The organism is Lacrimispora sp. 210928-DFI.3.58, from assembly GCF_020554865.1.
GTDB lineage: Bacteria > Bacillota > Clostridia > Lachnospirales > Lachnospiraceae > Enterocloster.
This window is the reverse complement of record NZ_JAJCIC010000008.1, coordinates 57,672-138,512: the sequence shown is the minus strand read 5'-3', so window position 1 is coordinate 138,512 and position 80,841 is coordinate 57,672. Positions and strand designations below refer to the sequence as shown.

Here is an 80,841-nt window from a genome sequence, read left to right as displayed (position 1 = left end):
TTTTTAGAATTTTCAGGGTTTTACATACTGTTTAATCTTCAATTTTCAAGGAACTCTTTGTTGTTGTCTTGTTCAGCAGCAACTTTGATATCTTATCACAGTTATTTGCTTTTGTCAACAACTTTTTTATTTTTTCTTTGTTGTTGTTTTTAGCAGCAACTTTTATATATTACCACAGTTGCAAATCTTTGTCAACAACTTTTTTTAATCCCTTTTGGGGTTGTCCGCTGTTTTTTAGCGGTGGAATTAATATAACACTATAATCCAAACTTGTCAAGGGAATTTGTTCCATTTTTTTATACAATTTTTTATTTCTTTTTCCGACCACAAAATATGCTTATTTTATTTGATTTCTACTATATTTTGTGTCCACCAAAAAATCACTGGAAAAAGGGACTTTCCACCTTTTTTCAGTGATTTGACTCAATTGCACATATATTTCATGCAATTAATTCTTTTTCTTCAAAAAATTCCTCTGATAATCCCTCCCAAAAGGATATTGATCAGATTGTACCGATACAAAAAGAGAAGCCAGGTACTTTCATAAATCTGGGCTTCCAGCATCTGGCCTACGGGGGATGCGGAAAACAAACTGACAAGCAGTCCTCCGATCCATAAAAGAAGCAAGCCCTGAGTCAGGCCCACAACTGCACCTGCAATATGATTCAGGCCTGATATGATAGGCAGCCTGGATACCAGATCCAGCCACTTGATCAATATATGGATGAGAAGAAATGCCGCAATAAAAAGCACAGCAGAGCATACGGCCTGGATCAGCATATCTGCCAGATATGTGCTGACATACTCTGCAAACTCCTGCACTCCCAGCATCTGGTATATCTCGCTGTTATTATTTTCCAGCAGTATATCCTTAACTGACTGCGGGAGCTTCATCTGCTCGATCGCTATCCTCTGTACTACCGGAAGCTCTGCCTGTTCCGGATGGGGCGCTTCCCATCCGGCAGCCTCCAGTATCATCTGAGCTGCATTCTCACGGATAGCCGGATTCTCCCTTATAAAGGCGGTTGTATAGGGAGCTCCTACCTTCACCACGATGATCGTGAGCAGAAGGGCTCCCAGAGATACACACTGTCTTAAAAAGCCGCGGTAGTGCCCGTACAGCATCATTCCTATTAAAAATATGCCTGCCCCTATGGACAGCCAGTGTTCTGTCATCATGTCCAATATTCCATCCTGCGGTCACTGCTGATCCAAGACAAGGCGCTCAATAGCTGCGGCTACTCCATCCTCATCGTTTGTCAGTGTGATCTCATCTGCTGCCTCCTTCGCTGCTTCTATTCCATTTGCCATGGCAATGCCGATCCCGGCAGCCTTCAGCATGCTGAGGTCATTTTCCCCATCACCAAAGGCCATGGTTTCCTCTCTGCTGATCCCCAGATAGGAGGCCAGCCACAGAAGGGCATTTCCTTTTGTAGCACCTTCCATATTGATCTCTATATTGTTGTACAGAGACGAACTTATGATCAGGCCCGGAATGGCAGAAAGCTCCTTTTTCAGCGGCTCCCTATCCCCCAGGTCTGCAACATAGACATTGATCTTCTCAACATCCTTGCCTGTTTCCTCCACATGTCCAATGATGCTGGGATATACATCTCTCGTAGCCCGCACCATTTCCTGCATTACACTGCTCAGCCCATATTCATCCAAATGGTCCATGAATCTGGACTGGGAAATGCCTCTTCCATCAATATATGGATCATACATTGCGTGGTATTTATCAATGATCTTTAATATTTGAAGAGCCGTCCTGTTTGGCAGAGTGCAGGTCTTTAAGCTTCTGTTCCCCACCAGGTCCGCCACAACGCCTCCGTTCGTGGTAATACCATAGTTGACCCCGGGAAGGGAACGCACCACCGGCATAATGCCTCCTGCAGCCCTCCCTGTGGTTGGTACGATCTGGATCCCCTGCTCCGCGCATCGGGCCAGCGCCCTTCTGTTGCGCTCTGACAGGCCCTTCTGGCTGTTAAGCAAGGTTCCGTCCAGATCCAGAGCAATTAATTTTATGGTTCTCATATAAAATGCCCCTCTTTCAATATAAGCAGTCCGTCTTTATCATATTTGGAGGAGAATATACCTGTAACACGTTTCATCAACGCCGGATTTTCTGCCCGGTCAGCTGCCTCTTCGATCAGATCTTCTGCGCTTGCCCTGGTCAAAGGAATACCCTCTTCCTCCATGATCTCAATACGCTCATACAGGGCCAGCATGCTCTTGCCGGAAATGCTGCAGTCAATATCGCTGGCATACTGGCAGGCATATTTTGCAAATTCATCAATGTCCATCTCTTCCTCTTCGTTTACAGATGGCTCCTCCTGCTGCACAGGCTTCTTTTTCAATGTAGGAATAGGTGCCGGAGCATTGTCACGCTTTGGCTGCACCCTTATCACAGGCCGATTGTCAATCTCCGGCTGATCCTCCTCTGATGCAGCGGCTGCCTCCGGACGTGCAGTGCTGCGCACAGGCTGGGACTGCTGAACGGCGGCTCTTGCCGGCTTAACAGGCTCCGGCTTAGAAGCTGGCTGGACCGGAGCTTCCGATCTTCTCTGTGCTCCGGACGAAACTGCCTGCGGATGTCTTGCTGTCTTCACTGCTTTTGGCGCCGGAGCTGTCTCTGACTGCCTGACAGGCTGCACCTGGCGCACAGGACGCTTGTCCTCCTGAACCTCCGGCTGTACCTTTTCCTGTACCTTTTCTGCGGACTCTGAAGTTCCAATACACTCAAACCGCTTTGCAAGTCCCGGATATACCCGGTGAAGCTCCTCTAAACGCTCCGCAGTGTCGATCAGCACAATGCTCATGCCGGTCTCATCTCTTGCCATAAGCTGGTTCAGCTCCTGAAGGATGGACTCATTCATATCACCTGCCTGCTCAATGATCAGATCTTTCCCTGTTAATTTATCCGAAATAGTAAAGATTCCCCTGCGGTTTAATTTGTCTCCGGTGATCTTAGCAGCCTGGTTCTTGGCTCCTGTCTCCTGATGGATCTTTCTTAAAGCCTCTATGGCAAGATTCAGGCCCTCCTCCGGTATATCCGCTTCTATCATCAAATGATTAGAGCCGCTGTATATGGGTCCCTTGTTCAGCTCGCGGATATCTGTAAGGACTCTGGTCTGAGCCAGCTCCGGCTCCTGGCTGCAGCCGCCTTCTTCGGAAAGCTTTGACATTTCCATGGCAAGATTGGCCTGGGCCTCCGCCTCGTGAAGCCTGGCCTTTAATTCATCGCCAGTCAGAGAACGACTGTCATCGGCAGAAACCTCCCACTGATCCTCTGTCTCCTCCGCTACGACCGTCACAGGAGTATGGAAAGGCTCCTCCGCCTCAGGTTCCTCCTCATATGTGTCAGATTCCTCCTGGTATACTTCCGGCTCCTGCTCATATGCCGAAGGCTCTTCCTCGTATATCTCCGGCTCCTGCTCATATGCGGAGTGCTCCTCTTCATACACCTCCGGCTCCTGCTCATATGCCGAAGGCGCGTCCTCATAAATCTGAGTTCTTCTCCCGTATACCGGCCTGTCCTCTTCCGGTACATCTTCCTCCTCCGGCTGATCCTCATAGCCTCGCGGCTCCCTGGTATATGCGCTCTCGCGGTCAGCCTGGTAGGAAGGCTTCCCTGATATAAATTCCTGCTCCACGGCCTTCAGCTTTGCCTCGTATTTATCCCGGTTCTCCACCAGATCCATCTGATATTTCGTAAGAGGAGCGTACTGCAGCTTCAGCTCCATAGCCTTATCCACATATTTACCCAGGCCGAACATGAGCATGATCTTGTCACAGGTCATGACACACAGCTCGCCCATGCCAGCCTCATTGTACAGCTCTGCCAGCTCATAGAGCCATTTCTCATCCAGCTCAATATTGCAGTACTGCTCCAGCGTGTGGATCAGCTGCTCCACCGGAGCACCTTTGGCTCCCAGTATGAGATAACGCAGAATATACTGCCTGGGATCATCAGGAGCCAGGTCGCAGAATTCCCTGTAGTAGTCCTCTGCCTCCCCTACGCTTCCCTCCTTGATCGCCAGCTCTGCCAGCTTAAAGAGCAGGCGCTTGCCAATAGGCGCGCGCTCAAAAGCGAGAAGCAGGATATCCTTTGCCTCCTGGAACTCCTCGTTCTTCTCGTAAATGGTGGCGACCATGGAGAGGATGTTTACATTGCGCACCCTCCGCCAGTCAATGGTATCGGCAATCTTCATGGCGGTCTCATAATCGCTCCGGTTCACCATTTTCTTTATCTGCTCAACCTTAATGTTAAACTCGTATTTATCCATCTTAAGCATCTCCCTGTCGCTTATTTACGGCCCGGACTTTACAGCTCTGTCCTTCCTTCCAATGCCCTCAGAAGCGTCACTTCATCAATATATTCCAAATCACCGCCAACAGGCACGCCGCTGGCGATCCTGGTTACTTTAATGCCTGTGGGCTTGACCAGCTTACTTATGTACATAGCTGTAGTCTCTCCCTCAAGGCTTGAATTGGTTGCAATAATGACTTCCTCAACATCGGACTGAAGCCGCTGCATCAATTCCTTCAGCTTTATATCCCCTGGGCCAATCCCCAGCATGGGGGAGATGGCTCCGTGGAGCACATGGTACACTCCGTCGTACTTCCCGGTCTTCTCATAGGCAGCCAGATCCCTGGTATTCTCCACCACCATGATGGTCTTGTGGTTGCGCCTGTCACTGCTGCAGATCGGGCACAATTCACTGTCTGTCAGGGTAAAACACTCCTTACAGTAGCGGATATTGTTGCGGGCATTTCTCATTGCACCTGCAAGCTCCTCCACCTGCTCCTTCGGCATATTGATAATGTGGAAGGCCAGACGCTGGGCTGACTTTGCCCCCACTCCCGGAAGCTTTGATAATTCCTCGATTAGTTTGGTAATCTGACTGCTGTAGTAATCCATTAGAACGGGAAACCTCCACCCAGAGCTCCGCCTAAACCTCCTGTGAGCTTGGCCATTGCCTCGCTGCTGTCTGCCTCCATCTTGCGGAAGGCTTCATTGGTAGCTGCCACGATCAGATCCTCCAGCATCTCGATATCATCGGGATCAACGACCTCCTCTGACAGCTTTACAGATACAACCTCTTTTTTGCCTGATACGGTAACGCTGACAGCTCCGCCGCCGGAGGTGGCTGTATATTCCTTGGTCTCCAGCTCCTTGGTCGTCTCCTCCATCTGGCGCTGCATACGCTGTGCCTGCTTCATAAGATTATTCATGTTGCCAGGCATTCCGCCTGGAAATCCGCCACGTTTTGCCATGGTGTATTCCTCCTGTTTGTTATCCTTCTATTTTAATCTTCATATGTGATATCCATATGGATTTTATCTTCTAATTCCTGTTCTGTCACGTAAATGGTGTCAAGCCGCTCTCCCCGTCCGGCAAGCCTGGTCTTAAAGTAAATGGACCTGCCGTAGCTGTTCTCCACATACCGCTCCAGCTCGCCTATGACCGTTGGGCGTTTCCCCATGTCATAGTTCATTGCATCTAAAAATACGATCGTAAGACAGCTCTCCCCTCCGGGTTCCACCACAGTGTCCCTGAGATAGGATCTGGCGCCTCCGCCCATGCTCCTGACGATCTTAGCCCACTCATTGCGGATCAATTTTAAGTCCTCAAGCTGGGCCTTTGGCAGGCTCACTTTTTCCGGTGGTATCTCCGGCTCTCTGGCAGTAACTGCATACCCTTGGGAAACTGCCTGTCCTGCTGCCTGTGCACCCGGGATGCCTGGCTGGACTCCGGGAGTTACCGGCTGTCCGGCTGCTCCTGCACCTCCTGGCGCAAAGCTGTATTTTCCGGAAGCTGCCCCAGCCTCCAGATCCTCCAATTGCATTTCCAGCTGGCTCACCCGCTGCAAAATGGCATCTACATCCGGCTCCATGGAGGGCTTCGTAAGCTTGATCAGAGCCACCTCCACCAGCACGCGCTTCTGGCTGGCATAGCGCAGCTGATTGGACAGTTCGGAAAAGACCCGGATGTAGCGCATTACGGTCACACTGTCTGCTTTTTTGCTGTCCTCTTTTAACTGTTTTAAATTTTCCTGGGACATATCCACCAGTCCCTCTGCATCCTCTGCACTCTGTATGAGCAGGAGATTTCTGAGGTACCAGACAAAATCCGTCACAAACTGTCCCAGCTCGCGGCCCTGGATGACGATCTCCTCCAGGCACAGGATGCAGTCTTTTGTCCTGCCCTCCACTGCCGCGCCAAACATCCGGCTGAATACGCCGGCATCCACTGCCCCCAGCACCTCCAGCACATTGTCGTAGGTGAGGAGCTTTCCAAAATGAAAGGCCACACATTGGTCTAAGAGGCTTAATGCATCGCGCAGGGAGCCGTCGGCCGCCTTTGACACATACAAAAGGGCCTTATCCTCCACCTCAATGTGCTCTGCCTGCGTCAGTTCACGCAGACGCCCCGCTATGGTCTCCAGGGAAATCCGTTTGAAATCATAGCGCTGGCACCTGGATAAAATGGTGATGGGGATCTTGTGCACCTCTGTTGTCGCCAGGATAAATATGACGTAGGAGGGCGGCTCCTCCAGGGTTTTGAGCAGCGCGTTAAATGCTCCTATGGAGAGCATATGGACCTCGTCAATGATGTAGACCCGGTATCTGCCCTCCGTAGGCGGGTACTGGACCTGCTCCCTGATATCTCTGATGTTTTCCACGCCGTTATTGGAAGCAGCATCGATCTCCACCACATTCATGGAGGAGCCTGCCAGGATCGCCCGGCAGCTGGGACATTCGTTGCAGGGACTTCCCTCCTTCGGATGCTCGCAGTTCACTGCCCTGGCAAAAATCTTGGCAATACTTGTCTTTCCTGTGCCTCTTGTTCCGCAGAACAGATAGGCGTGGCCGACTCGTTCCGACGTTATTTGGTTTTTTAAGGTCTGGACAATGGCATCCTGCCCCTTTACATCCTCAAAGGAAACAGGACGCCATTTGCGGTATAACGCCGTGTATGACATGTTTATAACTCCTTCAATGGCGGCTTTCCCTGCCTGTCATTATTTATCACCAAAGCTGATGCCTACCATCTTTGCCTCCTGGATCATAGAACAGGAGGGATCAACAGTCTTCAGTTTTCCGGCCACCTCTGACAGCGGAACCTTGGTGATATCATTGTTCTTTACTGCTACCATGTAGCCGTATTCCCCATCTGCGATCATCCTGGCTGCCGCTGCGCCCAGCCTGGTGGCAAGAACGCGGTCATAAGGGCAGGGCTCGCCGCCGCGCTGCATGTGGCCCGGTACGGTAACGCGGACCTCGCTGCCTGTTACCTCCTGTATCTTTGCCCCGATCTCATAGGCAACAGAAGGATATACGACTCCATTTTTCTTCTTTTCCTTTAATTCTTTCTTTGTCATGCTGGCGTCCTCTTTGGAGATGGCGCCCTCTGCCACTGCCAGGATGGAGAAACGCTTTCCGGCCTTGGCTCTCTTTGTCAATGCATCGCAGACAACATTGATATCGTAAGGTATTTCAGGAAGAAGGATAATGTCGGCTCCTCCTGCCAAGCCTGCGTATAGTGTCAGCCACCCCACCTTGTGGCCCATAACCTCGACAATAAATACACGGCCATGGGAGGCTGCTGTTGTGTGGATGCAGTCAATCGCGTTGGTAGCCACGTCTACTGCGCTCTGGAAACCGAAGGTCATGTCTGTTCCCCACAGGTCGTTGTCAATGGTCTTTGGAAGGGAGACCACATTGAGGCCCTCCTCGCTGAGCAGATTGGCTGTCTTCTGGCTTCCGTTTCCTCCTAACACTACAAGGCAGTTTAATTTCAGCTTCTTGTAGGTGTGCTTCATGGATTCTACCTTATCAAGTCCATTTTCATCAGGAGTGCGCATCAGCTTAAACGGCTGGCGTGAGGTTCCCAAAATCGTTCCTCCCTCGGTCAATATCCCGGAAAAATCAGACGGTTTCATGATCTGGTAATCTGCATACATAAGGCCTTTGTAGCCTTCCTCAAACCCGATGATCTCGACATCGTCAAACATGTTATATAAGGATTTTGCCACGCCTCTCATGGTAGCGTTCAGTGCCTGGCAGTCTCCGCCGCTTGTAAGCATTCCTATTCTTCTCATATTGCGCTTCCTCCTTATCAGACTTTTTGTAACTATTCAATGTGTAAGCTTTCCTGACAATGGTTCTACTATACCCATTTTGTAATTATAACGCAAAGGCATTGGCTGGGCAAGCATAAATTAAACGTGAAAGGCCCTCTAAGACCATTTTGCGCCTTAGAGAGCCTGAATAAAATCAAAATTTTTATTTTTAATCCACGCACCTTGCTTTGTGCAGTTACCACGGACGTTACTCATGCAGTTAGCTCAATCCAGGCGCCCTCACGGCACACGAGAGCTTCCGCTTAGTGCTGCTGCATTCCTGCCCTGACACGGTTCACGGATTCCCGTTGCGTAAGACCCAAACGTCAACGCCACTTACATAAGGCAGCTCCGCAGTAATCTGCCCGAGGCAAGGTATCACCCCTGCTAGAGCGGATTGCAGGTACAGGGCACCGCTATCTCCCCGGCTGCGTGGAAACTTTATGACTTTTTAGGGTGTATGCGGCAGGCTGTTTCCTGCCGCGTACTGGTTTAGTATAACCTGGATGCAGGGGTTTGTCAAGGTTGGATATTGACAGACGACCGTTTCACAGGGCTTTCGCAGGTTTTTTACAGGGCCTCCAGCAGAAACAGGCGGGCCTGAAAATCGCCCTGGGGGACAGGGGAGGTGCGGACGCCGTTTGCGTAGTCTGACAGGATGAGGCCGATGCTCATGAGCTCATCGCCATAGGCGGTGTAGGGGCACAGCCGGGCGTTTTCGCACCCTACAGCTTCCGATCGGACTTCTGGCCCCAGTCCAGATGCAGGCCCGCCGGCATCCGGACTGCCGTACTCTGTGATGCGGTATTCCAGATCAGGATCAAGGCCTGCCAGCTTTAAGCGGCTATAGCCGATGTTGACTGGCTGCAGGAAGCGGAAATAGGCGGCAATGGCTTTTCTGCCGTCTGTGGATGCCACGAGCCAGGCAGCTTCATTTCCCTCAAAGGGGCTTTCCAGGCGGTAGAATGTGCCGCTGTGCAGGAAACAGCGCTGCGCTTTCATAAAGCGGACCTGTTCTCTTACCTCCTGCTGCTCTTTTTCTGTCAGAAGATTCAGATCCAGCTCATAGCCAAAGGTGCCGAAATATGCGGCCGCAGCTCTGGAAAAGAGTGGGACCTTACGGAAGGTCTGGTGGTTGGGAATGGCGGATACGTGGCTGCCGATGGAGCTTAGGGGGTAGACATAGGAGGTTCCGTACTGGATCTTTACACGCTCTGCCCCATCTGTGTCGTCAGAGGCCCAAGCCTGGGGAGCGTAATAGAGCATGCCGGGGTCAAAGCGTCCGCCGCCGCTGGCGCAGGATTCAAAGAGGATATGGGGGAAGGCCTGGGTCAGCCGTTCATAGAGCTTGTATACGCCCAGGATCTGGCGATGATAGACGGTTCCCTGGTACTCCCTGTCCCTTCCGGCGGAAAACAAGTCGGAGATGCTGCGGTTCATATCCCATTTAATGTAGGAAATACGGCTGTTTTTTATGATCTCCTCCATGCGGCTTCCAATGTAATCGACTACCTCCTCCTTTGAAAAATCCAGAACATACTGGTGCCGGCCGCAGCAAAGAGGCCTGTCGGTGCTCCCAAGGATCCAGTCCGGGCGGGCCTTGCAGAGCTCGCTGCGGCGGCTTACCATCTCCGGCTCAAACCACAGGCCGAACTGCATCCCCATATCTGCTATCTTCTCTGATATCCCCTTGATGCCCTCCGGGAGCTTTTCCAGATTTGGATACCAGTCTCCCAGGGAGGAGGTATCGTCATCCCGTTTTCCAAACCAGCCGTCATCCAGAACAAAGAGCTCGATCCCCAGGTCATGAGCCTTTTTCGCGATAGCCAGGATCTTCTCCTCGTCAAAGTCCATATAGGTAGCTTCCCAGTTGTTGATGAGGATGGGACGCTCCCTGTCACGCCACCGGCCTCTTGCAAGGCGGGTGCGGTAGAGCTTGTGGTAGACCTGGCTCATATAGTTAAGGCCTTTGGCGGAGTAGACCATGACGGCCTCCGGGGTCTGGAAGCTTTCCCCAGCCTTCAGGGGCCATGAGAAGCCCTGAGGATGGATGCCTGCCATGACGCGGACCGTTCCCATGGTATCGGCCTCTGCCTGAGCCAGGAAATTGCCGCTGTACACAAGGCTGATCCCTATGACCTCCCCGGTATGCTCGTCTGTGTTCTCCCTTTTCAGAGCGATAAAGGGATTGTATTGGTGGCTGCTGTGGCCTCTCATGCTGTGGATGCTCTGGACACCCTGGTGGAGCTTGTGGATGTCCACATAGCGCTCCCTAAGGGATGCCCCTGCCAGATCCACCATGTCGTAGCGGCTGTCAGGCAGATCCAGGTTTAGGCTCATAGCCCTGGTAAGGCGGAGCGCTTCTGTTCCGTGATGCAGGAAGGCTGCGCTGCGGGTAATAACAGGAAGCTCCTCAAACAGCGTGTAGCGCAGGATCAGCTCTGTATGGATCACCTCATCCTCCAGATGAAGCTCCAGGGTAGATGCCTCCTCCTCTGATTCCGTATAGACGGCAGGCAGGTCTTTCAGGGCCGGCTTTCCTTTGTACACGCTGTGGCTTTTATATTTAAAATAAGTAATGCGGCTTCCATTTTCCCGCTCCAGCTCGTAGGCCGGATAGCGCATGTCACCGGAGCCAAAGGAAGGATATTCCTGCTTTAAATGCTCCAGGGAAAAGGTTGTATCCCCGTCAAAGGTGCAGGGAGCCATATCACGGTGCCCCCGCTCCAAAAGATGAGGATAGTCCTCTCTGTCACGGATGGCGGAGCCAAAGTAGAGCTGACCCGGCTGACCATTTGGCATGATCTTTATGATATAGCTGAGTTCCCTGTTTTGCAGGTGAAACACGCCGGAGTGTTCATGTACGATAATTCCCAATGTATTCTCCTCCTATGCTGTGCAATGTACTGGCATATTCTTTTCTGGCGAAATTTTGCAGGATAGTTCTCATAGCCAAAGCGGCCAAAAGGGCTCTGAGCTATTGATCCTCCAGCCAGACAGCAGCTTCGTATGGGCGCAGGCTACCGGGCAGGCTGGCAGGGCCTTCAGGCTCTCTGTCCCAGTCCTGACCAATCTCCCCATAATTATCCAAAACAAGCTTCCCTTTATATTTCCAGATACCGGAAATCGTTACCTTCTGTTCCTCTGCTGTAAAATTGCAGGCTACCAGCATATGGCGGCCTTCCCATTCTCTCTCATATAGAAAAAGGCTGGGACTCTCCGGCAGAAGGAGGCGGTAGGTTCCATACTGGATCAGCTCAGAGGAACGGCGCATAGCCAGAAGCTTTTTATAAAAGGCGTAAACAGAGGTGTCCCGTTCCATCTGTTCTGCGGCGTTGATCTCCCTGTAATTGGGATTTGCCTTTATCCAGGGATCGCCATCGGAAAAGCCTCCGTTTGCACTGTCATCCCACTGCATGGGCGTGCGGGCATTGTCTCTTCCGGTGTGGTTGATGTAGGTCATCATCTCCTCATGGGAAAGCCTGCCGCCTCCCACCATTTCCCTGTATACATTGTGGATCTCAATATCCCGGAAATCCTCCAGGCTGTCTGTATGGAGGTTGGTCATCCCCAGCTCCTGGCCCTGGTAGATGTAGGGCGTTCCCTTCATCATATAGAGACAGACTGCCAGCATTTTTGCGGACAGCTCCCTGTACTGCGGGCTGTCATTTCCAAATCGGGATACGGCTCTGGGATAGTCGTGATTTTCCCAGAACAGGCTGTTCCATGCCCGCCCCTCAAGCTCTGTCTGCCAGCGGCTTAAGACTTCTTTCAGCTGGATCAGATCTGCCGGGTTGTTGTTCCATTTTCCATAGGGGCCCGGATTCAGCTCCATGTGCTCAAAGTGGAACATCATGTTAAGCTCATGGGACTGAAAGCCGGCATATTCCAGAGCTTCCTTTGTCCCAACGCCTACTCCTTCTCCCACTGTCATCCAGTCAAATTTTGACAGGACCTCCCTGTTCATTTCCTTTAAAAATTCATGGATCCTGGGACCATTGGTGTAATAGGGCTGGCCGTCCCCGTATGGATTGCCGTCCTTGCACTCTCCATCCGGGTAGGCGGGCGCCTTAGAGAGCATGGAAATGACATCCATGCGGAAGCCATCGATCCCTTTTCTCCCCCACCAGGCCATCATGTCATAGATCTCCCGGCGGAGCTTCGGATTCTCCCAGTTGAGATCCGGCTGTTTTTTGGAGTAGATGTGAAGGTAGTACATGCCGGTGCTGTCATCGTACTCCCAGGCAGGACCGCGGAAGCGGGAGGCCCAGTTATTCGGTGGGCCCCCATTTACCGGTTCCTTCCATATATAGTAATCTCTGTAGGGATTCTCCCTGCCTAAGCGGCTTTCCTGAAACCATGGGTGCTCGTCAGAGGTGTGGTTTACCACCAGATCCATTACCAGCTTCATGCCCTTTTGATGGATCTCTGACAGGAGGGCGTCAAAGTCCTCCATGGTTCCAAATTCCTCCATAATAGCCTGATAGTCGCTGATATCGTAGCCATTGTCGTCATTGGGCGACTGGTAGACAGGGGAAAGCCAGATCACATCCACCCCCAGATCTTTTAAATAGTCTAAACGCCGGCGGATGCCGTTTAAGTCTCCGATACCGTCACCGTTGCTGTCCTGAAAGCTTCTGGGGTAGATCTGATATACAACGCTTTCCTTCCACCATGTTCTCTCTTCTTTCATCAGCTAATCTCCCCTTTGCCTTTTGTGATGAGCCGGTAGGTCTTGATCTCATAAGGCTTTATGTTGTCTGTGAAGCCTGGGCATGGCATTGTATGGATAGGCAGGCTGCGTATGGGACGCTCTAATAAGTCGCATTCTTCCACCCCGGATACCTCAAAGCCCAGATCCACCTCCATCCTTGTCCTGGTATTGCTGTTCTCGTAAATGCGCAGGATGTAGCCATTGCCGTCCTCTGCCTTCTTTATCATCTCCAGGAAGCAGTTGGGCTGGCGGATGGTAAGGAGGCCGTAGGACCAGGCGTTTCCGGCAGAAGAGCCGGATGGCAGAACTGCGGCCAGCAAGGGTGAGTTCAGGTCATAGGCCATCTCCACTGTCCTGGCCTCCTGCCATCTTCCCTTGTGGGGGTATATAGAATAGGTAAACTCATGATGTCCAATGTCTGCGTTGGTGTTGGGATAGGTGCCTGATTTGATCAGTGTCAGGCCCAACTCACCGTCCTTGATGCTGTGTCCGTATTTGCAGTCGTTGAGCAGGCTTACGCCCTGGCCGTTTTCGGAGAGATCGGCCCACTTGTGGGCACATACCTCAAATTTGGCGGTGTCCCAGCTGTGGTTCCTGGTGGTCTCCCGCTCTACGTTTCCGAACTGGATCTCATAGGAGGCTTTGGAGGCATTGATGTCCACCGGGAAATTCACCCGCAAAAGCAGGTGATGGTTCTGCCAGTCCGCATGGTTTACAAAGTCAATGCGGGGCAGGTCACGGTAGAACACGATGTCCTGATCCACAGTGGAGCCTGCAAAGCGGCGGCTGATGGAGATCACGGTGCGCACCGGGCCTGCTTCCTTTAACACAGGGGCAGTGACCTCATCCGGGCCATAGGGCTTTCTCTGATAGAACATGTCCACATCCCAGTTGTCCCAGTTCATGGGGCGGTCCTCATAGGTCATGAGCTCATTGCCTTTGCGGCCCTCTTTTATGAGCTCATTTCCGGCATCCTTTGCGATCAGAGAGGTAAGCTCCATCTGGCTGTTGAATGCCGCGCAGTACCAGGCATTTTCGTAGGTGCCTGTCCACTGGCCCATGCACTGTTTTTGGGGGCTGTCCGGCCGGCCTGCCGGGAACGCAGACTCTCCCACCAGTTCATACCATTTGCAGCCGGCTGCCGGAATATCCTCTGCAAAGAAGATCAGGCTGTCTTCTCCCGTGTACTGTACCGGACTGCGATTGCCCCGGGCATCCTTTGCCCAGCAGACACCTCTGTCCGAAATCCCTTTTACCTCTACGATATCGCTGCGCTTATAGCCCTGGCTGTTGACAACAGCAATGGAAATGGCGGCTGGATCCTGGATGGTTTCCCGGCCTTCCTCGGTCTCCGCCTCGCTGCCCCACAAGGCTCTTCCGATCCTCTCTGCCAGTTTCTCGGCCTCTGCTCTTCCCTCTGACAGAATTTCTCCATACTCCTTATCCGTCTGGTCATACACAGCCTCAATGGCGCTTCCCGGTATAATATCGTGGAACTGGTTTAAAAGGATCACATCCCAGCCCTTTTTCAGCACCTTGGCCGGGTAGGAACCTCCCAGGATCTCTGACATGACTCCAACGGTCTCCAGCTGCTCATAGAGCATTTCGCTTTTTCGGTTGTTCCTCTTGTTCTTTCCCATGGAGGTCAGCGTACCCCTGTGGTACTCAAAATACAGTTCTCCGTCCCACACGGGCATACCAGGCTTTTCTGATATATCGCTGCAGATACGGTCAAGGAAATCTCTTTCATTCTCCTGTACCAGCCTGGGGATACCCGGCATGCCGTATTTTAAGCGTTCCGCCTCCTCTAACATCTCCTTTGTGGGGCCGCCGCCGCCGTCTCCAAAGCCAAAGAGCATCAGGGTGTCCTCTGTCAGGTCGCGGTTCTGGAAGCGCTTAAAGGTTCCCAGTGTCATGTTGGGATTGATGATGCCCGTATAAGTGGTAGTGTTGCGCGTATCCGTGAAGGAAATATTAAGGCCCAGCGTCTTATCAAAATCGCAGGCCGTGGGCATAAACACAAAGACGCGGCTGCCGTCAATGCCCTTCCACAGGAAGGTATCATTGGGAAGCTGGTTAAACTGGTTCCAGGCGATCTTCGTGGTGAGGAAATAGGGGATCCCGCATTTCTTCAGGATCTGGGGAATAGCGGCAGAGTAGCCGAATACATCCGGCAGCCACAGGCATTTGCTGGAAACACCGAACTCCTCCTGAAAAAATTTCTCCCCCTTTATGATCTGGCGCACCAGGGATTCCCCTGCCGGAAGATTACAGTCAGGCTCCAGCCACATGGCTCCGTCCGCCTCCCAGCGTCCCTCCCTGATCCGCTCCTTGATGCGGGCGTAGAGCTCCGGGGCCTGCTCCTTTACAAACTGGTAGAGGATGGGCTGGCTGGACATGAATTTATAGTCCGGATAGCGGTCCATAAGCTCCAGCACAGTGGAAAAGCTGCGCAAAGCCTTTTCCCTTGTCTGCTCCACTGTCCAGAGCCAGGCAATGTCGATATGGGTATGGCCGATGGCGCTTACCACCGGAGCGTCTGCATTGACATTGGTGTAAAATTCCCTTTTTAATATTTCCTCCACTGTCTCCAGGGAGCGGTAGAATCTGCCGGAGTAGGGCTCCCTGAGATCCAGGGCGTCTGCTGCCGGCCCCATTTTCACAAGAATACGGCGGTAGTTTTCATAGTCCGGCTTTTTCAACAGCCTGGCTGTCTGCACGGGCACCAGAAAATCGTAATACGCCTTCTCTACTGCGTCATCCACCGCCACCAGGTCTGTGCGGATCATCAGGTCCCCAGGCTCGCTTCCGCTGTAGGCCAGTATGGCAATGTCGTAGCGTTCTCCGGCCTTTGCGCAGCTGCTTATGAAGATTTCCCTGTGATTTACATCCACGCCCTGGACGATCTTTCCGTTTAAATAGAACAGCATCTGTGGGTTCGTGGCATCCCACTGCCCTTCCCTGCCTGTGGTGATGAGAAATTCCACATGGCGGCCATCCAGCTCATCCGGTATCTCAATGACCGTCCTGTACCAGCGGTGGCTTTCCAGCTTCTTCCACGGCTCCTCAATGGAGCACTCCTCCCAGCCCTCCGTGTCGCAGACAGTGCCCTCCGGATCCTTCCCCTCCTTTCTCCTGTAAGAGGTAACAGGAAGCTTTACCGGCCGCCTGAGCCCGTTTAAGTCCTCCACCAAACGCTCCATGCGCTCTAATTCAAATAAAATGCTCATAAGCTCCTCCTTTTGATGTCATTTTCCCGGAATCAGACCCCTGCGGGAAGAAAAGGGGTAAGTTGCGTAAAAAAACGGGGCGGAATGGTATCACATCACTCCGGCCCCGTTTATTATCTCCAGTTCGTAACTGTTCAGTACCCTCACAGTTACGAGCAAAAATCCATTTAAAATCGGCTTCGCCGATGGGATTTTTGCCTTCTGGCCCAGGTTATCGTACGGTCAGCGCAGCAAGTGCGCAGACCTACTGAACAGTTACTCCAGTTCTTCTAACCTTTCACAGAACCAGCCGTCAGGCCTTCAATCATATATTTCTGGGCAAAGGCAAATAAACACATGGTTGGGATCAGCGACATGATGGTGCCTGCCGCCATTTCACCCCATTTAATATCGTATTTCAAGATAAGGCCGTTAAGCCCTACCGGGATGGTCTTAAATTTGTCAACATCAATGAACATAACTGCCATGAACAGTTCATTCCATGAATTGATAAAGGCAAAGATAAAGGTTGCCGCAATGCCGGGCATGATAACAGGAACTACCACCCGGAACAATGCCTGCAGGTATCCGCACCCGTCGATCCAGGCAGCCTCCTCCAGAGACTTTGGAACTCCGTCAAAGAAACCACACAGAGTTACCACGGAAAAGGGGATCATCATATTGGTGTAGAGAAGGGCAAGGCTCCTTAAGTCGTTCAGCATTTTTGCCTTTGCAAGCAGCTGGTAAAGGGGCGCCAGCATGATGAAGGTAGGGATCATCTGGGTGATCAGGAAGAACAGCAGAAGCACGTTCTTAAACCGGAAATGGAACCGGCTGATCACGTAGCTGGCAAGAATGGCTATGAACACGGCACAGGTGGCTGCCACAGTGGAGGAAAAGAAGGAGTTCAGCATATATTTTCCAAAATTCCCCTTCCAGAGCATTGCCACATAGTTCACAGCGGAGGGCGGGTCAGGCAGGTATTTGACCGGAAAGGCATAAATCTCTCCCTGGGAGCCCTTAAGGGATGTCAGAAGCATCCACACAAACGGAAACATTACAAGGATGAGAAAGACAGCCAGCACGGCGTATTTCAAGCATATCAGTAATCTTCTTTTACTTTTGATCGTCATGTTTTAGGCCTCCTCCTCTGTATATTTTGTTGCCACCAGATAGATGGCTGCAAACGCAATCAAAAACAGAATGCACAGCACGCCTACGGCTGATGCAAGGCCGTAATCAAGACTCTGTACCAGCTGCATCATATAGGAAGTGATGATATTGGATGAGCCGGCAGGTCCTCCCTGGGTCATGGAGTAGATCAGATCCGGGAAGTTGAAGATCCATATTACTCTCAAAAGTACGGTGAGGAGCAGTACGAAACGGATACAGGGAACCGTAATATTGGTAAATTTCTGAAGGGGGCTTGCCCCGTCTACGTCTGCGGCCTCATACAGGTCCTCGGAAACTCCCCGGAGAGCCGCTGTGATCATAATCGTAAAGAATGGGATCCCGTACCAGATATTTGCTATGATACAGGAATAAAGAGCTGTGCTCTTATCTGCCAGCCATCCCACAGGCTGGCTTATGAGGTGCATTTTCATCAGAATGTCATTGATCACACCGGAAGTACCGTTGAACATCCAGCGCCACATGATACCGATGATAAAGCCGGATACTGCCCAGGGGAAGAAGATCAGGCCCTGGTAAATGCTGGCTCCCCGAAACTTCTTTTTCAGAAGCAGAGCCATGCCGAAGCCCACTGTAAATTGGACAAACAGGGAAATGCCCACCCATTTGACGGTATTGGACATGGTGGTATAAAAAGAATTGCTTGCGCTGTGGGAAAACAGCTTTTTAAAGTTATCCAAACCGATCCATTTGATGTTCTTGACATTCATCAGGTTGTAGCTCTGGAACGCCATAAGGGATCCCTTTACCATGGGGTAATAGGTGAATATCATTGGAATGAGCACGGCGGGAAGAACCATAAGAAAGATAAACCGCGTTCTCCTCATCCTTAGTTTCGATTTCTGTTTCATTCCATTTCCTCCTCTTTACTATGAAAGTCCCGCCGCCGCAAGGCGGCACTAAATTCAGGTATGCCAAGTGCGCCCGCCTGACTTTCATGGTACGGTGGCGCGCTACTTAAAGTTCCATTCCAGGATACCGGGGCAGAATACGTTGCCCCGGTATGTTGAAATCTTTCCTGATGATGTCTTCTGGCTGTCCGGCTTTATCTTTTTTCTCTTACCACTTCTGTCCCTCGTCAGCATATGCCTGAGTCCAGAACTCGTCAAGCCAGTTCAGCAGCTCGTCATCTGTGATCTCATCTGTCAGGTACTTCTGATACATGGTGTCAACCTCTGTCTTGTAGGTTGCGAATGCCTCATACATCTGAGGATATGCTGCATGGCGGTATACATCGGGCTCTGCTGCCATATCCATGTACATTGCGAAGCGTCCCTCGGAGAAGTAGGTATCCTTCTCAGCTGCATTGCTGTGGATCGGGATGGTGGAGTAATTCTTTGCAAAGTAGGTGTTATTGTCAGAGTTGGATAAGTACAGAAGGAAATCTGCAGTCTCATCCGGATGCTCGGTGAAGGAGGTCATGCCCCAGCCTGCGAATCCGTTGGGGAATACTGCCTGGCCGGATGGTCCCTTCGGGAATGGAACAAGTGCCCACTGGTCATCACCCATGTCTGCGGAGCAGGTTGCGATAACCTCCGGATCCTGGATCAGCATAGCTGTGGTTCCGCCCACAAAGCCCTGTACCATCTCGGAGAAGCCCCATGCAATGGAGTCTGTCGGGCAGGTGTTCTTAAACAGGTCTTTGTAGAAATGAAGGGCTTCCTTGATCTCAGGCAGGGTAAAAATGGTTGCACCATTTCCGTCCTTTAAGTAATATCCTGCATTGTTGTTTGCCAGCTTATCTGTTCCCAGCCAGCTCCAGTAAATGGTGTCTGCATACTGGTAGCCGCTGGAGCCTCCGCGGAAGGAGTAGCCAAAACGGCTGTTGGAAGGATCTGTGATAGCAAGACCTGCGTCATAGATATCCTGCCAGGTCTCCGGCTTTTCAAGCCCCTTTTCCTCAAACCAGTCTGTGCGGTAGAACAGGCCTCTCTGATAGAATCCGTAAGGGATCATATAAGCGGTATCCTGATAGTAATAAATAACCTCGTTTGCGGAATCGGTCAGAGTGTCCTTTTCATCCCACGCGTCAAGGTACTTGCCAAGGTCAGCGATCCAGCCGTTGGTAGCGTACTGGGTAATGGTGGAATCACGCACCTCTACGATATCAGCGCCGCTTCCGTTCATCAGCATCTGGGTGATCTTAGCATCTGCATTCTCCAGTGGCGGTGATACGATATCGATGGTTACATTCGGATGATCTGCCTGGTACTTGTCTGCGATCTCACGGATAACAGCGGTACGCTCCGGGCTTGTCAGAGATTCTACCAGCGTAATGGTAACGGCCTCGTCAGAGGATGCTCCTCCTGCCTCTCCCTGTGCTGCTGCTGTCTCTCCTCCTGCTGCTGCAGTGGTTGCGGGAGCAGATGTTCCGCCGCCGCCGCATCCTGTCAGCATAACTGCTGCCAGTGCCATTGCTGCGATTCTTCTCTTCTTCATGTGTTCTCCTCCTTAATGTGTTTTTTATATCCCTCGTTCCCCGCTCTGTAACAACAAACGGGAAACGCGAACTCCGATCTATATCTGCCCAAGGGCTGCTTCCAGATCTGCGATCAGGGCTTCTTTTCCCTCTAATCCGCAATGGATGCGTATGATGTTCTGGCTGCCTCCCAGCTCTCTGCACTCCTCCTCGGAGATCCTCATATGAGGCAGGAATACCAGGCTTTCAAAGCCGCCCCAGGAAACGCCGATCTTAAATATCTTAAGGCTTTCCGCCACCTTCGCCGCCTGCTCCGTAGTGCCTTCGATCTCAAAGCTCAGCAGCCCTGTATTCCCCTTCTGCTGCTTCTTCATAAGCTCATACTGAGGATGGGAGGGAAGTCCCGGATAATTGACCTTTCTCACCTTCGGATGCTTTTCCAGAAATTCTGCCACTGCCATAGCTGTAGCCTGATGCTCAGCGATCCTGACCTCCATGGTGCGCAGACCCCGTATCATAAGCCATGCCTCCATTGGGCCTGGGATCCCTCCCAGAAGTTCGCGGTTCGCAGTCAGCTTCTTCATAAGGCCCTCGTCCTTTACTGCCAGCATTCCGCCGATCACATCGCTGTGTCCTCCGATGTATTTGGAGGTGGTATGCATAACGATATCTGCGCCCAGATCAAGAGGCTGCTGGTATATGGGGGTACAGAAGGTGTTATCTATGTAGACCAATGCATTGTGGGCCTTTGCGATCTTTGAAACTGCCTCAATATCCTGAAGGGAAAATACAAGGGAGGAAGGGCTTTCCAGCACGATCAGGTCCGTCTTATCCGTCACATTTTCCTCAAAATCCTCTGTCCTATCTCCCGTCACAAAGGTGGTCTCCACATCCATGTGCTCCTTACAGTATCCCTCAAGAAAGGTCTTCAGGGGGCCGTAGGCATTGCGCACGCACACCACATGGCTGCCTGTCTTGCAGGCCGTGAGAACTGCGGTGGTTGCAGCCGCCATACCTGAGGCAAAGGCCAGAGCACCTACGCCGTGCTCCAGGGCAGCGATCTTATCCTCTAAAATACGGACAGTGGGATTCTGCACTCTGCCGTAGCAGTATTTATGCTTGTCCGTTCTGTCAAAATCATAGTAATCATCCAGCGTCTCAAATACATTTAATGAATTCATGAATACAGGAGGCACGATCGCATTGTAGTAGTGCTCGTATTCTTCTCCGTAATGGGCAGCGATCAGGCGGCTGCTCTTTAAATACTGGCTCTGATCTGACATAGTGTATCCTCTTTTCTGCTCTTTCTATTTTTCCGGATTTGTCACCTATATGCTATATGATAGGTTGACTGAAAACAATACCGGGATTTTTCTCATCTCTGATTCTGGATATCACGGTAAATGGCATCCAGCAGGCGTTCATTGATAGCCTGGGCCTTCTTGACCTTCTTCTCACGGATCGCGATGTAAAGCTCCTCGTGAAGGGGGAGGCTTTCAAGGAAGGGATCCTCCATATTAAGAGGAAACTCCCAGAACTTATCCATCACACTGCTGAGGGACAGGATCAGCTGGTACATGACCTTGTTGTGGGACAGGCGGTATATGGTGTAATGAAACTTTTTATCCTCGGCCGTCTGCTGGACTCCCTGGTGGTATTTGTCCATCAGGACCTTTGTGATCTCGCCCAGCTCATCGATCTCTTCTGCCGTGGCTTTGTGTATCACCATGCGCAGGATCTCCCGCTCTAAGAGCTTTCTTACCTCCAAAGCATCCAGCAGCTGCTCCTTCTCCTGGGTAAAATCCAAAAGGGTCAGGAATGCGTTGTCCTTTCCTTCACTTACGTAAATACCCTTTCCATTCCGGGCCTCCAGTACACCGCGGGCCTCCAGAGTCTTCATCGCCTCTCTGAGAGAAGTCCTGCTGACTCCCATCATCTCGATCAGCTGTTCCTGGGAGGGAAGCTTATCGCCTGCCTTAAGTCCATTGTCCTCTATATAATTCTGTATGTAACGGATGATCTCTGATTGTAATGATGTACGTTGGATTTTGCTTCTCATTCGTTGCTCTCTCACATGTTTTTGTTCGTTTTTACCTTACCACATAATGGCTATTGTGTCAATATTTATTACTTTTTGGGCATGCACGGCATATTTGTATACAACATGCATAAAAAATCTCCTTTTTCTTTTTACCATACCAGAAAAAGGAGATTTGTCATAGTCTGTTCGTTTACATGTTTGTCATGCCGGCTGCCTGGTTACCGTGCTTCTTTATCTTTTTTATGTACGCGGACAATAGAAACCAGCATAGGGATAGCGATGGCGAACATTGCAATATTACCCAGCTTTGTATACCATTTCTGACAGATGGCGATCAGTCCCACCCGCGATAAGATCAGGCAGAGTACCAGGAAAACCACTGCGATCACGCACAGCTTTACGCGATGTGGTACGCTGTCTGTTTTCCAAAGCCGTACAAACCGGTTGGATGTGTTAAATATAAAGGTTGGGCCCGTAGATACAACGGAAAACATTACCACTACCCAGTAAATCGCCGTCAAAGCGCCTGGCAGATAATTCTGACAGATATAGAGGATCGGAGCGTCCACGAAGGCTTCCGGCATAAAGGGCAGCACGATCAGGCCTGTCATAAAAAAGAGGGAGGCTACCATTACGCCGATCATAATACCCGCACAGATGGCGTCCTTCTTCGTCCGGATCTTTTCGGAATAGTTGCTCAGGGTACCGCCCCAGCTTGCAGAAATAAAGCAATAGGATACGAACATTCCCAAATGTCCGGAGACCGTACTTCCCGTCCATTCTGTCTTCTGTTCAAAATCAAAGAGACGGGCGCCCAGCTCCCCTCCTTTGATACCAAGGACCGCGATCAACACCGCGATCAAACAGACGGTCAGGGAAATGGTCATAACCGTATTGAACTTGCGCAGGAAGGCCGCTCCATACATGGACAGCAGGGTAAACATCACCACTGTTGCAATGCTTCCGATCCCCACGGGGATCCCCAGCAGCGAATAGAGCAGATTGGCTGTCAGCGCAATGGTGGCCGCCACGGTCACTACTCCCATAAGCGTTGTATACACATCAAAGAACACGCTGACGATCAGCTTGAACACCGGATTCGTATCCGGCTTATGAGCTCCCCAAAGAGCCAGGTAATAGGAATTGTAGTTATCCGACTTATATACACGGATAAAATCCAGCGCAACGGCACAGAAAAATGCCATAAACACAATAAAGATCGCCAGCCACAGCCACATCCAGCCTCCGCCTACCGGAACCATGTAGGTCGTTGCATAGACACCCGATGCCATATTCGCACCGCAGTAGGTGCCGAACATCAGCGCACCGATCCCGAACCAGATTTTAAACCGCTCTGCAAAGCTGATTTTTGTTTCCTCCATAGCTATTCCCCCTCACTTTTTTCTATCTGCTCCTGCCTTCTAATGCTCCTTCGCGTATTCCGCAGCCGCATCACGGACCCAGTTAAAGCGGTCGTCGTCGATGTCATTTGGAACCGTACAGTCAGCGCCAATGACAACGCCTGTCTGCCCTGCATTGTCAAGAATATTCCACACGGCCTTCTTTACTTCTTCTCTGGTTCCCTTATAGATCACGCCGTCCTGTGTGAATCCGCCGATCACCGGAGCTCCGCCGAACAGCTTCTTTGCATCGGCCATGGTCGTTCCTTCCGCATTGACAGCCACGCTGTAGGCGGCAGCACCGTATTCCGTATACAGGGATAAGTCATTGCCATGTCCGTGGTAGCCGCAGATATGTACGATATTCATATCGCGGATCTTCTTCGCCTCAGCCAGAACATATTTCTCACTTGGAGCCACATACTTTTGATGGAACTCCTTCGGGAAAAATCCCGCCTGGTTTGCAACGCTGAAATAAATGCCGTCAGCGCCGCACTCCGTCATCAGGACCCTGTTTAAAGCAGCGATTCCCTCGCTCATCCTCATCAGACAGTCGCCGACCGCCTCCGGATCCTCCTCCATGAGCATTCTCATCTGAGGCTCATCCGCCCCTGCCACAGGAAGGCCGATGGTCATAGCATTGCGCAGTACCCATGCGGCAGAAAAAGCCGTAACATAGACAGGAGCGTCACAGCCCTTATAGATCTCCAGCACACGTCTGGTCAGCTCTATTTGCTTCTGGGCATATTCGCAGTCCACTGATATGGGCTGTATCTTCGCCAGATCCGATGCGTGCTCTACAAAGGATACATCCATGGGCATCATCATCAGGGTATCATTCATGACCTTAATCACATCCGGATTAAATTTTTCTAAGGCACCCCGATGTCCCTCAATGTTGCGCTCAAAGGCATCGGCCCGTTCAAGGCCCATGTTCCAGTCCCCTGGCTGGGTGAAATGGCGGAAAAATGCAACCGGCACACGATCTACCGGCTTATTTGCCAACACATTCAGCATTCTTTCACGTTTTGTCATGATTTCCAACACTCCTTTTCTTTTAATATAATTATTTGCTGTATTATTTTCTAAAAATATGATATCATAAAGATAATTTTTTGTGAAATATATAAAATTCAAGTATCCATGAAAAAAAGCTATGGGACGTGAGAACATGTCCGCTGCCTCCGTCTAAGGAAAGGAGACTACTTATGAAATTAAACAGCATTGAATATTTTATTGCCGTCGCTGAGTGCGGTTCCATATCTTCAGCCGCCAAAAAGCTCTATATCGCCCAGCCCAGCCTGACAAAAGCCATCCACTGCCTGGAAGAGGACATTGGAACCCCGCTGTTTGAGCGTACCAGGACGGGAATGATCCTGACGGAGGCCGGTGAAAAAATACTTCCTGAAGCCAGGCAGATTATACAATATTATCATGGCTGGAAAGAGGCTTCAAAGGGGAGGGAGGTGCAGAACATCTGCATCTGCAGCCATGTTTCCCTGGCCGGCTTTCTTCTCCCCGACATTATCCTCCGCTTCCGCAAGAAATACCCCAATGTAGATATTACTTATTTTACGGATGCCAGCCCGGAAAGATTCCTCACAAATGATATTCACAGGCCCTCTCTCATTTTCAGCATCTGCAATCCCCATATGGAGCAGATATCCTCCCAGCCTCAGGGTACCTGCTGCCAGATCCTTGCCCATGGCGGCTACGGCTGCCTGGTCAATAGGGAAAGCCCTCTGGCCGCAAAGACCGCCCTCTCCTTCCAGGACCTAAAGGGCTATTTTCTGGTGCTTCCAAATTCCATTTTGAATGGTCTGCAGAAGGCGGAGCCGTCCCAGACAGCCATTATGAATTTTCTTCCCAGGCTGGCGCACACCATCTCCCATAAATATATTATCGAGGTGGACACCGTAGGCAATGTGATCGAGTCTGTAGGAAGACACCCGGATGTGTACGCCCTTTCCTTTTCACCGGCTCATCACCGTTATGAGGGCGTAAGGACCGGCAGCTTAAGCTATATCCCGCTGTGCGCTAATGAAGCCGATGGAGATCTCTGCCTGTTTTACTCTTCAGAGGCGTACCAGCAGTCTCCCATTATAAAGGAGCTGGTGAGAGCGATCAATACGGATGCAGATAAATTTTTACGCTCCCTCCTCTGATCCCTCCCTATGTTGCCGGCGCAGACCCTGAAAAAAGTTTTTCATTAAATCGGAGCATTCTTTCTCTGCCACTCCGCTGACAGTCTCCACCTGATGGTTAAAGCCCGGCTCATGGAGCATATCCAGCACAGAGCCTGCGCAGCCTGCCTTTGGATTCATACATCCAATGACCACCCGCGGGATACGGGCCTGGACAATGGCTCCGGCGCACATGGGACATGGCTCCAGCGTAACATACATGGTGCAGTCCTCCAGGCGCCAGTCTCCTGTCTTTTTACATGCTTTTCTTATAGAAATGATCTCTGCGTGGGAGAGCACGCTCTTGTCCGCATTCCTTCTGTTGTAGCCCCGTGCAATGACGGTGCCTTCCCGGACGATCACACAGCCAATGGGGACATCACCCAGAGCAGCTGCCTTTTTTGCCTGCTTTACTGCCTCCTTCATAAAGGCCTCATCCTCTTTTTGCCTTGCAAGGGCCTGTTCTTTTTCTTTTTCAGCAGCCAGACGTTTCTTTTCCTGGCGCATTTCCCAGCGTTTTCTTCTGGTGGCCTCGCCTTTTTCCTCTTGGGACAGTATGGGTGCCTGGATTTTCCGTTCCTTTTTCATCTGCGTTTCCTCTTTTTTTTGTAGGTCTTCTGTGATATAGTCTCATTATATAAAAAATAGTAACGCTCGAAAAGATTTAAAAATAAAAAGGTATAGGTTAAAGATATGAAATTATGCGGACTGCAGAAAACAACTCTGCTGGATTTTCCAGGCAGAGTGGCTGCTACCATCTTTACTGGCGGATGTAATTTCCGGTGCCCTTTCTGCCATAACAGCGACCTTCTGGGAGCTGAAACGCAGGAGGAATATCGTCCGGAGGAAATCCTGGCTTTTTTGAGAAAACGGAGCCGGATCCTGGAGGGCGTATGCATTACAGGAGGGGAACCGACACTTCAGCCGGATCTTGAAAGCTTTATCTGCCAGATACGAGAATTGGGACTGGCGGTAAAGCTGGATACCAACGGCTACCGGCCGGAGGTTTTAAAAATGCTGTGTGAAAAGGGATTGCTGGATTTTGTGGCAATGGATATCAAGGCCGGGCCTGACAATTATGGAAGGGTGGCGGGTGTTCCGGGCATTGATATGGAAAAGATCAACAAGAGTATCCGATTTTTGCTGAACGGGAATGTGGCCTATGAATTTCGCACTACTGCTGTAAAGGGGCTTCATACGAAGGAGGATTTCCGGCAGATAGGACCCTGGATCAAGGGGTGCGGGAATTATTATCTTCAAAATTTTTCAGAATCAGGACAGGTTCTTGTTCCGGAAACATTTTCCAGCTTTACAAAGGAAGAGCTTCTGGAATTCGCAGAGCTGGTCCGCCCCTATGTGGGACAGACCGCTCTGAGGGGGATCGATTATTAGAGCGTGCCGCGCACTAAGTATCCTGGTTCTCCATGCGGATATCGGTATACCAGTAGCCAAAGCGGCCGTCCTGTGACGGCTGCTTTTTTGACAGCACAAAATGAGGAAAGCCAAACATGGATGCCATGTATTTTTCATTGCTGTAATAATGCCCCGGAACGCCCAGGATATACCGGATACGGCCGCGGGACTCATCACCCACGCGCGCCAGGATCAGGTATCTGTAATTGTAATATCCGTGGAGAAGGAAGCTGTTGTTTCCATAATTCCATGTCTCACGTGGGAGAAGACCGATATCCTGAGGCTTAATCGTCAGGATCTCACAGCTTCCCGGACTGTCAAAGGCCTGGATCTTAGGGTAACGCTTACGGAAGCTGTCCCACAGGGCCTGGGGGCTCGTATTCTGCCTCTCCTCTAAGTCCAGACGCTCAAGCTCCTTGGGATTCCCCAAGATCATCTCCGGCTCCTCCTGGTGGAGGGTGGGAGGAGTAGCTTGGGCGGACTGTTCGGTTTGAACCGGTTTCGGCTGCAGCTCCGAGCGCTCGTTTGGCGCGGGCTGGGGCGGCTGTTCCGCCCGTCCGTTGGCGGCAGGCTGCAGAGGCTGTTCCTGCTGTCCGTTGGCGGCTGGCTGCAGAGTTTGTTCCGCCTGTTCGTTGGGCGCTAACTGCAGAGGTTGTTCCTCCTGTCCGTTGGCAGCTGGCTGCAGGGGCCGTTCCTGCTGTCCGTTGGCAGCTGGCTGCAGGGACTGTTCCTCCTGTCCGTTGGCAGCTGGCTGCGGCAGCTGTTCCTCCTGTCCGTTGACGGCTGGCTGCGGCAGCTGTTCCTCCTGTCTGTTGACGGCTGGCTGGGGCGGCTGTTCCTCCTGTCCGTTGGGCGCGGACTGCGGCGGCAATTCCAGCTGTCCGTTGACGGCTGGCTGCGGCGGCTGTTCCAGCTGTTCATTTGATCCGATCTGCGTCCACCACTCTGACAGGCCGCCCAAATTTTCCTCTGGCTGCCGGACTGCCTCCGGCATCATGTCCCGCCCTCGACTGCTTCCAGCCTCTTCGTTTTCCTCCATTCGGACTGGCTGTCCCATTTCCGGCGCTGGCTCTTTATTCTCCGAAGGTTCCTGATCCATTGCTGCATTTTCTTCTGCTGCCATGTCCATCCGGGATGCCTGCTCTGCCTCCCGTCTCTCCTCAGCCTCAAGCTCCCTGTTCAGCTCCTCCACCTTTTTATGTATCTGAGACTGGGAATCTCCTCTGTTCTGAGAAGTCAGGTCTGCGAGCTCGATCTCGGCTGCATGGGCAACTGCATCCTCCCATATGGTGGTGTAGGCCCTCCAGCTATCATTTTTTTCGTGGATCGTAAGCCCATAGCACCTGTCCATGCTGCAGCCGGAATCTGCTGCATTCTCCACAGCCACAGAGGCCCGGAACTCTCCCGCTCCTCCGCGGATGAATATATTTCCCAGATAGATCTCTTTTCCGGGAGCAAGCAGGTAGACGCCTAAGTCACTGCTTCCCATATACACCTTTTTCACATTCACACTAAGCTTGCACTGCCCATTTCTGGATTCGAGCTTTGCAAAGCCGATATTTTTACCCTTCACCTCGCCCTCGTAGGCATAGATATAGGATATTAATCTCCTATAATTCATCATACTTTCACTCCTCGCACCCTTACTGGCTAAAAGCGTGTTTGAACATTCATTCCTGCTTTTATAAATATTTTATGCATTTACCCCTTGAAAGTATGTTAAGAAAATGATATCCTATATTTAAGAAATAAAGAAAATTTTTTCCAAAACAGTATTTCACATGTAAGAAAGGTGGCAATTACTATGAGAATCTACAAGGCAAAGGATTACTATGATTTAAGCCGCAAAGCAGCCAACATCATTTCTGCTCAGGTCATCATGAAGCCTGACTGCGTGCTGGGACTGGCGACCGGTTCCTCTCCTATCGGGACCTACAAACAGCTCATTGACTGGTACAATAAGGGCGATCTCGATTTCTCCAGTGTACGGACTGTAAATCTGGATGAATACAAGGGCCTCACAAAGGACAACGACCAGAGCTATTACTATTTTATGTACAACAATTTCTTCAAGTACATCAATATCAACATGGCAAACACCAACATTCCTGACGGCACAGAACCCGACAGCCAGAAGGAGTGCGACCGCTACAACAAGGTCATTGCTGATCTGGGAGGAATCGATCTCCAGCTTTTGGGCCTGGGCCACAACGGTCATATTGGTTTCAATGAGCCCGATGCTGCCTTTGAGAAGGTAACTCACTGCGTAGACTTGACTCCCAGCACCATTGAGGCCAACAAGCGCTTCTTTGCAACCATTGACGATGTGCCCAAGCAGGCCTACACCATGGGAATCAAGACCATCATGCAGGCAAAGAAGATCCTTCTGATCGTAAGCGGTGAGGACAAAGCCCAGATCCTCCGCGATGTCCTCTACGGACCTGTTACTCCTCATGTTCCTGCTTCCATTCTCCAGCTTCACAATGATGTGACTCTTGTGGCAGATGAGGCTGCATTGTCGAAATGTGATTTCTAATATTCTGATTAAAGCCAATAATAGGGCAGGATTCCTTTGAATCCTGCCCCAACTTGTTGCTTCATATATCTTATTTAAGTAGACCCCCTAAAGATGATCTTTGCAGAAAGCATCTCATTATGCGGAATCACATTTTGTTCCAAAAGGCCAGATATTGCATCTACGCATAATCTGCACAAATCCTCTAAGCGGTTATCAATCGAAGTCAATTCTGGTTCGCAATATTCCGTAATATAGGAATTGTTGAACCCTATCACCCGGAGCTTCTCCGGTATCGGAATCAAATGTCTCTTTCCGAACTTCACCATTCCAGCCGCCAAATTGTCATCTGCAGTCACAGCCGCATCAAATTTGAGTCCTGTATCATAAACGCTGTCAATGAAATCTGCTATCTCATGTACATTGGTGATCTCGTTCGGACATAATACGCTGTATGTATTCCAATCCTTTCCATATGTTCTTGCCGCTTCATGAAACCCGGCGAGCTTTCTGATGCCGCTGTAAGACTTCTGATTATACATAAACAATACATTTTCCGAACCTGTTCTGTAGAGCCATTCTGTTGCTTCATATACCGCCTTTCGGTCGTCACAGGCAACGCTGTAAATATTTGGATATGACATACTGGCATTGATCAGTATGACCGGAATCCTGTCTGCCACATCGCGTATATACTGGTTCTGGGAATCGTCGCAATCCACGAAGCCTGAACCCACCAGTATCACTGCATCCACATTTTTCGCAAGCAGAAATTCCATCCGTTTTTTCTTATCTTCTACATTATAGCCCGTACAGCACAAGACCGTACTGTAATTCCTATCCCGCAGAAAATCCTCCAAATAATGGATCGCCTGGGCTAAGAACGGCGCCTTGCAGTCTGCTGCCAGAATTCCTACCATATTCATGGATTTTAAGGACAATCCCCGCGCAATTGCATTTGGCTGAAAGCCGTGCCTTCGTATTACCTCCAATACTGCAGTACGGGTCTTCTCGCTTACCTTCGCATTCCCGTTCAGGACACGTGATACTGTTGCTGTAGATACATTTGCTTCTTTTGAAATATCGTAAATATTCATTCTATTTTGCTGCCGCAATGCGGGCATTTGACTCCTCAATTTCTTTGTCTACATTACTCTGGTCAATATAAGAAACTCCTGCACTGATAAAGGTCGGGAAATTCCTGTCTCCCAGCAGATTATTATGCTCAATATAAAGCCCCATGCAGGCCCACCATCCCATATTGTAGCAGCCCTGGGCTATAGAACCCATTACCTTGCCTTCCTTTACCAGCTCAAGCTGTGCCGGATTTCTATCAAAACCAAAGACCGTAATATCGGATCTTCCCACCTGGTCGCAGCCCTGGGAAGCGCCAACTGCCTGTATTCCCAGTGAACAGAAGATTGCTGAAATCTCTGGATTTGCAGTCAATGCTGCAGCTGTTTTCGATGCCTGGTCGGCAATTTCTGCTGTTACACTGATCTCTGACACCACTTCCATACTTGGGTATTTTTCAGCCAGCGTTTCCTTAAATCCCTGAACACGAAGCTCACTGTTGTTCTGTCCGGCCCGCGTCAGTATCAGGACCTTTCCGGTTCCATTCATCGCTTCGCCCAAGCGTTCTGCGCCAAATGCTCCCGCTTCGATATTCTCAACGCCTACATTACAGATCCTCTTACTGTTCGGTGAATCAGGTCCTGTTGTAATGACTGGGATACCGCCATCCACAGCCTTATTGATAACATCAATATAAGCATCCGCATTAAATACATGGACTGCGATCCCGTCAGGTTCCATGGAAATCGCGCGTTCTACTGTATTGATATATTCTGTCAGGTCATTCTGGGAGGATCCCACATGAGCAGTGTTGACACCTAACATTTTACCACAATCTTCAAATCCTTCATAGACCATTAACATAAAATCATCGGTAGATTCGTAGGAACACCAGAGATAGGTCTGATCCCCAGGATTTGAAACTCCTCCAAATGCAGCCCCCGCAACTGCTTCTTTATCTGCTGTCTCTGCTGCCGCGCCTGTACTGCTGCTTGTTTCGCTCTCATTCGCTTTTGCACTGCATCCAGTGATACTCACACACCCTAATACAACCGCCATAACAATACTCAATACCTTCTTCATATTACCCTCCTTTAATTTCGTTTTGTTCTTTTGCTCACTGTATCGAAAACAATAACCACGATCAACAGTGCACTGCTGGCAAAATCCTGCCAATACACCGAAACGCCCAGCTGGATCAGCGCATTCGTAAATAAATGAATCATGATCAATCCCAGGATGGAACCAATGATATTTCCTTCACCTCCTGCCATACTGGTTCCACCAATAACAGCCGCTGTGATGGCTCGTCCCTCTGCCTGCAGGCCTAAGGTAGGAGTAGAAACTCCAAACCTCGCCGTTGAAAGCACACCTGCTATTGCAGCCAGCAGAGCCGAAATCACATATAATGCGATTTTTGTGTTCGTTACCTTAATGCCGGCCAGCTCTGCAGCTTTTGCATTACTTCCGACAAAATACACCTTTGCAAAAAATTTCGTCTTCATCAAGAGGAACTGGCAAATAATCGCAGCTATGATCAGCAGGATAAAGAATATGGGGACCTTACCAATATAGCCTGAACCCAATTTCCGGAAGACCGCAGCACTTTCTCCTGTTATGGGAATGGAATTTCCTGAGGAAACAACATAACACAATCCGCGGGCAACACCTTGCATACCAAGTGTGATGATAAACGGCAGAATGTTCAGTCTTGCCACAAGTGAGCCTGTGATCCATCCCAAAACCATGCTGAAAAGAAGGGCAAGCAGCGTGGCAAGCCAGATATTCATCCCATAATAGATATACATCTGCCCGATAAACATAGATGCCAGGCATTGGACTGCTCCCACAGACAGATCGATCTGTCCTGATATCAGAATAAACGTCATGGCCAGGGCCAGAAAGCCGTCTCCGCACAGTCCGATCGCAACGCTCATCATATTATTCACAGTAAGGAATGTCTGAGTCGTCATACCCATTACGATCATGATGACAGCAATGACACCCAAAACCAAAACCTCTCGCTTTTTCAAGATATTCTTATTTATTCTCATTGGCCAATCTCCTATTGCATCTTATTTGTACCAGTTGCATATTGGATGATATTATATTCCTCTATTTCCTCTCCTGACAGGATCCCCCTAAGTTCTCCGTCCTTCATCATCACGATACGGTCACATAACCCTATGATTTCCGGCATTTCAGAGGAAACCACAATAATACCGATTCCCTGCTCTGCTAAAGCCCTGACCTTTTTGTGGATCTCAGCCTTTGCATTCACATCAATACCTCTTGTGGGCTCGTCCAAAATCAATACCTTCGGCTCAACGCGCATGCACCTTGCAACAAGAACCTTCTGCTGGTTTCCTCCACTTAAACTGCTGATCGCCGCATCAATGCTGCTGGTTTTTATCCCATGGACAGCTACCGCTTCCACGGCCTTGCTGTCTTCATCTGCCGCATTTAACCAAAAGCCCTTCTCTTTGCACATATTTGAAACATACATATTTTTACACACAGATAATCCCGGAAATATTCCTGTCTTTTTTCTATCCTCTGTCAAATATGTGATTCCGTATTTCAATGCATCCTGATAGGACTTGACTACGATTTTCTTCCCGTTCAGCCAGATATCGCAGGAGCTCCTAGGATCGATTCCGCATAACGCTTTAAGCGCTTCACTCCGCCCGGCGCCAATCAAGCCGTAAAAGCCTAAAATTTCTTTTCTATATAAGGTAAAGCTTATGGGCTTTGAACGGCTTCCCAGCTTCAGATCACTGACCCGCAGCAGCTCGCCTTCTACACCGCTGCTCTTCTCAGGATAATAGGCAGATATCTCTCTTCCTACCATGTTGTTGACGATCTCTTCCATTGTAACGTCCTTTGATTGGAAGGTCGTGATCATATGTCCATCTCTCAAAATCGATACGGAATCACAGATTTGGAAGATCTCGCTCATTTTATGGGTAATATAAATGATGCTGATCTGCTGCGCCTTTAACTGGGCAATAATCTTAAACAGCATATCTACTTCATTTTCTGATAAAGAGGATGTCGGTTCATCAAAAATAATTATTTTTGCGTTTTGGGAGATTGCACGGACGATCTCGATCATCTGCTGGCTTCCTATTGTCAGATCCCCAACCTTGGTTTCCGGATCTACTGTCAGCGAAAAATTCTTAAGCAGATTCCTCGCATCTTCATTCAATTTTCTCTTATCGATGGTCCCATATTTTGTCATTGGAAGCCTGTCGGCGAATATATTGTATGCTACAGACAAATGTGTAAACATACTTAACTCCTGATGGACAAATCCAATTCCTGCTTTAATTGCATCTGTTGGTATGCGGAATTCCATTTTTTCTCCATCAATGTATATGGCTCCCTCTCCCATATCACATTCCAGAACTCCCCCTATGATATTCATCAAGGTAGACTTTCCTGCCCCATTTTCTCCTACAAGAGCGCGTACCTCTCCTGGCATAATGGAAAATGAAACATCTGTAAGAGCCTTTGTTCCCGGAAACGTTTTGGAAATGTGCTCAACTCTAAGCCTTTCTTTTTGTCCTTCCATGTTTTACTCCTCGTTTACAGCGCCTCATCAAAGCTTCATCATGGTAACTATCAGATTCCCCCATTTATCTACGATCGCTTTCTGGTCTGGATAGATCAGCGTCGTGGTATCTGCCTGTTCTACGATCGCAGGACCTATGATCACCTGTGAGGCTACCAATTCAGAACGGTCAAACACGTCGCATTCCGTCCATCCTGGACACTCATCAAAATATGCATTCCTCTTTCCAACCGGGACAGCCCATTCCCCTTCTCTCATTTTCTCTGTCTTCGGCACAGGCATAGGCTTTTGTGAAAACAAAATGCGGATCGCTGTAAATTCGATTGGAAGATTTCTAAATGCATGCTTATAAACATGTTCATGCTTTTGATGAAATCTCTCCTGCAGGATTTCCATCGCTCCTGCATCCAACTCCCCTGCTGCCTCTGGAAATGGAACCTCCAGCTCATAGGATTGGCCGACATACCGCATTTCTGCCGAATATACGATATTCATATGTTCTCTCGCAATACCCACGCTGCTTCTGGATTTTTCACAAAGGCGCTCTCCGTTCCTGACAGCTTCCTTCAGATGTTTATAATCTACACGGTCTGTCCTTGCGGAATATGTAACGACTTCCTCATGCTCAATATCTGCAGACAATAACCCCAAAGCTGCCATCACACCTGGTGTGGGAGGTACGATCACTTCCCTGAAATCTAAGAGCCGCAGCAGACTGCAGGCAGCAATAGGGCCTGCACCTCCCGAAGCAACAACTGAGAAATTGCGGGGATCGTATCCTTTTTTCACTGTCACCAGACGAACCTGGTCTGCCATATGGTTATGCATAATTTTATGGATTGCAGATGCCGCCCTGTAGATATCCATATGAAGCGGACCAGCTATTTTTTCCTCTATTGCCTGGCATGAAAGCTCCGGATCCAGTGCCACTTCTCCTCCGGCAAAATAATCCGGCCTTAAATATCCCATTACCAGACTGGCATCCGTGTAAGTCGGCTCTGTCCCTCCCTTTCCATAACAGGCAGGGCCAGGAGAAGAGCCGGCGCTCTGGGGACCCACTCTAAGCCAGCCTCCTGCATCAACCCAGGCAATACTACCGCCTCCTGTTCCGATCGTGCTGATATCCATCATTGCCTGCCTGCAGGGATAGGTACTGATCTTCCCATCTGTAAACAGCTTTGTCTCCCCATCCAGGATCACCGATACGTCATTGCTGGTTCCTCCCAGATCCAGGGTAAGAATATTCTTCCGCCCGGTCTGAAGAGCGATCTGCTTTGCCCCGATCACACCAGCTGCAGGACCTGACAACAGGGTAAGCACTGGTCTTGCCGCGCACATAGATGCGCTGGTCACGCCTCCGCGGGACTGCATAAGCTGAAGATTATTTTTTACTCCAAGCTCTGATAAATGAGTGGTCAGCTCCGTGATATAACGGTCCATTACCGGCCCTATATATGCGTCAAAGGCGGTTACTACTATTCGCTCATATTCACGGAAACGCGGATTTATCTGGGAGGAAATGGAAACGCGGATATCCGGGTATCTCTCTTTAATAATGTCCCTTGTCCGCTCCTCATTTTCCCTGTTAAAAAAAGAAAACAGGTAGCAGACAGCGATGGATTCCACCTTTTTCTCCTTTATAAGAAAATCTGCCGCTTTTATTACATCCTCCTCATTTAGCGGTTCAATCACATTGCCCTCTGCATCTACACGCTCTCTTATTTCCATGATCCGCTCACGGGGGCACAAAAAATCCGGTGTTTCAGAGTCAAAATGAACATTATAAAGCTCATTTCTGGTACCGCGGCCGATGATCAATACATCCCGGAAGCCCTTTGTGGTAAGGATTCCGATTTTCGCTCCCTTTTTTTCCAGAATCGCATTTGTCGCAACGGTAGTTCCATGCACCAGACGTTTTACATCTCCAGGACTTTCATGGCAGGTTTTCAGTATTTTATCCAAGCCTTCAAAAAAACCTTCTGAAAAGGCTCCCGGAGTGGACGGCACTTTCGTGACAGCCAGCTTCCCCGTCTCTTCACTTAAAGCCACAATATCTGTAAAAGTCCCCCCTATATCAATTCCCACAAGAACGCTCATTCTCACCTTTCCTCCGTTCCTCTATTCTTTTCCGAGCACGCCTCTGTCGTAGGTCCAGGTAATTGCTCCCCGCTTTATCCGCATCTCATCTCTTGTCACAATGGTTACTGCTTCATCCACCAGATTCGTCTTTCTGTCGATCGATACCCCATATTCCTGTTCTGCTGATTCATAAGTAACCCTTTCATCCAGAACATCCCTTAAAACCAGCTCTGGGGAGCGCTCAAGAGGATCTCCATATCCTCCGCCACCGGCACTCTCATATCCGATCTCATCTCCTGCATACAGCACATAATCTCCCTTTGACGGAATGGAAATGATCTCGCCGTTCTTTCTTTTAATGTATCCGGTCCCCACTTTCGCAGCATGTCCTCCGAATAATCCCCATGGTGGTACAAAAAATCCATCGCCGCGGAAGGTAAAGGATACCTCTCCATCCAGCAGCTTTATGACCTTAGAGGATCCTAAGCCGCCGCGGTATTTTCCTGCTCCTCCCGAATTATTTGCCAGTCCATAGTGCATTACTCTCAACGGACCTGACATCTCGAAGGCCTCCACAGGAATCGCCAGAACGTTCTGGCTGTCACTTGATATGGCATCAATGCCGTCCTTACCAGGTCTGGCTCCCAGGCCGCACATACCGTTGTCATTGGAGACAAAGGATTTCTTGCTGCCAGGATCGTATCCTCCTATGTACAGCAGGGGCGCATATGCACCGGAGCAGGCATTTACCATCTCAGGCTTTGCCTTTGCCAATGCGCCCAGACAAGTGCTGGATAATAACTGTACAGTCAATCCCCGCGCGCCTGTGGGAGCCGGCTTCACAGCATTGACAATGCTTCCCTCCGGCATGATGCATCTTATCATCCGGAAACAGCCGTCATTTGTGGGAATTGCCTCTCCTCCTGTGATTACCTTCACCGCATATTCAACTGTACTTAAGGTACATGCTCTCACACAGTTGATAGGGCCCTTTGTCTGGGGGCTGCTCCCCGTAAAATCAAACAGAATATCTGACCCCTTCAGCGTAACAGCTAATTGAAGGGTTATCTGCTTATCAAACTCCACTCCGTCATTATCAATGTACCCTGTAAATGTATAAACTCCATCCGGTATCTCCTCCAGGGCTTTCCTCGTCAAGGCCTCTGCGTGATCCAAAAGTCCTTCTATGGTATCAAGGAATACCTCTTTACCATATTCATCACAGAGAGCCGTGATTCGCTCAATTCCCACCTTTCCGCAGGCAACCTGTGCATGGAGGTCTCCCATTACTTCATCCGGAATACGTACATTCTGCTTGATGATCTCGTGGATATCGCGGACCGGCACTCCTCCGTCATAAAACTTAAGCGGCGGCAGGCATAAGCCCTCCTGGAACATAGATGTGGCTGCTGTAGAAACTCCGGGGGTAATGCCTCCTGTATCAGCCAAATGTACCATGCTGGCTGCAAAGGCAATCACCTCGCCCTCATAAAATATCGGCATCAGCACAGTCACGTCCGGTATATGAGAACCGCCGTTAAAGGGGTCATTCTGCAGGTAGACATCTCCCTCCTTTGCCTCTGAAACAGGAAAAACCTTTAAAATAGCGGGAACAGAAGAAGAGAGGAAGCCTAATTGACATGGCATGGCATCTGACTGTGCAATGGTTCTGCCCTTTGCATCAAAAATAGCTGTTGAAGCGTCCTTCATTTCTTTTACAATAACGGAAAATGCCATTTTTAAAAGGGAATCTTCCATCTCATTCGCAATGGACTGAAGGCGGTTATTAATTACCTCCATTATGATTGGATCTTTTTTCTTCATCTGTTCCTCCTTTTCGCTTTATAACTGTATTTATAATTGAAACCGGTTACAATATTATGTGAAACCGCTTACATTTGTAATGTATCATACGCCTGTACAATTTGTCAATATTTTTCTTTTAAAAATGCAAATTTTTAGAGTTTTTTGTTTTTAATTTATCAATTTCTAAAAACCCCCTCTCTTTATAAGATTTCGATAGATATCTCATGTGTTTTTTCAAAAAAATAACAGAGTATGCTCTGCACATACTCTGCTATCTTCCTTTACATAGACTGTTATAATTTCTATTCTACCATCTCATAATCCACCACATAACTGAGATCCTCTGCTCCCGGAAGAACCTCACCATTTACCGTAACTGTGAGCCCTGCCAGCTCAAAGTTTTCAATGAAGGTATTGCCGATCTCTACCAGGAACATGGTATCGGAAACGCCCTCGGCGTTTTCTGCCTGGTTTAGATCCAGGGTTCCCTTGGAGGCCTCCTCCTCGCCTTCAATGGAAAAGCTGTTGACCATGGTTCCGTCTGTGAATATGCCGTACTCCATCATCCTGCTCACAAGCAGCTGGGCGTCAAGGCCTTCTGTGTCCAGAGAATCCATTTCCTGTACAAGACTGTCTCCATTTCCCTTGTGATAGATGGAAATGATGGCTACCGGCATTACATTGGGATCCGGGACTTTATCGCTTGCTCCGCCTGTGCTCTGGGGAATCTCCGGTGCCTCCGCCTTTGCAGCTGCGGCTGTCTCATTTTTCTGTTTTTCTGTTGTCGGCGTACAAGCTGCCAGTGATATTGCCATCATAGCTGCCATAACGCCTATTAACCATTTCTTCATAATTGAAAATGCCTCCTTTAGTGCTCTTCAAAACTTCTAAACCAGGAATTCAGCTTTTTCAGCGCCTTTACAAGGGCCTCCAGTTCTTCTTTTGTCAATTCCTCCACCACGCCGTTTATCATCTGCTCATGGAATTTCTTGTGGTGTTCATAAGCTTTTCTTCCTTGTTCTGAAAGGGAGATATAGACCACTCTCCGGTCCTCACTTCCGCGCTGGCGTACCACATATCCCTTTTTCACCAGACTGTTCATGGAGATCGTCAGCGTCCCCACAGTAACAGACAATTCCTTGGCGATGGATGACATGTTCTTCGGCGTTCCAATACCGATTGCTTCGATCACATGCATATCGTTATTGGTAAGGTTTCCGAACTCCTGGTTGATGATCGCCTTCTGTTCCAGATCATTGATATCACGGAACAACTTTACCAGGACTTCGTTCAGCGTTTCGTAAGTTCCCACATTTTTCCCTTTCATTTTACTTTTAAAAGCTTCTTACTGATTGTACAGTATTTTAATTGTTCGCACAAGCCCCAAAATCCTTATAAAATTCTTAAAAGCCTGTGATTTTTTTGTGTCTTCAGCCAAATACCAGGCGGGCAAAAACCTTGCCCCGCTCTTCAAAATTTTTGAATATCCCGTAGCTGGCTGCTGCAGGGGAGAGCACCAGGCTGTGTCCGGGGCGGGTAAGCTGCTGCCCCAGCCTGACTGCATCCTCCAGATGCTCTGCCAATACCAGACGGGACGGCTTCCCAAAATCCGGATAGTTGTTCCTGATCTCCTCATAGATCCTCTTCCCTGTGGCTTCCATAAGGATAATATGAGGAACCGGGCACTGGGATAAAAATCCGATCAGCTCTCCGTAATCGATCCCCCGGTCCATTCCGCCGATCAGAACAGTATCTGTATCTGTCAGCGTCCTAAGCGCCTGGATGGTTGTATCACAGATGGTGGAAATAGAGTCGTCATAGTAACGGATGCCGTCCTTTACTCCCAAAAGCTGGAGCCTGTGAGGCAGGGGCTCATAGGTCTTAAGGCCCTGTGTGAATACCTCATCCTCCATTCCCAAAAGGCTGCACACCACATAGGCAATGCCGATATCAAAATAATTGTGCTGGCCTAAAAGCTTGATCTCGTTCACCGGGATGCTATAACGCCTTCCCTCAAAGGCAATGACGGTCTCTGTGCCGGACTGGATGACCTCCATGCCGGAAAATGCCTCTCGGTTTTTTGCTGCAGCTGAGCCGCCTGTATTTCCAAAGCCTTCCTCTGTCTTTGAGCTGGCTGCAGCCCTCAGGCTTCCACCGGCTCTCTCCCCATATTCCTCTTCCTTCTGCTCCCTCACAGCCGCCTCTATCAGCCTGGAGGAACAGGTTCCCTCCTTCGGAAGGCACTGCACATTGCAGATCAGGATGTCGGATTCCTTCTGATTTGTAAATATATGGTGCTTTGCCTCCACATATTTTTCCATGGTCCCATAGTGATCCAGATGCTCCTCATGGATATTTACCAGGATCCCGATATGGGGGGAAACTGTCATATATTCCAGCTGGTGGCAGGACAGCTCAAACACGATCCTTGTGTCCGGCCCCACCTCCTCTATGTGGTCAAAGGCCGGGATCCCGATATTCCCAGCCAGAAGGGTATCCATACCCGCTGACTTCAAAAGATGATACAGCAGCGTAGTGATCGTACTCTTTCCCTTTGTCCCGGTGATCCCTATGATCTGGTCCCGAAAGCAGTGGAAAAATACCTCTGTCTGGGATAGGATCCTGCAGCGGTACTCCTCTGCCGGGCGCTCCAGCACGATCCCCGGACTTTTGAACACTACGTCATAGTTATCCAGACATTTCTGATAATCCGGACCGGATATCCACAATGTTTCCTCATCCGGCAGCTTTCCCGGGGATGAAATGTCTGCGATATCCAGCTTTTCATAGCCTCCCAGCTTCTTTAACAGATGAAAGGTGGACTGTCCTTCCCGTCCAAAACCTAACAGCAGCACACGCTTGCCCTTGATCCAGGGCTCTATCTTCTCGATCACGTTTCTTTCTCCTTTAGCCTTGCTGTGAAAGTCCTGCCGCCTTCAGGCGGCATATATTCAGGTATGCCAAATGCGCCCGCCTGAAACAGCGCATTTTTCCCGCACCAGCATCTCCCACTCTGCCGGAACCAGGTTGTTCTCATCAAAATAGGCGGAAAACCTGTCCCCGGCAGGCTTGCAGGCATCATACCTGCCTGCTTCCTTATAGTAGGAAAGAAGAGCCGGAAGCTCCTCTCCTGCCCCGGTGAGCTTATCGATGGTCATAACTATGGCCGTGTTGATCTCATCCCTGCTGCCCACACATTCAAAGGGCTTTTCCTCCTGAAGCCCGATGAGCTGCTCTAAGGTCTCCTGCATGGAGGTATCCTCCAGCATATCCCTGCCGAAGATGTCCTTCAGCTCCTGCCTGGACAGGAATGGCGACAGGATCAGGTACACGAACAGGCACTTGGGGCAATGGCCGCACCAGCTGTCCGTCTTGCTGCCTGCATTGCAGCTTCGGAAAATGGCATGGTACTGCTTCTGCTTTGCAAAATATCTGGCGATCTGAAATTCGCTTAAGGGCCTGAGCATACTGAAATAGTAGGCGCTCTCCGGCAGATATGCCATCTGGTAGCGGTGAAAATCCTCCTCAAATTTAAAGCTCTTAGAATACTGGTGGTTCACCGTGGTCCCCTGGACCGTACTCTCATTGGCGCTGGATTCATTTGACAGGGCAATATAGGAAAGGCCCTGCATGTAAGCCGCAATGATGCTCGAAAAGGCTACCAGGGCGGAAAAAGGCGTATGTCCGTTTAAATACCCCTGCTTATTGAGCTCCAGCATATTTTTATCCAATGTGCGCTTTACGCAGATCACATGCTCCTCATCCAGCCCCGCTGCCTCTGTCGTATGGATGGTAGCCCCTCTGGGGTTGATGATGTAGGCAAACAGCGGCACTCCCGCACTGCGCAGAAGCTCCAGGGTCACAGCGGAATCCTTGCCTCCGCCGATGGGGACAAGGACGCCATTCCCGGCCTCTGAAAGAAGTGTATCCTTTGAAAAGCGGGCTGCGGCATTAACGGTATCAGCTGTATCGTAAGCCTTTCCTCTGCAGATGATCTCCATGAAATCCTCCGCGTCCGCCTCCTCAATGTGGTTCACATAAAAAAACTCGCCTAATCCGTTAAAATAAAGGTCCTTCCACCAGGCGATCTGCTCCTTATCCAGAGTCCCGGCTTCTATCACCACTTCCGGGGAGCAGGTGATCTTCCAGTAGCTTACCAGCTCCACCATTCCTAAGGAAAATACCATTTTCCTCATCTCTTCCCTGCTGCTCCACTGACAGCTGTCTTCCTTCTTCTTCGGGAACCTCCACTCAGGTGCAAAGGCGGCAAGGCCTTCTATCTCAAAATGGAAGGTGAATTTACATTCAGAAGCATTTTCCTCTATCTCATATCCTCTGTAAAAGAAACGCGGGTATTCCTTTCGCAGTTTTTGGTACTGTTCCATATATGTCCTCTTTTCTCATGGCCTTTGTGCCTTTTTGCACAACCGGATCTTTTACAACACAAACCCGCTGCACATGATGCACCTGTTGGTTATACAGGGCACACATACAGCGGATTCCCTTTTTCTACGGCTATTATAGTCAATAACGCCTTTGTTTGCAATGTTTTTTGCCTGTTTTTCTGATTTACCTGATTTATCCGATCATTCCTGCAAAGAAAATGCTGGCTGCCACTCCTGCTGCCGTTGCAAGGAGCCCTCCGGCCAGAGTATACCTTGTCTTTGTGATCCCCACAGAGCCAAAATACACGCTCATACAGTAGAGCACGGTCTCCGTACTGCTCATGAGGATGGAGGCCGCCAGCCCCACCTGGGAATCTGTCCCATACTCCTTAAAGATATCCAGCACAAGCCCCGTAGCCGCAGAATTGGACACCAGGCGCACCAGGACCACCGGCACAAGCTGGGGGGCAATATGCAGAAGAGCTGCCGGCATTGCCAGCATTTCCCCCAGAAAGCCCAAAAAACCGGAAGCCCTGAGGATCCCCACCGACACCATAAGGCCCACCAGGGTGGGAAGGATCCCTGCCACGGTCTTCATCCCCTCCTTTGCTCCCTCGATAAAATCATCCAGCACCGGCCTGCCGGACAAAAGGCCAAAGCCCGTAATATAAAAGATCACCAGAGGAACCATTGCCTCTGACAGGAACATGAGAAGCTTCATAACAGATAGTTGCTCCCTGACAACCTGCTTTTTACTAAGGTATTCCCTTTAAGGCAATACCATGCACAAAAACAAGGGCCGCAGCCAGCTTCCTGCTGGTTACGGCTCTTCATTATCTGCCATGCATACCGAAACACTGCCGGAGGCGGATTTTATCAAGTGATACTAAAGCTCCTCTCCGTTGCTCTTTATTACCCTTTGATACCAGTAAAAGGACTTTTTGCGCCTGCGCTCCAGGGTGCCATTTCCTTCATTGTCCTTGTCCACGTAGATGAATCCATAGCGTTTCTTCATCTCTCCTGTGGTAAAGGAAACACAGTCAATGCAGCCCCAGGGCGTGTAGCCCATCAGGTCCACTCCGTCCTCGGTCACAGCCTGCTTCATGGCTTCGATATGGGCTTTCAGGTATTCTATGCGGTAATCATCCTCAATGGTTCCCTCCGGTGTCAGGACGTCCACCGCTCCGAAGCCATTTTCCACAATGAAAAGAGGCTTCTGGTAGCGCTCATAGAGAAGGTTTAAGGCGTAGCGCAGACCGGTGGGGTCGATCTGCCAGCCCCAGTCGCTTCTCCTGACATAGGGATTCGGCACGCTGCCCGGAAATCCGTCCAGGCCGTTTCCTTCTTCTGTATTGTCTGCCTTTACCGCATTCGTCATATAGTAGCTGAAGCCTACGAAGTCTACGGTGCCCTCCTTCAGGATGTCCTTATCCTCCGGCCTCATGGCGATGCGGAAGTCCTTCCGCTCCCATTCCCTCAGAATATAGGAGGGATATTCTCCCCGAACATGCACATCTCCGAACAGATACCGGTCATGCATGGCCAGGACAGAGTAGAGCATATCCTCCGGCTTGCAGGAATAGGGATAGAGAGGCACACAGGCCACCATGCATCCGATCTGAAAGTCAGGATTGATCTCATGGCCCTTTTTCACCACCAGGGCGCTTGCCACCAGCTCGTGGTGGACAACCTGGTACATGCACTCCTCCGGATTTTTCTCTTCCTGGAAAATGACCCCTGAACAAGTATATCCAAAAAGGGGATACCGATAGTTTTTCTGGTTGTTGATCTCATTAAAGGTCATCCAGTAGGTCACCTTATCCTTATAGCGCTCCATCACCGTAAGGGCATATCTCACAAAGAAATCAATGACCTTCCTGTTCTTCCAGCCGCCGTACTCCTTCACCAGATAGTAGGGCATCTCAAAGTGGGACAGGGTGACAACAGGCTCAATACCGTACCTGTGAAGCTCATCAAACAGGTCGTCGTAGAATTTCAGGCCCTCCTCATTGGGCTCTGCCTCATCTCCCTTCGGGAAAATGCGGGTCCAGGCAATGGAGGTCCGGAAGCATTTAAAGCCCATCTCGGCAAACAGCTTCACATCCTCCTTATAGCGGTGGTAAAAGTCAACGGCCTCATGGTTCGGGTAATAGCAGCCCGGCTTTACGCCGTCTGTAATGACGCGGTCTACTCCGTGGGCTCCGCCTGTCAGCACATCCACAATGCTGACGCCCTTTCCGCCCTCATTCCAGCCGCCCTCCACCTGATGGGCCGCCACCGCGCCTCCCCAAAGAAATGTATCCGGCAATGTCTGCATGTTCTATTCCTCCCTGCATGTCACAGTCATAACAGTATCCAGCTGCTTCACGTTCTGACCTGTCCTCTTTTCCATATCCTGAATCTGATCCATGGCAGTTACAATGAAGATGACGGTTGGATCATATCCGTTTTCTTTCACAAGCTCTCTGTCAAATTCTACAAGAAGATCTCCCTTCTTCACATGGTCTCCCTGGTTTACATGGGCTTTAAAGCCTCTGCCCTCCAGCTTCACTGTATCAATTCCGATATGGATAAGCAGCTCCAGCCCATTGCTGCATTTTAAGCCAACAGCATGGCCGGTGGGGAACACGGCCTCGGCTGTACCGTCACAGGGAGCATATACCTTTCCCTCTGCCGGGATGATGCCTACGCCCTTTCCCATCATCTCCGATGCAAACACAGCGTCCTTTACCTCCGTAACAGGGATCACATCACCTGCCACAGGGCTTCCAAACTCTACGGTCCTTACGATTCCTTCGTTATCCCCGGCGCTGGCAGCCTGTGATTCCTTCTGTGCATCCGTTGTTTCTTCTTTCTCCGGCTCTGTGTCCTCTGCAAATCCAACTACAAAGGTAAGGATAATGCCCAGCACAAAGGCAACTGCAATAGAGATCAGATATCCAATAAACTGATTCATATGGCCGCTCTTAAAGTAAGCCGGAAGAGTGGCAATGCCCGGCATATTGTAGCCCCAGGAAACCGCATTGAACGCGCCGCCGATGGCACCGCCCACAGCACCTGCAATACAGCCGCAGATCATAGGCTTTTTCAGGCGCAGATTCACGCCGTAGATGGCAGGCTCGGTGATGCCGAAGAAGCCTGTGATGGCAGCGGAAAGGGAAACTCCCTTCATATCCTTGTCCTTTGTCTTAAAGAATACGCCCAGGGCTGCACCGGCCTGTGCAAATACGGCAGATGCCTGAAGACCTGTGAAGGTATCATATCCCAGGTTCGCATAGTTGCCCACAGTAACCGGGGTAATTCCCCAGTGTACGCCGAAGATGACCAGCACCTCCCAGAAGCCGCCAACGATGATACCAGCCACAATGGGGCTTAAGCCGTACAGGTAATTGTAGATGCCTCCGATGGCATTGCCGATGGTATTTCCCACCGGGCCAAATGCCAGCAGGGTAAGGGGTACCATGATGACAATGGTAAACATGGGTGAAAACAGGTTGCGCACAACGATGGGCAGATATTTATCAAAAAACCTCTGCACATAGGAGGCGATCCATATTGCAAGGATAATGGGGATAACAGAGGATGTATAGCTTAAAAGCTGCACCGGGATCCCCAGGAAAGCAATGGCCTCGCCGCTGCTCACCATGCTCATGTAGTCAGGGCATACCAGGGCGCAGGCGATCACCAGAGCCACATAGGTGTTCACATTGAACTTCTTTGATGCGGTCACAGCGATCATTACCGGCAGGTATGTAAATGCTGTCCAGGAAATAAAATTCAGGATCCTGTAGGTACCGCCTGCTGTGTCAATGGCATTCAGGGCCACCAAAACACCCAGGATTCCCTGAAGGATACCACAGGCAGCCAGGGTATAGAGGAAGGGGGCAAAAATGCTGGAGATAATGTCAATGATACGGCTGAACACCCCTACCTTCCTGTCTGAGCTGCCCTGGGCATCCCCGCTTACATGGACAAGCTCTGTTACATATCCGTACGCATCCTTTACATGGTTTCCGATCACCACCTGGAACTGGCCTCCGGCCTGTACTGTAGTGATAACACCGGGAATCTTTGCCACCTTGTCTTTATTGACAATGGCTTCATCCTTTAAGATAAAACGCAGTCTTGTGGCGCAGTGAGTCACATTGGTGATATTCTCATCACCGCCCAGCTCCTTTACCAGCTCTTTCGCTGTCTTTTGATAGTCAATTGCCATCTTTTTTAACCCTCCAATTTTTCCATTAAGCCCCGGATGCTTTTGATATTTATTATAAATAATTACAGAAAAAATCATAGGGTCTGAGCCCTTTTAGGAACGGGTGAGGGCAGAAAAAACATGTTACAAAGAAAAAACAGGATGTTTCATCAGAAACACCCTGAATACCGTTATTTTGCGCCCAATCCCACTGACCTTTCCCGTCCTGCACGCTCTGCAGCTATGACAGCCTCTTTCCCAGGCTTTCTAAAAGAAACACCACCGGAACCTGGGTCGTAATATTATATTCATCCTCCACCATACGCTCTGATACATAATAGTTCAGGTTATGATCCGACATTTTTCCCAGGGTGGAGGCCCCTTTATTGGTAATGCTTATGAGCCTGCATTTATGCTCCTTAAACCTTCCTGCCATCATAATGACCTGCTCTGTCTCCCCTGATACCGAAAGGGCGATCACTGCCGTTTTTCCCATATCGCCGACAATCGGGTAATAAGGGTCCTCTATATACTGGCTGTATTTACCCAGATTGGAAAAATACCTCGCCCCATATTTTCCAAGAATACCGGAGGTGCCAATGCCTAAAAAGATCAGATGCTCCGCCTTTTTCAGCTCCCCGGCAACTGCCTCCATGGACTCCTGATACTGGGTTGTGCGGAAGGTCTCAAAGAAGTTCCTGATCTCATTTAAATCGGTCTCAGGCTGCTTCTTTTTCTCCTCCTTCAGGTACATTTTGAACTTGACCTTAAACTCGGAATATCCTTCACATCCCAGCTTTTTACAGAAACGGACAATGGTGGAGGTAGAAACATGGACCCCCTCCGCCAGCTCCCGGATCGTCATATACTTGATCTCTTCCTTGTGCTCCAGCACATAGTTATACACCAGCATTTCCAGATCGTTCAAAGAATTTAAAACCTCATAACTGAACATGTTCCCACCCCGCTTAACATAAGATAGTTCCATCATACTATTAATGGGGCGGGCTGTCAAAATGTACTTTGGCTTTTCTGTCAGCAAGAGTATAATATACTCCATAAATGACATTTTCAGAAGGGACTGACAACTCATGTGGATACTTTTTGCTGCAGGCTCCGCATTCTTTGCAGGTATCACTGCCATACTTGCAAAATGCGGCATCAAAAAGACAGACTCCGATGTTGCTACGGCCATTCGTACAATTGTCGTGCTTTTGTTTTCATGGCTGATGGTTGCAGTGGCCGGCTCAGCAGGTTCTATTGGGAGTATTGGCTTTAAGACCTGGGGATTTCTGGTGCTTTCGGGTATGGCTACGGGTGCTTCCTGGCTCTGTTATTTTAAGGCCCTCCAGCTGGGCAATATCAATAAAGTAGTGCCCATTGATAAGCTCAGCATTATATTGACGATCCTCTTTGCTTTTTTCTTTCTGGGAGAAGCAGTCAGCTTATGGAAGGCTGCCGGTCTTCTGGGGATTGCCGCAGGAACGCTGCTTATGATACAGAAAAGGGAGGATACGGAAAAGACAGATGGTATCGCCTGGCTGATCTATGCGTTGCTTTCAGCTCTCTTTGCCAGCCTTACCTCCATCTTTGGGAAAATCGGGATAACAGAGGTGGAATCCAACCTGGGGACGGCGCTTCGCACCTGCGTTGTCCTGATCATGGCATGGCTTTTGGTGCTTCTTAAGGGGAAGCAGCGCCTTGTACGCGGCCTGCCCAAAAGGGAGCTGTACTTTATCCTCCTGTCCGGCATTGCGACCGGGGCCTCCTGGCTCTGCTATTACAAGGCCCTTAAAGAGGGGCCCGTTAACGCCGTGGCACCTATTGACAAGCTCAGCATCCTTGTTACGATTGGCTTTTCCCGCATGGTCTTCCATGAGCGCCTGTCAAAAAGAGGAGCCCTGGGGCTCCTCTTAATAGTAGTTGGAACGCTGCTCATGCTGATCAAGTAATTGCTATATCAGTTTACCACATTTACAGGCTTCCCATCTATGAATGCTTTGATATTGCTCACCGTGATATCCATGATCCTCTGCCGGGAATCGCGGGCTGCCCAGGAGATATGAGGGGTAATAAAGCAGTTTTTCGCTTTTAACAGCGGATTATCGCCCTTCACCGGCTCTGTGGAAACCACGTCAAGGCCTGCTGCATATACCTTGCCGCTGTTTAATGCGTCTGCTAAGTCCTGCTCCACCACCAGCTGTCCCCGGCTATTGTTGATGATGATCACGCCGTCCTTCATTTTGGAAATATTTTCCTTATTGATAATGCCCTGGGTATCCGGGAATAAGGGGCAGTGCAGGAAGATCACATCTGACCTTGCAAGGAGGGTATCCAGATCTACGTACTCGGCCAGCTTCTTTCCGGCTTCACTGGGGAAGGAGTCATAGGCCAGTACCTTCATGTCCATTGCATTCAGGATCCTGGCTGTTGCCTGGCCGATGCGTCCCAGGCCGATGATACCGGCAGTCTTCCCATAGAGCTCGATCATAGGATAATCCCAATAGCACCAGTCAACATTATTTTCCCATTTTCCTTCCTTGACTGTCTGGTCATGGTGTCCGTAATGGGAGCAGATCTCCATCAAAAGCCCTACCGCATACTGTCCTACGATCTGGGTTCCGTATGTAGGAACATTCACCACCGGGATCCCTTTTTCTCCTGCATATTGATAATCCACTACATTGTAGCCGGTAGCCAGGACAGCGATCAGCTTCAGGTTCGGGCACTTATCCATGGTTTCCTTTGTGATCGGAGTCTTATTGATCACAATAATTTCCGCATCTCCAATTCTCTCGGCAATGACCGGAGCATCTGCATAGGAGGTCCTGTCATATATGGTCACATCGCCCAGCTGTTCCAGGCCCTCCCAGCTCAGATCTCCGGGATTTTCTGTATATCCGTCTAACACTACAATCTTCATGTGAAATATCTCCTTTGATTTCTTTTCTTTATGCAGCTTCGCTCCGGCAGTCAGTCCTCCACTAACGCCCAGGCACGGTTCAGCACTCTCTTCGTGTTTGCCAAAACAATCTCCTCATCCTCGTCTCCCACCAAAGTCACCTCCATAGACAGTACCATGGGATCCTTTGCGTTGAAGAAGCCCTCCTGCTTTAACACAGTCAGGTAATCAACCAGCTCCGGTGTATCGTTGGCGCTTTCCGGGAAGCCAAAGCGTGGATGCTTGTCGCCGTATCCAATACAGCCTTCCTTTACCACTGCATTTCCAAAGTGGAGATGGGTGATATAGGGGCGCAGCGTCCGGATGACAAACTTAGAGGTCTCATAGGTGGTGGGGAAATGGGACAGGTCCACTAACAGGCCGAAATTGCTGTGGGTGGTGCGCATATCGGCTGCAAACCTTGCCGCATAGGGAGCCGGGCCAATGAGGGCTGCTTTGTCCATATCAAAGTCAAATACCTCCAGCTCTACCATCATGTTCTTCTTTGCAGCATAATCGCAGAGATTCCTGGTGGTCTTTAAAAGCTGGGCATAGGCCTCATCCTTTGTGGCCTCCTGCCATTTTCCTGCCAGAAATGCGATCCCCTTTGCCCCCAGGTATTCCGCCTCGTCAATGGCCTCCAGGAGAGTAGCCTCTGCCGCCTTCCTTCCCTCCTCATCAATGTCGTTGGGATTCAGCTTCGGGCCTAACAGCCTGGGCTGAGCGCCGTAGCAGACCTTAAGATGGGACTGCTCCAAAAGCTTCTTGACCGCTTCACGCTCCTCGTCATCCTTGCATTTTGTGATCTCAATCGCATCAAAATAATCGTCAGCGGCGATCCTTTTAACCGATTCCACGACTCCCATTTTGGGAAATGACATCCAGCGGATGGTCCCTACCTGAAAATATTTATGGATGGATTCTCTCATTGTTTCATTCCTTTCCTTGTCATGACTTCTTTTGCCCTAGCTGCAATATTCCTTGCACCAAACCCATATTTTTCCATTAACTCATCCAGATCACCGGACTCTGCAAATTCTGTTGTTCCTAAAATGGACACCGGCACCGGATATTCTTCTGACAAAACCTCCGCCACTGCACTTCCCAATCCACCGTAAATGGAATGCTCCTCCACAGTCAGAACTGCTCCTGTCCTTTTTGCACACGCCAGAACCAGTTCCCGGTCAATAGGCTGCACGGTATGCATATCCACAACAGCGGCCTGTATGCCCTCTCTTTCCAAAAGCTCTGCCGCCTCCAAAGCTTTATGGAGCACCGTTCCTGTAGCGATGATTGTCACATCCGTTCCTTCTCTTAACATAACGCCTTTTCCAATCTCAAATCTGAAATCATCACCATATATCACAGGTGCCGGAGCCCTGGAAAGCCTGAGGTAGACAGGCCCTTCAAAGTCTGCCAGCGCAAATACAGCCCTTTTTGTCTCAACAGCATCTGCCACAGATATCACCGTCATACCGGGAATGGCCCGCATAGCCGCCATATCTGTCATGGCCTGATGGCTGGCTCCGTCATAGGAGTCAGAGAGACCGCAATAGGTGCCGCAGAGACGGACATTCAGGTGATCATAGGCGATCAGGGACTGCACCGGGTCTAAGGCCCTTGTGGACATAAACACGGCAAAGGTATTGACATAGGGAATAAAGCCAGTAAGAGCCAGCCCCGCGGACATGCTCACCATATTCAGCTCACTGATTCCTACGTTAAAGTATCGGCCCGGGTACTCCTTTCCAAATAATATGGATTTTGTGGAGCCGCCTACATCTGCTTCCAGCGCGACTACTTTTTTATTTAAAGCGCCTAATTCCTTTAACGCCTGTCCATAGGCATCACGAATCGCTATATTTCCACTCACTGAAACACCCCTCCTAACTCTGCCTTTGCCTGCGCGTATTCCTCCTGTCCAATCGCCTTTCCATGCCAGGCACTCTTTCCTTCCATAAAGGAAACGCCCTTGCCTTTTACTGTCTTGCAGATAAGGATGGAGGGCTTTTCCTTCTCTTTTTTCGCTGCCTCCACGGCTTCCTTGATCTCCATGACATTATGTCCATCACAATGGATGACATTCCAGCCAAAGGCTGCCCATTTTGCGCCAATATCGCCCATTGGCATGATCTCCTCATTAGTTCCATCCAGTTGTACCCCATTATTGTCCAGAACAGCAATACAATGGGTAGTCTTAAATTTTGAGCCTGCCATAGCTGCCTCCCAGATAGCACCCTCCTGGATCTCTCCATCTCCCAGAACCACATAAATATAGGCATTGCTGCCCTTTAACCTCTCTCCCAGAGCCATACCGATACCTGCTCCCAGTCCCAGCCCCAATGGGCCTGTGGAAAGCTCTACCCCAGGAGTCTTGTGAACACAGGGATGGCCCTGAAGATAGGAGCCCGTCTGGCGCAGGGTCTTTAGATCCTCCTTGGGGAAATAGCCCAACTCCGCCAGAACCAGATAAAGCATGGGGGCTCCGTGGCCTTTGCTTAAGATCAGCCTGTCCCGTCCCTCCTTTTTCGGATTCTGGGGATCAATATCCATACAGTCAAAATATAGTGTTGTCAATATTTCCGTGCATGACAGGGAGCCTCCCGGATGCCCTGTCTGTATGCTGTGCAGCAGATCGATCAGATCATTGCGGAACTGAAGACACTTTTTGTCCAGCTCCATCTTTCTATCAGCATTCAACATGTTATTTCCCCTCCCAATTTCCGTTATACCTCATAACCTTCGGTCTTATAAAATCAATTGCCTTCCTCGCCATGTCATCCGGGTTCCCGCCTGGAAGGATCTCCACAGAGACCCAGCCATCATAGTGGATCACCTTAAGAGCCCCCAGTACCTCATCAAAATCCAGATGTCCCAGTCCTGGCGCTAAACGGTTGGAGTCTGCAAAATGTATATAGCGCACCCATTTTCCATTCCGTATCAGACTCCCGCCGATGCTGTCATCCTCAATATTCATATGAAATACATCAGCATGGAGGCCGCAGTTTACTCTCTGTACCTTTTCCAAAAGGGCAGCGCCCTGGTCCAGGTTGTTGATAAAGTTGATCTCATAGCGGTTAACCGGTTCAATAATAAGCTGTACCTGGCGTCTTTCTGCCCTGTCGCAGAGTACCTGCATGGTATCCACAAACAGGTTCTCCGCCTCTTTTCTCGTCTGTCCAGGACCCACAAAGCCCCTGGTCCTGCCAGCATTTACAAGCCCTCCAAATTCCCCTGCCAGATCGATAAGTCCTGAAAATACTTCGATCGCCTTTTTTCTTATCTCCGGATCCGGGTGGGTAAAATATAGTCCCCTATCTGCAAATACCTGGCCTGTGGTAATGCAGCTTACCTCCATGTGATACTCTTTCATCCAGTGCCTTATATCAGCAGGTCTTATCTCCTCTGCGCCCTTTAATGCCAGCTCTACCCCATCATAGCCGTATTCCGCAGCCTTTCGTATGGACTCCTCAAAGCCTCTCCAGACCACAAAAGCAGATGCCTTTGCCTCTGCCCCTGCGATTGTTACTGCTGTCTTCATCCTGCTTCTCCTTTCAGACCTCCGGCCACTTATTTCCTGTCACCTGGAAATAGTTCTTCCAGAGGCGGTATTTCCCCGCAGCACAATTCTTTTTCTGCTTCCTCTATAAGTCCCAGGGAAATGTCATGGCGGCCTCCCTCATATTCTTCAGAAAGCCAGGTCTCCAGAATATCAAGGGCCTCAAACTCTCCTGTGATCTTCCCTCCCAGACATAACAGATTGGAGTCATTATGCTTTCTTGTCATCTTTGCCATATAGGTATCTGTACATAAGGATGCCCTGACCCCTTTAAAACGATTCGCAATAATACTCATGCCAATGCCTGTAGAACAGATGAGGATCCCCCGGTCTCCTTTGCCCTCTGCTACCGCCTTTGCCACCTCGGCCGCATAGTAAGGATAACGTACAATATCCTCTGAGTCCGTCCCAATATCAACACAGGCAATCCCCAGCTCTTTCAGCCTCTTTACAATAGCCAGCTTAAGGCCGTAGCCTCCGTGGTCATTTCCAATATAGATAACCCCTGTCTGCTTCATTCCTCTATTGCCCTTCCTTCAGCCTCTTCTTTTTTAATTAGTCTCAGCTAACGCATCAAGACAGCCACAAACCCTTCTGGCCTCCTGCCTGCGCTTTTCCACGATTTCCATAAGCTGCTCTGCCAGCCTGCGCTGATCCGGCATCACTGCCTCTGTCTTAACTGCCTTGCTGTTCTTCTGCTTTTGTCCGTAGGTGGCCTCCACCTTGTCTATCCATGCAGGCCGAAAGCCGTCAATTCCTGCATACGCGCCTGCAAGGGCTCCTACCATTGCTCCGATAGTATCTGCATCCCGCCCCAGATTCGCCGCATACTGGATCGACTTTACCGGATCTCCTTCTGCCAGATAGAACAGTGCCAGCACACAAGGAATGGTTTCCCTGGAATCGCTTACAATATCCCGCAGCATATGCTTATAAAATTCCTCCCGGAATTTCTTATAATCTCCGGTCTCTCTTGCTAGTCTCATGCCCTTTTCTATATTTTCGAGCATTTCCCAGGAGCTGGTTCTGTGAAGATAGGCTGAAGCCGCCTCTACCACTGATTCCACATCCGCCTGAGGATCCATGGCTTCAGCCACTGCAGCTGCCATTGCGCTGGCACCGTCCCTGCAGAAGGTAGATACTCCTGCGTGGATCAGCCCGGCCACATCGTATGTCTCCAAAGCTGCCTGTCTGGGATTGCATGCGTTGATAATTCCCATCGGAGAAATAGACATTGCGCTGGAGCTGCTGTGCATATTTCCCAGCCCAGCATATACCGGAAGCTCCAGCTTACTCTCAATTTTATGGAACATATTTTTTACTGGGATAAAAAACATGTCATAATAGGCCTCCTTGTTGCGTAAAAATGCCTCTGCAAACTCGTCTGCCGTTACATAGCCTTTGCTCTCAATGATCGCATCACAGAGTACCAGCTTAATAGCGGAATCATCTGTGCCGGAGCCTTCAAATTCCTCCACGTAGCCATACCGCTCCTCGATCTCCTGATAAGTCAGATCCTCTGTAGGAGCTCCCATGGCATCTCCGATCAGTCCGCCTAACAGGCATCCGTATATTTTTTTATATAATAAACTATCTCTGTTGTACATTCGTATGTTTACCTCTTTCTCTGAACACTCTGACGGACAATCAGGAAATTTCTCGGCAGAAGAGGCAATGTCACCTGATCTTCTCCCAGTGCTTTTAATGCCAGCGCCATCCCATACTGTCCCATTTCATATTTAGGCTGCCTGATAGTTGTCAATTTAGGCGTACAATATTCTGTGGGCTCGATATCATCATAGCCAATAACAGAAATGTCCTCCGGTACCCGTCTTCCGCTGTCCTGAATAGCCTGCATTGCTCCCATTCCCATAAGGTCATTAGCGGCAAACACTCCCGTGACCTCCGGATTCCGGTTTAATATCGTCTTCATTGCCTGATAGCCGCCATAATAACTATATGTACCATTTTCAATCACCAACTGCTCCTCGGAAACACCAATACGCTTCATAAAGTCACAGTATTCTCTTTTTCTCTCCCTGCTGCTGTTGGATTCCAACAGCCCTGCAATATGGGCAATGTTCCTATGTCCGTTGTGGTACAGATAGTTCATGGCAATGGAAGCCCCTTCACGCTCATTTAAATTCACCATCTGTATCTGGCTGTTTTCTCTTTCACAAGGCAGCTCCTCGCTGTCGATCAGCACGATCTGCTTTGGCGCAAAATACTGCTTTAATTTTTCAACGCTGTTGGCCAATTTTACCACAATGATCCCATCTACCTGTTTGTTTGCCAGGGTAGACAAATACCGCTCCTCCTTCTCCGGATTACGGTCATTGTTGCACACCAATACGGTATATTCATGACTGTTGGCCATATCCTCTGCACCTCTTGCCAGCTCGGCATAGAACGGATTTCCAATATCCGGGAGGAGTAGTCCAATGGTTTTGGAATTTTTATTTTTAAGCATTCTGGCAGCCTGGTTAGGCTTATATCCCAGCTTCTTCACTGCCTCAAGGACCGCTCTGCTCTTTTCCTCTGAAACAGAAGCCGTGCGGTTTAAAACATGGGAAACCGTACCCAGGGATACCCCTGCCTCCTTTGCAATTTCACGGATCGTAACCTGCGTCCTTCCTTCCTTTTCCTGTACGCTCATTCCCATATTCATTCCCTCTTTGCTGCTGATCTGCTTTTATCTCTTGTTATTTTTTACTTTTGCTCCCTGCTCCTCATAATGCCTCATGGCCTTTAAGGCAGCAGCCGCTGTATCTACATCTGTAAAATCTGCCCCTTCAATGCTGGCCCGTTCTCCCCCATATGCCTGAAACAGAGCTATCTGGCCATCATCCTCCAGATTTACAGGATAGCATTTTCTCTCCAGCTCTATGGTGTGAAGGTGGCAGATAAGCTCCCGGCGGTGTGCAATCTCTTCCACATTGTCACCTGCTCCATACATCTGATAATAGTCTGCCATCACCCTCACTGCCGGATGGCCTGTCATACGGCAGACTTCGGCTGCCTGGGCAATGGTATTGATAAAATTGGTGGAGGATGGGCGGATCGGCTCAATAGCAACAACAGCGCCAAATGCTTTTGCCCTCTCTCCAATCTGATAGAGCTGGCCGGAAAATTGCTCTCTGGCTTCCCGTTCAGAAAATCCATCTGGAATCCGTCTGGACTTTGAACTTCCAACCGTGATCATTCTGACTCCCAGTCTCTCACAGCGTTCCAGCGCCCGCCCAATATAGGAGGAAATCTGCTGTTTATCAATCTGCGGACCAACCACAGAAAGAGAAGGAGGATAGAAAAAGTTCACTGCCTCGCAAGGAAGTCCTGCCATCGCAAGCTCTCTTTGTATTTCCCAAAATTTCTCTTCCCCGGCCAGCGCAACATCATAGGCCTTCAGCTCAATATAATCAAATCCTGCTTTCTTTACCTCTGATACCCATTCGATATCCGTGCAAATACCAAATTTCATCTTCCCTTCTTCCCCCTATGAATGCAGCATTACCACTTTCCCTTCTGAGATAAGAGCTGCCTCATATACCTCCATGACCTCCAAAGCCATCTCCAGGCTTCCCAGCTCTGGTCGCCGGCCTTCCAGGATACAGTCACAGAAATACTTCATTTCCCCGTACATCCCCTGCACAAATTCCGCCTTGTTTTCCAGAGTGGCGACACAACTGTTGGTATCCCATACAACGGATCCCCCTCTGTCTGCAGGAGAAATGTAGCTGGTAGTTCCTCTGTAATTGAAATCACAGATACCTCTGCGCAGGGAAACTCTTGCATCCTCAATATCCAACTGCCACTTATCTGCAAATAAGCTGTACCGCTCCGCATCCGGCTGAGGGCCCGAGGCCAGATGCAGTGTTCCTGTGACTCCGCTTTCAAACTGGAGCAGCACGGCCCCAAAGCCGGCTTGGTTCACAATCGCCTGTACACTGTCCACATGGCCTGCCACCCCGATCATAAAGGAAAGGGGATGTACTCCATTTCTCAGCCAGTTTGGCATGCTTCCATTCTCTAAAACCGTTTTCCCTTCCTCAGGCATGGACATTGGATAAACGGCCAGAATAGAATTTAACTTTCCATATTCCGGTGACGCTATCAGCTCCCTCGCCTTCTCAGCAGCCGGGGTAAAGGCCTTTTTCAGTCCAGCCACCACCACCCGGTCACCGCGTTTTTCCATCATATCTTTTATCTGGCTGGCCCGCAGGCAGATGGGCTTTTCCACCCACACATGCCTGCCCCAGTTAAGTGACTCCAGTATCAGGGACGGATGAAGAGCTGCTCCCACACTGATAAATACAGCCTCAATTTCAGGCTCCTTCTGAAACATTTCCCCGGAACTCTTATAAGCCTGGCAGCCGTACTGCTTTGCCGTATATGCGGCTGCTTCCATATTCACATCGCAGACTGCCAGAAGCTCTATCGGAAGATATGTCATGGAAGGCAGGATATTGCGGTAGCAATGAGAACCTGCTCCTATGACTGCCGCCTTGATCCGCTGTTTAAAATCTCTCTGATAGCTCATGATATCCCCCCTGCTTTACATTATAGTCATTTTATCACAGTTTTTACTTTTTTACATTCTCATCATAGTCCTGCTGGACTTTTTCTGCCCAGATATCCAGGAATTCCTGGGCACTCATCTGTCCTACCATAACCTCCTGGGAATAGGTCTGCATTTCATTTAAAATATTCTTGCGGTTCGGAAGCCATACATAGCCGTCATAGAATACGGTAGTATCGCTGAGAAGCAGGTCTGCTGCCGCCTTAAACCACGGATATTCCTTAAGCCATTCTGCCTGTTCCAGAACTTCCTTGTTCATAGGAATGTTACCCCACTGGCGGCAGTGCTCGCTTAGGCCCTCGCCCTGGGAGAATTTCGCAATCAGTTCAAATGCCTCATCCGGGTGCTTACAGGAGGAAGAGATCATAAAGCCATCGTCTGCCTTCATTGGGTTCACAGAGGTCCCTCCTTCATTTAAAGGCATTCCCTTTGCCTCGAACTTCGTCATATCTCCGTCAAATGCATTCAGGTGATCATTGGCAGAACCCAGGTTGTGAATGATGATTCCTGCCTTTTGTGCGTCAAAGGCCGCAGATAATGCAATGTAATCATATCCAATGTCGCCCTCTGCTGTGCACTTGTTGTAGAAGCCCAGATATTTATCAACGAACTCCACATGTCTTGGATCATTGATCGTGGTCTTTCCATTTTCATCAAACAGAGAGGTCAGACCGGAGTAGGAGTACATCATTGCCTCTAAGAACAGCATGCCCCCTGAGCCTCCGCGGATTGCCAGACCGTATTTTTCCTGGCTCTTATCTGTCATAGCCGGGACAGCCTCAAAGAAATGCTCCCAGGTGTCGATATCCACACCTGCCTCCTTCATCCAGTCTGAACGTACCCAGAAGGTAGTGACAGTTGCGCCGATTGGCATGTAGTAGAGATTTCCGGCCCCTGTGGTATCATAGCTTTTTGCATAATTGATAGCACTATCCAGCATGTTTTCCCGGCCTTCCCAGCTGTCCACATACTGGTTCAACGGAATCACATAACCTGCCTTGATGAACTCGGGATCAATGCCTACCCTGTAAACATCCGGCCCTTCTCCTGCTGCATAGGCTGGCCTGGCCTTTTCCAGTCCTCCGTCAGGGAGATAGGTGATATCCACCTTTACATTTGGATGCTCTGCCTCATATTCTGCAACCACCTTTTCTACTGATTCCTGCCTTTCCGCCGGTGCAAAGGACATCCACAGGGAAAGTGTGATCTGCTCTCCACCGCCTAAAGCGCCCTCCTTTGCTTCTCCCTCGGCCGCTTTTGCTGCGGTCTCTTTTGACGTAGCAGCTGTGGTTCCCCCTGCACTGCCTTCGCTTCCCCCGCTGCAGGCAGTCAAACCCATCACTGCTGCCATTGCCAATGCCATAAGCTGTTTTGTCTTTTTTCTCATCGTTCCCTCTCCTTTTTATAAATATTGTGAAAACCTTATATAATGGTTACCATTATCCCTTTACAGCGCCTGCACTCATACCGCTTACCAAATTCTTTTGAACATATGCAAACAGCAGGATAGGCGGAATCAGCGCAATAATGCTTCCTGCCGCCAGCACCGCATAGTCTGTGCTGTATTCTCCTACCAGATATTTTAATCCCACTGATATAGGGAATTTCTTAGAGTCTGTGAGCAGCGTGTAGGACAGCAGGTACTCATTCCAGCAGTTGATAAATGCATAGGCGATCACGGTAGTGAATCCCGGCACTACCGTGGGCAGTATCACCTTGAATATGATCTGGACCCTGTTGCAGCCGTCAATGGCCGCTGCCTCGTCAATCTCCTTTGGCACTCCTCCTATAAAGCTCTTCATCATCAAACTGTTGTAGGGCAGCCCGGAGGCAATATACAGAAGGATGATGCCGAACATGGAGTTCGTCAGCCTCAGGCGGCTCATCAGCAGAAAGGTTGAGGTCATATTAAAAATGATAGGAATCATCTGGGTCATCAAAAGCAGGATCATGAACACCTTTTTAAACGGAAAATCATACCGGCTGAGAGCGTATCCGTTGAATAGGGAAAGCACTGCGATCACTATCACAGATCCAAAGGACAGTATCACGCTGTTGATAAAAAATCCTGACAGACGCTGCTTCACCCAGACATATACATAGTTTGAAAAAACAACGGGATTGGGAAACAGGCGGAAAGCCTCGCTGATAACAGACTTCCCTTCCCTTAGTGAAAGGGATACTGCCCAAAACAGGGGAATCCCGATAAACAGGAGAAATAGGAGCATAGGAAGCCAAAGCAAAAGGAAACGCTTTACCCGTTGTTTCGTTTTTATCTTCATCACTCATTTACCCCCTTTCCAAAGTCATTGATCTTTAAGTAGAAGCATACATAAAATGTCATAATCAGGAACAGGATCACCGTCAAAGCAGAACCATATCCGTACTTGCCATTCTCTATGGAGGTCTGGTACATGTAGATAGGCAGTGTCAATGTTCTCCTCACTGGCCCTCCGTTTGTCATGGTCATGATCATGTCTACTGATCGGAATTCCCAAATAGTCCTCATTAAAGCAGCAAATACAATGGACTCCTTCATAAATGGAAGCGTAATCCTCCAGAAGCAATCCCATGAGCTGGCCCCATCGATCCTGGCGGATTCGTACAGGTCATGAGAAACCGTCTGAAGTCCTCCCAGAAGGCTTATGGTAAAAAATGGAATTCCGCGCCATAACTCTGCAATGACCAATGAGCCAAAGGCCGTATCAAGATTTTGAACCCACGCCTTTGAAATATGCCCAAATCCAACTAATTTCAATACATTGTTCAATAATCCGATGTGTTCATTGTAGATCAGAAGCCACAGCATAGTGGTGAGTACGCCGGACACAGCCCAAGGGGCAAAGCAAAAGGTACGCACAAAACCTCTCCCCACAAACTCCTGGTTAAGGATCAAGGCAAATATCATTCCAAATAGAAGCTGAAGCCCTACCTGAAGCACCACCCATTTTACCGATGTGAGCAGGGCGCCCCGAAATACCCTGTCTTCCTTGAAAATCTTGATAAAATTCTCCAATCCCACAAATTGGCTGCCAAGAGGATTGCTCCTCTCATAATCCGTTAGAGCATACCCGAAGCCTCGGACCATAGGGTACACGCAGAATACTGCCAAAAACAGCAGTGTGGGCAGTATCAGCAGAAGCGGAAAAATCGTTTTCTTCTCCTTCATATAAAACCCCTCTTTTTATTTTTAAACGTTTCAAAACATTTTAGTGATTAAATAATACTATTTTTATCTATTTTTGTCAATATGCTTTCTAATTTTTGTATGTATTTTGTGTTATTGACTACTAATTCTATAATTTTTTATTTTTATACGTTTCAAAATACTGCAAGAAGAAAGGGGGCAACTGCCCCCATATCATACCTTCCTGCAATCAAAAAATGGAAACACCTCGATCCCATCCAGAATATCCCTAAAATCCTCCCGCGGAGCGAGATCAATATACTGCCTCAAAATCTCCGTCTCTCTGTCCTTAAAGGGCCCATAAAAAATGTCATACAGATTATGTCCCCGTATATGGATCTTAATGTCCTCAAAATGCTCCTTCAGCTCCCCGATGGAATCAATCTCCTTTCCCAAAGCCTCTGTCAGAGCCCGTCCGCTGCTTAAGCGGTACAGATATTCCTTCCACTTTGCAAACAGCGTCTCCCAGAAGGCCTCCTCGCTTTCCACAATCCCCAGGCGGGCCATGATCTCCGGATTCAGGAAATAGTTCTCAAAGGAATAATACTTCAGGATCAGCACATTCCTCCGGCGGACTTTTGGAAGCTTGTCGGCGTCCTCCAGGCTGCGCTCATCGTAATACCTGCACAGCTGTCCTGCCAGCTGGTCCGGGTCCTTTCCGTCGCCGTCCCGGATCATCAAAAACTGATCCCGCAGGTAGACCTGATTCATATATTTTAAGTTGGCGTAGGTGCGGATGTTGGTGCAGCTGTTGGTGGTGATGATAGCGATCCGGGACAGCGTGCCGTCCGGGCTGTGGATCTCGGAATAATATTTTTCCAGAAGCAGGGGCAGACGGCTTTTGTCCTGTTTTCCCTCCACGATAAACACAAAACCCACATTCAGGAGATCATTGGCGCTGTAGCCTAAGTCGTCCAGTATCTGGTCAATGTCTGCATGAGGCCGGATCATAGAGTAGCCCTCCGGATCCAGCACCACCTGCCTTAGCTGACGGCTGGTAAAATTGGAGATCATGGCCGGAGAGTGGGTGGAGAAGATCACCTGGTTTTTCTTTGACAGGCGGTAGAGGATCTCCCCGGCAGTTTTCTGCAGGGACGGGTGCAGAAACAGCTCCGGATATTCTACCAGGATGATGCTGGGGATCTTCTTTTCATTTTCAATGTAGGTCTCCAGAAGGGACAGCATGTAAATGCTCTTCATGCCGTTTCCCAAATGCTCCACTGCACTTAAGCGCTGCTGCTCCTCATGCCAGGCCTCGGCAGTCACGTGGAAAAGGGTGTCCGGGTCACAGGTCAAGGTATAGAGTATCTCCTCCCGGCCGCCATTTTTCCGGTAGTTCTCATTGACTCTGCGGGAAAAGTCGTTGAGATTCAGCTGGTACATCTTATATTCCAGAAGCTTTGCGGTTTCTATCACGTTCAATGCCTCCGGCTTCTTCTGGTTGATCAGCCCAATACAGCTAAAGCACTGGTTGCAGGCTTTGGCCGAATCGAACATGCAGCGGCCTCCACGGAGGCGGATCAGCTGTTCCTCCTCCTGGGACATCAGAAGATCCTCCTGAAAGGGCTTCACGTTCCGCTCTGTGCCAATAAAATACAGCCTCGGAAACAGCTGCGGCAGATAGCGGTTGTGCTTGTGCAGGCCGTCCTGGTAACGGAGCTCTCCGCGCTGGTTGATGACGCAGGTAAAGGACAGCCTTCCGTCCTGAAAAGAAGGCAGCTTTGTGCAGAAATCCCTCTTCCAGGCCTCAAAACGTTTGTAGGTGCTGATACTCCCCGCAGCGTGAAGGCGCATAAGATCCTCATCGTTCAGCGCCAGCACAGCAGAAATCTCGATATTCTGCTTTTTTTCATTAAAATCCGCTTCTGTCACACAGTAACAGCCGAACGCCGCCCGGACAGCATCCAGGATACCTGTCTTTCCCGTATTATTTTTTCCCACCAGGATCAGAGCCTGCTCCAGATCCGAAAGCTCCAGGTCCTGAATGGATTTAAAATTTTTAATGTGAAGTGAGATCAGCTGCATGGTTGCCTCCTTCTATGCTGTCGGCCGGCCCTAGATCGCCTTTCCTGTCTTCCATTTCCCTGACAGGAAATAAACCCCTCCAATCACAAAGGGCACAAAGCTGGATGCCGCATGTCCGTACCAGAACCCATAGACTCCCATCCCACAAGCCAGGCCCAAAATCAGTGCAAGGCCGATGCGCATAACAAGCCCGTCCAACAGCGCCACTGCCAGATTCAGCTTTGACATGCCGGAGCCATTGATCAGTGAGAACATGGGTACTCTCATGGCGCTGCTGAGGAACAGCAGCACAGCCACCGGGACATAGGTCATGGCCATCTCCAGGATCGGCGCTTCCTCGCAGAACAGACCAAATACCGCCTGCGGGAAAAGGAAGGTGACAAGCCCCAGTGGAAACGCAATGGAAAAGGCCATGAAAAAGGCGGTCGCCATTGCCTTCGGAACGCGTTTTATTTTCCCGGCTCCGATATTTTGGGCGATCATGGTACCTCCCGCCGCATTGATGGCCTGGGCAAAGGTATTGCTGATGGTGTCCAGCTTTGTCCCAATACCCGACACAGCCGAGGCAACATAGCCATAGGAATTGATCCAGGAATTCACAAAGAGTTTGGAAAATGTGATCGATGCCGACTGGATCATCATGGGGATCCCCAGCTTTAAAAGTGGCCCCATGACCTGCCTGTCCATACGGAAGCTGGAGGGACGAAAGTCAAATCCGATCTCCTCCCGCTCCTTAAACAAGACAAAGAGAGCACAGAAAAAGCTGATCCCCTGTCCGATCACAGTGGCCAGGGCCGCGCCAAAGGCAGCCATATGGAATCTCCCGATAAAAACAAGGTCAAGGATCAGATTCAGCACAGAGGCAATGGCAATAAAGGCAAAGGGTCTTTTGGAGTCTCCCATACCGCGCAGGATCGCACTGACAAGGTTATATCCATATATGAACACCAGTCCAATGATGCATGTGGTTATGTAATCCTTCGCATAATCCCAGGCCTCAGGCGGCGTATTGACCCAATTCATGATATGCCCCCGGATCGTAAGACAGACCACGGTCAGACAGACAGCGCAGCCCAGCAGGAAGGTGAACAGCGTACCGATCAGCTTCACCACCATATCCCTGCGCCCGGCTCCAATATACTGGGAAATGATGATCTGGGCAGCATTGGCGATCCCCATGGAGGCAAAGGTCAGCATGGTAAGCACATCCCCGCCAATAGATACTGCCGACAGCGCGGCTCCTCCCACAAATTTTCCCACTACCATCATATCCACCATGCTGTACACTGTCTGCAGCATTCCCGACAGGATAAGGGGCAGGGCAAACTGCAGCATCTTTTTCGGCACGCTCCCTGTTGTAAAATCAGCTATGATCGTATTTTTTCTCTCCATATGTCTCTCTCACCTCGTAATGATAAGCGCAATGCTCCCGTCTATTTTACATTGTATACCAAAGTATCACTGCGGTACAATCACTTTCTGATCTCCTCCTGCAGAATTTCTCCCGCAGGATGGGCAGAAGCCTACAAAACACGTCACTGGCGCATTTTTCCGGATACTTCGCAATAATAGGGCAGATCCCGCAAGGATCTGCCCTCAGACTGTAGATATACTATGCTTTCTGCAATGTGGTGTTTCCTAAAACAGCCACACCTCTACTTCATCGCCATCGCTCAATGCCCCGCTTTCCTCCGGCACATCGATCAGGCAGTTGCAGCCCGCCAGAGTACCGATGCTTCCTGAGGAATGTCCCTTTTCCGGTATGGACACATAGCCGCCTTCGATCCTGGCCCGGATAAACCGCCTGACATTGGACGGCTTCCCGAAGTTCCCCCGCAGCCTTGCCCTGGTCCTGACCTGCTTCCACTGGCTTTCCCCTGACAGCTTCGCAATGGCAGGAAGGCCCAGAAGCTCAAAGGTGGCAATGCTGGCAAAGGGATTGCCGGATAAGGCCAGCAGGACACTGCTGTCACGGACAGCGGCTAACACAGGGCTTCCCGGCTTTGCCGCGATCCCATGAAACAAGAGCTGAAGGCCCAGCCTGTCCACCACCTCAGGCATATAATCCTTCCTTCCCACGGAAACGCCCCCTGTCGTGATCACAAGGGAATACTGCTCTAACAGCCTGTCTACCAGGGCTGCCAGCTTTTCCGGGTCATCCGGCCCTGCCGGCCATACATCTGCTTCCACTCCCAGCTCCAGAAGACGGGAATACATCATAATGCTGTTGGAATCATAGATCTTTCCCGGAGCCGGTTCTGCCTCCGGAGGGATCAGCTCATCGCCGGTGGCCATCACTGCAATCTTCGGATTGGCATACACCTGCACCTCCCGGATACCCTGCCCTGCCAGAACGCCTATATGGGCAAACGTAAGCCTTGTCCCCTTCGGAACCAGACATTCTCCCTCCTTAATGTCCTCGCCGCAGAAGCAGATATTCCTTCCCGCAGGGAGGGATGCGTAAAAGGCCGCTCTCTCCTCCCCCTCATCCGTGTCTTCCTGGCGGATAATACAGTCAGCCCCCCGGGGAACAGCCGCTCCCGTCATGATCCTGGCTGCCGTTCCCTCAGGAAGGGGCTTCGGTATACCGCTTCCCGCCGGGATATAGCTGCTTACAGGGAGAACGACGGGATGCTCCTTTGATGCTCCTTTGATATCAGATGCCCGCAGGGCATAGCCGTCTAAGGGGCTGCGGTCAAAGGGCGGCTGGGGCAGCACTGCACTCACATCCTCTGCCAGCACATGGCCTGTGCTGTGGATCAGCGGAAGCCTCCTGATCCTTCCAGGCGCTGCTACTGCGCTTACTATAGATAGAATAGCGTCCTCTACCGGAGTTTTCCCTCTTTTGTGCTGCTTCATCTTTCATCCTCCCTATATTTCCTTTACTATGAAAGTCCTGCCGCCGGATAGGCGGCTTGCATTCAGGTATGCCCAATGCGCCCACCAGACTTTTTTGGTGCGGTAGTGCGTCCGCTGCTGGGCGCATGCAGGTTTACTATGAAAGTCCTGCCGCCCGCCGGGCACATGCAGATTTAGTGATAAAATACCTCAAAATATTCCTCATAGACATCCCTGATAAAGATGAGATGCTCCTTCATATAAAAGTAGGCAAATTCGCCGTTGCGGGCCTTCAGGGCAGAGCAGATATTCTGGTGCTGCTCCTCAATCCTGACAGACATGTTTTTCTGTCTTGCCGGAGGCACCAGGCTGCGGATCACCGGCTCGCTCTCCATATTGGTCAGCTCATCGAACCACTTAAGGAGCACTGGATTGTGGGCCGCCGTGATGATCGCGCGGTGGAAATCACCATCCTCCAGATTATCCCTTCTGATCCTCTTTTCAATCTCCCTAAGCTCCTCCTCCGTTGCAATAGAGGCAACCTCCCGCGCAATGGCAGGCTCCAGCAGGATACGCGCATTGGTTGAATTCAGGAACTGCTCCGTGTAGCTTTCCTTTCCCTGATCTTCCTCTACCAGGTCGCTTCCCTCTACCATCACAAAGCTTCCCTTGCCCTTATGCGTCTCTATGACCCCGGCCTCTCCCAGGATCCTCAGCGCCTCCCGCACCGTGATGCGGCTGACGCCCGTCATCTCGATCAGCTCCTTCTCACTGGGAAGAAGCTCTCCCTTTTTGTAAACTCCCTGTATGATCAAATTCTTTATCTGATCGACCACCTGCTCGTAAAGCTTTGGTCTCTCCATCACCCGAAACATGATGCTACCTCCCATTCTTAAGGCTATGAATGCCTTCTGGCTGTCCCAAGAGATCCGCCTTCAAAATTATAGCATAACAAGGTTTCGGGTTGCAATATCATTCACACCCATCCTGCCGTATTGCCATATCAAAAAAACCGGGGCTACCGGCTTTTTTGATACCCATCTATGGTTATGAGCAAAATACTGGTAATAACCAGGCCGCCTCCGGCAGCAATGCCCAGGGTCACCGGATCCTTGAACCAGATCGTTCCAAAGATCACGCTCACCACCGGCTCCAGCATGGAGATAAAGGCGGCAGTGGAAGCTCCCAGGCGGCTGATCCCATACATCATCATAAAATATCCGCCTACGGTAAACAATCCGGAACCGCAGATCAGGAAAAGCCATCCCCCGATCCCTCCTGCCGGGGCAGCCAAGGTGCCTGTCACCGGAGCCAGGATGCCAAACAGCAGGCTTCCCGGAAGGGATACGTAAAACAGTTTTGTCTCTATTGGCAGCTCGTTGGCAGGCCCCTTTTCATTTGCCACCAGATAGCCGCCGTAGGTAAAGGCAGAGACCACTGCCAGCACGATCCCGATCAGAGGCATTTCCCCGCCTGCCCCTGTGAGGAAGGCCATTCCTGTGATGGACACTACAATGGCTGCGATCTGGAGCTTCGTAAAGCCTTCCTTAAATACGGTTCCCATGATAATACATACAATGGAGGGATACAGAAAATTCAGCATGATGGCTGTCCCCACCGGCAGATACAGGTAGCTGTTGTTTAACAAGAGGGCCGTGAGCAGCATTCCGCTGGTTCCCATAACCAGGGCCTGGATGAGTTGGGCAGGCCTGGCTTTAAGGCTGCGCCCTTTTGCCTTTGCCAAAGCCATGCACACCGCAGAGATCGTCAGGTTTGTAAAAAACATGAGGCTGTTCATCGGAAGCCCGTCCACCAAAAGCTGCTTCTGTATGCTGGGCATGATCCCTAAGCAGGTAGCAGCCCCTGCCACAGCCAAAATTCCAACTATCATACTCCTTTTTCATTCCTTTCTGTCAGGCCTTCATCTGAGCAGCCTTTTTCCTCTGTTCTGCAGCCTGACGGGCATTGAACTCCTCCTCCGTCAAGAGGGTCAGGGCGCCTGTGGGGCATATTTTTACACAGGCAGGCAGCAGCCCGGCCTTCTGGCGCTCGATGCAGGCATCGCATTTGCGCATTTTTCCATCCTGTCCAAAGGTAGGAACGCCGTAGGGACATGCCATGGCGCAGGAATGGCAGCCAATACACATAGTCGTATCGTACAGGGTAAAGCCTGTCTCCTTGTCCTTTGTCAGGCAGCCGCTGGGGCAGCCCATGACGCAGGGGGCATCGGCACAGTGCATACAGCTTACGGAGTAAAAATGCAGATCCCCTGCCTTTCCCTCCAATGTAAAGGTATTGCGGAAGGGCTGCTCCCCTGCCGGTATATCAATATCGTTCTGATCCATGCAGGCCAGCGCGCAGGCGCCGCAGGCAGAACATTTTTCCGAATCAAAAAACAGATAGCGTTTCATTGCCAGTACCTCCTTAAGCCTTTTTCACTGCACAGCGGGTAGAGCGGTAAGCAGGGAAGCCGGAATAGGGATCCAGATGATCTCCATCCATGATACTCTCCGCATCTGCCTCCGAATATCCGTGGAACAGGTTTACAAGCCCCTCCTGTACAGTAAGAGTGGGATGGACCTTTACAGTCAGAGAACCCTTTTCTGTGGAAATGGTGATGAGATCCCCTTCCTTTACTCCCAGCTTTTCACAGTCTCCCAAATTCATATCCGCCATTGGGTCAGGCCGCAGGGACCGATTTCTCGGCACCTTGTGCAGGCGGCTGTGGATCGCTCCTGGGATGCGGGAGCCGGAGGTGAACACAAAGGGGTATTTCTCCGGGTCTGCATCGTTTAAGGGCTGCCTGTAGGTTGGCAGGGGATCTAAGCCCCACTCCGGATGGCGCTCAATGATCGCGCTCTTCAGCTCAAATTTTCCGGTCAGGGTAGGAAGTCCTTTCTCCAGCATTTCCATATCCTTATGGTGTGTCACCTCTGCGATCTTTACAGGCAGCTCCACCTTTTTCAATTCATCTACGGTTACATGGAAATCATCCAGGATATAATGCTGGATAAAATACTCATAGCCCTTCTTCAGCACTTCATCCGGCAGATCCATCACACGGGCAAGCTCCGTGCAGATCTCCACATCGCTCTTTGCTTCCCCGATGCGCTCGATCACAGGGCTTGTATACCATGCAAGTCCGCCGTGGTAGGGCTTAAACTCTCCTCTCTCAAAGGAGGAGCAGGCAGGCAGGACAATGTCCGCCCATTTTGCCGTGTCTGTCAAAAACAGATCTGTGTCCACAAAGAAGTCCAGGCTTTCCAGGGCCTTAAACATTCTCCCTGAATCCGGGAACATGCGCCCGTTCAGTCCCAGAGCAAAGATGGCGCGCAGCGGATATGGCTTTCCCTCCAGTATCTGACGGGGCATATCCATTGCCTGCATTTCCCCTTCCAGATAATTCCAAAGAGGGAAGCGCTCTGCGCCTACCGGCTCCTTTGCCTCCTTTGGCCTGTTCTCATACAGGTAATCGTGCTCCCTTGTCTCAAAGCCGCAGGCAACATGCATGAAGGTGTGAGGATTTAATATCTGTCCCCCTGTCCTGTCAAAGTTGCCTGTGATGGCCAAAAGGGCCATAACGGATCTGTAATTCTGCAGGCCGTTGCGGTGATGGCACAGTGGTGCGGAGGATTCGTTGCAGCTCATCTTCGGGTTTTCGTGGATCATCTGCGCTGCCTTTACCACCAGTTCATATGGCACCCCTGTGAGCTCCTCCACATTGGTCTCATTAAACTGCTTTACGTACTCCGCATATTCCTCAAAACCGTATACGTATTTGTCAATATAGGGCTTGTCGATCCATCCGTTTTCGATCAGCACATTGGCAATGGCATGGGCCAGGGCTCCGTCCGTACCGGATTTCGGCTGGAGGAACAGATCTGCCAGCTTTTCCGAGGTGGGAGTGCGCCTTGTATCCACGATGATAAACTTCAGTCCCTTTTCCTTTAACTCCATGGCATGCTTTGCGCCCATATACCTGGAGTAGAAGGGATTGAAGGCCCAGCCTAAAAACAGGTCGGAATTTTCCATATCAGGATCTCCCTGCTCCCCTGCTGCCATCTTCCAGGCCATGAAAGCTGCTGTGTAGCAGGCGCTGGACTCACAGCCGTAGTTGGGGCTGCCAAAGGCATAGGCCAGACGCCTTAAGGTCTGGCGGTACCATTTGGAGTAGCCGGAATAGAAGGCAACGCTCTCAGGGCCATAGGTTTCCTTGCGGGCATTCAGCTGCTTTGCGATCTCTGCATAGGCCTCGTCCCAGGAAATAGGCTCAAACTTTCCTTCTCCCCGCTTTCCTATCCGCCTTAAGGGTGTCTTAATCCGGTCTTCCCGGTAAATATATTCACGATTGGCCATGCCCTTTGTGCAAAGGCGTCCGTCACTTACCGGATGGCCGTCGATTCCTTCAATTTTGATCACTTTTCCATCTTTGATATATGCATTGATACCGCAATGCATGCCCGGAGAGCAGATATCGCACATGGTATGGCGTACCTCTATCCCTGTATCCTCTCCCGGAATTTTCGCCTTTATCCTACGCTCTAATTCAGTCATACTGCTGCCTCCAAATAATCCATAAATCCCTGCTCCAGCCCATAGTGCATGAGCTGTCCTCTCTGCTCCGGCGTAAAGGTGCAGCCCTCTCCCCGAAGGATCTTTATCAGATGTGCCTTTAAAATGCCGGATATCCCATAGTTGTCCAGAATGTTGAAGCCCACAGGCCTTCCATCCTTTATGACAGCCTGAAGGTAAAAGCCCTTTTCTCTGTTCACATAGGTGTATGTATCGCCTGTTATGCGGTTATCTCCCAGGCCGATGAAATCCATATCCAGGAAATGGGTGATATTGTGGAGGATGTTGCCGTCAGTCTCTGCCTGTCCTCCCGCCATGTTTGCTCCTGCCACACGTCCCTGGACGCCTGCATTGGCCCACAGGCCAATGATCTGGGTCTGGCCGGACTGGAGGTTATTACCCTGGCAGCAGTCTCCTGCAGCGTAAATTCCTTCTGCAGAGGTCTGCATTTTCTCATCCACCACGATCCCCCGCTCGATCCTTACCTCCTCAGGATCCAGGATACCCGTGGCTGCCCTGGTTCCGATGTTGAGCACCAGCATCTCTGTCTCGATCACACTGCCGTCTCCCAGATGCACGGTGTAGCCTGTCACATTTCCCTGCTCATCGCAGTGCTCCTCCGCCGCTGTGATGGCCTGGCCAAAGGCAATATCCATGCCCATAGCGCGGATGCGTTCCTCTATGATCTCTGATACCTCCGGGTAAGCGGCAAGGGCAAAGATATGGGGCGCCATATCGGCCAGGGTCACATGTGTCCCCTGCTTATAGAGAAGCTCTGCTACTTTGATCCCAACCATGGATGCTCCTACTACCACTGCATTCTTATAATGTCTGGCTGCCACTGCATCATGGAGCTTAACGGCATCCTCCACTGTCCTCATGCAGAAGGCTCCTTTTAAGCCGCCAAAGGAACCCGGCACAAAGGCCGATGCCCCTGTGGCTATGAGGATCTTATCGTATGTCCTCTCTGTGCCGTCCTCTGTCACCACTGCCTTATCCGCTGCCCGGACTGCCTTTACCGCCGTACCCGCGATCACATGTGCGTCATATCTGGAAGCGATCTCCTCCAGGCTCCCAAAGGGAAACATGCCTTCAAAGGGCAGGCGCCCCGCTGCATAATAGGTGGTAAGCATGGGATTATAGGGAGGCATAGCTGTATTGCTGTATATATCTACAGAGGCCCTGCTGCCGGACTGCCGTATGGCTTCCAGGGCGTGATAGCCGGCGCAGCCGAAACCAATGATTGCAAAACGTTCCATATTGCCTTACTTTGACCCCTTTCATTGTTCTTTCTCAATTATTATACTGCTTTAGCTGGAAAAAAGGATGCTTTTGGCATCCTCTTTTCCGCTTGTTCAGTCCCTGTGCCACAGGGGCTGCATCTTGTCTTTAACGGGCCTTTTTGGAAGCCACATATTTATGACGTACCTGTGTATATACGAACAGGATCACAATATAAATTCCGCATGCAATAGCTGCCGGAACTGTCAGGTCTGACAGGTTTACATAGGAGGTTCCTAACATCAGTACGCCGATCACCAGAAGGATCCCATGAAGCGCGCCCTCTGACATATAGAATGCGGACTTCTTGTACTCCTCCGGCAGATGCTTCGGAAGTCTCCAGCATGCCAGCAGTACCATGAACTCAGTGATCATATCTGTTCCAACGCCCATGTTGGAGATCAGGGTCAGGTCCATGCCTGTAGCGATCGGCACAGCGCCCATTATGAAGAACACGCCCAGGATGATCACAGGAACACCGTTCTTGTTCTCCTCTGCAAATTTTTCCGGAAGCCAGCCTTCCTTTGCTGCTGCCTGAAGGCCTCTTGTAACCCAGCTTAAGGTTCCGTTTAAGGTGGTCAGCAGTGCAAAGATCGCGCCGCCGAATACAAAGAAGAGGTACAGCCAGGTCGGGAAGATCTCCTGTGCAACTAAGGTCAGGTTCTGGAATGCAACATCCTCTACAGGAAGCACACCTGCTGCCACAACACCGATCAGAGCATAGAATACTGCAACGATGGAGGTGGAAAGTACGATCACCTTAGGAATGGTCTTTGCAGGCTCCATAATATCATCGCCGTTTTCCGCCACGAACTTCGCGCCGCCGCAGGCAAAGCTTAAAAGGGCTACGCCGGTAAAGAAGTTCTTCGGTCCGTCCGGCATGATATTCTGTGTGGTCAGCGCAAGGGTATCCCAGTGAACCTTCGGAAGGCCGAAAACAATAAACAGGAACAGGCTGGTCATCAGGAAGGCAACCATGCACTTCTGAACCTTGGCGCTGGACTGAAGCCCCACAAGATTGACGCCCGTACAGGCGATCAGGGCCACCATGGCTACCACCGCCTCGCTGAAGCCTGTAAAAATCGAGCAGAAGTAGCTTGCAAAGCCCTTTGCGTAGGTAGCGATCAGTACCTGGCTTAACACGAACATGCCAATGTACATGAAGCCTGCCTTATCTCCCATCAGGCGCTTTACGTAGGTGTAACCTGCGCCGGAGGCCGGGATGGTAGATGTCAGGATGATAAAAGGTACACAGGTGGCAATGGCTAACAGTGCGCCCAGGATAAATGCGTAAGGCGTTCCATGTCCTGTAAGGCCGATCACAACGCCTGTCAGTACCATGATGCCGGAGCCGATGATCTGTCCGATCGCAAGACCCATGCAGTCGGAAAAGCTGATTTTTTTGTGAGTATTTTCCGTATTACTCATGCGTATTTCCCCCTTATTTTTCCCTCCGGCCCCTTTCAGGGTCCGGCAGGTTTTATCACTTTGTTTTCAAAGCCTGCATGCGCCCGGCAGGCAGACGCTCTGCCGCACTATAAAAGTCCGGCGGGCGCATTTGGCATATCTGAATACATGCCGCCTATCCGGCGGCAGGACTTTCACAGCAACCGTTACCTGACATACTTTTCATACATCTTTTCCAGCTGCAAAAGACCCTTCATAAGCGTCTCTCTTGCACAGCCGATATTGAATCTCATAAAGCCCTCTGCCTGCTTTCCGTAATGGCTTCCATCTCCTAAAGCCAGGCCGTATTCCTTTGCAAGGATGGTGGTGATCTCTCCGCTTGTAAGGCCATAGCAGTTCATATCCAGCCACATAAGGAAGGTTCCCTCATGCTTTGTCACCTTCACCTTCGGCATGTGCTCTGCAATATAGGCTGTGACGATCTCGGCATTGCCCTTTAAATATTCCTTCTGCTCTTCCACCCATTTGTCACCGTATGTATAGGCTGCCTCAATGGCTGTAAATGCCAGGTCGCTGGGACCAAACATCCAGCAGGCATCATAGCTGTCGGAGATCTGCTGCTTTAACTCCGGATTCGGGATGATCATGCAGGAAGAGCCAAAGCCTGCCATATTGAAGGTCTTGCTGATCGCTGTGTATACCACCAGCTTCGGATAAATCTCCTCAAACCTTCCCGCTGTGGTGTAGGGACGGGTCAGGCCGAAATCTGCATGGATCTCATCACTTAACAGATATACGTCATACTTCACACAGAGGTCTACAAGCTGCTTCATCTCCTCCTCTGTCCATACGCGTCCGATGGGATTGTGAGGATTGCAGAATACAACTGCCTTTACACCATTTTTCAGTTCTTCCTCAAACCGTTCAAAGTTGATGGTGTAGTAGTTGTCCTTATAATCCAGAGGACAGTCTACCAGCGTGTGGCCGCTGTTCTTAACTGCTGCAAAGAAGGGGTCATATACCGGTGTAAATACCAGCACCTTTTCTCCCTTTGGCACTGTTACATTGAGCGTAAAATAAATACCTGTCACCACGCCGTAGCTTAACAGCATCCAGCTGGTATCCGGCTTCCACTGATAGTGGCGCTCCCACCATCCCTGGATCGCCTCATACTCCTTGCCTGTCGGGTTTGAATACCCGATAATGGGGTGCTCGCATCTCTTCTGAACAGCCTGAAGGATCTCAGGAACGGAAGCAAAGTCCGTGTCTGCAATCCAGAAGGGCAGCAGCCCGTCCTTCTGTCCGAAGGATTTCTGGTCGTTCCACTTAATACTGGTTGTGCCCCTGCGGTCGATTACTTTGTCGAAATCATACATAACGCACATATCCTTTCTTAATGGTTGCCTTGTCTTTTGTCGATGGAGTGTAAACTTGTTATGTCACAAGACACCTTTATTTCGTGTTATGTATTATAACAAGTTAGTTCCAATTTTTCAAGTGCCTATTGATATTTTTTTGTACAAAACTACAAAAATAAAGTTTTGCACAAAGATTCTGTTGGAGACTTGTGCATTTTGTTTAGAATATCATGTGATGAGCTAAGATATGAAATACAATTTGAAAAGGCCTTCTTCCCGGCAGCCAGCGGCCAGCCGGAAGAAGGCCCTCTTTTCTGCGCGCCTGCAGTCCTACAGGCCCAGAGCAGCCATGACCGTTATGGCGGCCGGAGGCACGAAGAGTACCGGAAGCAGATTTAAGGTCTTGATCTGCTTGATCCCCAGAATACCCAGGCCGCTGCTCAGGATCAGGATGCCTCCCACCAGACTGATCTCTGTCATAAGGCTCTCTGTGATAAAGGGAGCGATCAGCCTGGCAGCCACAAAGATGCTTCCCTGCCAGCAGAAAAGCACTGCCGCTGCAATGGCCACCCCAAAGCCAAAGGTGGAGCTGAGTACAATGGAGGTCACGCCATCCAGCATTGCATTTGTAAACAGATAGGTATTATCCCCATTTAAAGCGCTCTGTATAGGCCCCAAAATGGACATTGTGCCTGTACAGAACAAAAGGATAGCCGTGGAAAGCCCCTGCGCCAGGTTAGAACCGCCGGAAAACCTTCCCACCATATTCCGAAAGGACGTATCCAGATCCAAAAAAGTGCCTATGACTCCACCCAATGCCAGACTTACGATAAACAGTACATGGTATCTGGAATTCGGCATGGCCTGGGCAATGGTCCCTATGCCCAGCGCTGTGGCCACAAGGCCCATGGAGTCCAGCATGATCGTTTTATACTTTTCCCCGATCCCGTTTTTCAGTCTGCTGCCTGTAATGCTCCCCACAAGGATCGCCCCCGTATTTGCGATCGTACCTATCATATGTAACCATCTCCTTCTAATAATTTTGTTTGACCCCTTGCTTTTTCAAGTGTTTTAACTTATTATATATTATATCATGTTTGCCGGCGAAGTAAAGAGTTTTTTCTCTCTCCGGCAGGCAGGGACGAAAACATATTATAAAAGGAGAGATCATTATGAGCAAATCAGTTATCGCAACAAGCAATGCGCCGGCTGCTATCGGACCTTATTCCCAGGCCATCTGCACCAACGGCATCATCGCTACCTCCGGGCAGTTTCCCATTGACCCGGCTACGGGAAAGCTGGCTGAGGGCGGCATCAAGGAGCAGACAGAGCAGTGCTTTAAGAATCTGGAGGCCATCTTAGCAGAGGCCGATCTGACAGTGGACAATATCATCAAGACCACTGTTTATCTGGCAGATATCAAGGATTTTGCAGCCATGAACGAGATCTATGCAAAGCACATCACCTCCGACTACCCGGCCAGAAGCGCTTTCCAGGTAGGAGCACTTCCTATGGGAGCACTGGTAGAGATCGAAGCACTGTGCGCAAGAGGAGAGATCCCGACAGTAGAGTACCTGAAGGGGGAGTGCAGCTCCTGCAACGCATAACCATCTGAAAAGCAATACCCGCAGATCTTCCTAATACAAAAGCAGACAGCCATCTTTCCGGCTGGAAGGCTTAAGCTCCTTCTTCGCCGCACTATGGCTGTCTGCCTTTTTATTCCCTGTCTTTGTATTGCTGCCTGCACTCATTGCAGCTGCCCGGCCGCATTCCTCTGTCCCCGCTGCCGTAAGCCTCCGACCGCCGTCCGGCCCTTACCAAACTTCCCCAGGATACTTCATCCCCCATTCCTTCCGAAGCTGTGTCATGATCGCCATCACATCTCTGGAGTGGGAGAGCTTCATAAGCTCTGTCCTTCCCTGAAGGACAGCTGCTTCCATATCCTCCATCTCATACCGGAGGGCTTTGGCTGTCTCTCCTGCCTCGATCTCCTCCCGCGCTCCAGTCTCGGCATCCACGATCACGGCCTTTGCTGCCCTGGGATATTCCATGATCTCAATGTAGGCCTTTTCGCAGCTTATCACGATGCGCTTCGGCTGCTTGGAATGAAGGCTCAAGGCAATGGCTGCCATCTGCCCGTCCTTGTTCATGAGAAGAATGGACGCCTGTTCGTCCGCTCCCGTTGGGGCCGGACGCATCTGGCTCAATACCTGGTCTGGCTGGCTCTTCATAAAGCTTCTTACCGCACTTATGGCATACACGCCAATATCTAACAGAGCTCCTCCCGCCAGATCCATATTAAAGAAGCGGTTTGACATGTTATATTCCTTAAAGCTGCCGAAATTCGCAGTGATCATCTGCACCTTTCCCAGCTTTCCGCCCTCTGCCATTTCCCACAGCTTTTTATAAACCGGCATATGCCAGATCGTCATAGCCTCCGCAAGCACAAGCCCCTTTTTTTCTGCCAGGGCTGCCATTTCCTCCAGCTCCCTGCTGTTTAGCGTAACCGACTTCTCCGCCAGGACATGCTTCCCATTCTCCAAAGCCTTTTTCATAAATCCATAATGGGTATTGTGAGGTGTGGTGATGTAGATGACATCCACCTTCGGATCCGTAAACATTTCCTCAAAGCTGTCGTAAACCTTCTCCACCCCATACTTCTCTGCAAAGGCGACCGCCTTTTCATGGGTCCTGTTCCCCACTGCATACAGCCCATGTCCCATGCTCTTAAGCGCAGCCGCCATCTCGTTGGCAATAACCCCTGTTCCGAGAACAGCCCAGTTTAAGTGGGCGGGTGTTGTTTTATCTGTATTCATGGATTTGCCTCCTTTTGGTTTTGTGATTTCTATCATATCACATTTTGGGGCTCCTATCCATCACCTTACAAAACACAACCGCCGCCACCGTACTCAAAAATGTCGCCGCCAGCGCCGGGCCCACGATGATGGTGGGGGAGGGGCTGCCGTATTGGCTGCGGTAAGCGATCATATTCATTGGGAGGAGCTGGAGGGAGGAGATGTTGAGGATCAGGAAGGTGCACATCTCGTTAGTGGCTGTGCCGGAGGCCCGGGACTGTTTCTTTAGCTCCTCCATGGCTTTCAGCCCTGCAGGAGTAGCGGCCCAGCCCAGGCCCAGCACATTGGCGATGATGTTGACGGAAATGTGCTTTGCAGCCTCGCTTTCCGGGGACAGCCTGGGAAATAAGAAGGCCAAGAGGGGTGTCAAATGTCTGGAAAGCTGACCGATCAGGCCTGCCCGCTTTCCGATCTCCAGAACTCCTGTCCACAGGGACATGACTCCCAGCATAGTGATGCTTAGGGACACTGCCTCCTTTGCCGCCCCCAGGGCTCCCTCTGTCACCGCAGGAAGCTGTCCATGAACGGCTCCCCACAATATTCCTATAAGGATCATACCAGACCAGAGATAATTCAGCATCCTTTATTCCCTTTTTCCTTCCTTCTCCTTACTAATATATGCTTCCCATCCCCTGGCCCATAACCTGCCAAAAGTAACTGTTGCCGTTTTTCTGTTTTCGCGTTAGTATAGGGAGGATGACTGCTGCACAAACCGGGCCAAAGGTACCGGATGCAGTCAAAAAACCTTACTACATGATACAGGAGTTATGTTTCCATGAAAACCGCCAGCCAGGATCTCACAACGGGATCCATTTCCAGAAAGATGCTTTTTTTCAGCCTTCCGCTGATGCTCTCCAATCTGCTGCAAGTCCTTTTCAATATGTCGGATATAGCCGTGATCGGACGCTTTGCCGGTCCCATGTCACTTGGAGCAGTCGGATCCACGACCACCCTTGTCTCTATGTTTACAGGCTTTCTCATCGGGCTTTCCGCCGGGATCAATGCATTGACCTCACTCTATTTCGGTGCCAAAAACCGCTCTGCACTGACGCAGACCGTTCATACGGCTGCCATTGTAAGCCTTCTCATCGGCCTCTTCCTCATGGCAGGAGGGATCGTCTCTGCCCGTCCTGTCCTTCAGCTTTTACATACCAAAGAGGAGCTGATGGACGGCGCTGTCCTGTACCTGCATATTTATCTCACAGGAATGCCGGCGCTGGCAATCTACAACTACGGAAATGCTGTATTTTCCGCAACCGGGGATACCAGCCGTCCTCTGCGCTACTTAAGCATTGCAGGAGCTGCAAACATTGTAATGAATCTTTTCTTCGTTATCGTCTGCCGTCTGGATGTGGCCGGCGTTGCTCTCGCAAGCGCCCTTTCCCAGTACATGTCGGCAGCCATGATCCTTGCCGCCCTCATCCGCAGCCGCGATATTTATGCACTGCAGCCCCGGCTTCTGCGGATCCACAGACGGCATGCAAAGGATATCCTGCGTCTCGGCTTATCCTCCGGCCTGCAAAATGCCATCTTTGCAATTGCCAACCTCTTTATTCAGATGGGTGTCAATTCCTTTGATGCCATTATGGTGGCCGGAAATTCCGCAGCTGCGAACTCCGATACGCTGGTCTATGACATGATGGCTGCCTTCTACACGGCCTGTATCAGCTTTATGGGGCAGAACCACGGCGCAGGGAAGAAGGAGCGTGTGCTGAAAAGCTATTTCATCAGCCTCGGCTACTCCTTCGGCATCGGCGCAGCCATGGGACTTCTTCTCAATTTGTTCGGAAACCAGTTCCTTTCTCTCTTTACCACGGATCCCCAGGTCGCTGCCGCCGGTATGTACAGGCTGAGGATCATGGGCTTCTCCTACTGTCTCTCCGCCTTCATGGACGGTACGATCGCGGCCTCCCGCGCAATGGGAAAAAGCCTTGTCCCCACTGTCATTGTGATCCTCGGCTCCTGCGTATTCCGGGTGCTCTGGGTCTACACGATCTTCGCCCATTTTAGGACGATCCCGTCCCTGTACCTGCTCTACAGCGTTTCCTGGACGCTGACAGCCCTGGCGGAAATCGCCTACTTTGCCCATATCTACCGCAGGGAGATGCGTTAACCGCCTCTCCCTGCTCCAGCCTTCCTCCCGGCAGCCGCGGTGCAAAATGCGGCAGCTCACGTTTTTATTGTCCTTGCAAATATCTCCATAATATGTTATGTATCTTATTATCGAAAATAGAAAGGATGTTTTATTATGCAGCAGCCGAAAAAGCTGTCCATGGTCCTGTCTATCCTCCTTGGGACCGCTATCACTACCTTTGGCATTTACAATGTCCACCATCAGGCAGATATCACGGAAGGAGGCATATTGGGGCTCATACTGCTGCTCAACTATTGGCTGGGGCTGCCCTCCTCTGTGGCCTCCCCTGTGCTGGACGGCCTGTGTTATATACTGGGCTTCCGGTATCTGGGAAAGGAATTTCTGAAAACCTCCCTGTTTGCCACCTTCTCCATGGCCTGCTTTTTTGGCCTCTGGGAAATGTTTCCCCCTGTTCTTCCCAGCCTGGCTCCCTATCCCCTGGCTGCCGCCATTGCAGGAGGCTGCTTTATCGGGATCGGCTGCGGCCTGGTAGTGCGGCAGGGCGCTTCCTGTGCCGGGGATGATGCCCTGGCTCTGGTGATCTCCAAGGTGGCAAATTGCAGGATCTCAAAGGCATATCTGTTTACGGATATTACCGTTCTCCTGCTTTCCCTGTCCTATATACCGGCAAGACGCATTGTCTATTCCCTGATCACAGTTACCATATCATCATTTCTCATTGACTTTATACAGAATTTCAAAGGCAAACTCCCAGCAGGAATAAAGCCCCATAAAACAGAAAGCCGGCGGTTCCCATGAAAAACCGCCGGCTTTCTGTTTATTTGTATTTTTTTATCCATTAACGAACACCAAACTTTGTGCCTCTCCGGATGGTTCCGTTGCTGTTCCACTCCGTATATACATAGGGGCTGCCGTTTGTCGTACCGTTTTCCGTGAAATGATAGGTCTCACCTCTGACAGTAATATCACCTGTGCGCAGCTTGCAGCTGTTGCTGTCCATATAGTAGACATTGCCGTTGATCTTTAACAGGCCTGACTGAAGCTCCCCTGTGTCAGAAGCAAAATACCAGTCTCCATCCTTCTGGATCCATCCTGTCTTCATAAGCTGGTCATATCCAAAGTAAAACCAGTGATTCTTGTACGATACCCAGTTATTGGTGCAGTACTGCCCTGATCCCCACTGATATTTTACGCCCTTTCCTGTCCCTGCGAATCCGGCTGCCATGGATGTCATGGCGCTTCCTGCTGTCAGAGCAAGGGCCAATACTGTAACTGCAAAGCGTCTCTTCATACAAATACCTCCTGATATCAAATCATCTCTTGCTTTGACACCAGTCTATACCCTGGAGTTGCTCCAAGGTCAATATACGTAAGAGGATTGTAAGAATTCTCCACCCTCCAGGGGCATGTAAAGCTCCAGGCAATACATGTTTTGCTCCTCGCTAAACAGTGAAGACATTACGTTTGCATATACCGTCTTTCCCGCCTTCAGGCCATTCATTCGGCCCCATTCCACCATTTTTCTGATGCTTTCCTCTGACGGAAAAATGTCCTTTGATTTTATCGCCGTATAAATACATTCTGTTTCTTCTGTTTCCCGGCGTTCTTCACAGCAGGCATCCTTTTCCAGCTCCTGCTCCACATCTTTATATAAAAGAAGCTTTACTCCCCGCTTTATGAGCCTTCCGTTTTCATAGGACAGGACATTGTAAAAGTATGTCATGTCCAGCCCCTCTGTCTCTGATGCCAGGCTGAACCACTGCAGCAGCCCCTTTTGGAAATCCTCACAATATCCCATGATATATGCACTCGGAAATTTTCGC

The 80,841-nt window shown here is 50.2% G+C and carries 68 protein-coding genes and 1 other RNA gene (1 of these 69 cut by a window edge); 7 read left to right on the top strand and 62 right to left on the bottom strand.

Annotated features, from left to right (window positions below; all coding sequences use genetic code 11):
• Positions 1–462 precede the first annotated feature (462 nt).
• The 18 genes from LIZ87_RS07465 to LIZ87_RS07380 all read right to left on the bottom strand — a co-directional run bounded on the left by LIZ87_RS07465 (position 463) and on the right by LIZ87_RS07380 (position 24,135).
• Entirely contained in the window at positions 463–1,185 is a 723-nt protein-coding gene (locus LIZ87_RS07465; protein ID WP_178314549.1) for a CvpA family protein, read from the bottom strand.
• Positions 1,186–1,200: 15 nt separating this feature from the next.
• Complete coding sequence (locus LIZ87_RS07460) at positions 1,201–2,034, bottom strand: Cof-type HAD-IIB family hydrolase (protein ID WP_227146086.1); 834 nt, start codon at positions 2,032–2,034, stop codon at positions 1,201–1,203.
• On the bottom strand, positions 2,031–4,286 hold the full coding sequence (locus LIZ87_RS07455) for a tetratricopeptide repeat protein (RefSeq protein ID WP_227146083.1): 2,256 nt from the start codon (positions 4,284–4,286) through the stop codon (positions 2,031–2,033). The genes LIZ87_RS07460 and LIZ87_RS07455 overlap by 4 nt, the downstream gene beginning before the upstream one ends.
• 38 nt (positions 4,287–4,324) lie before the next feature.
• Entirely contained in the window at positions 4,325–4,921 is a 597-nt protein-coding gene (gene recR / locus LIZ87_RS07450) for a recombination mediator RecR (RefSeq protein WP_178314543.1), read from the bottom strand.
• Positions 4,921–5,277 carry a YbaB/EbfC family nucleoid-associated protein gene (locus LIZ87_RS07445; RefSeq protein WP_178314542.1) on the bottom strand — a complete coding sequence of 119 codons (357 nt, stop codon included), beginning with the start codon at positions 5,275–5,277 and terminating at the stop codon, positions 4,921–4,923. Before LIZ87_RS07445 ends, recR begins: the two co-directional genes overlap by 1 nt.
• Before the next feature lie 32 nt (positions 5,278–5,309).
• Entirely contained in the window at positions 5,310–6,986 is a 1,677-nt protein-coding gene (dnaX, locus tag LIZ87_RS07440) for a DNA polymerase III subunit gamma/tau (protein ID WP_178314540.1), read from the bottom strand.
• A 39-nt stretch (positions 6,987–7,025) separates the two neighbouring features.
• Positions 7,026–8,105 carry a 6-phosphofructokinase gene (locus tag LIZ87_RS07435; RefSeq protein ID WP_178314537.1) on the bottom strand — a complete coding sequence of 360 codons (1,080 nt, stop codon included), beginning with the start codon at positions 8,103–8,105 and terminating at the stop codon, positions 7,026–7,028.
• Positions 8,106–8,300: 195 nt separating this feature from the next.
• Positions 8,301–8,562: signal recognition particle sRNA large type (ffs, locus tag LIZ87_RS07430), an RNA gene on the bottom strand.
• Between the two features lie 134 nt (positions 8,563–8,696).
• On the bottom strand, positions 8,697–11,003 hold the full coding sequence (locus tag LIZ87_RS07425) for an alpha-galactosidase (protein WP_227146080.1): 2,307 nt from the start codon (positions 11,001–11,003) through the stop codon (positions 8,697–8,699).
• Between the two features lie 100 nt (positions 11,004–11,103).
• The gene (locus LIZ87_RS07420) at positions 11,104–12,819 is read right to left on the bottom strand and encodes a glycoside hydrolase family 13 protein (RefSeq protein ID WP_227146078.1); all 1,716 of its coding nucleotides are present in this window, start codon (positions 12,817–12,819) and stop codon (positions 11,104–11,106) included.
• Positions 12,819–16,070 (bottom strand): alpha-mannosidase, encoded by a 3,252-nt coding sequence (locus LIZ87_RS07415; protein ID WP_227146075.1) that lies wholly within the window; start codon positions 16,068–16,070, stop codon positions 12,819–12,821. The genes LIZ87_RS07420 and LIZ87_RS07415 overlap by 1 nt, the downstream gene beginning before the upstream one ends.
• Before the next feature lie 269 nt (positions 16,071–16,339).
• Positions 16,340–17,182: a carbohydrate ABC transporter permease gene (locus tag LIZ87_RS07410; protein ID WP_178315217.1), complete on the bottom strand. Its 843-nt coding sequence runs from the start codon at positions 17,180–17,182 to the stop codon at positions 16,340–16,342.
• A 3-nt stretch (positions 17,183–17,185) separates the two neighbouring features.
• Positions 17,186–18,091 carry a carbohydrate ABC transporter permease gene (locus tag LIZ87_RS07405; RefSeq protein ID WP_178315219.1) on the bottom strand — a complete coding sequence of 302 codons (906 nt, stop codon included), beginning with the start codon at positions 18,089–18,091 and terminating at the stop codon, positions 17,186–17,188.
• A gap of 208 nt (positions 18,092–18,299) precedes the next feature.
• Positions 18,300–19,679, bottom strand: a complete 1,380-nt coding sequence (locus tag LIZ87_RS07400; protein WP_178315221.1) for an ABC transporter substrate-binding protein — start codon at positions 19,677–19,679, stop codon at positions 18,300–18,302.
• A gap of 78 nt (positions 19,680–19,757) precedes the next feature.
• Complete coding sequence (locus LIZ87_RS07395) at positions 19,758–20,942, bottom strand: trans-sulfuration enzyme family protein (RefSeq protein WP_227146072.1); 1,185 nt, start codon at positions 20,940–20,942, stop codon at positions 19,758–19,760.
• Positions 20,943–21,034: 92 nt separating this feature from the next.
• Positions 21,035–21,718, bottom strand: coding sequence for a FadR/GntR family transcriptional regulator (locus LIZ87_RS07390; RefSeq protein ID WP_227146069.1), 684 nt, complete (start codon positions 21,716–21,718; stop codon positions 21,035–21,037).
• Between the two features lie 200 nt (positions 21,719–21,918).
• A complete protein-coding gene (locus LIZ87_RS07385; protein WP_178315168.1) occupies positions 21,919–23,082 on the bottom strand; it encodes a hypothetical protein in 1,164 nt (387 codons plus the stop codon).
• A gap of 39 nt (positions 23,083–23,121) precedes the next feature.
• Complete coding sequence (locus LIZ87_RS07380; protein WP_227146067.1) at positions 23,122–24,135, bottom strand: uroporphyrinogen decarboxylase family protein; 1,014 nt, start codon at positions 24,133–24,135, stop codon at positions 23,122–23,124.
• Positions 24,136–24,308: 173 nt separating this feature from the next.
• On the opposite strand from LIZ87_RS07380, the gene LIZ87_RS07375 reads away from it, so the two are divergent.
• Positions 24,309–25,265: a LysR family transcriptional regulator gene (locus tag LIZ87_RS07375; protein ID WP_227146063.1), complete on the top strand. Its 957-nt coding sequence runs from the start codon at positions 24,309–24,311 to the stop codon at positions 25,263–25,265.
• Here LIZ87_RS07375 and tadA read toward each other — a convergent pair.
• Entirely contained in the window at positions 25,248–25,871 is a 624-nt protein-coding gene (gene tadA, locus LIZ87_RS07370) for a tRNA adenosine(34) deaminase TadA (protein WP_178316153.1), read from the bottom strand. The two genes, LIZ87_RS07375 and tadA, sit on opposite strands and share 18 nt — an antisense overlap.
• A gap of 105 nt (positions 25,872–25,976) precedes the next feature.
• Here tadA and LIZ87_RS07365 point away from each other — a divergent pair, with 105 nt between their 5' ends.
• Entirely contained in the window at positions 25,977–26,675 is a 699-nt protein-coding gene (locus LIZ87_RS07365) for an anaerobic ribonucleoside-triphosphate reductase activating protein (RefSeq protein WP_178316152.1), read from the top strand.
• Between the two features lie 13 nt (positions 26,676–26,688).
• Here LIZ87_RS07365 and LIZ87_RS07360 read toward each other — a convergent pair whose 3' ends face one another.
• Complete coding sequence (locus LIZ87_RS07360; RefSeq protein WP_227146060.1) at positions 26,689–28,320, bottom strand: DUF6128 domain-containing protein; 1,632 nt, start codon at positions 28,318–28,320, stop codon at positions 26,689–26,691.
• A 180-nt stretch (positions 28,321–28,500) separates the two neighbouring features.
• Here LIZ87_RS07360 and nagB point away from each other — a divergent pair, with 180 nt between their 5' ends.
• Complete coding sequence (gene nagB / locus LIZ87_RS07355; RefSeq protein WP_178315745.1) at positions 28,501–29,232, top strand: glucosamine-6-phosphate deaminase; 732 nt, start codon at positions 28,501–28,503, stop codon at positions 29,230–29,232.
• 74 nt (positions 29,233–29,306) lie between these two features.
• On the opposite strand, the gene LIZ87_RS07350 is transcribed toward nagB, so the two are convergent.
• The 14 genes from LIZ87_RS07350 to LIZ87_RS07285 form a co-directional block, all read right to left on the bottom strand.
• Entirely contained in the window at positions 29,307–30,308 is a 1,002-nt protein-coding gene (locus LIZ87_RS07350; RefSeq protein ID WP_178315742.1) for a LacI family DNA-binding transcriptional regulator, read from the bottom strand.
• Between the two features lies 1 nt (position 30,309).
• A complete protein-coding gene (locus LIZ87_RS07345) occupies positions 30,310–31,368 on the bottom strand; it encodes a substrate-binding domain-containing protein (RefSeq protein WP_178315740.1) in 1,059 nt (352 codons plus the stop codon).
• Positions 31,369–31,379: 11 nt separating this feature from the next.
• Positions 31,380–32,339: an ABC transporter permease gene (locus tag LIZ87_RS07340; protein ID WP_227146056.1), complete on the bottom strand. Its 960-nt coding sequence runs from the start codon at positions 32,337–32,339 to the stop codon at positions 31,380–31,382.
• Positions 32,340–32,350: 11 nt separating this feature from the next.
• Positions 32,351–33,859, bottom strand: a complete 1,509-nt coding sequence (locus tag LIZ87_RS07335; protein WP_178315736.1) for a sugar ABC transporter ATP-binding protein — start codon at positions 33,857–33,859, stop codon at positions 32,351–32,353.
• Between the two features lie 27 nt (positions 33,860–33,886).
• Positions 33,887–35,956, bottom strand: a complete 2,070-nt coding sequence (locus LIZ87_RS07330) for a hydantoinase/oxoprolinase family protein (RefSeq protein ID WP_178315734.1) — start codon at positions 35,954–35,956, stop codon at positions 33,887–33,889.
• A gap of 21 nt (positions 35,957–35,977) precedes the next feature.
• The gene (locus tag LIZ87_RS07325) at positions 35,978–37,762 is read right to left on the bottom strand and encodes a hydantoinase B/oxoprolinase family protein (RefSeq protein ID WP_178315732.1); all 1,785 of its coding nucleotides are present in this window, start codon (positions 37,760–37,762) and stop codon (positions 35,978–35,980) included.
• Positions 37,763–38,046: 284 nt separating this feature from the next.
• A complete protein-coding gene (locus LIZ87_RS07320) occupies positions 38,047–38,595 on the bottom strand; it encodes a hypothetical protein (RefSeq protein ID WP_178315730.1) in 549 nt (182 codons plus the stop codon).
• A gap of 17 nt (positions 38,596–38,612) precedes the next feature.
• On the bottom strand, positions 38,613–39,071 hold the full coding sequence (locus tag LIZ87_RS07315) for a MarR family winged helix-turn-helix transcriptional regulator (protein WP_178315728.1): 459 nt from the start codon (positions 39,069–39,071) through the stop codon (positions 38,613–38,615).
• A gap of 103 nt (positions 39,072–39,174) precedes the next feature.
• Complete coding sequence (murD, locus tag LIZ87_RS07310; protein ID WP_178315727.1) at positions 39,175–40,638, bottom strand: UDP-N-acetylmuramoyl-L-alanine--D-glutamate ligase; 1,464 nt, start codon at positions 40,636–40,638, stop codon at positions 39,175–39,177.
• A gap of 57 nt (positions 40,639–40,695) precedes the next feature.
• Positions 40,696–42,129 carry a DUF6395 domain-containing protein gene (locus tag LIZ87_RS07305; protein ID WP_178315724.1) on the bottom strand — a complete coding sequence of 478 codons (1,434 nt, stop codon included), beginning with the start codon at positions 42,127–42,129 and terminating at the stop codon, positions 40,696–40,698.
• Between the two features lie 193 nt (positions 42,130–42,322).
• Positions 42,323–42,850 carry a nucleoside recognition domain-containing protein gene (locus LIZ87_RS07300; RefSeq protein WP_227146053.1) on the bottom strand — a complete coding sequence of 176 codons (528 nt, stop codon included), beginning with the start codon at positions 42,848–42,850 and terminating at the stop codon, positions 42,323–42,325.
• 165 nt (positions 42,851–43,015) lie between these two features.
• Positions 43,016–44,446, bottom strand: a complete 1,431-nt coding sequence (locus LIZ87_RS07295; RefSeq protein WP_178313877.1) for a 6-phospho-beta-glucosidase — start codon at positions 44,444–44,446, stop codon at positions 43,016–43,018.
• Between the two features lie 3 nt (positions 44,447–44,449).
• Positions 44,450–46,345, bottom strand: a complete 1,896-nt coding sequence (locus LIZ87_RS07290; protein ID WP_178313875.1) for a beta-glucoside-specific PTS transporter subunit IIABC — start codon at positions 46,343–46,345, stop codon at positions 44,450–44,452.
• 220 nt (positions 46,346–46,565) lie between these two features.
• Positions 46,566–47,279, bottom strand: coding sequence for a MurR/RpiR family transcriptional regulator (locus LIZ87_RS07285; protein WP_178313873.1), 714 nt, complete (start codon positions 47,277–47,279; stop codon positions 46,566–46,568).
• Positions 47,280–47,415: 136 nt separating this feature from the next.
• On the opposite strand from LIZ87_RS07285, the gene LIZ87_RS07280 reads away from it, so the two are divergent.
• The gene (locus LIZ87_RS07280) at positions 47,416–48,276 is read left to right on the top strand and encodes an EamA family transporter (RefSeq protein WP_178313871.1); all 861 of its coding nucleotides are present in this window, start codon (positions 47,416–47,418) and stop codon (positions 48,274–48,276) included.
• A gap of 8 nt (positions 48,277–48,284) precedes the next feature.
• Here LIZ87_RS07280 and LIZ87_RS07275 read toward each other — a convergent pair whose 3' ends face one another.
• The 24 genes from LIZ87_RS07275 to LIZ87_RS07160 all read right to left on the bottom strand — a co-directional run bounded on the left by LIZ87_RS07275 (position 48,285) and on the right by LIZ87_RS07160 (position 75,085).
• Positions 48,285–49,247 (bottom strand): D-2-hydroxyacid dehydrogenase, encoded by a 963-nt coding sequence (locus tag LIZ87_RS07275; RefSeq protein WP_227146050.1) that lies wholly within the window; start codon positions 49,245–49,247, stop codon positions 48,285–48,287.
• A gap of 50 nt (positions 49,248–49,297) precedes the next feature.
• A complete protein-coding gene (locus tag LIZ87_RS07270; protein WP_227146048.1) occupies positions 49,298–50,194 on the bottom strand; it encodes a sugar phosphate isomerase/epimerase family protein in 897 nt (298 codons plus the stop codon).
• Positions 50,191–51,138: a transketolase family protein gene (locus LIZ87_RS07265; protein WP_178313865.1), complete on the bottom strand. Its 948-nt coding sequence runs from the start codon at positions 51,136–51,138 to the stop codon at positions 50,191–50,193. The genes LIZ87_RS07270 and LIZ87_RS07265 overlap by 4 nt, the downstream gene beginning before the upstream one ends.
• On the bottom strand, positions 51,135–51,968 hold the full coding sequence (locus LIZ87_RS07260; protein ID WP_330664563.1) for a transketolase: 834 nt from the start codon (positions 51,966–51,968) through the stop codon (positions 51,135–51,137). Before LIZ87_RS07260 ends, LIZ87_RS07265 begins: the two co-directional genes overlap by 4 nt.
• 1 nt (position 51,969) lies before the next feature.
• On the bottom strand, positions 51,970–52,806 hold the full coding sequence (locus LIZ87_RS07255; RefSeq protein WP_178313321.1) for a sugar phosphate isomerase/epimerase family protein: 837 nt from the start codon (positions 52,804–52,806) through the stop codon (positions 51,970–51,972).
• Positions 52,807–52,835: 29 nt separating this feature from the next.
• On the bottom strand, positions 52,836–53,342 hold the full coding sequence (gene rpiB / locus LIZ87_RS07250; protein WP_178313322.1) for a ribose 5-phosphate isomerase B: 507 nt from the start codon (positions 53,340–53,342) through the stop codon (positions 52,836–52,838).
• A gap of 33 nt (positions 53,343–53,375) precedes the next feature.
• Positions 53,376–54,431, bottom strand: a complete 1,056-nt coding sequence (locus tag LIZ87_RS07245) for an ADP-ribosylglycohydrolase family protein (RefSeq protein ID WP_178313324.1) — start codon at positions 54,429–54,431, stop codon at positions 53,376–53,378.
• 8 nt (positions 54,432–54,439) lie between these two features.
• Positions 54,440–55,486 (bottom strand): LacI family DNA-binding transcriptional regulator, encoded by a 1,047-nt coding sequence (locus LIZ87_RS07240; protein ID WP_227146045.1) that lies wholly within the window; start codon positions 55,484–55,486, stop codon positions 54,440–54,442.
• A gap of 30 nt (positions 55,487–55,516) precedes the next feature.
• Positions 55,517–56,302, bottom strand: coding sequence for a sugar phosphate isomerase/epimerase family protein (locus LIZ87_RS07235; protein ID WP_178313328.1), 786 nt, complete (start codon positions 56,300–56,302; stop codon positions 55,517–55,519).
• Positions 56,303–56,317: 15 nt separating this feature from the next.
• Positions 56,318–57,361 carry a Gfo/Idh/MocA family protein gene (locus LIZ87_RS07230; protein ID WP_178313331.1) on the bottom strand — a complete coding sequence of 348 codons (1,044 nt, stop codon included), beginning with the start codon at positions 57,359–57,361 and terminating at the stop codon, positions 56,318–56,320.
• 43 nt (positions 57,362–57,404) lie between these two features.
• Positions 57,405–58,787, bottom strand: a complete 1,383-nt coding sequence (locus tag LIZ87_RS07225; RefSeq protein WP_227146043.1) for an ABC transporter substrate-binding protein — start codon at positions 58,785–58,787, stop codon at positions 57,405–57,407.
• 52 nt (positions 58,788–58,839) lie between these two features.
• Positions 58,840–59,682 (bottom strand): carbohydrate ABC transporter permease, encoded by an 843-nt coding sequence (locus tag LIZ87_RS07220; protein ID WP_227146095.1) that lies wholly within the window; start codon positions 59,680–59,682, stop codon positions 58,840–58,842.
• Positions 59,682–60,569, bottom strand: a complete 888-nt coding sequence (locus tag LIZ87_RS07215; RefSeq protein ID WP_178316039.1) for a carbohydrate ABC transporter permease — start codon at positions 60,567–60,569, stop codon at positions 59,682–59,684. Before LIZ87_RS07215 ends, LIZ87_RS07220 begins: the two co-directional genes overlap by 1 nt.
• Positions 60,570–60,761: 192 nt before the next feature.
• Complete coding sequence (locus tag LIZ87_RS07210) at positions 60,762–62,612, bottom strand: ATP-dependent nuclease (RefSeq protein ID WP_227146041.1); 1,851 nt, start codon at positions 62,610–62,612, stop codon at positions 60,762–60,764.
• Positions 62,613–62,642: 30 nt separating this feature from the next.
• Positions 62,643–64,004, bottom strand: a complete 1,362-nt coding sequence (locus tag LIZ87_RS07205; RefSeq protein ID WP_178317057.1) for an MATE family efflux transporter — start codon at positions 64,002–64,004, stop codon at positions 62,643–62,645.
• A 246-nt stretch (positions 64,005–64,250) separates the two neighbouring features.
• On the bottom strand, positions 64,251–65,471 hold the full coding sequence (locus LIZ87_RS07200; RefSeq protein WP_178317056.1) for a molybdopterin molybdotransferase MoeA: 1,221 nt from the start codon (positions 65,469–65,471) through the stop codon (positions 64,251–64,253).
• 173 nt (positions 65,472–65,644) lie between these two features.
• Complete coding sequence (locus LIZ87_RS07195) at positions 65,645–66,325, bottom strand: FadR/GntR family transcriptional regulator (RefSeq protein WP_227146039.1); 681 nt, start codon at positions 66,323–66,325, stop codon at positions 65,645–65,647.
• 143 nt (positions 66,326–66,468) lie between these two features.
• Entirely contained in the window at positions 66,469–67,341 is an 873-nt protein-coding gene (locus LIZ87_RS07190) for a DMT family transporter (RefSeq protein WP_227146037.1), read from the bottom strand.
• A 22-nt stretch (positions 67,342–67,363) separates the two neighbouring features.
• Positions 67,364–67,861 (bottom strand): 4Fe-4S dicluster domain-containing protein, encoded by a 498-nt coding sequence (locus LIZ87_RS07185; RefSeq protein ID WP_227146035.1) that lies wholly within the window; start codon positions 67,859–67,861, stop codon positions 67,364–67,366.
• A gap of 13 nt (positions 67,862–67,874) precedes the next feature.
• Positions 67,875–70,004, bottom strand: coding sequence for a molybdopterin-containing oxidoreductase family protein (locus tag LIZ87_RS07180; RefSeq protein ID WP_227146033.1), 2,130 nt, complete (start codon positions 70,002–70,004; stop codon positions 67,875–67,877).
• Complete coding sequence (locus tag LIZ87_RS07175) at positions 70,001–71,281, bottom strand: NAD(P)/FAD-dependent oxidoreductase (protein ID WP_178314608.1); 1,281 nt, start codon at positions 71,279–71,281, stop codon at positions 70,001–70,003. Before LIZ87_RS07175 ends, LIZ87_RS07180 begins: the two co-directional genes overlap by 4 nt.
• A 130-nt stretch (positions 71,282–71,411) precedes the next feature.
• Entirely contained in the window at positions 71,412–72,731 is a 1,320-nt protein-coding gene (locus LIZ87_RS07170) for an APC family permease (protein ID WP_227146031.1), read from the bottom strand.
• A 185-nt stretch (positions 72,732–72,916) separates the two neighbouring features.
• The gene (locus tag LIZ87_RS07165) at positions 72,917–74,086 is read right to left on the bottom strand and encodes a MalY/PatB family protein (protein WP_227146029.1); all 1,170 of its coding nucleotides are present in this window, start codon (positions 74,084–74,086) and stop codon (positions 72,917–72,919) included.
• Positions 74,087–74,398: 312 nt separating this feature from the next.
• Positions 74,399–75,085, bottom strand: a complete 687-nt coding sequence (locus tag LIZ87_RS07160; RefSeq protein ID WP_178317260.1) for a DUF554 domain-containing protein — start codon at positions 75,083–75,085, stop codon at positions 74,399–74,401.
• 155 nt (positions 75,086–75,240) lie between these two features.
• On the opposite strand from LIZ87_RS07160, the gene LIZ87_RS07155 reads away from it, so the two are divergent.
• Positions 75,241–75,675, top strand: a complete 435-nt coding sequence (locus tag LIZ87_RS07155) for a RidA family protein (protein WP_227146027.1) — start codon at positions 75,241–75,243, stop codon at positions 75,673–75,675.
• A 207-nt stretch (positions 75,676–75,882) separates the two neighbouring features.
• On the opposite strand, the gene LIZ87_RS07150 is transcribed toward LIZ87_RS07155, so the two are convergent.
• The gene (locus LIZ87_RS07150) at positions 75,883–76,884 is read right to left on the bottom strand and encodes a Gfo/Idh/MocA family protein (protein WP_227146025.1); all 1,002 of its coding nucleotides are present in this window, start codon (positions 76,882–76,884) and stop codon (positions 75,883–75,885) included.
• Positions 76,885–76,921: 37 nt separating this feature from the next.
• Positions 76,922–77,503: a nucleoside recognition protein gene (locus tag LIZ87_RS07145; protein WP_227146023.1), complete on the bottom strand. Its 582-nt coding sequence runs from the start codon at positions 77,501–77,503 to the stop codon at positions 76,922–76,924.
• A gap of 195 nt (positions 77,504–77,698) precedes the next feature.
• On the opposite strand from LIZ87_RS07145, the gene LIZ87_RS07140 reads away from it, so the two are divergent.
• Positions 77,699–79,036, top strand: coding sequence for an MATE family efflux transporter (locus tag LIZ87_RS07140; protein ID WP_227146021.1), 1,338 nt, complete (start codon positions 77,699–77,701; stop codon positions 79,034–79,036).
• A gap of 135 nt (positions 79,037–79,171) precedes the next feature.
• Positions 79,172–79,816 (top strand): YitT family protein, encoded by a 645-nt coding sequence (locus LIZ87_RS07135; protein ID WP_227146019.1) that lies wholly within the window; start codon positions 79,172–79,174, stop codon positions 79,814–79,816.
• 40 nt (positions 79,817–79,856) lie between these two features.
• Here LIZ87_RS07135 and LIZ87_RS07130 read toward each other — a convergent pair whose 3' ends face one another.
• Together LIZ87_RS07130 and LIZ87_RS07125 are read right to left on the bottom strand one after the other, a co-directional pair.
• Positions 79,857–80,309 (bottom strand): hypothetical protein, encoded by a 453-nt coding sequence (locus LIZ87_RS07130; protein WP_178316278.1) that lies wholly within the window; start codon positions 80,307–80,309, stop codon positions 79,857–79,859.
• 69 nt (positions 80,310–80,378) lie between these two features.
• On the bottom strand, positions 80,379–80,841 hold the 3' portion of the coding sequence (locus LIZ87_RS07125) for a MerR family transcriptional regulator (RefSeq protein WP_227146017.1). The gene runs 431 nt beyond the window's last position; 463 of the gene's 894 nt are visible here — the last part of the coding sequence; the start codon falls outside the window, past its right edge; the stop codon is at positions 80,379–80,381.

Excerpts from the sequence above, each read along its gene's own strand:
- LIZ87_RS07460 (WP_227146086.1), bottom strand. The coding sequence starts at position 2,034 with ATGAGAACCATAAAATTAATTGCTCTGGATCTGGACGGAACCTTGCTT.
- LIZ87_RS07455 (WP_227146083.1), bottom strand. The coding sequence starts at position 4,286 with ATGGATAAATACGAGTTTAACATTAAGGTTGAGCAGATAAAGAAAATG.
- recR (WP_178314543.1), bottom strand. The coding sequence starts at position 4,921 with ATGGATTACTACAGCAGTCAGATTACCAAACTAATCGAGGAATTATCA.
- LIZ87_RS07445 (WP_178314542.1), bottom strand. The coding sequence starts at position 5,277 with ATGGCAAAACGTGGCGGATTTCCAGGCGGAATGCCTGGCAACATGAAT.
- dnaX (WP_178314540.1), bottom strand. The coding sequence starts at position 6,986 with ATGTCATACACGGCGTTATACCGCAAATGGCGTCCTGTTTCCTTTGAG.
- LIZ87_RS07435 (WP_178314537.1), bottom strand. The coding sequence starts at position 8,105 with ATGAGAAGAATAGGAATGCTTACAAGCGGCGGAGACTGCCAGGCACTG.
- LIZ87_RS07420 (WP_227146078.1), bottom strand. The coding sequence starts at position 12,819 with ATGAAAGAAGAGAGAACATGGTGGAAGGAAAGCGTTGTATATCAGATC.
- LIZ87_RS07415 (WP_227146075.1), bottom strand. The coding sequence starts at position 16,070 with ATGAGCATTTTATTTGAATTAGAGCGCATGGAGCGTTTGGTGGAGGAC.
- LIZ87_RS07410 (WP_178315217.1), bottom strand. The coding sequence starts at position 17,182 with ATGACGATCAAAAGTAAAAGAAGATTACTGATATGCTTGAAATACGCC.
- LIZ87_RS07405 (WP_178315219.1), bottom strand. The coding sequence starts at position 18,091 with ATGAAACAGAAATCGAAACTAAGGATGAGGAGAACGCGGTTTATCTTT.
- LIZ87_RS07400 (WP_178315221.1), bottom strand. The coding sequence starts at position 19,679 with ATGAAGAAGAGAAGAATCGCAGCAATGGCACTGGCAGCAGTTATGCTG.
- LIZ87_RS07395 (WP_227146072.1), bottom strand. The coding sequence starts at position 20,942 with ATGTCAGATCAGAGCCAGTATTTAAAGAGCAGCCGCCTGATCGCTGCC.
- LIZ87_RS07390 (WP_227146069.1), bottom strand. The coding sequence starts at position 21,718 with ATGAGAAGCAAAATCCAACGTACATCATTACAATCAGAGATCATCCGT.
- LIZ87_RS07385 (WP_178315168.1), bottom strand. The coding sequence starts at position 23,082 with ATGGAGGAAACAAAAATCAGCTTTGCAGAGCGGTTTAAAATCTGGTTC.
- LIZ87_RS07380 (WP_227146067.1), bottom strand. The coding sequence starts at position 24,135 with ATGACAAAACGTGAAAGAATGCTGAATGTGTTGGCAAATAAGCCGGTA.
- LIZ87_RS07375 (WP_227146063.1), top strand. The coding sequence starts at position 24,309 with ATGAAATTAAACAGCATTGAATATTTTATTGCCGTCGCTGAGTGCGGT.
- tadA (WP_178316153.1), bottom strand. The coding sequence starts at position 25,871 with ATGAAAAAGGAACGGAAAATCCAGGCACCCATACTGTCCCAAGAGGAA.
- LIZ87_RS07365 (WP_178316152.1), top strand. The coding sequence starts at position 25,977 with ATGAAATTATGCGGACTGCAGAAAACAACTCTGCTGGATTTTCCAGGC.
- LIZ87_RS07360 (WP_227146060.1), bottom strand. The coding sequence starts at position 28,320 with ATGATGAATTATAGGAGATTAATATCCTATATCTATGCCTACGAGGGC.
- nagB (WP_178315745.1), top strand. The coding sequence starts at position 28,501 with ATGAGAATCTACAAGGCAAAGGATTACTATGATTTAAGCCGCAAAGCA.
- LIZ87_RS07350 (WP_178315742.1), bottom strand. The coding sequence starts at position 30,308 with ATGAATATTTACGATATTTCAAAAGAAGCAAATGTATCTACAGCAACA.
- LIZ87_RS07345 (WP_178315740.1), bottom strand. The coding sequence starts at position 31,368 with ATGAAGAAGGTATTGAGTATTGTTATGGCGGTTGTATTAGGGTGTGTG.
- LIZ87_RS07340 (WP_227146056.1), bottom strand. The coding sequence starts at position 32,339 with ATGAGAATAAATAAGAATATCTTGAAAAAGCGAGAGGTTTTGGTTTTG.
- LIZ87_RS07335 (WP_178315736.1), bottom strand. The coding sequence starts at position 33,859 with ATGGAAGGACAAAAAGAAAGGCTTAGAGTTGAGCACATTTCCAAAACG.
- LIZ87_RS07330 (WP_178315734.1), bottom strand. The coding sequence starts at position 35,956 with ATGAGCGTTCTTGTGGGAATTGATATAGGGGGGACTTTTACAGATATT.
- LIZ87_RS07325 (WP_178315732.1), bottom strand. The coding sequence starts at position 37,762 with ATGAAGAAAAAAGATCCAATCATAATGGAGGTAATTAATAACCGCCTT.
- LIZ87_RS07320 (WP_178315730.1), bottom strand. The coding sequence starts at position 38,595 with ATGAAGAAATGGTTAATAGGCGTTATGGCAGCTATGATGGCAATATCA.
- LIZ87_RS07315 (WP_178315728.1), bottom strand. The coding sequence starts at position 39,071 with ATGAAAGGGAAAAATGTGGGAACTTACGAAACGCTGAACGAAGTCCTG.
- LIZ87_RS07305 (WP_178315724.1), bottom strand. The coding sequence starts at position 42,129 with ATGGAACAGTACCAAAAACTGCGAAAGGAATACCCGCGTTTCTTTTAC.
- LIZ87_RS07300 (WP_227146053.1), bottom strand. The coding sequence starts at position 42,850 with ATGAAGCTTCTCATGTTCCTGTCAGAGGCAATGGTTCCTCTGGTGATC.
- LIZ87_RS07295 (WP_178313877.1), bottom strand. The coding sequence starts at position 44,446 with ATGCAGACATTGCCGGATACATTTCTTTGGGGAGGCGCGGTGGCGGCC.
- LIZ87_RS07290 (WP_178313875.1), bottom strand. The coding sequence starts at position 46,345 with ATGGCAATTGACTATCAAAAGACAGCGAAAGAGCTGGTAAAGGAGCTG.
- LIZ87_RS07285 (WP_178313873.1), bottom strand. The coding sequence starts at position 47,279 with ATGTTCAGTTATGAGGTTTTAAATTCTTTGAACGATCTGGAAATGCTG.
- LIZ87_RS07280 (WP_178313871.1), top strand. The coding sequence starts at position 47,416 with ATGTGGATACTTTTTGCTGCAGGCTCCGCATTCTTTGCAGGTATCACT.
- LIZ87_RS07275 (WP_227146050.1), bottom strand. The coding sequence starts at position 49,247 with ATGAAGATTGTAGTGTTAGACGGATATACAGAAAATCCCGGAGATCTG.
- LIZ87_RS07270 (WP_227146048.1), bottom strand. The coding sequence starts at position 50,194 with ATGAGAGAATCCATCCATAAATATTTTCAGGTAGGGACCATCCGCTGG.
- LIZ87_RS07260 (WP_330664563.1), bottom strand. The coding sequence starts at position 51,968 with ATGTTGAATGCTGATAGAAAGATGGAGCTGGACAAAAAGTGTCTTCAG.
- LIZ87_RS07255 (WP_178313321.1), bottom strand. The coding sequence starts at position 52,806 with ATGAAGACAGCAGTAACAATCGCAGGGGCAGAGGCAAAGGCATCTGCT.
- rpiB (WP_178313322.1), bottom strand. The coding sequence starts at position 53,342 with ATGAAGCAGACAGGGGTTATCTATATTGGAAATGACCACGGAGGCTAC.
- LIZ87_RS07245 (WP_178313324.1), bottom strand. The coding sequence starts at position 54,431 with ATGTACAACAGAGATAGTTTATTATATAAAAAAATATACGGATGCCTG.
- LIZ87_RS07240 (WP_227146045.1), bottom strand. The coding sequence starts at position 55,486 with ATGGGAATGAGCGTACAGGAAAAGGAAGGAAGGACGCAGGTTACGATC.
- LIZ87_RS07235 (WP_178313328.1), bottom strand. The coding sequence starts at position 56,302 with ATGAAATTTGGTATTTGCACGGATATCGAATGGGTATCAGAGGTAAAG.
- LIZ87_RS07230 (WP_178313331.1), bottom strand. The coding sequence starts at position 57,361 with ATGAGCTATCAGAGAGATTTTAAACAGCGGATCAAGGCGGCAGTCATA.
- LIZ87_RS07225 (WP_227146043.1), bottom strand. The coding sequence starts at position 58,787 with ATGAGAAAAAAGACAAAACAGCTTATGGCATTGGCAATGGCAGCAGTG.
- LIZ87_RS07220 (WP_227146095.1), bottom strand. The coding sequence starts at position 59,682 with ATGAAGATAAAAACGAAACAACGGGTAAAGCGTTTCCTTTTGCTTTGG.
- LIZ87_RS07215 (WP_178316039.1), bottom strand. The coding sequence starts at position 60,569 with ATGAAGGAGAAGAAAACGATTTTTCCGCTTCTGCTGATACTGCCCACA.
- LIZ87_RS07210 (WP_227146041.1), bottom strand. The coding sequence starts at position 62,612 with ATGCAGCTGATCTCACTTCACATTAAAAATTTTAAATCCATTCAGGAC.
- LIZ87_RS07205 (WP_178317057.1), bottom strand. The coding sequence starts at position 64,004 with ATGGAGAGAAAAAATACGATCATAGCTGATTTTACAACAGGGAGCGTG.
- LIZ87_RS07200 (WP_178317056.1), bottom strand. The coding sequence starts at position 65,471 with ATGAAGCAGCACAAAAGAGGGAAAACTCCGGTAGAGGACGCTATTCTA.
- LIZ87_RS07195 (WP_227146039.1), bottom strand. The coding sequence starts at position 66,325 with ATGTTTCGGGTGATGGAGAGACCAAAGCTTTACGAGCAGGTGGTCGAT.
- LIZ87_RS07190 (WP_227146037.1), bottom strand. The coding sequence starts at position 67,341 with ATGATAGTTGGAATTTTGGCTGTGGCAGGGGCTGCTACCTGCTTAGGG.
- LIZ87_RS07185 (WP_227146035.1), bottom strand. The coding sequence starts at position 67,861 with ATGAAACGCTATCTGTTTTTTGATTCGGAAAAATGTTCTGCCTGCGGC.
- LIZ87_RS07180 (WP_227146033.1), bottom strand. The coding sequence starts at position 70,004 with ATGACTGAATTAGAGCGTAGGATAAAGGCGAAAATTCCGGGAGAGGAT.
- LIZ87_RS07175 (WP_178314608.1), bottom strand. The coding sequence starts at position 71,281 with ATGGAACGTTTTGCAATCATTGGTTTCGGCTGCGCCGGCTATCACGCC.
- LIZ87_RS07170 (WP_227146031.1), bottom strand. The coding sequence starts at position 72,731 with ATGAGTAATACGGAAAATACTCACAAAAAAATCAGCTTTTCCGACTGC.
- LIZ87_RS07165 (WP_227146029.1), bottom strand. The coding sequence starts at position 74,086 with ATGTATGATTTCGACAAAGTAATCGACCGCAGGGGCACAACCAGTATT.
- LIZ87_RS07160 (WP_178317260.1), bottom strand. The coding sequence starts at position 75,085 with ATGATAGGTACGATCGCAAATACGGGGGCGATCCTTGTGGGGAGCATT.
- LIZ87_RS07155 (WP_227146027.1), top strand. The coding sequence starts at position 75,241 with ATGAGCAAATCAGTTATCGCAACAAGCAATGCGCCGGCTGCTATCGGA.
- LIZ87_RS07150 (WP_227146025.1), bottom strand. The coding sequence starts at position 76,884 with ATGAATACAGATAAAACAACACCCGCCCACTTAAACTGGGCTGTTCTC.
- LIZ87_RS07145 (WP_227146023.1), bottom strand. The coding sequence starts at position 77,503 with ATGCTGAATTATCTCTGGTCTGGTATGATCCTTATAGGAATATTGTGG.
- LIZ87_RS07140 (WP_227146021.1), top strand. The coding sequence starts at position 77,699 with ATGAAAACCGCCAGCCAGGATCTCACAACGGGATCCATTTCCAGAAAG.
- LIZ87_RS07135 (WP_227146019.1), top strand. The coding sequence starts at position 79,172 with ATGCAGCAGCCGAAAAAGCTGTCCATGGTCCTGTCTATCCTCCTTGGG.
- LIZ87_RS07130 (WP_178316278.1), bottom strand. The coding sequence starts at position 80,309 with ATGAAGAGACGCTTTGCAGTTACAGTATTGGCCCTTGCTCTGACAGCA.